The sequence below is a fragment of the Arthrobacter sp. SX1312 genome (genome assembly GCF_002929295.1).
In the GTDB taxonomy this organism is placed as follows: Bacteria; Actinomycetota; Actinomycetes; order Actinomycetales; family Micrococcaceae; genus Arthrobacter_D.
In genome coordinates, this window is sequence record NZ_PJIM01000003.1 from 398,340 (window position 1) to 513,682 (window position 115,343).

A 115,343-nucleotide genomic window follows, 5' to 3' on the forward strand; every position below is an offset into this window, starting at 1 on the left:
GACTTCGCCGTCGACAAACCGGCAGGGACGCCCTGCCGGAACCTGGACTCCGCTTTCTCCTGCACCATCCACGACCGCCTGCGGCCGCGAGGCTTCCGCGGGTGCACCGTCTTCGACTGCTTCGGTGCCGGCCAGAACGTCTCCCAGAACCTCTTCCGTGGCGTCAGCTGGAGAGAGGAGCCAGGAACGGCACGGGAGATGTTCACGGCGTTCACGGTGGTCCGGCAACTCCACGAGATGCTCTGGTATCTGGCCGAGGCCGGCACCCGGACGTTCGACCCTGACACCTCGTACACGGTCGACGACCTCAGGTCGGCCCTTGAGCGCGCGATGGGTAAAGGTGCACAGCAGGTTCTCGCGCTCGACCTGGATTCTCTTCACACGCGCGTGCGGTCAGTGCTGATGGACGTCAGCGAAGAAGTCAGAGCGTCCTACCTCGCAACCGGCGACGACCATCTGGGCGTTGCGCTCGTTCCGGGAGCGGACCTCATGGGCCAGACACTCAGGTCGCGGCCGCTGCACGGGGCGGACCTTCGAGGCGCCTACCTCATCGCCGCCGATCTGCGGGAGTGCGACCTCTCCGGGGCGGACCTCCTCGGTGCCGACCTCAGGGATGCCCGTCTCGGTGGGGCTGATCTCTCCAAAGCCCTCTACCTGACGCAGGCCCAGCTCGACGCTGCCCACGGTGACTCGGGCACGCTCATTCCCCAGGACCTGAGCGCTCCCAGTCACTGGCAGGACTGAGCTCCGGCGCCCGTGTCGCCCAGGCCGTCGCCTGCTCGAACGCGTATGCCACCTGCAGCAGCTCCACGTCGCTGCCGTGCGGCATCACGATCTGCAGCCCCACCGGCAGTCCGTCCGCGCTGAACCCGGCCGGGACGGACACGGCGGGCAGGCCCGTGGCGGAGACCAGGCAGGCCGAGCGCATCCAGTCGAGGTACGTCTCGAACGCGACGCCGTTCAGCGACGTCGGATACCGCTCGGCGGCGTCGAACGGGAGGACCTGCGCCGCCGGGCTCACGAACACGTCGTACCGCCCGAAGTAACGGCGCACACTGGTGTCGAGGCGGGTCCGGGCGAGGGCGGCGTCGACCAGGTCCTGCGCCGTCAGCCGCTGCCCCTTCTCCACGTTCCAGCGGATCTCGGGCTTGATCGCATCCCCGTGCTTCGCGACGAGATCGCCCAGGCCGAGCACGAAGTCGAAGGCCCGCGTGGCCCCGAACACCTGGTCCGCGTCGCGCAGGTCCGGTGCGGCTTCCTCGACGATCGCGCCGAGATGCGCGAAGACCTGCAGCTCGTTCTCGAGGACCCGCAGCACTTCGGCGTCCACGGGCACTCCGAGCCCGAAGTCGGGCGACCAGCCGATCCGCAGACCGGTCAGGTCCCGCTGGAGCCCGGCGCCGAACGAACCCTGCACGGGGTAGGCGTACGGGACGGCGGGATCGGCACCGGCGATCGCCGTCATGCCCAGGGCGATGTCCTCGACATCGCGTGCCATGAGCCCGCTGCGGCTCAGCCACGCCCACGCGTTGCGTGTGGGCACGGACGGGACGACGCCGATCGACGGGCGGTACCCGACGACGTTGCAGAACGACGCGGGGACGCGCAGCGAGCCGCCCATGTCGCTGCCGTCACCCAGGGGCTGGATCCGGGCCGCGATCGAGGCCGCCACTCCCCCGCTGCTGCCGCCGGCGCTGCGGCTCGTGTCGTACGGGTTGACGGTGGTCCCGAACACCTCGTTGAAGGTGTGCGATCCGGCGGCGAACTCCGGCACGTTCGTCTTGCCCGTCGTGACCACGCCGGCACTCTTCAGGCGCCCGATGATCAGGTCGTCGAAGGTCGGCACGAAGTCCTTGAAGATCGTCGAGCCCTGCGTCGTGCGCAGGCCCTTCGTGTTGTGCGTGTCCTTGTGCGTCATCGGCAGGCCGTGCAGCGGCGGCAGGTCCGCGCCCGACGCCGTCAGCTCGTCCGCCGCGGTGGCCAGCACGACGGCGCCGTCCCGGTCCTCGGTGATCACCGCGTTGATGCGGCCGTTGACGGCGTCGATCCGGTCGAAATGCGCCTCGAGCGCCTCCCGCGCGGACACGTCGCGACGGCGGATGGCGGTCGTCAGTTCGACGGCGGACAGTTCGTGCAGCGCACCGCTCACGCGGTCGTCCCCACCTTCGAGAGCAGCGCCGTCATGGCGGCGCGCACGCCGGTGGTCAGCGTGGGCTCGATGGCCGGCGCGAAGAACGGCGAGTGGTTGCTCGGCACGGGATCGTCGCCGTCGAGCACTCCCTGCGGGTGCCCGCCGAAGAACCAGTAGACGCTGGGCACGCCGATGGCCTCGGCGAGGAGGCCGAAGTCCTCGCTGCCCATCACGGGTGGGGACTCGATGACGGCGTCCTCGCCCAGTACCCCGCCCAACGCGGCCATGAGGTCCTCCGTGGAGGCGGGGTCGTTGTAGCACTGCGGGAAGCTGGTGATCTCCTCGATCACGGGCTCCGGCGCCCCCGACGCAGCAGCCTCGGCGCTGATGATCCGCCGCAGCGACCCGAGCACACGCTCGCGCACGTCGACGTCGAACGTACGGACGTTGACGGTGAACTCCGCCGACGCCGGGATGATGTTCTCCTTGAGGCCGCCGTGGAAGGTGCCGATCGTGACGACGGCGGACTTCATGGGGTGCACCTCCCGGGCCACGATCGTCTGGATCCGGACGACCATGTGCGCGCCGAGCACGATCGGGTCGATCGACTGGTCCGGCTGCGAACCGTGCGCCTGCCGGCCGTGGACCGTGATCTTCCACGAGTCGGCCATGGCCATGGCGGTGCCCTTGCTGATGTTCACGGTGCCGGCGAGCCCCGGCCAGACGTGCTGGCCGTAGATGATCGACGGCATGGGCGCCTTGTCCCACAGACCGTCCTCCACCATCGCCTCCGCGCCCTCGCCGGTCTCCTCGCCGGGCTGGAAGACGAACACCACCGTGCCGGACCAGGCGTCGCGGTTCTCCGTCAGGAGCTGCGCGGCGGTGAGGCCCACTGTCACATGGGTGTCGTGTCCGCAACCGTGCATCACGGGGACCTCGGTGCCGTCGGCAAGGTGTCCCGTCGTCGTGCTCGCGTAGTCCAGCCCCGTGTCCTCGGCGATGGGCAGACCGTCGGTGTCGGCGCGGTAGCCGACCACGGGCCCGTCGCCGTTGCGCAGGATCCCGACGACGCCGGTGCCTCCGCACATGAATGCCTCGAGGCCGAGGTGGTTCAGCTTCTCGAGGATGAAGGCTGCGGTGTGTGTCTCCTGCATGGAGAGCTCGGGGTGGGCGTGGAGGTGCCGGTACAACTCGTGCATGGCAGTGGTGTGGGCGTCGGAGAGCTCGAAGACGTCGGTGTCGATGGTCGTATCGATGGTCATGGTGTCCTTTCGGGCAGGCTGTGTCGGAGCTTAGTTGACGAGGGTGGTGGGCGTCGCGGTCGCCGTGCGCGAGCGCAGGAACCAGGCGAGCACCGCGGTGATAAGGACGACGACGCCGGTGGCCGGCTTCGCGAGGGCCGGAACGGCCGGCACCAGGACGAAGAGCACGAGGGCCGCGACGACGACGGCGATCACCGTGACGCGCGGCTGCTTCATGGTGACGATGAGCTGCACCAGGACGCCGCCGATGATGGCGGGGAAGATGTACAGGCGGGCGACGTCCACGATGTCCGTGGGGATGACGCTGACCAGCCAGGTCCCGAGGATGCCGACGAAGAACAGCATGGACAGCACGTGGACCATGGCCGCGCCGCAGATGGCCATGAGGGCGGCGAACTCACCCCGCTTGGTGCCGGCCTTCGCGCCGATAGCCGCCTGCGCCACGAGGGCCGAGGGCAGCAGCTTGTTGGCGATGTTGCCGATCATGAAGGCCTGGTACATCGCGGCAGGGCCGAGCACCGGGTAGTAGGTGATGGGCTCGACGAACCAGAGCACGAAGAAGGCGGCCGCGACGGCCAGGTACGCCGTCCAGATCATGCTCGCGGTGATCCCGAGGTCCGTGGACAGCACGAGGTAGAGCGGCGCGGCGAGGGAGAGGAGCAGCGCCACTCCCATGGTCAGCTGGCCCCAGCGGGAGGTGGTGCGGTCGAACTCGGCGAGGGAGGCGTTCTGCGTGACGGCAGTCTCTGCAGCGGACATGGTGGTTCCTTTCGGGTGGAGTACTGCCTAGGCGGCGGGGGCCATGCCGGAGGTGTGGGCGACGTACGCGGCGATCAGGCCGACGATGATGGAGATGCCGAGGCCCCATTCCCGCAGCCACGTAGCGGACGTCCTGGTTGCGAGGAGGATGCACACCCCCATCGTGACGGCGGAGACGATGACGGCCAGGACGTGGACGGGGGTCTTTCCCAGTTCCGCGATGCCGAGGCTCGCGAAGGCGCCGATGAGGGCGGCGGCCGGCACGATCGCCATCAGGGCGGGGTTGACCCTGCGGAGCTTGGTGTCGCCCCGGCGCAGGATCGGCGTGAGGATCAGGGTCGCGAGCATCCACCCGGCGCCGGACAGGCTCATGGCCATGAAGGCAACCACGAACACCGCCTGCGTGTAATCCGGGCCGCCCAGGGTGGCGCCCATGGTGCCGGCGGCGAGGCTGGCCGACGCCGATTCCGTGGCGGCGGAGCCGACGAGCCCGATGCGCACCAGCACGGCCGGTGTTCCGAAGAGGGTGAGGAGGGCGATGCTCACCAGCACCACGGCCAGGGACGGACCGATGGCCGCGATGGCGCCGGCCCTGAAGGAGGTCCTGAGCTCCTCCGGCGAGATGTCGGCGGCCGGTCCAGCCTTCTTCGCGGCCTTCATGTAGACGAGGGACTGCACGATGATGGCGCCGAAGACACCGAGGGCCAGGACCCAGAGGACGGGCAGGTTGGCGATCGCAAGGATGTCCGTGGACAGTCCTTCGGGAGTCAGTGCTGTTTCCATGGGAACTCCAGGGGCGGGGTGGGTGGGAGAAGGAGGCGCGGATCAGGAGGTGGGGCGGCTGTCGGTGGTGTCGAGGCGGCGGAGGGTCCCCACGAGCGCTTCGACACCCGTGGCGATGTCCTCGGTACTGCTCCATTCCTCGGGGCAGTGGCTCTTGCCGCCCTTGGAGGGGATGAAGATCATGCCCATGGGCGCGAGGGTGGCCATGTGTACCGCGTCGTGGGTCGCGCCGCTCGGGATCGGCATCCAGGGCAGGCCGAGGGCGTCGACGGCGGCACCGGCGACGTCCTGGACGCTCGACGCCGCGTGGACCACCGTGTTGTCCGTGGACCACTCGAATCCGACGTCGACGCCGAGGTCGGCCGCCTTCGCCGCGATCTCGCCGGTCAGCCGCCCCTTGACGCCGGACAGCCAGGTGGGGTCGACGCTGCGGACCTCGCTGTACATCCTGACGAGCGACGGGACGACGTTCGGTGAGCGGGACTCCGATTCGACCCGCGTCGACGTCGCGACGCCGTGGGTCGGCGCCCCGCAGCCTTCGGCGCGCACCGCGAGGACGGCCGCGGCGGCGGCGGCCATGGCGTCGCGGCGGTCCTCCATCGACGTCGTGCCTGCATGGTCCGCAGCTCCCGCGAAGGTGGCGATAAAGCGCTCGATGCCGGTGATCGCGGTGACGATGCCGAGCGGCAGGCCGCGCTTCTCGAGGGTGGGTCCCTGCTCGATGTGCAGTTCGACGAACGCGTGCAGGGGCTTCTTCGCCCACGGGACATCCAGCAGCCGGGAGGGGTCGAGACCGTAGTCGATGTAGGCCTGGCCGAGGGTGACGCCGCGGTAGTCGCGCCGGTCGAGGTCCTCCGGTGTCAGTTCCTGGGCCGCGGAGCGGCTGCCGAGGCAGCTGAGCCCGAAGACGTTCGACTCCTCGCCGAGAAAGTCGACCACCAGCAGGTCCCGCCGCAGTCGCGTCCCGGAGTCCTGCAGCAGGCGGGCCGCCTCGATGGATCCCAGGACGCCCACGATGCCGTCGAACCGACCGCCGCCGTCGACCGTGTCCGTGTGGGAGCCGGTGACGAGTGCGGGCGCCGAGGGGTCGCTCCCCGCCAGCCGTCCGACGATGTTGCCGGCGGCGTCCACGTGCACCTGGAGTCCGGCCTCGCGCATGCGGGTGGCGGTCCAGTCGCGGGATGCGCGGTACGGCTCACTGAAGACCTCGCGGGTCCAGCCGGGCCGGTCGCCGTCGTGGAACGCCGAGAGTTCGGCTATGCCGGCGCCGAGACGGTCGAGGGTCTCGAGGGAGGACAGCTGGAGCATGGAATCAGTCCTTTGCGCAAACGTTTGCGGTGAGGTGCAGCGAGTGGATAGCTGCGGAGTGTGGCCCCAATCACACTACGGACGCCCCGTTTCGTCAATGTTTCAGTGCGGTGAAACCTGGAATTTTCCGGGTGCGAGCGCAAACCTTTGCGCCCAATGTTGCAGGAGAAGGCACGTGGGGCTCCGGCGGGCCTAGACTCGAGGCGATGAAGGAAGATCCCAGCTCGCAGCCGGCCAGGGCGCGTCCTGTCACCCTGGCGACGATCGCCGGTCATGCCCAGGTACACATCTCGACGGTGTCGCGTGCGCTGAGCGATGATCCCGCGGGGATCGGCGCCGACACGGTGAGCCGGGTGCGTGAGCTCGCGGCAGCGCTCGGCTACCGGCGCGACGTCGGCGCAGCAGGGCTGCGGACCGGCAGCTCCCGCCTGATCGGCGTCCTCGTGCCGCGCCTCACCGACCTCGTGCTCGCCTCGATCTACGAGAGCATCGACGCGGCGGCAAGCACTGCCGGGTACGGCACCGTCGTCGCCAACACGCTCGACGATCCGGGGCATCGCCGCGCACGCCTGGACGCGATGCTCTCGCGGAGGATCGACGGCGTCATCATCGGCGACTCCCACAGCGGCGACACGGTGGCGCACGAACTACGGGGGCGCGGTGTCCCCTATGTGCTCGTGATGCGCACCCTGGAGGGCCACCTCTCGGTGACGACGGACGATTACCGGGGCGGGCAGCTCGCCGCCGAGCACCTCCTGTCCCTGGGACACCGCCGGGTCGGTGTCATCGCCGGGGACCAGCTGGCCAGCACGGGCCGCGAGCGCACCCTCGGCTTCCGCAGGGCGTACGAAGCCGCGGGCTTTCCCCTACCCGAGTCCTACGTGGTGGCATCGGCCTTCAGCACGCCGTCCGGGCTTGAGGCGGGTGCGGAGCTGATGCGACTCCCCGAGCCACCCACGGCCATCTTCGCTGTGCACGATCTTCTCGCCCTCGGAGCCATGGGCGCCATCAGGGATGCCGGGAAGCGGGTCGGGGCGGACGTGGCGCTCATCGGCTACAACGATCTCGACCTCGCGGGCACGCTGCCGGTCCCGCTGACGTCCGTCCGATCGGATCTCGCGGCGATGGGGACCCAGAGCGTGGAGGCCCTGCTCCGGATCATGCGGGGTGAGCCCACCCGGAGCGTGCTACTGCCGCCGGAGCTGGTGGTGCGGGCCACCACTCCCCCGCTGTAGCGCGACAGAGGTGTTCCACGTCGGCTCCGCGGGGGTCGCCGACCGGCTGACTGTTCGACAGCGCACCACGTTCCCGGACGGCGAGCGACTTGAAGGCGCCTCCTGCCCACCTAGCTCCCGAGCCTCCCCAGGGCCGCTGCATCGAAGGCGTCATCGGAACGGGAGCTGGCCGTGGTGCTGTCTTCCCGCGTCATCGGTGTCAATCGTTTGTTGACTTCAGTTGATGACTGCCCGGGCTCCGACACCTCGTTTACGGATCCTGCTCGGGCCTGCCTAGTGTTGGTGCAGCAGATCACGGCACCGTCACGTGAACCGTTCACGGACGATCCGGGAAGGAAAACCGTTGGCAACCATCAGGTATGTCGCCAAGCACGCCGGCGCATCCCCGGCCGGCGTGATTGTCACGATTACCCTGGTCATCATGGTGCTCATCTTCCAGCGCCGCATTGTCGAGGGCCTCACCTCCGGAGCCACCAAGTGAGCGAACCCGCTCCTCTCCATGTGCCCGGTTGGTGGCAGGACGCCGTCATCTACCAGGTCTACCCGCGTTCCTTCGCGGATGGCGACGGCGACGGCGTGGGTGACCTCTCAGGCTTGCTGACCCGCCTGCCGTACATCGCGTCCCTGGGTGTGGACGGCATCTGGATGACGCCGTTCCAGCCCTCCCCGCAGGTGGACCAGGGCTACGACGTCAGCGATTACTGCGGGGTGGACCCGCTGTTCGGGACCATGGCGCAGTTCGACGCCCTGCTCGACGCGGCGCACGCCCGCGGGCTCCGGATCTTCCTCGATGTAGTGCCCAACCACTGCTCCTCCGAGCATCCGCTGTTCAAGGCCGCGGTCGCGGCGGGTCCCGGCTCCCCCGAGCGCGCCATGTTCCACTTCGTGGACGGGGTCGACGGCGACACTCCCCCGAACAACTGGCAGAGCGTCTTCGGCGGCCGCGCCTGGAGTCGGGTGGATCCCGGATCGGACGCGGACCAGCAGTGGTATCTGCACCTCTTCGCCCCGGAGCAGCCGGACTGGAACTGGCGCAACCCCGCCGTGGGCGACTACTTCGAGGGAGTGCTCCGGTTCTGGTTCGAGAAGGGGGTCGACGGTCTGCGGATCGATGTCGCGCACGCCCTGTTCAAGGCCGAGGGGCTAACGGACAGCGCCGGCACTGGCACCGTGGTGGACGGCCTGCGCTCGAACCCACAGGTCTCCGACCAGGAGGAGGTGCACGAGGTGTACCGGCGGTGGCGCCGTGTCGCCGCGTCCTATTCCCCGGAGCGGGTGCTGGTCGGTGAGGTGAACCTCGCGCCCCACCGCGCCGCCCGCTACACACGGCATGACGAGATGCACCAGGCCTTTGCGTTCTCCTTCGTGAAACTGGGGTGGGATGCCGCCGCCTGGGCTGCGGTCGGGACCGAGCTCGAGGAGGCCCGCAGGGAGCACGGGGCACCGCTCACCTGGGCGCTCGAGAACCACGACATCGTCCGATCCGCGACGCGATTCGGTGGCGGCGAACAAGGCGCGCTGCGCGCTCGGGCCGGCTTGCTCGCCATCCTCGGGCTCCCCGGCGGCGCATATATCTATCAGGGCCAGGAGCTAAACCTGCCCGAGGTCGATGTGCCGCTCGAAGCCCGGGTGGACCCCATGTGGACGCGTGGCGGGGTCTCACGCGACGGAGCGCGCGTGCCTCTGCCGTGGACCTCTGCATCGGAGAACGCCTTCGGCTTCTCACCCCCGGGGTCGGCTTCGCCCTGGTTGCCGGTTGCTGCCGGCTGGGGCTCGAGATCCGTCGAGGCCCATCAGGCCGGCGAGGATTCGACCCTGCAACTTCTCAGAGCCGCGCTCGAACTGCGGAAGCAACTGACCGAGCAGGAGATCCTGTCACCCGACGACGGCGGTACCTGGCGCGTCGAAGACAGGAGTTTGCTCGTCTGCGAGCGCGGGGACCGGTTTTTGGTCGCCGTCGCCATGGGTGATGTGCCCGCCCGCCTTCCGGAGGGCGACGTCGTGCTTTCCTCTTCCCCCCTGACCGCGGAGGGACTCCTCCCGCCCGACGCCGCGGCATGGGTCCTGACTCAAGACAGCTAGGGCGCCGCGCGACCTGAGCGTGCACGATCCTCAGGTCGCAGTCGGCCTTCGAAGCCGTGACCTGCCGCGTCCCGTCGCGCACCAATCCCGGACCGGAAGCGTCCGCATCGGGCGGGACCATGGGGGCATGAGCGCTTCAGATATCCAACCGTTCACCATCCACATGCCGCAGGAAGACCTCGACGATCTGCAACGGCGTCTGGCCGCGGCACGTCACCCGTCACCGCTGCCCCAGTCCGCGAACGAATGGGGCGCCTCCTCAGCATGGGACCGCGGGGTGCCGCAGGACTGGCTCGCAGGCCTCGCCGAGTACTGGCGGGACGGGTTCGACTGGCGTGCCTACGAGCAGCGCCTGAACGCGGTGCCCCAGTTCACGACGACGATCGGGGGCCAGCCGCTCCACTTCCTCCACGTCCGCTCCGAGGAGCCAGATGCGGTGCCTCTGCTGCTGGCGCACGGGTGGCCCGGCTCGTTCCTCGAGTTCGTCGACCTGATCGGGCCCCTCACCGCACCGGCCCGACACGGCCATCCGGAAGCGGTAGCCTTCGACGTCGTCGTCCCGTCCGCTCCCGGCTTCGCGTTCTCCAGCCCCCTCGCCGACGGTGGCTGGGACGATACGCGGGTGGCCCGCGCCTACGCGGAGCTGATGACGAGGCTCGGCTATGAACGGTTCGGGGTGCAGGGCGGCGATTACGGCGCCGGCCTGGCCCCCGAGATCGCCCGCGTGGTGCCGGACCGCGTGATCGGCGTCCACGTCAACGGCACCACCGGCCCCATGCCGGCACTCCCCCTTGCCGAGGAGGAGCTTGCCGCCCTCACCGACCGCGAGAAGCGTGCCATCGCCGACATCGAAGCGTTCATGTGGCAGCAGTTCGGGTACATCTCCCTCCAATCCACGCGGCCCGGCCTGGTCGGCACTCTGCTCACCGACAGCCCATTGGCACAACTGGCCTGGATCATGGACAAGTTCCAGGCCTGGACGTGGCCCGTGGAACAGGACGTCCTCGAGATCCTCGACCGCGATCTGCTCCTCGCTAACGTCTCCCTCTACTGATTCACCCGGACGGCGGGCTCGTCCGCCCTGACCGTATATGCACAAGGAAGCGGGTGGGGCACCGCGAAGGAGACGAGCGGCGTTCCGACGGCGGTCATCAACTTTGCGCACGACATCGCCATCCGCAGCTACGTGGAACGGGAGAACACCGTGGCGCGCTGGACCGACGTCGACCACGGCGGGCACTTCGCGGCCCTCGAGGAGCCCGAGCTGCTGGTGGCGGACGTGCGGGCGTTCCTCGGAGACTTGAGGTTGTAGCCCTTCTGAGCCTTCTCCGGCACCGCGCGCCGGTAGCCTGAGGCAATGAGACCTCTGGCAGACCTCCCCCAGTTCATCTACGGCACCACGCGGCTCGGGCACGACGACGTCCCCCGCGACCAGCAGGCGCACATGGCGCGCATGGCGATCGACGCCGGACTCTGGCTCCACACCTCCCGCCAGTACGACCACGCCCTCGAGGTGCTCGGCGCAGCCTTCGAGGAGGACCGCAGCAAGGTCCCGCCGGTCATCGTGAAGCTGGGCGGTGGAACGGCCGACGACGTCTGCGCCACTATCGCCGAGAACATCGAGCCCCTGGGCATCAGTTCCATCGACATCGGGCAGCTCACCGGCGTTGGCGCGTTCGCGGACGACATGCCGTCGGGCGGGCCTACCCTTGCCGACCTGCAGCGCATCAAGGACGAGGGCCTGGTGGGGCGCTTCGTCCTCGAGATCTTCCCGTGGACGTCGGAGGCTCCGCTCAAGGCGTTGCGGGCCGGGCACCTCGACGGGCTGATCGACGGCTACATCTTCTACCTCAACCCGCTGCAGCGCTTCGCGTCGAACGCGCTGTGGGACGAACTGCTGGCACAGGACAAGGCCATCATCTCGATGCGCACCGTGGCGGGTGCTCCTGTGCACGAACTGCGCGACGTCCCGGGCGCAGCATGGAAGCCGTACCTGCAGGAACGGGCCATCGAGGTGGCGCCCATCTTCGAGCGCTCGGGCATCGAGAGCTGGGCCGAGTTCTGTGTCCGCTTCGCACACAGCACCCCGCAGGTGGTGTCCACCGTCGGTTCGGCGAGCCGCGAGGGGAACCTGCGCGAACTGCTCGCCTACAGCCGGGACATCACGCCGCTTCCGCGGGACATCGTGGACGAACTCTTCGCCCTGCACCGGCGCTGGTCGGACGAGACAGACATCCACGCGGAGCTGTGGAGCATGTAGCAGGTCCCTGAACAACGACGGCGGGGCAGTCACCTGAGTGACTGCCCCGCCGTCGTTCGTTGTGGTGCGGGTCGCTAGCTGTCGCAGCCGATACCGTCGCCGTCGCGGTCGAACTTTTGTTGGAAGCCGGGCGAGCCCGCTGCGATCGGAGCGGCTCCTGCCGCGCGGACGGCGTCGCAGTTCTGGTAGTACGGAGCCGCGGGTGCCGGAGCAGGAGCGACCGGAGCAGGAGCCGGCGCTACTGGCGCAACCGGCGCCGGTGCAGGAGCGACTGGCGCCGGTGCGGGAGCGACTGGCACGACGACGGGCGCGGGTGCCGGCGTCTCGACCGGTTCGGCCGGCGCTGCGACCGACGGCGCTATTTGGTTGGTCGGTGCGAGGATGCCGTTGCAGTCGGACAGGATCGTCGCCATGGCGTCGTGCTCGGCCTGCGTGACCCACAGGGTGTAGGTCGCCTTGACCGAGACCTGCCGTGCCACGTACTCGCAGCGGTAGCCCTTGTTCGGCGGCAGCCAGGTGGCGGCGTCGCCGTCGCTCTTCTGCTGGTTGGTGGGGCCGTCCGTGGACTGCAGGTTCAGCGGATCGTTCGCGAACGCGACGCGCTGGTCGAAGGTCAGCTGCTGGGCACCCTTCTGCCACGCGTCGGACAAGGCCACGACATGGTCGATCTGCACGTCACTGCTCGTCGCCTGGCCCCGCCGGAACGGGATCTTGGTCCCGGTGTAGGGGTCGTCCAGGATGCCGGACTGCACCTTGCAGGGCACCGAGTTGGCGTAGGCGATTCCCGTCAGGTCGCGGTTCAGCATGTCGTTGCGGGTGTCGCACCCGTTGCGGTCGACGTCGGCCCAGGCCTGCCCGAACTCTTCGCGGTCGTACCCGGTCTTTGGTGCGCGGCCCTTGATGGGCAGCGTCTCCAGCACCGCGAGCGCAGTGGTGTTGAAGGCCGGCTGGTCCGACGGCGCGCGGGGCGTGCCCGTCACGTCGGCGGGGGTATCAGTGTCGACCGGGGCGACGTCCGATGGCGTCGGGCTAGGAGTGGGTGACTGCTTCGTAGACGGTGTCGGCTTGGCGGACGGTGTCGGTTTTGCGGATGGCGTTGCCGACGCCGTCGGAGCGCTGGTGCTCGTCGCTTCGGCCGACGCGGTGCTCTGCTCGGCGACAGCAGTCGGCACCGTGTCCGAAGCCGGGGCGATCGCACCGCCGGCGAGCATGGCGACGACAGCGGCGCCTGCGGTGATCGCGCCGGCCTTGCGGCCTCCGAGGCGCGCCCAGGACGGCCTGTTGGTCAGGAGTGTGTAGAGCCCGGTGAAGAGCGCGACCGTAGCGGCCATGATGAGTCCCCCGCTGACGCCGCCGGCGATGAGGCCGATGACCACCAGGAACAGGGCGAACCCGGCGACGATTGCTGTCGAGGTCCGTATCTTGGGCTTGGTCGGCGATGATGTGTTTCGGGCAGGCGGACGGAATGATGAATTGATGGAAAGTCCCCAGAGTCGATGCGGTGTCTTTGGGCAGCGTACTCGCGCGGGCCACTGATCGCCGAACCAAGGTGAATCCTGATCGTTTCTTGCCCGGGACTTCATGCAAGCTCAGCTTCTGTTCAGGATTGGCGGGTCGGATAAGCCGTCGTGACCATTCGTGCTAAACCTTGACTGTCATTCTTGATGCCCTCTTCTTGTCCAATGACAGTCGCATCTGGTGACGCTCCGAACCAACGGTGCATATGAGCAGATCCCATCCCCCGTTTGCTGGAGCGCCCGTACTCATATCTGCAGAAGAAGATCAATGAACCATGCTCGTTTCCGCCGGCTCGCGCCGGCGACGCTTTTGACCGTCGCGGTTCTCGCCTCGACGCTGACCGCCTGCACCGGCTCAAATTCCTCCGGCGCGACGGCGGTCGACTTTCAACCTGGCACGGTGGTGCGAGTAATCGACGGTGACACCCTTGTCATCAACTTCGACGGTGACGACCAAACTGTCCGCCTGTTGAACGTGGACACGCCGGAGACGAAACATCCTGACAAGCCCGTCGAGTGCCTCGGCCCGGAGGCTACTGAGAAGCTCGAATCGTTGACCCCACCCGGCACGCGTGTCGGCCTCGATTTCGACGTCGAGCGGACCGACAAGTACGAGCGCGTACTCGCCGCCGTGTTCATCGAAGACCAAACGCTGGTCAACGCAGAAATTGCTCGAGTGGGCCTGGGCGTCCCGGTTCTCATCGAACCGAACAAGAAGTACTACGACGAGGTGCAAGCCGCGTACAGCGAGGCGACCGCACGGAACGTCGGATTGGTGGACGTCGCCTCGGGCTGCACCGTCCCGGCAGAACTCGCCAGCGCCATGGAAGCGTTGACGGCGGCAATGGAGGCTCCCGTTGGTGACACAGCTTCAGCGGCTGCTGCAACCGCCGCCGGTATCCTCGCCGCTTTGACGACAGCCAAGGCCGTTCGAGAAGCACTCGAAGCAGGTAAGGACACGGTCCGCGTCCTCGCTATCGGCGCCGATCGCACTGCGGCGTTGGTGCGTGATCTCAACACCCGAATCACCAAGGGTGAACGCTCATTGGCCGCCGCCAACACGAAGGCCACCTCCCTCAAGGAAGCAGAGAAGGCGGCCCAAGCTGCAGCCGCAAAAGCAAAAGCAGCCAAGGCAGCCGTAGCTGCCCGCATCGAGGCCGAGCGTATTCGAGCGGAAGCCGCCGAAGTCGCGCGCGTTGACGCCGAACGTGTTCAGGCAGAGGCCGCAGAAGCCACTCGCATTGAATCCGAGCGGCTCCAGGCCGAACTCAACGCTCGTGCCGAAGCCGATCGATTGGCCGCCGAAGCAGCAGCCGCTGAGCAGGAGCGAATCAGAAACCTTCCACCCGCACCCGAGCCCTACATTCCGCCTGCCGCGCCGTACGTCCCTCCCGCTCCCCCTGCCGCACAGGATCCCTATCCTGGCTACACCGGTCCTCGCTGTTACGCACCCGGCGGGAAGACCTACCGCCCCTGCTGAACTTTGGTAAAGATCAGTCCCGGCCGCCAATTTATAACGATCGTCTTTCGAAATCAGAGCTGAACAAATCCGCCAAATGCGTAGGTGTTCGCCTATTTCATCCAGCCACTTCGCCTGAGGGCACCTCCGTGATCACCCAGAAGTTCTGCCTCTCTCCGAGAGTCTCGTCCAGTTGCACTATTGAGGTAGTTGCGCGAGTTTCAAGGATGCGTGTCGGGATGGATGAAGTTGCTCCTGGCGTACGGAGTTGCTCCACTTATCAACTTGCGGCAGCAGGTAGTTGAGAGTGGAAGACGCAGCTCTGTGAACAGTCACTTAGTTGCCGATCGAGCGACCTCAACGTACTGCGACTGGTAGCGTCGTCGTGAAATCAATTATCACAGTGAACGAGGAGTTTTATGAGCGACTACACTAGACCGCCTTTCGACGGCACGATTTCGATGAGTGCGTATGAGAGGCAGGTTTGGGAAACGCTCGACGGGCACTGGCAGCGCCGTAATAATCGCCGTGGCTTGCCGAACTGGGCGAGTGCAGCACTGAATCGCACTGGCGAAGTCGCAGGAAGCGCTGCAGGCCGCGTCGCAGGCGCACTGCCAGGGGCTGTCACTCGACCTGTCTATCGCGCAACTGAGGCCGTTGCCAGCAGGGCAGCGCGTCCGGCACTTGAAGCTGCAACAGCACTATTGGAACTGGTGAATGATTGGGCCCGGGAGCTCAATGACCCGACGAGCGTCGCGAAACTCGCACGTAAGCGTGGCCTGAATATCGACTCGTTCGATGAATTGCGGCAGCAGGACATGAAGGTCTGTGATCAGCTATTGACCTTGAACACTCTGAGGTGGCGGACGGCTGGTGCGCTTGAGGGTGGCGCTATGGGACTCTTGGCTTTAGTCCCTGTTGCTGGCATCCCCATGGCGATGACAGCGGACGTGCTTGTCATTCAAGTATTGAGCGTCTCGATTGCAACGCGTATCGCATACTCCTACGGCTATGACGCCAAGGATCCGGAGGAGCAGGCCTTCATTCAACGACTCGTACGCCGGTCGTTCATGACTCAAGCAGCTAAAGCTGAGCCACTAAGGGATGTCGCGCGAGCTGCGGGGGCAGTCAAGGGGCGCGTGAATTGGTCACCTAAGCTCCGCGCGGACCACCGCCTCCTCGCCTCTCTCGAGAAGTTGATGCAACAGCTGGGACCTGTCGGGGCAAGAGTCCCAGTTCAGAACGTCGCGAAGGTCGTGCCTTTCGTTGGCGTCCTTATTGGGGCGGGTATGAATTCTGCAATTCTCGGTAATGTGGCCGCCGATGCTAAGCGGTACTGTCAGACCCGATTCATTTGCGAAAAATATGGGCTGCCACTGCCGGTTGCACTGTTGACAGACACCGACGATGACTATGAAACCGCGGCGGTCTAAGCTACTTTCGCAACTTTTACGTTCTGGCAAGTGCGGCTTCGCGAACGATATGAACCTACGGCATAGTCGGCGTGCTTAGTAGCGAAAGAGCGGCTGGCCGGCCACCGGAAGATGACCGGCCAGCCGTAGTGCGTGATCTCCTGAGGCCTCGATGTCATCGTCGAGCCAGAATCGTAATGAGGGACCGGCCGTGTCCGAGGACATGAGGTACTCCCCTGAGTAACCGCGGCCAATGCGCCACCCCTATTGGTGAGGACCACGTTGCCAACACCGCGTCGAGAAGCAGACCACCTGTGGCAAGCTCATCCTGAGCGAATCGACAATGGCACGATCCTTGAATACCGGCCCGTTCCGAGTCGCTCTTCAGTCCCGCGGCTTCGAGCACAGCATTGTCGTGACCTGCAGTCAGGCAAGACAGCCTTGAACGCAACATTGTGACCGGTTTTCAAGCACTGTATGAAAGCCACCACTGGACTCCGTTTCGTCGATCCCGATATCGTCCGCTTGGTGCAGAACCGCGGGAAGATGCGTTCGTATCGCTCCCAGGATCGACAGCTTGCCCACCCCCTGCACCGATACAAGTGGCTCGACTCCGAAAAGGAAGAGATGAGGCAAGCGCTCCCCCGCATTGCTCATCACGGCGACGTACTCCCGCGCGAGCTGTTCAGGCTGGAACGAGCTCGTCCTGATGCGCTTGGCCTCGACGAATGTGAAGACACCGGGCGTGGTGATGATCGCATCCGGATGGCTACGCCGGGGCGGGCCCGGCGAGAAGGCCGGCGTTCCACCGCAAGGATCATGCTCACGGGTCAGGAGTCGACCAGACTTTCAGCACTCACACCCCGTCACCCGGATTCTCCGCCGGTGAAAAACCACCGCCACCAGGCCCGATTACGGCCGGGCTAGACTTCTGACGATGAGCACTGAACTGGGTGGACTGGTTCCATGACGAGCAACACCACGGGCAGTTCCAGACGTCCACCGACTGCGCAGGCTTTCGTGCTTGCAGAGCTTCGCCGAGCGATCATCGCAGGTGAGTTCCTTCCCGGGCAGCCGCTCCGCCAGGACGCACTCGCGGAACGCTTCGGCGTGAGCCGGGTCCCCCTCCGTGAGGCTCTCAAGACCCTCGAGTCCGAGGGACAAGTCCTCTACGAACCCCACCGCGGCCATCGGGTGGCGACCCTCTCCCTCACCGATCTGCTGGAGGTGTACCGGATCCGACAGCTCCTCGAAGGAGAGGCGACGCGGGTCGCACTGGCGAGGAGTCTCAGCGGCACCGTTCTGGAGGATCTCAAGGTTGCTGCCCGGGATGTCGAGACGGCGAGCGCCGAGGGGGACCTGCTGAAGATGACCGAGGCAAACCGGCGGTTCCATTTCGTGCTGGTCGAGGCGGCCGGCATGCCGCGTCTGGAACGGATTATCAAGATCCTGTGGGACGCCACTGACGCTTACAGGTTCGTCTACTACGGAGCGGCTTCGAACCGCTCACGGGTGGAGCATGAACATGCCATGATGATCGACGCATTCGCGGAACGGGACGCCGAGAAGCTCATCCTCCTGCTCGATGAGCACCGCGAGCACGCTGTGCAGGCCCTGCGGACCTTCCTGGAAGCCGAGTCCGTGCGAGAGGGCTGACGGAAGGAAGCCTGCTGAACAAGTTCTGTGATGTGGGTTACATCCTGCCGCAAAATTGTATACAGTCTCCAGAGAGGTGCATCGAAGGACCTCGGCACCGCCTAGGTGTCCTCGCTTTCTGCCCATCGAATCGGAGATGCTTCCTTTGGCTGACTGGCTTGGTTTGAAGGATCAGCGGGTGCTGGTGGCCGGCGCCGGCGGCATCGGCGCCGCCTGCACGGAGGCCTTCCTCGAGGCTGGTGCGCGCCTGGTCGTCGCGGACCAGAGCGCGGAACGCCTGGCGGACTTCGCCGGCACTGCTGGCACCGTCACCGCCGATCTGACGACCACGAATGGCTGTGAGCAGGCCGTGCACGCCGCTCAGACGGAACTCGGTGGCCTCGATATCCTCGTCCACGCGGTCGGCATCAACAACCGTGTGCCCATTCTCGAAACCACGGACGAGGACTGGGACACGATCATTGCCGTCAACCTGACCAGTGCTTTCCGCCTCGGTCGGGCCGCGGGCCGGGTCATGGTCGACGCCCGGTACGGTCGGCAGATCTACTGCTCTTCCGTATCGAGCATGCTCGCGCATCCCGACCATGGCCCCTACGCCGCGAGCAAGGGGGGATTGAACCAGCTCATTCGTGTCATGGCACGGGAATGGGCGGCCAGCGGGGTGACGGTCAACGCGATCGCACCGGGCTACGTCGATACGGCCTTGACCAGTGCTCATCTCGGCCGTCCGGGCGTTCGCGAGCACTATACGGGCATGGTTCCGGCTGGCCGATTGGGCACCGTCGACGACCTCACCGGCCCCGTGCTCTACCTCGCATCACAGCAGGCAGCATTCGTCACCGGGCACGTTCTCTATGTGGACGGGGGACGGACTCTTGTCTGATGCCACAGAGAGCGCCCGGCCGCAGGCCGCAGGACGGTTCCCGCTGCTGACTCCGGCCGAACTCTCCGACGAACAGCGCGCTGTCTACGACTCCATCGCGGGGCCTCCGCGCGGCAACGGCGTCTTCACGATGATCTACGACGACGGCGCCCTGGCCGGCCCATTCAACGCCATGCTCTTCGCCCCCGCGATCGGCAACGCCGTCCAGGCGCTCGGTGCGGTCCTGCGCTTCGGCGGGACCCTCGAGGGGCGGCTGCGCGAACTGATCATCTGCGCGATCTCCGCAGAGCTCGACTCGGCGTACGAGTGGTATGCCCACAGCCGTGTGGCGGTGACGGTCGGCATCGATGCGACCGAGCTGGAACACCTCCGGAACGGCAGCGTGCCACCCACCCTCTCCGACACCGAACGCGCCGCACTCGACTTCACCAGGGCGCTTCTCCGAGGCACCGCAGTCGATGACGAGACACATGCCCGGGTCCTGGGACATATCGGGCACCCCGGAGTGGCCGAGTTGTCGCTGCTCATCGGTTACTACCGGATGCTCGCCGGGCTGCTCGCCGCCGGAGACGTCCCCGCGCCTGGCGCCGAACCCTGATGCCGTCTCGACTCCCGTTCCCCTAACCAGCCAGTTACCAACAACGACAGAGGAGAAAAGCCTTGAGCACCCAACAACGAAGCCGGAAGCGTCTTTGCGCAGCAGCACTGATCGCCCCCGCACTCTTCCTTTCAGCCTGCGGCAGCCCCGAGCCCAGTTCCAGCGGTGGAGGAGGCGGGGCCGAGGGCGGGGAAGGCGGGTCGCTTTCGATCGCGACCGGCGGCACCGGCGGCGTCTACTACCCCTTGGGCGGTGGCTTCGCCACGGTGATCCGCGACAACATCGACGGCTATGACGCGACGGTGCAGGAAACCAATGCCTCCGTGGACAATATGCTCCTCATCGAGAACGGCTCCGCCCAGCTCGCCTTCTCTGTGGGCGACGTGGTGTCCGACGCCGTGGAAGGCGTCGGCGAGTTCGAAGGCAACGCCATCGACATCTGCTCGCTCGGCAACATCTACAACAACTTCATGCAGGCCGTCAGCGTCGACGGAACCGGCATCCAGTCCGTCGAGGACATGGCAGGAAAAGTGGTTTCCGTCGGGGCGCCCGGCTCCGCAACCGAGGTCGCAGCGCTGCGCATCCTCGAAGCCGCCGGCATCGACCCCGAGACCGGGGTGGAACGCCGCCAGCTCGGCGTCGCAGAAACCGTAGCCGCACTGCGGGACGGCACCATCGACGCCGGATTCTGGTCCGGCGGGCTTCCTACGGGCGCGCTCATCGACCTCGCGAGTGACGGCGACATGGTGCTGGTTCCCATCGGCGAATACGCGGAGCCACTGGCGTCCGAGTTCGGCGATTACTACGTCGCAGAAGACATTCCCGCCGACACCTACGAAGGCCAGACCGAAGCCGTTCCCGCGATCGCCTCACCGAACCTGCTGGTGGCCAGCCCCACGATGGACGAACAGCTCCAGGAGGACATCACCCGGTCGATCTTCGAGAACGAAGAAGCACTCATCCAGGTCCACCCCGCCGCCGAAGAGCTCGATGCCGCCACCGCCGGCGACATCTCCTACATCGAGACCTGCCCAGGCGCTCAGACCTACTTCGACGAGGCCGCAGGCTAGGCCATGCGCAAGCCGGCCGCCGTCGTCGTCCCCCTTGCATGCCTCGGCATGCTCGGGGGCCTGGGGTTCGTGAATTCGTCCGGTCAGCCGGACGTGTCCATCAGCATCACCAACGACGACGGCGAGCTGGCGAGTGTCCCGCTCGCCGGGACCAGCTTCTCCGTGAGCTACCGCAATTCGCTGTACGGCACCCGGGCCGAGGAACGCTACACCCTTGGACCCGACGGCACCTTCGTGCTCGACCAGATCGCAGCCGACCAACTCGCGGTACTGGAGGAGTACTACGCAGTTCCCGGCGCCCCGTCAGCCGCCGGAGACACCGATCGCCGGGAATGGGTGGTGGAGCCGGACCCGGCGCGGCCCGCGGTGTTCGAGGAACTCTCGATCGCCGCGACCGACCTGGGACAGCGCACCCTGCACGTGCAAGGCGCTCCGCCGCTCGAACTGTGGAGCCTGGTCGAAGACGACAACCCGTTCGTTGAGTTACATCTCGAGGAGACACCATGACCGAGCGACCAGACGGCAACGGCGCCGTGAAGGCGCATGCTTCCGCCCCTACGCACAAAGCGCCCGCGCCGGGCAAGCAGGCGGACCGTGCGAGGGAGAAGGAGAACGACCCGGTCAGCCCTCTGGAGCGAGAGGACATCATCGACGAGGAAGCGCTGATCGCCGAGTACGAGGCGGAGAAGCCGGCGCGGCACCTCAGCGGGACCCCTGCCCTGCTGATCAAGATCGCCGGTGCAGGGCTTTCACTGCTGGCCCTCTACTGGGTCTTCAACCCCATGGCCACCCAGTTCTACCTCCCGCTGTTCCTCGGGATCGGCCTGTCCCTGACCTTCCTCGTCTACCGGGGCTGGGGACGATCGGAATCCTCCAAGGCGAAGAGGCCGGGGGACAACCCGGGGATCGCCGACTGGGTTCTGGCGATCGTGGCACTGGTGCCGTTCCTGTACATCATCTCCGACTGGGACGGCTTCTTCCGGCGGGCGATCACCCCCACCTACCTGGATCTGGCCATGGGCGTGATAGCCATCCTCGTGACCCTCGAGGCGTCACGCCGGACCGTCGGGATCCTTGTGCCACTGGTGGTCGTGGGCTTCTTCGCCTACGCCTTCTTCGGCTCGTGGGTTCCCGCCCCGTTCAACACCTCGTCCTTCGACTGGGTCCGCCTCGTCGGTCACAACGTCATGGGCACACAGGGGCTTTTCGGTGTCCCCACCGACGTGGCAGCAACCTACATCATCCTGTTCACCATCTACGGAGCGGTGCTCGGGGCATCCGGAGCCACGAAGTTCTTCATCGATCTTTCCTTCTCCGCATTCGGCCAGTCCAAGTCGGGGCCGGGCCGCACGGTAACCCTCGCAGGATTCCTCCTGGGCACGGTCTCGGGCTCGGGCGTCGCCACCACAGTGACCCTCGGCGGTATTTCCTGGCCGCTGCTGCGCAAGGCCGGTTACCCGAAGGAACACGGTGGTGCCATCCTCGCCGCCGCCGGAATCGGCGCGATCATGTCCCCTCCCACCCTGGGTGCGGCCGCCTTCATCATCGCGGCGCTCCTCGGTGTGTCCTACCTCCAGGTGCTGATCTGGGCCACCATTCCCACGGTGCTCTACTACTTCGGGATCATCCTGGCCATCGAGATGGATGCACGCCGCTTCAAGACCAAGGCTGTGGACTTCGACGTCAAGCCGGTCGGCAAGCTGCTGCTGCGCTTCGGGTACCACTTCAGCTCCCTCGTCGCCATCGTCGTCTTCATGGCCATGGGCATGACGCCGTTCCGCGCCGTGGTCTACGCGACGTTCCTTGCCTTCGCCCTCAGTTTCCTCGACCGCGCCTCCTGGATGACCCCTCGGCGCATCTTCGACGCCCTTGCCACCGGTGCCACGGGAGCGCTCTCCGTGATTCCCGTCATGGCGGCGGCGGGGCTGATCGTCGGCATCATGACACTGACCGGACTGGGCCTGAAACTCGCCAACATCATCGTGGACTTCGCCGGCGGGAGCCTGCTCCTGACGGCCATCTTCTCGGCGATCTCGGTGATCCTCCTGGGATTGGCGGTCCCCGTGACCGCGAGCTTCATCATCTCGTGGGTCATCATCGGGCCCGCCCTGCAGGACGTTGGAGTTCCCGGGTACGCCGCGGCGATGTTCATCTTCTACTACTCGGTACTCAGCGAGGTCTCCCCGCCCACCGCGCTCTCACCGTTCGCAGCATCCGCGATCACGGGTGGCAAACCGATCCAGACCATGTGGCTCACCTGGCGCTACACCCTCTCTGCGTTCCTCGTGCCGTTCATCTTCGTGCTCTCCGGCCCGGGCGTCGGGCTGCTGCTGCAGGGCGGCATCGGCACCATCGCCCTGGCGTTCAGCGTCTCGCTCCTGGCCGTGGGTGCCCTCGCGGTGGCCACCGGAGCATGGCTGTTCGGCCCGGCCCGCTGGCCCGAACGGATCCTGCTGGGGCTGGGCTCACTGCCGATGCTCGTCATGGAGCCGATGTACATCGGCATCGGCATCGGCATCATCGCCGTAGGAATCGTCGTGCACCTCCTCGGCCTCAAGCTGCACAGGAAAGATCCCTCAACGGATGCTGCCACCAGCCAAACCGGCTCGGAAGGATCCGGGGCAACAGGCGCCACCGCCACCGATGGATCGCCTGATACCGGCGGCCAGGCTCCGCGCGCTTCCGGCTCGGCGTGACCACTGCACAGCCGCCCCGTGCGGGTGGCACCCTGCTCCAGGCCGTCACCGTCACCACCCTGGGCGTGCTGCCCGCTTTCCTGGTCGGCGCCCTCGCCGTGCAGATCCGGGCCGACCTGGGCATCGGTCCCGCCGAGATGGGCATCGCGGCAGCCACCCTCTTCGCGGTCTCAGGGGTGGCGGCGCGCCGGCTCGGCCGGCTCGTCCAGCGGATCGGGGCGTCCAAGGGGATGGTGGCCTCGGCCGTCCTGGCGGCGATCGCCCTCACCGGAGCAGGCCTGGCGCCGACGTTCGGCGTACTGATCGCCGCCCTCGTGGTGGGCGGACTGGCCAACGGTCTGGCCCAGCCGGCGGCGAACCTCGGAATATCCCGGGCCGTCGACCCGGGCCGACTGGGGCTGGCGTTCGGCATCAAGCAGTGCTCCATCCCCGCGGCCGGCCTCATCGGCGGCCTCGCTGTTCCGGGCATCGCCCTGATCCTGGGCTGGCGCTACGCCTTCGCGCTGGGTGTCGTCCTGGCCGTGGGGCTGGCCCTGTGGGCCGGCCTCACGGCGCAGGGACCGGACCGCCCGACGACCGGACCCGCAGCACCCGCCGACCGCGGAACCCCCCGGCGCGGACTCGTGCTGCTCGCCATCGGCGCCGGCCTCGCGGCGGCCGCCGCGACGTCCATGGGGGTATTCCTCGTCGATTCGGCGGTGGAATCCGGGATGTCGCCCAGCGCGGCAGGCTACCTTTTCGCCGGCGCCGCCCTCCTGGGGCTCTCGATCCGCATCGTGCTCGGCGCCGCCATGGACCGGTACCCGCACCGCAGCCCCTACGTCCTGGTGGCCAACCTGCTGACGATCGGTGTGGGTGGCTACCTCCTCCTCGCCTTCGGCTCCTCGGCGGCATTCATCTGCGGAGCGCTGCTCACCTACGCCGCCGGCTGGAGCTGGCCCGGGCTCGTCCACTTCGCGGTGGTACGCGACAACCGGCAGGGCGCCGCCTCGGCCACAGGGGTCCTGCAGACCGGGCTCTCCCTCGGCGCTGCCGCCGGCCCTCTGCTCTTCGGCTTCCTGGTGGCCGCGACCTCCTACCGGGTCGGCTGGCTGACCGCCGCAGTCGTCGCACTGCTTGCCGCAGCGACGTTCCGGCTCGGGCGCCGGAGCATCCGCGCCGCACGGTCGGCGGCTGCCGCACCGGACGCCACTCCCCTTCCTTCCACCAACGGTGGAGGACCATCGATGAAAGGAAAGTCCCGATGACCGAACCGATCCCTCACCTCTCCCCCGGACTCTGGGGGGTGCTGGCGACGCCCTTCAGCGGACCGGAGTTCGCCGTCGACACCGCCTCACTCCGCCGTGAGGTCCAGCTGTACACCGCGCTGCCTGCCACCGGGATGGTGGTCCTCGGTGTCTTCGGTGAGGGTGCGTCGCTGACCGCTGCCGAGCAGTCCCTCATCGTCCGCACGGTCGCCGAGGAGGCGGGGAGCACCCCGCTCGTCGTCGGCCTGTCCGCGCGCACCACCGCCGTCGCCATCGAGCAGGCCTCCACCGCCGTCGAGGCCGCCGGCGGCAACCTCGCGGCGCTCATGGTGCAGGCGAACACCGGCGACCCGGACATGCTGTCCGCCCACCTGACAGCCATCCACCGCGCCACGGGAGCGGGCATCGTGCTGCAGGACTACCCGGTGGCGTCGGGCGTGAAGATCAGCGCCGAACAGATCCTGCGCGTCCTCGAGAAGTGCGACTTCATCGTCGCCGTGAAATCGGAAGCGCCCCCCACGGCGTCCGCGATCGCGAAACTGACCTCCTCCACGAACGTTCCCGTCTACGGCGGGCTGGGCGGCGTGGGACTGCTGGATGAGCTCGCGGCCGGCGCGGCCGGCGCCATGACCGGGTTCTCCCACCCCGAAGGCCTGCAGATCGCGTTGACGGCCTTCGCCGACGGCGGTTTCCCTGCTGCCCGTGATGCCTTCGCACCCTGGCTGCCCCTGGCGAACTTCGAAGGCCAGCCCGGAGTGGGCCTTGCCCTGCGCAAGGAGATCCTGCGCCGCCGTGGCATCATCGCCGACGCATCGGTCCGGCCGCCCTCACCGTCGTTGCCGCGTGAACTCGCGGACCTGATCGACGCACACCTCGACGCAGTACGAATGGAGATCGCCTGATGGACACCGGACTGACGGGAAAGAACGTGCTCGTGCCCGGAGCGAGCTCCGGGATCGGCCTCGCCATTGCGCAGGCCCTCGGCGCCGAGGGAGCGAACGTCGTCCTCGCCGCGCGCCGCGAGGACGTGGTGAAGGCCGAGGCGGCCCGCCTGCCCTCCGCCGTCGGAATCGCCATGGACCTGAACGACGACGGCGCCCCGGCCGCCCTCGTGGAGGCCGCGGAGAACGCTTTCGGGCCGATCGACGTCCTGGTCCTCAACAGCGGCGGGCCTCCTCCCGGCGGAGCGGCCGACATCACCGACGAGCAGGCCCTCGCCGCCGTCAACCAGCTCCTGCTCCAGCACCTGCGGCTCACCTCCCTCGTGCTCCCCGGTATGAGGGAGCGCGGCTGGGGGCGGATCGTGGCCGTGGGATCCAGCGGCGTCCAGCAGCCGCTGCCCAACCTCGCGCTGTCGAACCTCGGCCGTGCCGGGCTCGCCGGATACCTCAAGACCCTGGCCGCCGAGGTCGCTGCCGACGGCGTGACCGTCAACATGGTGCTCCCCGGCCGTATCGACACGGAGCGCGTCGCGTCCCTGGACTCGGCCGCGGCCAAACGGACAGGCGCCACCCCCGCCGAGGCGCGTGCCGCCTCCGAGGCCGGCATCCCGGCTCGCCGGTACGGCACTCCGGCCGAGTTCGCCGCCGTCGTCACCTTCCTGGCCAGTGCGCCGGCGTCGTATGTCACCGGAGAACAGATCCGGTGCGACGGCGGCATGGTCCGCGCCTACTAGAACCCCCGCCTCCGACTCGAAAGGGCAGCATCATGGCTCCCAGCATCCTGCACCTCTGTTCGATCACCTCCCCGGCCGACGATCCGGGAACCGCCGGCCCCGGAACCACCGGGACCGAGACGGCGGCCGTCGTCCACCCGCGGCGGGGTCTCGCACGGGTGTCCGATCTCCTGCCCGGTTTCACCGGTGACATCCTCGACGTCCTCACGGGGGATCTCCTCGGCGACCTCGATGCTGCCGCGGAGTCTGCCGATGACGCCGTCTTCAGCAGTCCCGACGACGCCGTCTATGGCGCCCCCTACCGCCACCCCCGCATGCTCTGGGGCATCGGGCTGAACTATGTGGAGCACGCCTCCGACCTCTCCGAGGGCGTGCCCGAAGAACCGGCATCGTTCATCAAGGGCGACCACACCGTCATCGGACCGGGCGAGGCCATCCCCATCCCCGAGCAGAGCGAGCGCACCACCACCGAAGCCGAGGTGGCGGTCGTCATCGGCAGGTACTGCCGTAACGTGGAACCCGAGGACGCACTGGACTACCTCGCCGGCGTCGTGCCCGTGCTGGACCAGACGGCTGAGGACATCCTGCAACGCAACCCGCGGTTCCTCACCCGCTCCAAGAACTTCCCCGGGTTCTTCTCCTTCGGCCCCCGGATCGTGCCGTTGGCCGAAGCCGTGGGTGACGGAACGCTTGCCGACATGGAGGTCGCCACCGTGGTCAACGGCGAGGTGAGGCGCAGCAACACGGTGTCCCACATGCGCTACGACCCGGCCTACCTGATCAGTTTCCACAGCAAGGTGATGCCGCTGTATCCGGGGGACATCATCTCCACGGGAACACCCGGCGCCATCCACGTCACCCCCGGGGACACGGCCGAGTGCCGCGTTGCCGGCGTCGGCGTGCTCAGCAACCCCGTCACTGCGTCCAGCTAGGGCTGCAGACCTACTCTCCTGGAGGACGAATCCCCGTGAGCACGAATACGGACAGGCCACCGGCCGATGCGACACCGGCAGGACACTCTGCGCCCGGGCCACTGGAGGGGCTGAAGGTCGCCGACTTCTCGCGGGTGCTCGCCGGCCCGTTCGCGTCCATGATGCTGGCCGATTTCGGGGCGGACGTCCTGAAGGTGGAGAGCCCGGCCGGAGACGACACGCGTTCCTGGGTCCCACCGGTCGACGAGCACGGCGTGGGCACCTATTTCTCCAGCGTGAACCGGAACAAGCGCTCCGTGGTCTGCGACCTCCGCACCGACGAGGGACTGGCGAGAGCCCTCGCCATCGCGCTGGAAGCCGACATCGTCATCGAGAACTTCCGGCCCGGGGTCATGCAGCGTTTCGGGCTGGACTACGCATCCCTCGTCGAACGTCGGCCGGACCTGGTGTACTGCTCCATCACCGGCTTCGGCAGCACGGGAGGTGCGCACCTGCCCGGCTACGACCTCCTCGTGCAGGCGGTGGGAGGGCTGATGAGCGTCACCGGTTCGCAGGACTCCGAACCGAGCAAGGTCGGGGTGGCGCTCGTGGATGTGGTCACCGGCCAGAACGCCGTGGTGGGGATCCTCGCCGCGCTGCGCTCCAGGGATGCCACCGGAAGGGGCCAGCGCGTGGAGGTCAATCTGCTGTCGTCCCTGCTCTCCGGGCTGGTCAATCAGGCGTCGAGCACGCTGGCGACCGGCGAGGCACCCCAGCGGATGGGGAACGCCCACCCCAGCATCGCCCCCTACGAGACCCTGCTGACAGCGGACGGCCCTGTGGCGATCGCCGTCGGGACGGACAAGCAATTCGAGTCACTGGTCCGGGTCCTCGGCGTCCCGGAACTCGCCGTCGACCCCCGTTTCCGGGGGAACTCGCAGCGCGTGGCGCACCGGGACGCCCTGAAGGTCCTGCTCGAGGAACAACTCGGCACCAGAAGCGCCGTCGAATGGGCCCATCTCCTCAGTTCCGCGGGCGTGCCCGCCGGCAAGGTGAATTCCATCGCCGAGGCGCTCGCTCTCGCCGAGGACCTGGGGCTCGCCCCGGTCATCGAGATCACCGACACCGCCACCGGACGCACCAGCCAACAGGTGGCCAACCCGATCCGCCTCTCCGAGACACCCGCGAGCTACACGCGGGTACCCCCGCTCCTCGGGGAACACGACGGAGCAACGTTCACACCCGACCTCCAGCCCGCCGCTACCGGAAAGTAGACCCCATGACCGACCGTTCAGACCTTCTCGACATCGACGCACTCCTGACCGAGGACGAACGCGCCCTGCGCGACCGCGTCCGCGGATTCGTGGACACCGCGATCAAGCCGAACATCGCCGACTGGTACGACCGCGGGGAGTTCCCCCTCGAGATCGTGCCGCGCATGGCAGAACTCGGGCTGCTCGGCATGCACATCAAGGGCTACGGCTGCCCCGGCCGGAGCTCCGTCGAATACGGGCTCGCGGCCATGGAACTCGAGGCCGGCGACTCCGGGCTGCGCACCTTCGTCAGCGTCCAGGGCTCCCTGGCGATGAGCGCCATCGCGAAGCACGGATCGGAGGAGCAGAAGAACGAATGGCTGCCGAAGATGGCCGCCGGCTCGGCGATCGGCTGCTTCGGCCTTACCGAACCCACCGGAGGGTCCGATCCCGCCAGCATGCTCACCTTCGCAAAGCGGGACGGCGACGACTGGATCCTCAACGGCAGCAAGCGCTGGATCGGCCTCGCCTCGGTGGCCCAGGTGGCCATCATCTGGGCGATGACCGACGACGGCGTCCGCGGCTTCGTGGTACCGACCGACAGCCCGGGGTTCAAGGCCACCCCGATCGCCCAGAAGCTCTCCATGCGGGCGTCGATCCAGTGCGACGTCGAACTCACCGACATCCGGCTGCCCGGCACCGCGCTGCTCCCGAAGGCGAAGGGACTCCGCGGCCCCTTCGAGTGCCTCAACGAGGCCCGTTACGGGATCATCTGGGGCGCCATGGGAGCCGCCCGCGACAGCTACTACGCCGCACTCGACTACTCGCTGGAGCGGCTGCAGTTCGGCCGACCGCTGGCCGGATACCAGCTCACCCAGCTCAAACTCGTCAACATGGCCCTCGAGATCAACAAGGGGATGCTGCTGGCCCTGCAGACGGGACGCCTCAAGGATGCCGGAACCCTGCAACCCCACCAGATCTCCGTGGGAAAGCTCAACAACTGCCGCGAGGCCATCGAGATCTGCCGGGAAGCACGCGCGATGCTCGGGGGGAACGGTGTCACGCTCGACTACTCCCCGCTGCGCCACGCGAACAACCTGGAGAGCGTGCGCACCTATGAAGGGACCGACGAGGTGCACACACTGATCCTCGGCAGTCACATCACCGGCATCCCCGCGTTCCGGTAGCCGCACGATGACGGGATCTGCTGCTCCCGCCGGCCGGGCCTCCGGGATCCGGCGGGGCCTCACCAGCTACGGCGACGAGGGGTTCTCCCTCTTCCTCCGCAAGGCCTTCATCAAGGGTGCCGGGTACTCGGACGACGCCCTGGACAAGCCCGTCATCGGCATCGTCAATACGGGCAGCGGCTTCAATCCGTGCCACGGCAACATGCCCGCACTGCTCGACGCCGTCAAGCGGGGAGTCCTGATGGCCGGCGGACTGCCCATCGACTTCCCGACCATCTCGCTCCACGAGAGCTTCTCGCAGCCCACCAGCATGTTCCTGCGCAACCTCATGTCGATGGACACCGAGGAGATGATCCGCGCGCAGCCCATGGACGCCGTCGTGCTCATCGGCGGCTGCGACAAGACGGTCCCGGCGCAGCTGATGGGCGCGGCGTCGGCGGGCGTCCCGGCGATCACGCTGGTCACGGGGTCGATGCTGACGGGCGGTCACCGCGGGCAGCGCGTGGGTGCGTGCACGGACTGCCGGGCGTTCTGGGGGAAGTTCCGCAGTGGCGAGATCGACCGGCAGGAGATCGACGACGTCAACTCGCGGCTCGTGGGAAGCGTCGGCACGTGCTCCGTCATGGGCACCGCCAGCACCATGGCCTGCCTCACGGAGGCGATGGGCATCGCCCTCCCCGGCAGCGCGAGCCCCCCGGCCGTGACGGCCGACCGCGTGCGGATCGCCGAACGGACCGGGACGGAGGCGGTGGCACTTGCCGAACGGGGAACGGAGATGAGTACCGTGCTCACCCGGCAGGCCTTCGAGAACGGGCTCCGGGTCCTGCTGGCCATCGGCGGATCGACCAACGCGATCATCCACCTGACCGCCGTCGCCGGCCGCCTCGGAATCCGCCTCGACCTCGAGGACCTCGACCGGATGAGCGCCGAGACGCCCGTCCTGGTGGACCTGAAACCGACGGGCACTTACTACATGGAGGACTTCCATCGTGCCGGCGGCGTGCCCGCTGTCCTACGGGAGCTCGGGGACCTCATCCACCGCGACGCGCCGACGGTCACGGGCCGTACCCTGGGCGAGGAACTGGACGCCGCGGGGCCCGGCTTCCCCTCCGACATCGTGCGGCCGCTCACCGATCCGGTGTATCCGGAGGGCAGTCTCGCCGTCCTGCGCGGCAACCTCGCCCCGGGGGGCGCCATCATCAAGCAGGCAGCGGTGTCCACCCATCTGCTGGAGCACACGGGCCGTGCAGTGGTCTTCGAGGACGCGGCAGACCTCGCGGCACGGATCGACGACGACGCCCTCGACGTCACCGCCGAGGACGTCCTCGTCCTGCGGAACATCGGCCCTGTCGGAGCACCCGGCATGCCCGAGGCCGGCTACCTCCCCATTCCCCGGAAACTCGCCGAGCAGGGAGTGAAGGACATGGTGCGCATCTCGGACGGCCGCATGTCGGGCACCGCTGCGGGCGCCGTCGTCCTCCACGTCACCCCGGAGTCCGCCGTCGGCGGGCCACTGCGGCTCGTGCGGACCGGCGACACCATCACCTTGAGTGTCAGCCGTCGCGTGATCCACCTCGACGTCTCCCCCGAGGAGCTGATACGGCGCGAGGACGAGCTGGGCCCACCCTCTCCCCCGGCCGCCGCGCGCGGATACCGGAAACTGTATGTGTCGGAGGTGACCCAGGCCGATGAAGGGTGCGACTTCCGGTTCCTGCAGAGCACGGAACTCCCGGATCGGGACGCTCCGCGGGACGTGGTCCATCCGCGAAGCCTGATCCAGGAACCGGGCTGAGAAGGCTCGCCTAGGGCACCCCACCGGGCCGGTGCGCCGCCCGATCGAGCAGCTGCGCCAGGTGGATGCCGCGGCGGTCGCTCAGATCCTCGATCTGCGTGCGGCACGAGTACCCGTCCGCGAGCACCACGGCGTCCTCCGTGGTCGATCGGATCGCCGGGAGGAGCTGCTGTTCGGCGATCCGGACGGAGATCTCGTAGTGCCCCCGTTCCACGCCGAAGTTGCCGGCGAGCCCGCAGCATCCGCCCAGCTTCTGGACGGTCGCGCCGGCCTTCTCCAGCAGTGCCGCGTCGGGACTCCAGCCCATGACGGCGTGGTGGTGGCAGTGCGGTTGCGCCACCACCACGGTCCCCTCCAGACGGGGCGGCTCGTAGCCGGGCACGGTGCCGAGGAATTCGGCGAGGGTCTGCGTGGACCGTGCCACGGCACGGGCGGCCTCGGTTCCCAGCAGTTCCACGGCGTCCGATCGCAACACGCCCGTGCAGGACGGTTCGAGTCCGACGATCGGGATGCCCTCGGCGACGGACCGGTTCAGCTCGTCCACGGTCGAGCGCAGTGTCGTCCGCGCGGAATCGAGCTGTCCCGTGGAGATCCAGGTCAGCCCGCAGCACAGCGGCTTCTCGGGAAGACGCACCTCATAGCCCGCTGCTTCGAGGACACGCACCGCGGCCTGTCCTACTTCGGGGGAGAAGTTGTTGGTGAACGAATCCGCCCACAGCAGGACGGGCTGCGCGGCGGGCGCGGCGGACGGCTGACGCCCCCGGAACCAGGCGTGGAAGGTCCGGGGTGCGAACGCCGGAATGCTCCGGCGCTGGTCGACGCCGGCCATCCGGAGGCCCACCTGGCGGATGCCGGGCAGGCGCATGAGGAAGTTCAGGGCCCGGGGTGCCCGCGCCGCGAGTCCGGCCCAGCGCGGCAACCAGCCCAGCGAGTAGTGCGACGCCGGACGCAGCCTGCCCTTGTAGCTCTGGTGGAGCACTTCGGCCTTGTACGCGGCCATGTCGGTCCCCGTGGGGCAGTCCGAGGAGCAGCCCTTGCAGGAGAGGCACAGGTCGAGTGCGTCATGCACCTCGGTCGCACGCCAGTCGGGTTTGTTCCCACTGGTTGCGCCCCCGTTGATCATCTCCTGGAGCGCCCTGGCGCGGCCGCGGGTCGAGTCCTTCTCCTCGCGGGTGGCGATGTAGGACGGGCACATCACGGCGCTGTTGTCCGCGTGCGCCGCACGGCACAGGCCCACTCCCGTGCAGCGGTGCACCGCCTGGCTGAAGTCGCCCGCGTCCTGGTGGTAGCCGAACCCGAGACCGGTCCGCAGCGGTCCTGCCTCGGCCACGCGCACGTTCGCATCCAGTGGTTCGGGGTCCACGAGGATGCCGGGGTTCAGGAGATTGTCCGGGTCGAGGATCCCCTTCACTTTCCCGAACAGGCCGATGGCTGCGGGTGAGTACATGTACGGGAGGAGTTCGCTGCGGGCCCGCCCGTCCCCGTGTTCGCCCGAGAGGGACCCTCCGTAGCGGGCGACCAGTGCCGCCGCGTCGGTCAGGAACGCGCGGAACGCTGCCGCGCCGTCGTCGCGCTGGAACGGGAAATCGAGCCGGATGTGGACGCAGCCGTCCCCGAAGTGCCCGAAGGGGAACCCGGTGAGGGAGTGCGCCAGGAGGAGCTCGTCGAATTCGCGGAGATAGTCCCCGAGGCTTTCGGGCGGCACCGCGGAGTCCTCCCAGCCGGCATGCGCAGGGGCGCCTGCCGGCGACCGCCCGGCGAGCCCTCCCCCGTCCTCGCGGATGCGCCAGAGGGCGGCGGCCTGCCGCGCATCCGTGATGATCCTCGAATGCCGGGCGGCATCGATCCCGGCGACGAGCCCGGCGCGGTGGGCCACCTCGAGCGGGTCGTCGCCGGACACCTCGACGAACAGCCAGGCCGCACCCCCCGGCAGTTCGGGGACGGCCTGCGGGCCCTTGCGGGTCCGCACCACCTGGACGATCCGCGAATCCAGTCCTTCGCAGGCCGTGGGCGCGAACGGCAGCACGGCGGGAACGGCGTCGCCGGCGGCCCCGATATCGGGGAAACCCAGCACCACCATGGTCTTGTGCGGCGCATCGGCCACGAGGCGCACGCCCGCCTCCAGCACGACGGCGAGGGTCCCCTCGCTGCCGACGAGTGCCCTCCGCAGGTCGAAGCCGCGCTCCGGCAGCAGGTGCTCCAGCGAATAGCCGGATACCTGGCGCCCGAACCGGCCCAGTTCGGTGCGGATCGTGCCCAGCTCCGCTCCGACCAGGGAGCGCAGCGCGTCGGTCTCCGGCGACGACGGCGTGCCGTCCGGACCCAGGTGGAGCCGCGTGCCGGATCCGGTGACGACGTCGAGGTGCGTCACGTTGTCCGCGGTGCGCCCGTAGGCGAGAGCGCGTGAACCACACGCGTTGTTGCCGATCATCCCGCCCACCGTGCAGCGCGTGTGCGTGGAGGGATCGGGTCCGAACCGCAGGCCCTGCGCCAGCGCCACCTTCTGCAGCGTCGCGTGGACCGCCCCGGGCTCGACGACGGCGGTGCGCGCTTCCGCATCGAACGCGAGGACCCGGTTCAGGTGCCGGCTGAAGTCCACGACGACGCCGCGGCCGATCGCGTTGCCGGCCAGCGAGGTGCCGGCACCCCGTGAGGTGAACGGGACTCCTCGTTCCCGGCACACCTCGAGGGTGGTGAGGACCTCGTCCAGGTGCCGCGGAAACACAACGGCGGCCGGCTGCACCCGGTACAGCGACGCATCGCTCGAGTACACGGCCCGTGAGGTCGCATCATCCCGCGCATCCTTCACGCCACGGGCCTGGAGTTCGGAGACGAGGGACCGGGGTGCCGAAAGCATCATTGCCATAAGTAACATGTTATTCACTTGTCGTGCTCCCCCGGCCACCAACCCTGCAAGGAGTTCTATGACCTACGTCGTCCCGGTCCCAACGCTCCCGAGCCTCCCGGTCAGCGGTGGCGACACGCTCTTTCCCGTGCGGCGCGTGTTCTGCGTGGGACGCAACTACGGCGACCATGCGCGCGAGATGGGCGCCGATCCGAACCGGGAGCCCCCGTTCTTCTTCCTGAAACCCGCCGATGCCGTCTTCACGCCTCAGCCGCCTGCGACGTCGGACGATGCCCGACCGGCAGTCCCCTACCCGCCGCAGACGGCAGACCTCCACCACGAGGTCGAACTCGTCGTGGCACTGGGGCAGGGCGGCACGGATCTCGATCCGGCGGACGCCCTCGATCTCGTGTGGGGCTACGGCGTCGGAGTGGACCTGACCCGACGCGATCTGCAGGCCGAGGCGAAGAACCTTCGACGTCCGTGGGATCTCGCGAAGGGCTTCGATTTCTCCGGCCCGTGTTCGCCGCTTCGACCGGTCAGCGAGGTGAAGCATCCCGCGCAGGGCCGGATCTGGCTCAGCGTGGACGGCTCGATCAGGCAGGAGGGAGACCTGGGCGACCAGATCTGGACAGTGCCCGAGATCATCGCGCACCTCTCCCGGTCCGTCACCCTGCGTCCCGGCGATCTCATCTTCACCGGTACTCCGGCGGGTGTGGGGGCGCTGACCCGCGGAAGCACGGTGACGGCCGGCATCGACGGCGTCGGCGAACTCTCCTTCACCGTCGAGTGAGCCCGACACCACCGCGCCAGCCCGCCCGGCAGCCCCTCGCCGACCAGGTCCACAGCGCACTGCTCGGGCAGCTCCTCGACGGCCGGCGGAAACCGGACGAGGTCCTCAACCTCGTGTACCTCGCCAGGGAGTTCGGGGTCAGCCAGACTCCGCTGCGGGAAGCACTCGCCAGGCTCGAACACACAGGGCTGGTGCTTCGCGAGGCCCACAAGGGGTACCGGGTGGCACCGCTGTTCAGCATGGAGGATCTCCGGAAGATCATGGACGCCCGCCTGGTCCTCGAGCCGGCCCTCGCCTATGAGGCAGCCCTGCGGGTGACCCCGGAATTTCTCGAGCGCCTGGCCGAGACCATCGGCCACCTCGACACCGGCATGCACGTCCCCGACAGCCCTCCGGTCACGAGCTTCCTTCGCGCGGACGAGCAGTTTCACGCGGCGATCGCCCACCAGGCCGACAATGCGTTCCTCGAGGACGCCTGGAGGTCCTTCGGTGGGCAGGCACAGCGCTTCCGGTTGTATGCCAGAACCAACTCGACGGCACCGGCCACCACCGCGGCCGAGCACCGTGCGATCCTCGACGCGTTCACCCGGCGCGATGCGGAGGGTGCGTCTGCCGCCATCCGGGCGCACATCGAGAACGCGAAGGTTCGCGCCCTCCAGGACCGCCAGGTGGTCGCCTCGGAGGATTGAGGACGGGAGCTGCACTTCTCAGCCGAGCGGCGTGAGGATCATCCCGGTTCCGGCCCTGCCGCAGATCGCGCGAAGATGCTCGAGGAGGCTCTCAGGGATCGGGATGCCGTTCTGGCCGCGGCTCGCGCGTGCCACGGCTTCGGGGTCGCCGGGAAGGATGACATCGGGCTCGTCCCGCATCATGAGGCGCAGGAGGTCGTCGACGTAGCGCGCGGTCTCCCCACCCTCCGCAACGCTCGCCGGATCGATCACCAGGACGAAGTGTCCGAGATTGTCGCTGCCCGCGTCATCCAGCGGAAGCGCGGCCCCTGAGAACGCCGCGCTGAGCACAGTGACCATCAGACTGAGACCGAAGCCCTTGTGTCCGCCGGTCTCGGGGCTGGAGCCCCCGAGCGGGCTGAGCGTTCCCTCCCCCGTGGTCAGCAGGGAGTACGCGAGGGCAGCATCGGTCACAGGGTTGCCCAGTGCATCATTGACCCAGCCGGCGGGCAGGTCCCGTCCACTCAGGGCGTAGGCCTTCACCTTGTTCATCGCCACGACGCTCGTGGACATGTCGACCACGAGCTCCCCGCCGCCCGCGCGGGGTGCGGCGAAAGCGATCGGATTGGTCCCGAGGATCGGCGTCGTGCCTCCCAGTGCTGCCACCACGGGTGTCCGCGTCGTCGTCATCATGAGGGAGACCAGGCCGCGCTGCGCGGCGGTCCGGACGTAGTAGCCGAGCGCTCCCAGGTGGTGCGAGTTGCCCACCGCCACCGCCCCGATCCCGCAGACAGTGGCTTTCTGAATCGCCAGCTCCAACGCATGGAGACCCGCCGGGTGTCCCAGGCCGGCACCGGCGTCGACGACGGCGAAGGCCGGAGCGTCCCGTACCACGCGGGGGACGGCGTCGAGCCTGACGCGGTTCTCGGACCGGAGCTTCTCGTACAGCATCAGCATCGAGACGCCATGGGAGTCGATGCCTGAGAGATCGGTGTCCACCAACACCGTCGCCGTAGCGGCAGCTGATTCATCCGGCATCCCCCAGGCGCGAAGAATGGCGACGATCTGCTCGTGCACCTGTGCGGCGTCGAAGCGGCACGTCTCTTCCTGGCTCACCGGTTCCGCTCCTCCATCTCGTCGGCGATGCGCCGGCCGATCTCCAGTGCGGCGGTCGCGGCCGGCGATGGCGCGTTGAGCACGTGGATCTGGCGGGGCGCCCGGTCGAAGTAGAAGTCGTCGACCAGGTCGCCGTTCCTGCGCATCGCCTGCGCGCGGACTCCCGCGTGGGTCGGCACGAGGCTGTCGTCGCCGAGGTCCGGGACGAGCTCCCGGAGGCTGGCCAGGAACTTCTTCCGGGACAGGGAGCGGGAGACCTCGGACAGCCCGACCTTCCAGTATTTCGCGCCGAGCTTCCACAGCCCGGACCAGGCAGCACTCTCGAGGACGTCCCGCGGATTGATCGTGAGCCAGGTGTACCCTTCACGCGCCAGGGCGAAGACCGCATTGGGCCCTGCATGGACCCCGCCGCCGATCATCTTCGTCAGGTGGACGCCGAGGAAGGGGAGGCTCGGATCCGGTACCGGGTAGATCAGGCCGTGGACCAGATGGGACTGGTCCGGAGTGAGTTCGAAGTACTCGCCGCGGAACGGGATGATCCGCACCTCCGGGGTGAGGCCGGCCAGCCGCGCGATGCGGTCACTGTGCAGGCCGGCGCAGTTGATGAGCTCATCGGCGGAGATCTCCCCGCTGGAGGTCGAGACGGTCACGGACCGGTCGTCGGCGGAGATTCCGACGACCTCCGTTCCCAGCCGGATCTCACCCCCGGCCTCGATGATCAGCCGTCCGAGCACGTCGCAGATTCTCCGGTAATCGACGATTCCCGTCGAATCGACCCTGAGGGCTGCCACGCAGGCAACATGCGGTTCATGCTCGCGGGCCTCTTCGGGGGAGATCATCCGGCAGGGCACCCCGTTCGCGAGGCCACGGCGGTGGAGCTCCTCGAGCGCCGGAACCTGATCCTGCCGGGAAGCGACCACCAGCTTCCCGCAGATGTCCACTGCCACTCCATGGTCCTCCGCGAACCGCCGCATCGACTGCGCGCCTGCAGTCCCAAGGGTCGCCTTCAGGCTCCCCGGCGCGTAGTACAGCCCGGAGTGGATGACGCCCGAGTTGTTCCCGGTCTGGTGGTCTGCCAGCCGGGGTTCCTTGTCGACGACGGTCACCCGGTAACCGCGCAGCCCCAGCTCATAGGCGGTGGCCAATCCGACGATTCCAGCACCTACAACTACTACGGAGTTCTTCATTCTCGTGTACCTCGTCTGACATCGTTGTCGTAGATCACCGCAAACCTGCCACAACTCTATATGGTGTACATCAACAATATAGAGTTCGAAGCCAGGCGCGGCCGCCGGGTCAGGAGGCTTGCTTCGCAGGACCCGACGGAAGGACGTGCCCGTGTCGACTCCCCCGGACCTCCACCTGCTGAGCTCCCTCGTCGTCCGCAAGGCCCTGGACGGCGTCGTCCTTCCGGCCTTCCGGCCTTCCGGTCTCTCGGTCCGGACCGAGTATCTTCCGACCACCCTCCTCCTCGAGAAGCTCGACGCCGGCGCCGCACCGGATGTGCTGATCGGGACCCGGAAAGCGCTACAGGACCTCGAGGCCTCGGGCGTTCTCGCCGGCGGGCGTGCGGTGCCCCTCGTGAGGTCCGCGATCGGCCTCGGCGTGGCCCCGGGTGCAGAGCCTCCTTCGATAACGACCGAAAGCGACCTCGTCGACGCGCTGCTCGGCGCCCGGTCCGTCGCGTTCTCTCGCGCCGGGCAGAGCGGCATCTTCTTCCAGGAGCTCCTCGTCCGACTCGGCATCGCGGAGCAGGTGCTCGCACGGGCGACTGCCCTCGAATCGGGATTCACGGGTACCGCCCTGATGGACGGGCGAGCCGATCTCGCCCTGCAGCAGGTCAGCGAACTGCTGTTCGTCGATGGCATCGAGACCGTGGTTCCCCTGCCGGAAGAATGTCAGCAGTACACCGACTTCTCCATTGCCCTGGGCCCCGGCGCACAGGGCCAGGCCGCAGCACAACGCCTCGTCGACCACCTGACGGGCGGCCCGGCACGGGACGCCTACATGGCGACCGGGCTGCAGAACATCAGCGCCTGATTCGACGGCTTCCAAGCGACCTCAGGCAACGCTCTATTCACCGTCTCCGGCTGCACCGCCGACATCCACTGGTCCCGAGAAAGTGATCTCAGGTGTGGGTCCGGACGTGCCTGTATAGGTCTGCCCTGAGTCGCCGGCACGCAGAACGGCAGGGTCGTTGTAGACCGACCTTTCGCCGTCGTCGGCCGCAAAGCTTGTAGCTACGGCGCCTGGCGTCAGTGCTGCGGCTGCGATCGCACCAGGAATCCGTGAGGCGGGGTCCTCGGCGGAGGAGCCCGCCACCAACTCGATTCGGATTGGTACGCTCCTGCCGCCATCGTCAGCTGCCATGTCGTCCTCCGTCCTTTTGGCCGATGTTTGAACTCCGATGATCCTCCGCGGGGTGTAGCAGTCAAGAGAGGGCTGACCACCATCATTGGGATTCCCCAGGACCTTCGGTGTCGGCGGGCCCTCCGGCCGTTGTGCGGAGTGATGGCGCTACCTATGATTTCCCTGCCGGGGGCGGATTCTGGTCTCGACCAACTGCATCGGGGGCCATCCCATGACCGACTTCTTCACCATGAAACCCGGCGAAGCCGCGCCGCCAGTGCCCGCAGGGCCCATCCTCTGCACCGGGTCGGCGGGCATGCGGCGCATCCACCGCTTCTTCCTGTGGGCGTACGGCGAGGCGCCCGGCCTCGTGCAGTCCGTCGAGCCGGGCGACACCGCCCGCGCCTCCTATGTGGGCGAAGTGCTGGGCAACTTCGACAACGTGCTCCATGTCCATCACGAAGGCGAGGATCTCCTCATGTACCCGCGCCTGGCGGACAGAGCACCCGTGTGCGCACTGCATGTGGAGCAGATGCTGGAGCAGCATCGGCAGGTCACGCAGCGACTCGACAGCATCGAGCCTGTTCGCCGGAGCTGGATGGAGACGGCGGACGCAGCCACGGGAAAGGATCTCGCCGAACGGTACGAAGACCTGTCGACAGTCCTCCAGGTGCACCTGCGCCGAGAGGTCACGGAGGTGATGCCCGTTGTCGACAGGGTGCTGACCGAGAAGGAGATAGGCGAGGTCGCGGAGCACGGTATCGACACGTTCGACAAGAAGTTCCTGGTCGGCTATCTCGGGATGGTGCTCGCCACGAATCCGCCCGGCGACAGGGAGGAACTCTTCAAGGAGATCCCCCTGCCGGTCCGCATTGCGTACCGGCTCTTCGGGCGCCGGCTGTACCGGAAGCAGTACGCCACCCTCTTCCCGGGACGAGTCATTCCCGACACGCTCTGAGCCGCTTCGAAGGGGGCTGCGGTACTGGTGAGACGAGGGACGAAAGCCTCTGACCACGCGGCATGGACCGGGTTGAAGATCGACTCCTACGCAGGCGCGATGGTGCCGTCGTCACGCAGAGCGATGGCGCCGCTTTCCATCCGAGGACGCTGGATGGCACCGCCAAGCACCCGAGGAGTAGAGCGTGCCGAGGAACCAGTCCAAGACCTTCCTGGACAGGACCGACGCCGGCCGGCAGTTGGGGCAGCGGTTCGCCGGGTTGCGGGGTCAGGACGTGGTGGTGCTGGGTCTGCCACGGGGCGGTGTTCCGGTGGCCTTCGAGGTGGCGAAAGCCCTTGATGCGCCGCTGGACGTGATCGTGGTGCGGAAACTGGGGGTTCCGTTCCGGCCGGAAGTTGCCATGGGCGCCATCGGCGAGGGCGGCGCCCGGGTTCTCGAACCACGCGTCCTCTCGCGGGCCCGTATCACGGAGGAGGACCTGAGAACGGTCGAGAGGGAGGAACGCCAGCTCCTGGAAAGGCGCCTGACCCGGTACCGGCAGGGAAGGACCCGGGCCGATGTCCACGGGCGCGCCGTCGTCGTGGTGGATGACGGCATTGCCACCGGCTCCACTGCACGGGTGGCGTGCCAGGTCGCCCGGCAGCTCGGCGCCGCACGGGTGATCCTGGCGGTGCCCGTCGCGCCGGCCGGCACGGTGGCCTCGTTCACCGAAGCGGATGGGATCGTGTGCCTTCTTTCACCGCGGAACTTCGAGGCGGTGGGCTGCTACTACGACGACTTCTCGCCCACCGAGGACGACGAGGTGGTGAGGCTGCTCGATCTGGGCTCGCAGCCGAACCGACCGGCTTCTGAGCCGCCCGGAAAGCAGGGGCATGCTCGTGGCTCCTGGGGCCTGGGACTACACCGGCGGAACCGACTACACCGAAGGAGCACCACATGGAACGAGTCATCGATAAGGTAGCGCTGGTCACCGGGGGTGCACGTGGCATCGGCGCTGCTGTGGCATTGCGGCTGCATGGCGAAGGAGCGAAGGTCGTCATCGGTGACATCCTGGACGAGGCCGGTCAGGAGACTGCGGAGCGTATGGGCTCCGGCGCTCTCTACGTCCACCTCGATGTGACCGATCCGCAGGACTGGCAGACTGCGGTGGACGCCGCTGTCGAGACGTTCGGGGGCCTGAACATCCTGGTGAACAATGCCGGCATCGTGAACTTCGCCCCTATCGAGGATTACACCCTCGAACAATGGAACGCTGTCATCGCCGTGAACCTGACCGGCACGTTCAACGGGATTAAGGCTGCAATCCCGGCACTCAAACAGTCCAGAGGCGGGTCGATCATCAACATCTCCTCGATCGCCGGCATGCGCGGCTATGAGCAGATCTCGGGATACTCGGCGTCAAAGTTCGGCGTGCGGGGACTCACCAAGAGCGCTGCCCTGGACCTGGGACCCCATCGCATCAGGGTCAATTCGGTCCATCCCGGAGTCATCTCCACCCCGATGACGGCCGACATCCAGGCGGACATGAGCCAGGTGGCACTCGGCCGCGAAGGCCATCCGGGGGAAGTCGCGAACCTCGTCCTGTACCTGGCGTCCGACGAGTCGTCGTACGTCACCGGAGCCGACTTCGTCATCGACGGCGGTGATACGGCAGGCACGGTGACCCGTCGCGAGGAGACCTGACCACTTGCAAGGAACGACGTCGGCTACCGCCTGGCTCAGCCTCGTAGAATGACCCCGCGAACCGGTGATGCCAGGGTGATTCCTGGTCGGCAAACGCGACCTCCACGCCCGCTGTGTTGCACCGGGTGGTCAGCGCCTCGCAGTGGCGAGCAGGTCATCGAGTTCAATCAACCGAGTCGGGTCCGGGCTGGATCCCGTCCTCGATCCACGGGTAGCCCGTCGCGAGCGGGGCGCCGTCGTCGTACTTCGCGAGCCACTCGACAGCGGCACCGTGGTAGCGGTGGAAGCCCTTGTAGTCGACGAGTTCGGGGTCCAGGGACGCGAGGGCCCGATGCAACCGCTTCGCCCAGTCCGGGGCGTGCGCCACGAGTTCCGCCAGGCTGACGAGGTACGTACGCACCGGGAACACGATGGCGTTCGACCGGGGTAGGCGGTGCAGGGGCTGCAGTTCGATGCGCAGGTACACCATCTCGCCGGCGTTCTCGGGCGTGACCTTCGCCCGGTCCGGAGCCCAATCCGGGAGCGTTTCCACCGAGGTCTCGAGACGCGGGTTGACGGTCAGCGACCAGTTGACACGCCGTACGGGGTGCCCGGGCTTCATGCGGAGCAGGAACTTGAGGGCCCTGTCCAGGATTCCCATCGTGTCCAGCTTGGGCACGGGCCCGTGGAACTCGGCGAAGTTCATGCCGAGGTTGAACTGCAGCGAGTAGTCGGCTCGCTGGGTCGTCATCCCGGCACCGATGACGAGCGTGTTGTCCTTCTCCTCGAGGACCACGAACTCGCCCTGCGCCTGACGCGTGGAGTACTCCATCGGATCCAGTGGCAGAGTTGCGGGATCACCGAAGGTGAACGAGTCATCGATGCCGAGGAGCCGGTTCTGCCAACGCCACTCATTGCCGTTCTTGGTAAGGGTGAAGTGCTCGGGGAAGTCCCTGGAGTAGGACTCGAAGATGAGCTCCAGCATGTCCCACTGAGCTTCCATCATGTGCGGAAGCGCGAGGTAGTGGACTCCCGGCATGTCTCGCAGCATCTGGTCGCGATGGGCGCACTCGGACACATAGTGCTCGTCGATATCGAAAGCAGCCCTCAGAGCACCGGTGCCGGCGGCGACGTGCGGTTCGAGATTCATCGAGTACATGTATTCGTCGTCCGGGAACGGGAAGGGCAGACGGCGGACCGCTTCACGGGAGTTTTGGAACCGGTACTCACCTTCCGGTGTGTACGTCTCGTCCGCAGTGAAGTCGGTTGTCCTAGGAATCGCGGTCATCGGTGGTCTCCTTATGCGTTGATAACAATTTTTGTGCAGGTCGCCCGCGACACGCAGGGCATGATGAGCTTGTTCGTGCAGCGGTCCGATTCGGAGAGCCAGTCATCGCGGTGGTCGATGCTGCCGTCGAGCTCCAGGACCTCGGTCTCGCACTCGCCGCAGGCACCGCCCCGGCAGAGGTAGGGCAGCTTGTGGCCGGCTTCCTCGACCGCCTCCAGCAGCGACTGTTCGGGCGATACCTCAATTACGGCACCTGACCGAGCCAGGGTGACGGAGAAGGGGGCACCCGTGGACCCGAGGTCCTCGAACCGCTCGAAGTGAATGTTCGAGTCCGTCCAACCGTGGGCATGGGCCGCCCCAATGACGTCGTCGACCATCCGGGCGGGCCCGCAGACGTAGGCATGGGTGCCGAGCGGTCGGCCGGCCAGGACGTCGGACGCGTTCAGCCGGGATCCGTCGCCGTCTCCGTACAGCCTGACCCTCTCCCCGTAAATCTCTTGGAGTTCACGACCGAGAGTGGCGTGCTCGGGTCCACGGACGGCCAGGTGAAGTTCGAACGAACCTCCCTTGAGGTTCAGTTCGTCCAGCTGCGAATAGATAGGGGTAACCCCGACGCCGCCGGCGATGAACACGTGATGCCGGGCGTGCTTGGAGAGGGGGAAGAGATTCGCCGGGGTGGTGACGAGGAGGGCGTCACCCTCGCGGACCTTCTCGTGCAGGGTGATAGAGCCACGCTTGCCGTCATGGATGCGACGGACAGCGATCTGGTACTTGCTCGTGTCGTAGGGCGAGCTCATGAGCGAGTAGGCGTTGCGCCGCGTCTGTCCGTCGTCGAAAGGAATGAGGACCCTGACGTGGCTTCCTCCCGAGAAGGGTGGCAGCCATGATCCGTCCTCGGCGGACAGGGTGTACCGGTTGATCTCCGGTGTCACCGGCTCGATACGATCGACCCTCAGCCGCAGGGATCCGTGCTGTGCCTCACTCATGTATCCAACTCCTCATCGTCTGGCAGTTCGCCGGGTACTTCGCCGTCCGCCTTCACGCCCTGGAAGGCGGCGAGCCTCCGGGAGTAGTGGTCCCGGACCACCAGGTCGCGTTCACAGCCTGGGCACCTGAAGACCCGTCGGGTCACGTTCTCCGAATAGTGACTGCAGTGCGCGCACCACACACGCCGCACGAAGGAGCCGGCGTGCTCGCGCAGCACCTCGTCCGTATTCATGCCGTACGAGGTGGCAACCTGCATCGAGGTGCCGATGAACCCCTCCGAACCCGAGAGGTACAACCGGGTCCCCATTTCCGCCGTCAGGAGGAAGGCGTCGAGGCCCCGAACCGCTTCGGTGTTGCTCGGGAACACGAGAAGCTCGCGCACCGGGAATGCCTGGAGGTCGGCCAGGTGGTTCTTGCCCGTGAACGATTCGGTCGAGTACAGCACGGTGGTGGTCGCCAGCTGCTCCGGGGTCATTTCTCCGAGCAGGCGTACCAGCACCCCTCCGCCACTGCCCTGCGCGGCGGCGACGTGGCTCAGGCCGGTCGCCATCGGTGTCAGCTCGTCGTAGACAGGACGACTCTTGATGCCGGTGATCAGCACGGCCCGTTACCCCCGATCCTTGGACCCGACCACCGGGACCGCGTCGGACCGGCTACCGGACATGACACCCGGCACGGCATCGGCCGCCGGAGCGTCGCCCTTGAGGTACGGCTTCTTCCAGGCCATGTAGACCAGACCGAGCACGACGACGGTTACCGCGGAGATCAGGACCACGTAGTTGGCGAACCAGCCGTCCTCCGGAGTCCGAGGCCAGGCCATGTTCACCATGCCCAGCACGCCCCATACAAGGGCTGCAATGTTCACCGGGATGCCCCAGGCGCCCAGTTGGAAGGCCCCGTTCGGCTTCCAGCCGAGGATGCGGGCTCGGAGCGAGGCGAGAACGACCATCTGAAACCCCATGTACATGCCCATCGCTGCGAAGGAGATGATGACCGTCAGGGCGTCGCTGGAGACCTTGGACCCGATGACGATGACGGCGGGCACCAGTCCTGCGAGGAGCAGTGCGTAGGGAGGTACATGGCGCGTCTCGCTGAAGGTGCTCAGGAGCTTGCTGCCCGGGAGGATACCGTCGCGGGCCATCGAGTAGGCGAGGCGCGAGGTGGCCGCCTGCAGGCTGAGTACGCAGGAGAGGAAGGAGACGAGGACGACGGCGAGGACCACCTTGAAGCCGACCGGTCCGAAGGCGGAGAGAAGAACGTTACCCACGGGATCCGTCTCGGTTCCGGAGATCACGGCTGCGAAGTCAGGAACGGCGAGGATCAGGGACAGGCAGACGAACATCGCAGCGAAGCCGCCGATGTAGATGGTCATTCTCATGGCTTTGGGGATGGTCCGGCCCGGGTTCGGGACTTCCTCGGCCACGTCGCCGCAGGCTTCGAATCCGTAGTACTGGAAAATACCGATCAATCCGGCGGCCGCGAACGCTACGAAGTAGCTGTTCCCTTCGCCCGCACCGAAGGCCTGGAACAGGACGCCGAGGTCGTGCTGCCGGGCCGTGAGCAGCAGCCAGCTTCCTACAGCCAGTGCACCACCGAGCTCCGCCAGGAGGCCGATCATCGCCACGGTGTTCAGGACCTTGGTTCCTCCGAGGTTCAGGACCGTTGCGAACGCTATGACCACGAGGCCCGAGACGATGGTGGAGTTGACGGTGTTCTCCATGCCGACGAGGGTGCTCAGGAACGGCCCCGCCCCATAGGCGACGCTGGCGATCGTGGTCAGGAGCGCTACGAGGTAGACCCATCCGTTCATCCAGCCCCATTTGCGGCCCCATAGTCTGCGGGACCAAGGATAGACTCCACCGGCCACGGGGTACGCCGCGACGACTTCTCCGAAGACCGTAGCGACGAGGAGCTGACCGACGCCGACGATGACGAGCGACCAGAACATCGGCGGCCCGGCGACGCCCAGCGACGCCGCGAAAAGCGAGTACACGGCGACGACCGGCGACAGGTAGGTGAATCCCAGCGAGACGTTCCCCCAAAAGGTCATCTCCCGCTTGAATTGTCTCTCGTAGGAGTAGCCGAGGCTGGCCAGATGCTCAGCATCCTGGTCGGCGACAGACTCCTTGGGCGCTTCCGCACTCTCTACATGCATCGGATTCCTTCTCTTGGACCCACTGGAGCTCGTGTGAGCTGGACCACGTCGTAAAAACTATAGTTTCAAATGTTTTAGCGCGCAATCCCAGCCTTCGGTCGCCTACTGGCGGCTCCCCTGGCCGGGCGAGCGGCCATAAGGCTGGCTTAACCTACGTTCCCGATGGATTTCTGCTCCAGGAGAGAGGCTTGAGCCGGGCCGGGCTACAGTTAGTGCTGTCCGTCCACCGCATGGAGTCTCCTCTTGGCACCCACCACCGTTTTCCAAGCCCATGTATACCGATCGCTGCCGGAGACCGAGCGCTCCGAAGCCATCGTGAACCGGATCTCCAAGGCGATCTCTTTGGGTCTACTGAAGGTCGGCGAGCGGCTCCCCCCGGAGACGGCTCTTTCGGAGATGTTCGGAGTCGCGCCGTCCACTCTCCGCGAAGCATTGTCCGATCTCCGGCGGCAGGGCATAGTCGCCACACGGCGTGGACGCAGTGGTGGGACGTTCATCGTCAAGCAGCCCTTCACCTCGGAGGAGGCGATGAGAAAGTGGTTCCGGGAGACCTCCATCGCCGAGATCCGGGACGTCGGAGACGAGCACGCCGCCATCGCTGCCTCCACAGTGAGGCTTGCTTGCGAACGGGCCGAGCCCCACGAGGTGGGCAGGCTCCTGGAACTCGCGCGGGGCCTCGCCCTCTCGGACAAACCGGAAACGCGTGCGCGTGCTGACAGCCGGTTCCACATCGAGCTGGCGGTCTTGGCCCAGTCACCGCGGCTCACCAATGCGGAAATCAGATTGCAGGCCGAAATCGTCCAGGCCCTGTGGGCACCCCTGCCATCCACCCGCGATCCAGAACAGGTCGCAGCCGAACACCTTGCACTGGCCCGCGCCATCGCGGACGACGCCTCCGAGGACGCCCAGCGATTAATGCTGCAACACATCCGACACGACATCCATCATCTGGTGGACACCAAACTGTCCCTCGGATACCCCACCTATCAGCAGGAGCGCCAATGACCGCCAACGCCCCTGCCAGCAAAGCCGCTGCCGAGATCGCCGCTTGGATGAACGCGCTCGGTCACGACGTCGATGAATTCGCCGCACGAACGGCGGGACTTTGGGCCGACCGGCCACGACCCTTCGGCCTCACGCCCGGCGACATCACGAAGCTGGAAAGCCAGGCCGGCGAATTTCTCGCAGCCCATGAATTCGTCGTGGGAGCGGGAGTCATCTTCTCGACCGAAGCCATCAAGGGCAATGACGGCGGACTGGAGTGGTGGATCAGGCGCCAGGAGAGCATCGAGAAACTGGAATTCGACCTGACGCCGGGGGGCGAACGGTTCTACGACTACCAGAACATGCCGTTCTTCGCCGCAGCCAGTCGCACCGGGCAGCAGACGGCATGGGGCCCGTACGTCGACTATCTCGGGCTGGATGAATACATCCTCACCTACTCCGCGCCCATACAGCTCGCCGGGAGGTTCGCGGGAGTAGCCGGCTGCGACATCAGGATCCGGACTCTCGAAGAGATCTTCATGCCCGTCCTCCGGGCCATCCCCGGAGACGCCGCACTGATCAACGGAAGCGGCCGCGTTGTCGTCGGGAATTCCGGGGCGTACCTGGTGGGCGAAAGAATACGCTCTACCCCGGCTGGTAGCGAGGTGACTCCGGTCGATGTGCCGCATCTCGGATTCTCGCTCCTGAGCCCCTGCTGATCCCAACGGAACCGTAAGGACGAAGGCCCGGCTACCGTTGAGCAACGCGCTCGGCCGGGCGCCGCCCGCCGTCGTACGCCGTGGAGCTAGAACAGGCGGATGGGGATCTCCGCCGGGTCCGGCCCCACGCCGGCGACCACATGTGCCCCGGACGGTGCCGTGGTGGGATACCCGGCGCCGATCTGACGCTTGATCTGCTCGAGTTCGTCCTTGAGCGAATCGACAGTGGCAAGGTACTTCCTGAACTCAGCTTTCCGGCGTCGAGCATTGTTGAAGCTGACAAATGCGGCGACGATGGCCACCGGGACCGACACCAGCAAAGCCCACCCGGACGTAGCGAGGAAGTCCAGCGTGACGGGGAGCGCCTGTTGGAAGGCACGGAAGTCGTTCACCCCGCCCACGACTCCTTCCAGCGCGGTGTCCAAAGGTTCCAGGTAATCCCCCACCAGCGGCGTCTCGGAGAGCGATGGAGCGCTCAGCGACGCCATCCCCTCAGGTGACCACCGCGGATCACTAAAGTGGTTCAGGACGTAGATCCCGGCGGCGGCGTTCAGAGCTGCGAAGAGGAGAACTGCACCCAGCGCAATCCAATGAAGACTGCGTCGAAGCAGGAAGCCGGCCACCAGCGCGACGACGGTGGGTGCAACCCAGGTGAGGATGCGAAGTACGTCGAGGCCCACGCCGCCCAGTAGATCCAAGGAATGCCCCCATAGAGATGAAATCGGTGCCTGCTTCGGCCCTCAGGCTATCTGTCTTCGCCCAGCGGGGCGGGCCGCAGCTCCGTAGGTGCCAAGAAAAGGCGGGCCGCCCACCAAAAGGTGAGCGGCCCGCCGTCGTACGCAGTGAATTAGTACGCCGTGGATCTAGAACACGCGGATGGGGATCTCCGCCGGGTCCATGAGCAGCCCCTCGATCTCGTCGTCGAGCCGGACCAGCGTGATGGACGCACCGGCCATGTCCAGGGACGTGCAGTACTCCCCCACATAGCTGCGACCCACGCTGATGCCCTGCTCCGCGAGCCGCTTGTGCGCCTGCCCGTACAGCAGGTACAGCTCGCTGATCGGGGTACCGCCGAGGCCGTTGACCATGAGCGCCACGCGGTCGCCCTCCTTGAAGGGCAGGTCCTTCACGATCGGCGCGAGCAGCTCCTCGACGATCTCGTTGGCCGGCATCATTTTCGCCCGACGACGGCCCGGCTCCCCGTGGATACCGACGCCCATCTCGATCTCGTCGGCGCCGAGCTCGAACAGCGGGCTGCCCTTGGCCGGCGGCGTACACGCGGTGAGCGCGACGCCCATAGTCCGGGTCACCGAGTTCACCTTCTCGCCGATCCGGATGACCTCGCCGAGGTCCGCGCCCCGCTCCGACCCGGCGGCCACGGCCTTGATGACGAAGAAGTTGCCCGCCACCCCGCGGCGCCCGATCGTGTAGGTGGAGTCCTCCACGGAGACGTCGTCATTGATGAACAGCGTCTTCACCTCGATGCCGTCCGCCGAGGACATCTCCTGCGCCATCTCGAAGACCATCTTGTCGCCCGTGTAGTTGTTCACCAGCAGCAGCACGCCCTTGGGCGACGCCATGAGCTTGGTGGTCTCGTACACGTAGTCGAACGGCGGGGCCGCGAACACGTCGCCCGGGCACGCGGCGTCGAGCATGCCCTTGCCCACGATCATCACGTGGGCGGGCTCGTGCCCGGAGCCGGAGCCCTGCACGATCGACACCTTGCTCTCGTCGGGGCCGTCGGCGCGCATGATCAGGTTGTACTCGGGCACGTACTTCAGGGTGTCCGGGTTGGCGAGCGCCAGGCCCTCGAGCATCTCGGGGACGAACTGCTGGGGATCATTGACGAACTTCTTCATGGGGGCTCCACATCGTTGTGAGGGTTGGACGGGTGGGGATGGAACTGTCAGGGCCAGTCGGCCACGATGCGTTCGACGATGACGGCCACGGCCACCGCGCCCGCGTCGGGTGAGCCGATGCTGCGGGTGCCGCTGTAGCTGGCGCGGCCACGCTTGGCCTCCATGGTCGACGTCGCATCCGCGCATTCGCGGACCTTCGCGGCGAACGCCTTCCGGCAGTCCTCCGGCGAGGCGCCCGCGGCGAGCTGGCGTTCGAGCTCGTCGGTGGCGGGGATGAGGGCATCGAGCAGGGTCTTGTCGCCGAGGTCCGAGTTGCCACGCGCCTTGATGCCGTCGGTCGCACCGCGGAGCATGGCGACGACGGCGGCCCCGTCGATCATGTCGACGGTCTTCGCGGCGGCGGATGCCCGCAGGAACGCTGTCCCCCACAACGGTCCGGAGGTCCCACCGATCCTGCTGGAGATTGCGAGCGCGATCTGCTGCAGGAACGTGGCGGCGTCGTCGCGCTTGAGTGAATCCCAGTCGGCCAGGACCTTCTCGAAGCCGCGGGCGAGGGAGTAGCCGAGGTCGCCGTCGCCCACCACGGCGTCGAGGTCGCCGAACTCCTTCTCCTTCTCGACGGTGGTCTGCGCCAGGGAGCGGACGACGTACTCGACGTCGTCGATCTTGGTGGTGCTCATGGTGTCTCCGTTCCGGTGGACGGTGCAGGGGAAGTCCCAGTCGACGACGTGGGAAGCAGCGCCTGCAGGGTAGCGAGGGTGACGGCGCCATCGACGCCGACGCCGTGCGGGTCGGCGAGGACCTCGACCGGTTCACCGTCCGGGTCCCCGAGGGCGCTCACGACGAGCGCCGCGCCCGTGAAGTCCTCCTCGCGGGTGAACCCGCTGACGGTCACCACGGTGGCGAGGCCCGCGGCAACGGCGGCGCGCAGCCCATTGCCGCTGTCCTCGACGACGATCGCGTCGTCGGCCGGGACCCCGAGCTCCTTCAGCGCCAGCAGGTAGATGTCCGGTGCCGGTTTCTTGGCGGGCACCACGTCGCCGGCGAACACCGCGAAGTGCGACGCGAGATCCTCCCCGACGGCGTGCGTCAGGACGGCGCGGACCGCGGGTTCGGCGGAGGTGGAGGCGACGGCGAGCGTCCACCCTGCGTCGTACGCTTCCTTCACGATGCGGGCGATGCCCGGCCGGGCGGGCATCACGCCGCTCTCCACGAGACCCTTGTAGATCTCGGTCTTCCGCTTGTGCCAGGCGAGAATCGTCGCGTCGGTCGAGGTGTCGTCGTCGAGGCTGAGCTCCGCGATCAGCGCGGGGGTCAGGATGCTGCGCATGCGCTCCTTACCGCCGCCGATCTTCACCCGGTCGGCGTACTCGTCGACGCTCCATTGCACTGGGACGCCGAACTCGGCGAAGGTCCGGTTGAAGGCGGGCAGGTGGCCGTACTGCTCGGTGTCGGCGAGCACGCCGTCGCAGTCGAAGATGAGCGCGGGCATGCTCAGCGGCCACCCTTCCCGGCGCTGCCGAACTGCGTACAGAGATCCGTGGTGAGGGCGACGACGTCGGCCCGCGTGTGCTTGAACAGCGACGGCGGATCCCACTTGCTGTTCTGCTCGGCCTGCTTGAGGAACGCCAGGCTGGACTGCATGTACGTCTCCTTGAGCGCCGTGGAGATGTTGACCTTCGCGCAGCCGCGGGCGATGAGGTCGGCAAACTGTTCGGCGCTGAGCCCGCTGCCGCCGTGCAGGGCGATGGGGACGCTGCGGGCCTCGACGAGCTGGGTGACGCGGTCGGCGTCGAGCACCGGAGCGGCCTTGTAGCTGCCGTGGGCGTTGCCGATGGAGGGGGCGAAGACGTCGATCCCGGTCGCGTCGATGAACGCGAGCGCCACCTCGAGGGTCTGCTGGCGGGACACGTCGTCGGAGCCGTGGTCGTCCTCGACGCCGGTGATCGCCTCGATCTCGCCCTCCACCTGCGCATTGTGGCGGCGGGCTTCGGCGACGACCTCGATGGTCTGGCGCTGGTTCTCCTCAACCGGGAGCTCGGACGCGTCGAAGAGCACCGAGTTCCAGCCGACCCGCAGACAGTCCGTGATGACCTCGCGGTCCGGGCAGTGGTCCAGGTGCAGGGTGACGGGCACCTCGATGCCGCGCGTCATGGACCGCCACATGTCGAAGAGCACGCGGGAGCCGATGGTGCGCACGGTCTTCACCGAGGTCTGCAGGATCACCGGGGAGTTGGCCTCTACCGCGCCGGCGAGCACGCCCTCCATGGTCAGGTCGTTGAAGATGTTGATGGCGGGCACTCCGTAGCGTGCTTGGAATGCCGGGTCGACGATGTCCTTCAGGGGTACGACAGCCACGATATGTTTCCTCCTGGTCAGGCTTCCTCCCACGCTAAGTGGGGGTTCGCGCTCTGGGTATGGGGGTTCTCCCGCCCCTGGCCTGGGGGGAATCACCACCCCGGGAAATTCCTACCTCGCCAGCGGTGGACGCCGGTGGTTGAGTGGGCCGCGGCCGTCCGGCCACCCACTTCGACGACGAAGGACACCCATGACACCCGGATCAGTACTCGAGACCATCACGTCGGAAGAAGCCCGCATCGTCATCGACGCGGCGGCAGCGAAGGCCACGGAGATCGGCCAGCCCATGGACATCGCCGTGGTCGACGCCGGCGGGAATTTGAAGGCGCATGTGCGCATGGACGGCGCGAACATCGGCAGCATCACCATCGCGATCAACAAGGCCTACACCGCCATCGCCTTTCAGTGCGAGACCGGCGACCTGCAGGAAGTCACCCGGCCCGACGGTCCCATCTACGGACTGAACGATGCTCATGGCGGACGCCTCGTGGTGTTCCCCGGCGGCATCCCGCTGGTCCGCGACGGCAGCATCATCGGCGCGATCGGCGTCTCCACCGGCACCATCGAGCAGGACCAGGAAGTCGCCTCCGCCGGCGCCGCCGCCTACCTGGAGTTCGCGATCGCCTGACGGAGTGCCGAGTCACGGTCTCATGACCGCTTATCCTCACGCGACGCGCTGGACTCGGCAATCCGCTTGATCGCGGCGAGCGTTGTCGGGATGCCGTCGAGCGCCTGCTGGGTGCGGTCGGCGATCTGCGCGGGCGCATCATCGCCGAACTTCTCCTCGAACACGGCGATGCCGGCCGGCAGGAATTCCCAGGATTCGGTCAGTGTGGTCCCGGTGCCGGCCGGCGTCAGGGTGTAGCCCCAGCAAACCCTGTCGCCGCCGACCACCCAGGCGAACTCGCGGCCGCGCTCGGCCGCCACGACCTGCGATCGGGTTTCCCAGGCCCGGTCCGGGAGTTCGTTGTGCCCGGTGAACCAGGAACCCACCTGGCCTGCAGCTGCGTCGTCGTCCCACCAGCACCGCGTGCAGACCGGACTCCACTCGCCTGTGCGGGTGATGTCGGAGACGATCTCGTAGACGGCCTCGGGTGACGCCTGGATGGTGACGGACTCCTGGTGGTGGCGGATCTCTGTCTGGCTCATGAGCCCAGTCTCACAGAGCGGTCAAGGCTTCTCCTGCCCGGTCCCGCGCCACCGCAGGATCGGCCGCAGCGCTCCGTGCCCGCATAGACTGGGCTCTCGCGCCGGCTACGAAAGGCTTCACATGTTGAACACCGAACGAACCGGCACCGGAAGGCCACTCGTCCTCGTGCACGGGCTGGGCTCGAGCGTCCGTACTTGGGACCCCGTCCTCCCCCTGCTGCAGGAACAGCGCGAGATCATCGCCATCGACCTTCCCGGGTTCGGCAGCAGCGAGCCGCTCGCGGGCGAGGTGACCATCGCGACCCTCACGGACGCCGTCGAGCAGTTCCTCGAGCAGGAGAACCTGCGCGATGCGGATATCGTCGGAAGCTCGATGGGTGCGCGGATCGTGGTCGAGCTCGCGCGGCGGGGTCACGCCGGCAACGTCGTCGCCCTCGATCCCGGAGGATTCTGGAGCGACACCCAGGTGCGCATCTTCAACGCCAGCATCACCGCGTCCATTGCGCTGGTACGGCGCCTCCAGCCCGTCCTGCCGTCACTCGTCCAGCAGGCTGCGGGCCGGACGGCGTTGCTCGCCCAGTTCTCCGCGGCCCCCTGGAAGCTCGACCCGGACCTCGTCCTCACCGAGCTCCGCGGATTCGCCACCTCGCCCGGTCTTGACGAAGCGCGTAGATCGCTCGCGCACGGACCGCGCCAGGCAGGCGCGCCACGGGGGACGATCAGGGGCACGCTGGCGTTCGGCTGGGGCCGGGCGGACAGGGTCACCCCGCTCAGCGAGGCCGCCGTCGCCATGTCTCTCTATCCGGACGCCACCCTGCACGTCTTCGAGGACTGCGGGCACTTCCCGCACTGGGACCAGCCGAAGGAAACAGCCCGGTTCATCCTCGACGCCACCGCCGCGGGGTCTTCGTAACTATCCCCTGAGCCGCACACCTGGCAAGCGTGCTGGCGGCGCCGGCGCCTACCTGGCGTTCGCTGCCGCCTGATTCTGGCGCTGCAGCCCCACCAGCATGGTGCGGTTTCGGGTCCCGGTCTTCCGGAGCATCGCGCTCACGTGCTTCTCGACGGTCTTGACCGAAATGGCGAGCCGCGTGGCGATCTGCTTGTCCGCCAGGCCTTCGGCCAGGAGGTCGCGGACCTCGAGTTCGCGGGCGGTCAGCTGGATCGCCTCGCCGGGGTCGGTCCCACGGACCTCCGCGAGTCGCGTGAACATCGCCCCGTCGAGCAGGGCGTCGCCGCGGGCGGCGGCGACGACGACGCGTGCCACCTCCGCCGGTGCGGAGGAGAGGGAGAGGAACCCCCGCACGCCTGACGACGCGGCGGCTGCCAGCTGCTCGTCGGTGGGGCGGTCGACGACGGCGACCACCGGCCGCTCCACGGTGTCCTTCTCTCTCCCGCGGGCTTCGGCGTACTCGGCGAGCAGGTGCTCGTCGAGGACGAGCATGTCCGGCTGCAGGAGGGACACCGATTCCGTAAGGTCCTCAAGCGTCCCCACTTCGCCCAGCACCTGTACGGACGGCTCGGAGGTTTCGAGGAGCCGGACGAGCCCGGCCCGGATCAGGGGCTGGATGCAGGCGACGAGGACCTTCCACCGTTCCCGGGAGGCGTCCCCGTTCGAGGAGAAGGGCACTTCGGCGCGGACGCTCGTGCCCCAGCCCGGCGTCGAGTCCACATGTAGCTCGCCGCGCAGGAAGTGGGCGCGGGCGGCCATGCCGTGCAGCCCGAGCCGGGTACCCTTCAGGCTCGGTGTGTCGGGGTCCTCGAACCCGCGGCCGTTGTCCTCGATGACGGCCGCGATACCGGTGGTGTCGTAGAAGATGCCCACCCGGCATGTCCTCGCGTCTGCGTGCACCACCACATTGGCGATCGCCTCCTGGACGATCATGAAAAGCTGGTGAGCCACCGCCGGCGCGAGGTCGTGGGGCTCGCCGGTCACGAGGAACGTCACGTCGATCGGGTAGCTAGCGTTGATCCGGTCAACTTCCTGTCGGACCGCTTCCTCGAGCGTGCGGCCGGCCAGGCTGGAGGGACCGAAGCCCAGCACGGTGCGGCGCGTCTCGAAGAGCGCCTCGTGGGCGAGCACGCGGGCGGCGTCGATGTGCTGGATGGACGGCGAGCCGCCGGGCGTCGCCTTGTCCGCGCGGTCGAGGTGGAGCAGCAGCGAGCCGAGGGACCGTCCGATGGTCTCGTGGACCTCCTGCACCGCGCGTTCGCGTTCACCGGCGACGGCGGCCTCGCGTTCCTTCGCGGCAGCCGCTTGGTGAAGCCGCGAATTCATGATGGCGATGGCCGCGTGGTTGGCGAACAGTTCTACGAGGGAGGCATCCGTCGGGCTGAAGACCCGGCCGGGTCCGTCGCTGAAGATGGCGAACGTGCCGATGATGGTGCCGGCCCAGGTGATGGGGACGCCGATGACGGCACTCCCCCATCGCGGGTCGGCAGGGTCGATGTGGCCGATCGGCACGGATGCGTAGCAGTCGAGGATTACGGTGCCGCGCGTCTTCACGATCTGTCCGGTAAGGCCCTCGGTCAGGGAGAAGGTCTGGCCCTCGCGGCAGCCGACACCCTGGTCCACTTCCTTGCGGTAGTAGCCCTCGGCCTCGTGGACGATCGAGATGGAGCCGCTCTCGCACCCGAGGAGGGCGGCGGCATGCCCGAGGACGCGTTCGAGCAGCGGGACCAGTTCGAACTGGCCGGCGAGGTCTCCGGCCAGTTCGGTGATGCGGTCCAGCTGGGACGGCGGGGTGTGGTTCTGCTGGTTCTGGGTGATGCTGGGCGTGGGAAGCTGCTGCATGGACGGCACCTGTCTCCTGCAACCGGGCGCGACACTGCGCACGGGCCTTCAGAATAGCGGGCCGCCCTCTGCAAGCAACCCCGGTAGGACACCGGGATGCTTGCAGAGGGCGATGACCACCAGGTGCTCTTGCCGCACCCGTCACGCGCTGGAGGAAACTCAAGCAGCCGCTCACTTAGATCGCCCCGCACACCACCGTGGATCCCGACGCCCATGTCAATCTCGTCCTCGCCGAGCTCGAACAGCGGGCTGCCCTTCGCCGGCAGGGTACACGCGGTCAGCGCAACACCGATAGTCCGGGTCACGGAGTTCACCTTCTCGCCGACGGGGACGACCTCGTCGAGGTCCGCCCCGCACTCCGCGGCAGCGGCGACGGCCTTGATCACAAAGACGTTGCCTGCTCCCGCGTGCCGGCGATCATGTGGGTCGAGCCCTCCACAGAGACGTCGTCGTTGATGAACAGTGTCCTCACCTCGATGCCATCCAGCTAGGCATCTCCTCGGGCATCTCGAACACAATCTTGTCGCCCGTGTAGCTGCTCAGCAACAGCAGCAAACCCTTGGGCGAGGCCATCAGCTTGGTCGTCTCGAAAACGTAGTCGAACGGTTGGGCCGCGAACACATCACCCGGGCAGCCGGCGACGAGCATGCCCTTGCCCACGACCATCAAGTGCGCCGGACCATGTCCTCAGCCGGCCCCATAGCAAGGGCGCTGACCTGTCGAGGGTAGACCAGTGCGATACCCTCGCCTCGCTTCATGAGTGTTAGATATCGAGGTCAACCAACTTGACGCCGTCCCAGCTCCAGTTTGAAGCACCGTGAAAGCTAGTGGTTTTGCTAATCTTCGCTCCGCCCCGTTCCTTCAGTGCTTTCGTTAATGGGCCAAGCGCCCATTCTTCGCCCTCAAAAAAGACCTTGGAATCGCTCACCACCTGTGCAACCATGCCCGGATTTGAAATGAACTCGATTGTCTCTCCGATCAAGGGATTCAGTTTCGCCCGTTGATCGAATGAAGTAGAACTGTTTTCGCTTTGATTCCAGTTGCTCGCCCGCTTAAAACTCGGAGGAATAGCCAGGATTTTCTGAGTGATCAAGTTAATCAAATAGTCTTGTCGTCTCCTGATAGATTCGTCGTCCCAAATCTCTCGGTCTAGGACACGATTCTGAGTTACCTGCAGGCCCGATTGCCCAGAATAGGTTTCTTTCTTGTCCCCAAAGGGCTTGTTACCAAGCTCCTGGTTATGGCGGATTAGTGTTATATTTCCAATATTGTTCACAAGCTCCTGATGCACTGCCTCGAAATCCACCCCCAACATTTGACGCCAATCACCATTCAACTTTTGCGGCATGATGTGCTCAAGCTGGAGCCGGGGATCATCCCAAACGGGCCGAGACTTAGTAAGGTGTTCCTCAGCCATTGAAAGAAGCAGCCTAGGATAGTTCCGCGACCGCCCCAAGTTGTAGAAGTTAAGCGTTCGGAGTCGGGATGCCATTTCGTCATCATTGGGCAGTCGCAGCGCGTACTCTTGAGATGAAAGCTGTCGGAATAAATTCTCCGTCTTGTCTTGAGCGCTACAAAGCTCGCCAAGACGCTTGCCCAAAATTGGATAGAATTTGTTTTCAGCCAGAGTGACGCCAAGAACACGTCGACGCAACAGATAGGTTCTGATGCCAGTCAGTACTTCAACGAGATCACTCTCTGACAGAAGTCGAACTTCCCAAGCGGCCAGCACTTCTGCCAAGTAGGAGTAGGCGGGCACGACCCCAATCACGTTGAGATCGAAGATTATCCGGTCGAGTGCCCGAAGCCCTGTTTGTTCAAGGCCACAGATGATGGAGTACGGGTGCGAAAATCTGACGAAGCTCTCGAAAAGTTCTTCCACGCTTCGCCCACGAGCAATGTCCTTGAAAGCCCCATACAGCTCCTTATAGTTGCTCTCGCGGGCAACCTTGAAGCTTCGATGCTGGTCTGCTTGCATCCAGTCACGGAGGAACTCAGATAGCTTACCGGGTAGTCGCTTTTCCAGAGTTAGCCAAAAGCCGTTATAAAGCTCAGATTGCTGCCGCGTACTCTTCCCCATCAATAGGTAGTTGCGAACCAGGTCAGCAAGTGATAGCGGTTTGCCCAAAGAGTTCATTGACTCAAATATTTCCTGCGGATTCTCCCAGGGATTTCGATCTGGCTCAAGTTGTATCGAGATGATACTAAACTTCATTAGGCCCTTCTCGAGAAGGTTCTTTTTATCATCATCAGCCAGAGCGTCAAGCGCCTTGAAGAAGAAAAGGTAATTCTGATATACAGACGAGTTTTTCAGGTTCTCGGGTACGTCGTGCTCAAGAACTAGGAGTTTATAGGCTTCCCAGTCGGTCTCTACCTGCTTGAGTTTGATTTTGTACTCGACGCTTTCGTCAGCTCGATCATTTTCGAGGTAGCGCCTCTGAATTTCTTTCTTGTAGCTGGGGTCATCGATACTGTCTCGTAGAGCCGTCAGTAGGAGCATCGTAGTTGTTATTCGCTGCTGGCCGTCAGTAAGAATATACTTAGCTGGAACCCCAAAACCTACTTCCTCTACAACGTAAACGATACTGCCAAAGAAGTGTTCTGTTTTTACGTTCGACAGGTTCGCTTCTTTAACCTTCTTGACGTCTGAAAGTAACACCTTGCAGTTGTCTGTCGACCACTCGTAATTCCTTTGGTACGGCGGAATGAAAAACGTAACATCGTTGTTCGAGAGAGAATCAAGCAAATACGTAGGGCTTGCTTTCATGAGAAGTTCCTTTTCCGCGACCTGGGCATCATCGAGCATGGGTGTGGGTGCGACGAGCGTGCACGATAGAACCCATTAGCACTAGAGATTATCTGGTTTGAACGCCGAACCTGCGTCGCATCGCCGGGTGGATGCGCTATAAGGCAGTCTCCGAGGCGGATGAGTAACCTGAGCGAGTGTTTCGGTGCCTGGCTATGCGACGAAATTTCAGGGCGGGCTTGAAGCGCGCGAACTGCACGGCGTGCTTCGGCCAACCGGCAGACCCTTTTCACAAATACGCTCACCGTAGATCTCGGTCCCGTTGCAGCGACCGGCTTCAATGGCCTGGCAGCATCGGCCGCGATGGCAGCTCCATACCTCGATGAGTTGAGTTGTCAGAACTTGACGCGTCATCGAGCACGATTTTCGGCCATCCTCGTACATGAAAATGGATACGCGACCTTCACCGTCAGAATCGGTCCCTGGCAGCTCCTTTCGTTTTGAGGAAGATGCGCGGCCAGTTAAGCCTATGAAAGTCGTACCCACTATAGCTATCACAGCGCCACCGCCGCCGCTTCCGCAAAGACATCAGCAGGCATGGGGCGGTGCAACTTCCAAGTGATGGCGATTGGCCTTTCCCCCGAGTGCTGCACGTAGTCCACCGCGCCGAGGCACGTGTACGGCACCGTAAGACCGGTCTCGTCCTCCGCGGTGGGCCGCGTGAAGATCAGGACGTGAGAACCGTGGCTCTTTCGAGCGAGGTACCGGCGTCCAGTCGGGCTTGAGGGCGACGTCGCGTTCTGAGACTCCCAGTGGAACAACTCCGGGCTGATTGCATAGTCCTTGTACATCGTCGACGCTGAATGATTCTTGTCGTCCTTGTTGAGCGTTACGAAGAAGGCGTCCGTCGAGGTTTGAGGACACCAGGCAACGCCCTCGCGGTGCTGCACGTTCTTCCCCGCTTCGAGGTAACCGTAGCTCAGCGCGGCGAGTATTTCCTCTCGACGGTAGGTCGCGTGCGACAGGAGTGGAATGTGCTGCAAGCCCAAGCCAAGGCCCTTGCCCGCGTGACGCGACCTTGCCACCCCAAGCTCAATCAACTGTTGAATCTCGCTGCATACGAAGCGGTATTGGCGAAGGTGGCTGAGGCCCGCGTCGTACGTGCTGAATCCGCCGCCATCACTCCACAGCGTGTAGAACAGCATTCGTGCGAAAGTCTGCTCCCGGGGACCGAGGTCGGCGTAGGGCGGGCACGATGGATCGACCAGCCTCACATACTCCTCTCCGCGTTCGGGATCATCGACGTGCAGGAAGCGCACCATCCGATCAAGGAGCTTTCGCTCGTTTGGACCGGAGAGTTCGAGGATCTGCTGCTCTGTGCCGGTTTCCGCGAGAGAGCCGATCAAACCGGCCTGGCGCAGATAGCCGGTCCAGCAGTCCGTAGTGTTCCGATACAGCTGCTTAAGGTCATTGCCGGACTTGTCGAGATACGAAGCCAAGTTTGTCTCGCCGTAGGAGGTGATGTCCCGGACGAGTTGCGACCGATTGAACCGCAGCTGAGACCTGATGTTGTCGAGGACGACCTTCTGAGCAACACGATCGAGTATGATCTGCGATCCCGACGGAAGGTAAGGGAACTCGTCCTCCACAGCTTTCTCAAGCTGCTTCCGCCCGTATCCGGTGAGGGCTCTGTACCGGAGGTCGAACCGGAACTCACGGCGTTGTTGGCCGATGAAGTCCAATACGGTGAGTACAGACTTCCCTTCGGCTCTCCTAAGTCCACGGCCGAGTTGCTGGAGAAAGACCGTGGAGCTCTGGGTGGGACGCAGGAGGAGCACCGTATCGACCTGCGGTAGATCGAGGCCCTCGTTGAAGAGATCAACAGTGAAGAGGCAGTTGACAGTTAGGTCTCCCAATTGCGCGAGGGCGAGCGCCCGCGCATCGTCGTCGGTACCGCCATAAACGGCGAGCGATCGGATACCCGCACGGTTGAAGACCTCGGCCATGTAGTGCGCGTGCTGAACGGATACGCAGAACCCGAGCGCGCGCATTTCATCAGTATTGGTGACCTTGTCGCGCAGTTCTCGAATCACCTTCGCTGCGCGCGCATCGTTACCCGTGTAGAGGCGGTTAAGTTGTGCAACGTCGTAGTTGCCGCGCTTCCATTCCAACTGGCTGAGGTCGACGTCGTCTGACACCCCGAAGTAATGAAACGGCACTAGGAGGTCAGCGTCCAAAGCATCCCAGAGGCGAAGTTCGCTCGCAGTCCGACCATCGAAGAACTGTTTCGCCACCTCCACCCCATCACCCCGCTCAGGAGTGGCCGTCAACCCGAGTAACTGCTGAGGGCGGAGATGGTCGATGATGCGGCGATAGCTCGGCGCCATCGCGTGGTGGAACTCGTCAATAACGACAACCTCGAAGGAATCTGGTTCCAGCGCTTCGACTCCGCGCGAGGCGAGCGATTGCACCGATGCGAAGACGTGGTTCCACTGGGTTGGCTTGTTGTCTCCCACGTAGAGATCGCCGAACGCGCCGTCTTGCATCACGGTGCGATATGTACTCAGCGCTTGCTTCAGAATCTCCTGTCGGTGCGCCACGAAGAGCAGCTTGAGGCTCCGGCCCGCTACTTCGCAGAGGCGCCGATAATCAAGAGCGGCGGTGACGGTCTTGCCGGTGCCGGTTGCCGCGACCATGAGGTTCCGCGTATGGCCCTTGAGTCGTTCAGATTCGAGATCCTCGAGCATCTCGAGTTGGTGCAGGTACGGCTCTAACTCAAGCCCGGTTTCGGTCTTCGGTGCACCGGTGCGGCGACCACCGTTGCGTTCGAGCGCCGCATCAAGTTTGTCGCCGTCCCGCTCAGGGGCGTAGGACTGAAAGGCGCGCTGTGCCCAGTAGCTATCGAAGGTCACCTCGAACTTCTTGAGGAGGTCTGGTGTGGCGACGGAGCTGAGGCGCACGTTCCATTCCAGCCCGTCGACCAACGCTGCCTTGCTCAAATTTGAGCTCCCCACGTAGGCCGTATCAAAACCGGTGTTGCGACGGAACAACCACGCCTTCGCATGTAACCGCGTCGCTTGCGATTCGTAGCTGATCTTAACCTCAGCGCCGTATCGCTTCACCAGCTCGTCAATCGCTCGGCGCTCAGTAGCACCCATATAGGTGGTCGTTATGACGCGAGGTTTCACCCCCCGCTCGGCCAGGCGCTCGAGAGCCGGGTGGAGTAGCCTAAGCCCGGTCCACCGGATGAAGGCACAGAGAAGATCGACGGTGTTGGCGGACTCCATCTCAGCGCGCAGCTCCGCCGCCAAGTTCGGTTCATCTCTACCGTTGGTTAGGAGTGCCGAGTCGGAGAGCGCCGTCGCGGGCCGCCGCAGGTCGCGCCGATTCACTGACTCGGACTTGTGAAGGGACAGAAGCTGCGACGGTCCCTCGTGAATTACCTCGTCCGCTGACAGTGCCACTAGGAGTTGATTTGCTAAGGCGAGCCGACTCTCGGCCTCAGCCTTGAATAGCGCATCCCTCATCACCGTCGCTAGATGCCGAGACACAGCAACAAGAGCATCGCTCTCGCTTAATGGCTCAACTGTTGCTTCGAGTTTAGGCACACCGACTAAGCGCTCTGAGAGTGAGCGGGTAACGAGCGTCTCGTAGAGACCTTCGGCTAATTCATGCCGCGCTGCTCCCCCATTGATTTTCTCCACCGTTACAGAGTAAGTCGGTGTCGGGAGAAATACCGGCAGCTTGCTATGACGAAGTACACGCGGCGATCCCATCAGGGCAATCCGCACGCTTCACGATCCAACGACGTCACAGCCAACTATCGGCGTAGGTTGCGGCGAGATAACTGACACCGGCATTCGCGCTGTCTGACCTGACACTTGTTGCTGACCGGCACGCTGCACCCGGAATCGGCCACCTACCCCTGTCAGCCCAACATGAACCTGCGCGATGGCTTGAGCCGACACTGCAACGGCTCGAAAAGACACCCGCAATCTGCCCGATGGACGATAAGAACCCTACCTGCCGGGCGCCGTCGTGTCCCGTCGGAGTGCGAACTCTCGCCTACTTGGCACTCTTCGCCTCAATGTTTCACCGATCTCATCAAAGGCTGCAGCTTGCTCTGTCGAGAGGAACTGAGGTGAGACATTGCTGAGACCACGGTAAGAGAACGTAGCCCCGCAGATGCTGAGCCAGCGTGGTCCTCGCCGAGGCATCCGGTCCGTCCTAGGAAAGAATCCTTTGATGAGAGCACGCCTGGGGCCGTGGTGGTAGGCGTCAGGAGCCCAACGCCGGCACATCTCTCCCGTTGCCTCAGTCGTGTATCAGGAACGTAGGTCCACAATCGATCGTTTGTGCCACCCCGCCTACGCGCAGCGTCATACCGTCCTGGGATACAAAACCATGTCTCGGAGGAGGCACCGTCACCGACCCGTCTTCCAGACGCGAAGACTTAGGACACCATCAGCGCGCATGGTTGCTCGAAAACCCAATCAAGACCGTGGGTTCAGACGGCAAGTCGATAACCACAGCGGCTGCCGCGCCCCCTGCACAACGAGCAGCTGACAGCAGAAATACTTCAAACACGCGTTTGATGAGCCGGCGCCCTGAGTTGTTCGGCTCACGACCGTTGCGAGATGTGTTCATACAGGTAGACATGCGTCGACACTCAGAGCACGGGCGGCAAGGCGCGACGTGTCTCCATGACGAATGGGCGGGAAAAGCTGTTGACCAAGCCTAAACTGACCAGGTGACTGTATTACATCCCGGTGTTAACGAAATTGAATGGCTTGCCGACCTCAAGGGCGTAGCGGAGCAAGTCGGGTCAGAAGTCCTCGGATTCCCCGTGCGGTGGTCCGTTGAGACGACTGTAGGGCAAGGCTCTCGCGACCGTACCGACGTTCGTGTAGAGCGGAACGACGGTTCAATTCTGTTCACAGGGGAGGCAAAGCGGCCGGATACCCCAATGGGTGTTCACCCCTTAGTGGTATCTGAAGTCAATGACGCAGTTCAAAAAGCGCAACTTCAGGGAGCCGCCTACTGTTTTACTACAAACTTTCTTCAAGTGGCCTATCTTAATGCCGGCGCAGGACTTCACGCGCAGCCTCTCCGACGCCTTCAAGGCGACCTGATCAGCCTTGTTGACCCTTCCTACCCGAACCAGATTGGCTGGTGGCGGGCCCTCACCACGCCCGAGCGTAAGGCAGCGGTTGAGGACGGACTCCGCTCCCTATTTGAGCGGTACCACCTCACCGTCATAGGCCAAGCTCCGCCACTGTCGATAGATTCGATGGCTTTGGATTACTTCAAAGCCATCACCGACGCACTGCACGGCCCCATAGGCAGAGTCGTGGCCAATAGCTATGACCAGGCTTCGCCCAGCATTCATAAACAGGCTCTGGCAGCAGGGCTGGACTTGGACAACGCCCAGGAACGCCAGTACCTGGTGGCTCAGGGCATCGCAGAAGTTCTCACGGCTAGCCTGTTTCACAGGCTGCTTCGAGACTATTTTGAAACTTTGGACCCATTACTAGGTGGCACCACCCCTAGGACCGCCGAAGCGCTCAAGGCCGCTGTTATATCAGGTCTACTCGAAGCAGTCACAATCACCGGTGACTACAAACCGATTCTCGTGATCAGCGACGTAGCGCAGTGGGTTCTTTATACGTCACCCAGCGAAGCACTACCGCACTGGATGGCGCTTTTCGACTTCGTGGAGAAGTTGGATCTGCATCTCGTTTCGAGTGACATTCTAGGGACTATCTTTGAGCGCCTAATCAGTACTGAGAGGCGACATGAACTCGGTCAGCACTACACTCAACCGAGACTGGCCAAAGCCATGGCACGCTGGGGGGTTCGCTCGGCTGACACCGTAGTTATTGATCCGGCGTGTGGTGCCGGTACCTTCCTCGTTGAAACTTATCAAAGACACCAGGAACTAGGTCTCGCGCACGACGAGGCTTTGAAGAAGAATCTGGGCAACGATATCGATAGCTTTGCCGTTCACCTGGCTAGCATCAACCTAGCCACCAGAAGAATAAAAAAAGGGCTCAACCACCCCTTGGTTCGCCAAGGCGACGCCTTCAGCCTCTCCCCCGGCAACGTCAACATGCTTCACGTCTTCGCATCCTCTGAGCAGGAGCCCGAGGACCACCCACTGCAGAAGGTTGACCTTGTAATCGCTAATCCACCTTATGGGCGAAGCGCAGAGAACGAATTACGGTACTTAGCCCACCTCAAGGGCCACGGCATCAAGGGGCTACCCAAAACCACGGGAATCAACTTGGCCGCGTGGTTCGTCCTCCTCGGGACGATGCTGGCGAAGAGCGATGCACGAATGGCGTTTGTTCTCCCATCCGGCGTCCTGCAGAACGACAACCTTGGCCCATGGAGGGCCTGGCTTCGCCAGCGATATGACATCACTGTTTGGCACACTGAAGCGGACGTATGGTTCAGTGATGCCCGCGTGGCAGCATGCGTTATGTTGTTTGAACCACGGCAGGCGGGTGGCGAGAGTCTGGGTGAGTTGAATTTCGTCAACGTCCTTGAACCCGTTGATGGAGATTTGCACTGGATCGATGGCATTGCCAGCCCCGCGGAGAAGGTGGTCATCCGCGATCTTTCCGCGCTACCAGCTGGCGCTGACCTGCTTATTCCCGGAACTATCCCCGACGTTCTCAATGAGTTCATGGAACTGGGACGTGTCGTTGAGGTCGTGACCGTATCCGGTATAGAGACAGCGGCCGGTCAGAAGCTGGGCCACAAATTCTTCAAGCTCGAGGACCGCAAACCCGATAGCGACAACATGGTGCGCACTGTCGTTGGCCTAGGTGCTGAAGCACAACTAAATCGTAAGTTCCTGACACCGCTGTTGAGCGGATCCAAGGAAATCGACTCCGGAGAACCCACCCTCAGCCGCTTCTGGTTACTGTCCGCTCCCGCTGCGCGGCCGACCGCCGACACTGCTCTAGGAAGGTACATCCGCCTAGGCGAGTCACTGGGAGTGCACGAGGAACCATCAGTCAGAGCGCGAAGTCCTTGGTGGCACCTCAACACTAGTCCCGTCAACATCGCAGCCTCGATGAACGAAGGATTCAGACACCAGATCGCATGGTTCGATAAGCCCTCCGTTGTTACAAACAACTTCAACACTATTGCGTCCACCAAATCCCTTCACGCAGAAATCGTTGCCGCAACCCTTGCCAGTGCTTTTGGGGCGATTGCCGCTCAATACGTTTCGGGTGAAGTGGGTTGTGAAGGCGTAAGGCGGATTCTTTTGGGTCATTTCAACCGGTGGCCAGTCATCGATCCACATCAGGCAACAGAGCAGCAACTCGTGACAGAGGTACGTCATTCCTACCAGTCGTACCGGCGGTTCAAGACCTCAGAATTCGACCGCTTGCCCCGCGAGGAGCATGCAGCACTTACGCGACTAACTAAGGCGGTATCTGCGCTTGCCCACGGCGAATCATCTCCCGAATCAGTCGCACTGGCTGACAGAGCCATCACCTGCACACGACAGACAGTTGCCCGTCGACGCGCTCGTGAAACTCAGGCGCTCGGAGGGCGGACGAGATCCATCCAAGCGTCAGGCCCTACCCTCCCGCGCCGAGTTCGCACTTGGTCGCAAGGATATGACGGTATAAATAAGTTGCTGAGGCTAATCACATCCGGAAACGGCTTGAGTAAACTGCGAAAGCCCGACGATATAGACACTCCCCAGCTTTTTCTTGTAGGGGCGTTCGATGAGTATCCGGAGGAAGAACGTGCTCTCGTGGACGCCCTCGGTGCTGGATTTGAGGCAGCGTTCCCTCTGAGCGCCAGCCGCCCTAACGATTTGAAGCAGGCAGTAGGACTTGCTCGGACCATCATCGATGACGTCGCCGCGGACCTACTTCCTGAAGCACCTCCAACCGACAATCCGGGATATTCAACCTGGCTGGAAATGCGCAATTCTGTCGTTGATGCTCTGCGGAAGTATCTACAAACTGAGGTTCGAAGAATGCTCTCGTAACTTACATAGAGGTCCACCCTTTTACGACCGAGTAGTTGATCCTGAGTTTTTGAGCCGTCCTCGTACACACCCATACTTTCATCTACGCCAGAACCGCGGCGGAAGTCTGGTTCTTTGAGCCACCGATCATCGCCCAGCGTGAGGGCTGAGTATGGCTTAAACCGCCCTGGGGCGGTCCTATACACGTCCTGCTTTCGGCTCCTACCGGACCTGATGCGGGAATCCAGACGTATGCCGCTTTCAAGCGCCACCTTCGATAACGGGTTCGCGCCACGACTGGAGGTTCTTCTGTTCAGCCCCTTCAGCCGTGAATCCTAATTCCGACGAGCGGGCGTCTGTCGTCCCAAGCCGGATCTCGTATTCAACCGACTTCGTGAGGTTATCTCAGAACCGACCAACACCACCACGGCGTTTTTGCCCAGCATCTGGGTGTGAATCCACTTCTCGATGGCAGCGTCGGTCTTGTACTTGACCGATTCCCAATCCTGGGCGACTACGCGCGAGTCGCCTTAGATCGCGCCCATCTTCAGCACTTGCTGAACGCGGCCGGCGTCCCCGTTGTAGTAGTAGCTCGCGAAGATTGAACGGGCCACTTCAAGTCCTCCTGTTCGTGGATGCCGGGGTGTCGTTCCTGACAGTAGGGGCGACCACTGACAGCGCCTGTTCATCAGCGGCTGTAGCGCCCGAACACTTCAGTAAGACCACGCTCAACTAGCGTTCTCGCCGTTCATGGCCACTACTGTGTCGTAAAGTCCGTAGTGAGTCAGTCCCTCGTGCGAGTCAATCCCGGCGTAGGCGAGACTCGCGTCCTCGTAGCGGCGGAAGTTAAATACCGCGTCGTTCATGTGGGCGCTGTTGAAGACGTTGAGGCTGACCAGCAAGTCGAAGTCACCAACTGTCAGGCCGGTGACTGTGCGGAACAAGTCTGGCTCCAACTGTGTGATGACGTCCTTCAACGTGTTCTCGCGGAAGTCGGTGAGATACATGAAGGCTGGGATGCGAGTTGCGAATTTGATGAGTTTCACCTGCACCAACTTCCGCTTCGACTTGTACTCCTTCTCCTCCTCAGAGAGTTCCTTCTTTTGCTTCGGAGTTAGACCGCCGTTCTTGCCCTTTTCCTTAAGCTCCTTGATCTTCTCAGCCTTCGAGATGATCGTCTCGATAATGTTGTCGCCGAGTGCTCGGAAGCCCTCGATGCGCTCAACGGCCGCCATCGCCTGAGGGCTGTCGAGGACCTTGCGCAGCGTGTCATTGTCGACGTTGACCAGCACGGCGCTCTCCCACTTACGAGCGAGGAGCGTCGCCGAGGTGCCGGCCAGTGCGATGTCGAGGACACCGCCCGCGTCGATCTGTGTCATGTGCGAGCCATCGTAGGCGAGTACCGGCAGGAATGAGATGAGGTCGGCAACAGCCTTCTCGGGGTTGGACTCATACGGCGAGAGCCCGATGGCGTATTCACTCAACTGACGCAGTGCACGTGTCGGGGCAAAGTCGAATACGTAGCAGACCGGCTTCCAGACCAGCTCCTCGTTTGGGTTGTCGCCGTTGGAGTTCTTGATCGCCCATGGCGACTGCACTCGGAAGGCTGCCTGGAAATAGGTCTCGGGGCTCTTCAGATTGCGCAGCATCAGAATGGACGACCACTGCGGGATCGTGACGCCGGTGGTCAGTTTGCCGACCGTCAGCGTGATTGTCTTCGTATCGAACCCGCCCGCGATGGCGTTCTTGACCGGTGGCAGCGCGTCGAGCCCCACACCGATATTCGGGGCACAGAGGTTCACCACCGTGTAGTCGTGCCAGAAGGTGTTGTGCTTTTCTGCGAGGAGGTTGGCCATCGCGTCGCATGACGACCGCCGCGGCAGCGACCACAGCGAGTGATTCAGGTACGGCAGCAGACGCACATCGGAGTAGGGAAACGGCGGTGTGGTGCCCCTCTTTAGGTCAGACTCGATCTGGACGGAGTGTTGGCCGCGGATGATGCTGAGCCATTTTTGGACCTCGTCCTTGTATTTGAACTCGGCCGCGGCTCCGATGCCCTCCGCGGTAAAGAACTCGTTAAGGTCGAACTCGTCGAACTCTCCCGCTGACGCCACAGCGAGGATCTCGTCGGGCATCTTGTAGGTAAGCAGGCGCATCTGCGGGAGCGCTCCGTAGGGGTTCCACTCATCGGGCTTGCTGGCCGCGAACTCGGCGCTGGCGCGCTGCTCGTCGGTGTAGGTCCAGTTGAAGATTTGCTCTTCGATGAAGTCACCGCTGGCGAGTGCCTTGAAAGGCGTGCCGGACAGGTAAAGGTAGGCCCGAGTCGTGATGGGAAGGAAATCGTCTTCCTCCATGTCGTAGTCCAAGTCCTCATTGACCTCTGCCAGACCGTCCGCGTACTCGACCTTCAATGCCCTTTTGACGACAGCCTCGTCCTCGCCCTCGAAGAGCTCCTTGGCCGTGTCGCGCCACGCTCCGAAGTGGTACTCGTCGAAGATCACAAGATCCCAGACCGTCGTGTGCACCCACTCGTTCTTCGACTTGATGGCGCCCGTCTTGTCCTTGCCGAGCAGGTCTTGAAATGAGCCGAAGTAGACAATGGGTTTTTTCTGGTCCAACTCGCTGATATTAGTGCCAGATGCCTTCGAGGCGTACTGCCAGCCCTCGAAGTCGATATGCGACTCCAGATCGGCCTTCCAGGCATCCTCGACGGCGGGCTTGAAGGTGACGACAAGGACCTTCTTCGCGCCCAATTCGCTCGCCAACTGGTATGACCCGAACGTCTTGCCGAAGCGCATCTTGGCGTTCCACAGGAAGCGCGGGACTGCGTCGGCATTCTCGTTCCAGCGGGACCGAAAGTAGTCGACCGTGTGGGCCACCGCCCGCTTCTGCTCATCGCGCATCTCGAAGGTATCGTGATGTGCACCCGTGAGTCGGAGGCCCTTCTGCATCTCAACGATAACGGTCTTCACGTCATCGGCTGTGCAGCGCACCCACTCGCGCGACGAGCCGATCTTGACGTTTTCGAAGCCCTTGTCGATGAGACGCTGTCGGACATGACCGTCACGGAAGACGGATCCGTCCTGGCGCTCGGCAGGCTCGTCGAGATGCAGCGTGTAGGCCTGCTGCATCTGACCCTGCGATTGCTTAATGCGTGCGTTCACGTCGGTCTGTGCGGTCTGCCCGACCTTGATGAGGCCCCTGTAGTTGGCGGGCGGGTCATTGGGTGTCCAAGCGTAGATGCGGAGACGCTGCTCGGGCTTGGGGACGAGGACCTCGTCGACTGTCTTATTCACTGAGGGCCTTCCCGCCGTTCATGGGCTTAATGAAGGACTCGATGTGCTCACGCTCCGATTCCGTGATGCCGTACTTCTCGTACACCGCTTCGTCGGTCCACTCACGGTCCCATTCCTGGACAGGAACCCACCGGTACATACCGCGGAAGACGTGCTGAGCAGGCTTCCGGAGGGAGATCAGGAAGCGCACCAACCTGGTGCGCAAATACGATTCAACGCTCTCCACTTCCGCTTCGCTGGCAAGTGGCCCGGCAACCAAATATGTCTGGGTGCAAACGGAGCCCGGCTCTCCGTGGAGCGGCGGCCCCAACACGATGTCGACCCCCGACTTTTCTCGCTCACGACCGGAACCAGCCACCGGCAAGAAAAGTTTCCAACTGTCGATCAGGTGAGCGTTCTTCCTAATGGTCGACCGGGGCATTGAACCGGTAAGCCGCTTCGTGCCCTTGTTGGCGTAGATGCGCACCGCACCGTGTCCTGGCGCAACGCCCTCTTTATAGCCGGTGAAGTTGGTCGCGAGCCCAAAGGGAGTGTCGCCGCTAACGAGACTCTCGAACCTCTTCTCGTCAAAGGCGAGGACCTTCTTGAGGATCTCGACGCCACGGGGGTCCCGGACAAAGGTCTCGAACTCGTTGAGCGCTCGTTCAGATGGGCCAATGACAGCCCCGCCCCGGCGATACTCGCTCTGACATGGGCCTGGGTTGTCTCGATCCCACAGGAAGTAGCAGACGCCCCCCCCGATGCCCACCGTCGGGAAGGCGTCCTTTGCGTTCTCGAAGTCGACGAGGGTGCGCACCCTCGGATCTGCGAGGAACTCACTCCTGAACTCGGCGAGACCGGGACCACGGCCACCAGCCATCCACCTCGATGGAATCACCATGCTGAGGAAGCGGGGCTCCAAGGATTTCGCCTGCTCTACGAAGAGGTGGTAGATCGAAGAGTCATTCGTGCCACCGCCGCCCCCAGTCATTTGGTACGGAGGATTCCCCACTACAACGTCGAACTGCATGTCTGCTCCAAACAACTCGGAGATCCGAGATTGAACGTCGTCGGTGTGAATAAAAGGGGACGCGTGCGCCTCTAGCCCGGTGTCACGGTCGAACAGGATTTGGGGAGCGCCACAGAATTTGCACTTACCGTTGGTGAACCGCTTGATCTGTTTGCCACCCGAGTCGGCCGTGTATACCCAGTCAGTTCCGCCCAACCAGGTGTGCTCGCTGCGCTCAAACCAGATGTTGCCGTCGGGACGATCAAAGGATTGAGCAATGGAGTTCTTTCCGTTGGCGTTCTTCGAGCAATACAGGCTGCGACGTGCAAGCAGCGCCGTAATCTCAGTGATGCCGATCCCAAATACTTGCTTCGTGAGGATGTGGTCGACACGGTCCTGGAGGTCCGGAATCTCGTCAATCAGCCCATCGACAAGACGCTTGGTAATCTCCCTGAGGAAGACTCCGGACTTGGTAAACGGGTCAAGGAAAGTAACCGTTGAGTCGGCCCAGATGTTGGCGCCATTGTTGGCGGCTGCCCACGCTCCGGTCAGCCTGTCGAGCATCTCGTTTGCGAACTCTGGCGGGGTGAATACCTGATCGTTCGACAGGTTGGCGATGCACGAAAGGACGTCCGGGTTGCGCGCCCGCATTGAGTAGGCGGCCTTGGTCGCGGTCACGGCGCCAACTCCGAGATTTTCGCCGGCTTATAGACCTTCAGCGGCGTGAAGATCTCGTGCCTGCCCGCATCTGCAAAGAGCCCGTCCTCGATGGCGAACGCGGCGCGCTGCGTCATCGACTCGTAGCGGAAGTCACGGCGCTGGAAGAGACCCCGACCGAGGTATGACCACTCGGCGAAGACGATGGGACCGCCGGATGCCGCCTTCATCGTGAGGGCGTCCCCGTGCACGATATTTACGCTCAGAACGTAGGCACCGGCGCGATAGAGGTCATCGGTTTCGCAAAGTCCGAGGTACTCCGAAAACGGAATTAGCATTTTCTCGCGGCACTCCTCCATATTGTCTTCGAGGAGTTCGATGCCGTAGGTGCACATTAGGGCGTGCAGTGCCTGATGGCGCTTCTCGAAGTCGGACTTGCCGTAGCGGCGCTCGACCGCCGCCAACTTGCGGATAAGCACTTGCACGAGGAAGTTTCCGGAGCCGCACGCAGGTTCGAGGAAGCGCGAGTCGATGCGCTCGGTCTCACCCTTTACCAGTTCGAGCATGTCGTCGACAAGCCAAGCTGGCGTGAAAACCTCGCCATGATCGGCAACGCGCTTCTTCGATCTCACCAGCGATTCGGGTAACGCCGGAGAGCCGCCAGTCGCGTTTCTTTGTTCCACCTTCACGTTCCTGCTCTCGTTCGCCTTCGGGCGCAATTTGGCCCTGTTACACAGTCTCTCGTGACCTTACGATACTTCGGCCGCGACAGGCGCAACTGACGGAGTAGCGCCCCCTGTGCCCGGTCCAGGATCGCTGCGAGAACCAGTCGCCTACTCACTCTCCCAACCACCACGCGCGTGGTGGCCACCTGTCTGCGCCAGCACTGGGTCTCGCCAGTGCTGGCGGCGTCAACCAACAGCACGAGCGACGGGCCGAGGACACGGCTCAGGTTCTGGATGTGCTCCGGACGTGCGTGGCGGGCATACTTCATCAGCTCGCTGATGAAGTATGGGCACCCGAAAGGGGCGGAAGAATCACTGTTACCTTTCCCATCGCAATTGAAAGTGTAGGTGGGTCTAAGCCCGGCCGAGCCGGCGGAGCTCGACCAGGCCCGCGCGAACGCCACTGGTAGTCGAGTCAATCACCGCCTGTATGTCTGCATGCTTCCCAGTCTATTCGGTTCCCGGTAGGCGGAGAGCATCGGCCAATAGGTCCCCATATCGCTGAGTGTGTCAAAACCATCCCACTTACCGGATTGTCTACGGTTGGTGTCACTTCTTTTCGAGATCTACCGTCGTCGTGGTTCCGAGCGCGCTAACCTTAAAGCTGGTTGCCTCGCCTTTGTACGCGAACTTCTTGGTGTCCTCGGTGGATGCCAGGAGAGCGGTGTCAGTGGCTGCAGCATCGCGCTTTGACATGAATGCTCCACTCGCCTCGGTTGGCGCTTCGAACGTACCCACCCAATAGATTGAGGTCGTAGCACCGCCATCGGCCACCCACTCGATCGTGATGGTGTCAGCGGTGATCGTCGCTTGCTGATAGTTTTCTGCACTGTTTGGGTTGCTGTGCTTCCATGCGCCGATCAGCTCCGGGATTTGGGGTGCTTCTTCCGCGACGTTGGACTCGACAGCCTGGGTCGAGAGTGCATCTGACCCGCCACACCCCGACGACGTGACAGCGGCAGCAACAAATATGGGCGCGGCTATTTTCTTCATGGTTTCACGCTGACACACACCTTTGACGGTGCTGACATCCCGTCTTGGTAGTACCGAATTATCGCCGGCCCGTAGGGGTATTGACTAACGACCACGATTGGTATCGGCCTTCTCGAAGAACGCTGGCAAGAACATCCTCAGCCTGTTCTTCATAGATTACGCACCGCTGGTAGTTCGGGTGGTCTGGTTACTTCACGAAGGACACCGCGACGTTGGATTCGTGGGCGATGTCGGGCGGGGTGATCGCAACCTGCCACAATCACGCCCCCTATAATCCCCTTATGGGGAATTCACTGCTCGGGGCTAGACCAGTCGTTGGCATTTTCTCGATCATCACTACAGTCCTCCTGTTGTTCGGCGTGGTCTTTGTTTTCGCATCGAGCCGAGGCCACAGCAGTCCTGAAGCGGCAGCCGTCTCCTCTGCCACGTCTAGCGAGCAGGACGAAGAGACTGAACCTTCACCGGCGCCTGCGCCCTCTAGCCAGGTAGCCACTCGCGAACCGGCTACCCCCAGAAGGGTCCCAACGCTAATTCCAAGCCCCACGCCATCGCTTTCCGAGCGGCCACCGGTCGATGAGGTGCCAGTCGAACAGCCTGCCGCCAACACGTCCCCGCCGGTTGTGACGGCCCCTCTGCCGCAGACCACCGAGCAGCCAGTGGCCACGGCGCAACCAGTCGAGGTCGATGAGGAGCCCGAAGTTGTCTGTCCGAGCGGACACCTAACAGTTTCTTTAGACGAAATGAGTCTCGGTTCCGCTAGCAATTCTCTGGGTCTCCGGGACGTCATCATCAGCGGGACGGTCCGGAACGATGCGACTGCCGCGATCGATGTCGGACTCACAAGCGAAATCACGGTCGTGGGAATCGACGCCGCGGGAGAAGTAAGCAAAACCTACTCACCGGATTTTGACTACACACCCCCGCCAGGAACGATCCGGCCTCTCAGCGTCCCGCTGCCTCCGGGACAGTCGATGCACTTCCAGTACAACGATGATGATCTTCATACCGATTGGACGACTATCAAGTACTGGACTCTGGATCCTCAGTACACGCTGACATACCCCTCCTTCACGGACCCGCACTACACCTGTGAGTCCTTTGCCGCGGTCGAAATCATGAGCGACCCGATCCCAAATCGCCCCTAGAGTTTCGGTTCGTCTGAGCGTAGGTGATGCGCTTTCTCGGCCGAGTCAACTGCACCGCAAGAACTCCTGCGGCACCATGGGGAACGTTCAGGATTGTTCTTGCCGCTAAGGGGTCACGAGGGCAGGCCCGGTGTCGACGGCCGGACGATCCTTCAGGGACCATTCCTGGTCTTTGGCGTGGAGCCAGAGCACGATGTCCATGATCCGTAGCCTGGATGCACTCGGTGGGGCGCCTGCGGCGAGCCGGATGGCATCCAATCTGCTGGCCAGTCGGGGGTCTTCCTGGAACGCCTGGTGCCACACCGTCCACTGGTCCGCTGAGCTGTTCTTGGGAAGTCCCATCATCGGGCCGATGTAGCTGTCGAAGACGGGAACGAGCTTCGGGCGTTTTCGGGCCATGATTTTGCTGGCCGTCGTTGGACCAATACCCCACGGGTAGTCTTGGCGTCCGCGGAGGATGTCCCACAACTGCTGTGCAGGGCTGTCCGGCCCCAGGTGGGCGTCGAATTGCGTCGGGGTCAGCGTTGTGAAGTCGAGCGATGCCGGGATCTGACCGAGCAGTCGCCGCACGTCGCCGGTTCGGTGTCCGGCCAGTCCGATGGCCGCTTCCGGCGGTACATCGACGGAGAGCATGGAGACGGCAACGAAATCGTCGCCGGTCAGCTCGTTAGCGGCCTCCGCCCGGTATCCGCCGCCGGCCCACTCATCAAAGTGGGCACCAGATCGGGGCCGGCCCGTGTCCTTCAACGGCCCGTAGTACTGCTTGACCAGCTCTACTGCTTCATTGACATGGGATGCGTTCAGGATCGGATGTGTCATCAGTTCCTTCCAGCCTCGGTGAGTGTCATTGGTTCCCGTTCACTGTGTATCTGCCAGCTCGTGTTCGTGCTCCCGCCGGGTTGCAGGGGTCCGGTCGTCCGGGCCCTGATGAAATCCCGGAGCGCTGCCGGGTCCAGGGGTGTTCCGCTGTTCATGGCCTTACCGACTTCCAAACCGCCGGTCCGGTCGAAGATGGACACGCGTGCCAGCCGGATGCCCGGTGTGTGCAGCGCGTAGGCGTCCCTCACCGCGTCGTACAGGGCGCGTTGTTTCCAGCGCGATGACCCCAGGTCCAGGAAGAAACCCTTCCGGTCGGAGCCGCCGAACATCCGATCCGTTGAGGGATTGGCCCAGCCGTTGGCTTGGCAGGCCCGCAGGCAGTGCGCTTCGCCGCTGGCGCTGTAGTGCCGGTACGCACTCGACCATGGAAGCCGGTCCACCCAGGGAACACGGAGGGTGGGCTCACGGTAGCGGTTGAAGTGCAGTTCCTCATCGAACTCGATGAACAACCCATCCACGGTAGCGAGGTCCCAGGCCCCGGCGGTGAAGTCCGCGTCGTCGCGCACTCCCCCGAGCCCGCGGTACAGGCCGGCGATCTCGGTCCTCACCACCGTCGGCAGGTCGCGGGTATGAGCCCTCGTTTCGCCCTGATGCTGCTCCTTGGTAGCAAGACCAAAGCCCGCACCGATCAGGGCCTTTTCGAAGTTGTCTGCACGTGTCCCCATGTGCGGGAGTGTATCCGCTTCCCGGAACAAGAAATCGACCGCGCTGATGCGTGAGGGCGGTCAGACAGGCCGCGGTGGAGTGTCCGGGAAGGTGCTGGATGATTCGATGTACCTACTTCATCCTGGTCTGGGCAAGCGATGATCCGTCAGAGGTTCTTCGACGTAGCTGCGGTCCACGTTCTAGCGAGAAGGTCGGGGTCCGGGCGCCACGCCGCAATAGCGGGAATGACGGCTAGCTTGCGCCCGTCATAGTCCCGGAGGAGTCGGTCGACGGCTTCATCAGGGCCACTGTTCATGATCGAGCGTGATACGTGAATGGTCAGGTCATCGGCCACCGCGAGCAGGCCGGCGTCGAAGGCCGCGTGGTGGTTCTTGCACAAAGCGAGTCCGTTGATGACGGAGGCGATGCCGTGGTCGTCCCGGTCGGGAACGATATGGGCTGCATCCAGCAAGCCGGCGATACTAAGTCCGCACACCGCGCACTGACTGTTGTAGGCCTGAAGCACGTCCCGACGGAATACCGGCTGATGCAGTCGTTGCCGTGTCGTCCCAACGGTCCACCGACGTTCGTACTCCGGAGCGATACCAGCCCGCAGGGAAAGGTAGGCCCCGCTGACGTCGAGGTCGAAGACCCGGTCACGATGCAGGTAGCGGTGCACATACACCGGGAACACGGCCTGATACGTGCTGTCACCCATGGGGGCGAGAACGACCAGCGGGACGCATGTCTCCAGGGCTGATAGCAGGCCCTGATCCGCCCTGGCCGTCCTGCCCTGCTTCTCGTGCGGGTATCGGAGCATCCCCGCGTCATCAACAGCGCGGGCGAGGCCAGTGCCCGAGACCGATGGTGACAGTGTCAGGGAGACCGGGATGTCGAACCCCGGGGGGATCACCGTTCCGTGTGAGGACGGCAGGATCGCGGCCGGCTGGCCGTCCACGGTATGGCCGACCAGATCATTGCGGGTGAACAGCCGGGTTTCGTTGTCCTCCAACCGCTCTAAGATCCGCAGCCGCCGGGCCGAGGCTTGTGCGCCCTCCGAGGATGCGCCCGTGTAGGGGTCTCCCCGCCAGGCACGGAACGTCGCGATCTCGGAGGCCGGGAGTACCGTCCGTGGATCCCACTCGGTGATCAGCCACATGTACCCCTGGGCGGTGAGCAGGTCCGCGACGGGCAGTGCGTTGGCGGATGCGATCGTCCTGAACTCGTCCAGGGACCTCCGGAAGTTCTGGTAGTCCAGATAAGGGTTCACATCGTTCCGGGTGGCCGGCCAGCCGATGGTCCGCCAGAACCTACGGACCGCCTGTGGGCGGTAGGGAGGACGATCGGCAGCTCCACGCCCCATCAGCAGCACCGACGCCACAGCCGTGCCGACCCCGGGGGTCAGGCCCGCACTATGGGTCCGCAGGTCCCTGACGAAACGGTTGAAGGATGATTCCGAGAGCCTGCCGTCCCATAGAAGTCGAAGCAGGGGTGCGAGCACCTCTGGTCTTTTCTTCGCGGCACGGACGAGCTCGTCGGTGTAGCGCCAGTTCAGCAGGTTCGAGCCCGCGAACGCGCCCGCGAACACCGCTGCCCACCCGGGATCGTCGGCCTGGAGCAGGTCGCGGGCGGCCGCCAGTTTCGCCGCGGATTCCACCTTGTACGTCATCTCTTCGTCCGCGAAGTCGATGGTGGGAAGCATCTGCTTCACCCACAGAACAGACTCGACGAACCTTTTCCTGTGACCTGATGCCGGCATTGCATCAGCTTAGGCTTCCTGCGCAACAAGCGCCCCCCCTGTCAAGGACAATAACGACAGCGCCCTCCGAAAAGACATTGAAAGCCCTGCACTGACGACTCAGGAGAATCGCTAAGGCCTCCCGCTAATCGCCAGCCCAGCCTCCCGAGGCGCATATGGCAGGGTGGGTGCATGCCGGATCTGAAACTCTTCCACATCGACCAAGGCCAAGCCACAGAACTGACCTCGCGCGCTGTCGCCCTGGAACAGGATCTGCAAAAACTCATCGAAGCGAACATGGAGACCATGTTCGGTGTTCGTTTCCTTGCCCGCGAGTACAGCACCGGCAAGGTCCACCGCGGCAGGATCGACTCGCTCGGCCTTGACGAAAACGGGTCCCCGGTAATCCTCGAATACAAACGCGCCGTCAACGAGAACGTCATCAACCAGGGCCTGTTCTACCTCGACTGGCTGATGGACCACCAAGGAGAATTCCAGATCCTCGTCGCGACACAGCTCGGAACGGAGGCCTCCGAGAGCATCGACTGGTCAGCGCCCCGGCTGATCTGCGTCGCGAACGACTTCACCCGCTACGACGAATACGCGGTGCGCCAGATCAACCGGAACGTTGAACTTGTCCGGTACCGGGACTTCGGCCAGGACCTCCTCGCCATCGAACTCGTCACCACAGTGACCACAGAAACCACCTCCACCAGCAGGAAACCGTCCAAACCACCGGTGCCGGGCCCGGGGGCCGCTGCTCCAGCGAAGAAGGTGACGCGCTCCAAGACGGTGAGCGAGCTCCTCGCCCAAGCCGACGACAAACTCTCTGCCCTGTATGACCAGTTCGAAACCTTCGCCCTCTCCCTCGGCGACGACGTCGTGAAGAACGAACGATTCCTCTACTTCGCGTTCCGCCGGCTCAAGAACTTCGCCTGCGTCGAGGTCCACCCCACCTCGAAGAACCTGCTCATCTACCTCAAACTCGACCCGAAAACCGTCGAGCTTCAGGAGGGGTTCAGCCGGGACGTCAGCAACATCGGACACTTCGGCACCGGAGACCTCGAGCTAAGGATCAGCGATACCACCTGGTGGCCGATCGTCGAAGAACTGACACGCCGATCCTACGAAGCCAACTGATGTCCCAGTCAGCGGCACCAAGGAAGGAAGAGGGATGACGTATTGGTACGCGGCCCAGGGCGTCGTTAGAACCTTCGACGCGTCGATCGACGAGGGCATCCTGTGGACGTGCCCACGACGGCCAGGGGAGACAACAAGCGAGGACCGCACCAATATTCTCAAAATGGTCGAGGGCGACATCGTCTTCTACCACTCCAAGAGTTACCTACGCGCAGTCAGTGTCGTCACCGCCAGCTGGAGGGACGCGCCCCGCCCAAGTTCACACCGCCCAGGACGGGACGGCGAGGAAGACGACGGATGGCTCGTCAAGGTTCAACCCTTGGAAACCGGCCTCAAGCTCTTCTACAAGAACGTCGCACAGCTCATAAAATGCGGCTCGCCGGGACCATTCAACGCAGTTGGGGCACCTCGACAAAAGTTCCTGTCCCGTCTAAACGACGTGGACGGGAACAAGCTCTTGCGACGCCTCGGCTTGGAGTACGTGGATGAAGGGTTGTACGGCCGGCCCTTCACTGAATGGTTGGGTGACAACACTGATGGGCTTTCCATCTCCACCATCCGCAACGAACAATCAGCGTTGCGACGTCGACTACTGAAAGGACGCGCTGTCGCGCCGTGCTCCTTGTGCCAGGCAGAGCTTCCAGCCCGCCTACTCGTTGCAGGGCACATCAAGCCCCGAGCGTCCTGTAGCGAACAGGAGCGCAAGGACTACCGGGCCGCGATGCTGATTTGCAGTCTGGGCTGTGACGTTATCTTCGAGTGGGGTTACATCGTCGTAAGCACGGACGGCCGAATGGAGCCTGGGATACCCGCCGAGACCCTGCCACTGGAAGCCGCCGTGGCAGAACTGAGCGGCCAACGGTGCACCGCACACGACGAGGTCACGGCCCCAAGATTCGAATCCCACCGACAGTTGAGAATTGGCTAGCTTCATCAGTGACATCACGACCGGGTGAGCAACTAATTCTCGATTAAGGGATTTGTCGGAGCCTCCTCAGAGACACGGGACCAGAGCCTCTACGGTCTGGTAGTGGTCCGAAACCTACGAGCGAAAGGCCGGCCCAAAAGACGTTTTGCCTTCGGATGACAATCGCTAAACCATCACAAGACTGAGATGGAGATGCAACATTTTGATATCCACCGGTGGATGGACTCTCCACCCCGTTTACACTGTGACTGCTGGCAACTAAATTCGACGGAAGAAGACTGGATGGCCTCGGTAGATGCTCAAATATACAGCGTAGGGGCAACGATCTCAGACACCATCGACGCCCTGGCACATGACCGAGGGCTTCTGTCCCGGAATGTGATTAAGCAGCTGCGGGACCTGGTCGAGGCGGCGGCCGTCCGCTTCCACAAGGGCAACGGCAACGTCGAGTTTCACTACGACTTGACCCACGAGGCAATCGAGTGGGTCGGGTCCACCGGTAAGCAGACCAATTTCATCTACCGGTTCCACAAGTTGCTTCAGATGAGCGCCTCGCACTACTCTTTCGATGCCGACACCGCAGAGCGGTTGATGCTCAAGTACTACGAGTACCTGCTCCGCATGCGAACGCTGCTGCAGCAACAGTGCGGTGTGGAAATCCTGAGCAACCTGGAGAAGTTTCCGATCGACCTTGATCCGGCGTTGAGCCACTACCACCACAAGATTGCCGAGCGGATCACGGCTGTCCACGCGCTTCCGGCCAAGCAAGGAAACAGGAATCGGTATTACGTGAACAAGGTTCGGCCGTTCTTCACAGATGGTCGGATCCTTTACGAGGTTACCTTCTCCACCATCTCGGACCGCCGGAATAAATTCGACCGTATTATCGCCTTCACGGACATCGACATGACCGACAAGTACGCAGCGCAGTTGCGCCTGCTGACTGACGAGATCGAGGTCCTTGGACAGCGTATGCCAATCGTGATCATCCGTTCATGGAACGTCTCTATCCGGCCGTGCGAGTTCGACAACTTCGCCAGAATCTTTGGTCAGTCAACCTCCACGACCTCCGGCAGCTCCGAGTACCTGCGGCTGATGGACTTCCTTACTGATACGTCCGCCAGCCTTCTCGACTTGGTGCACATGAGCGACGCCCGCTATGCCCACATTAAGAGCGTGGCGACTCAGCGAATTCAGAAGCCACAGATCTTCCCAGCCCTGGATGCAGCCCGTGAACTCGTGAGATCAGACAAACCCGGAAGCAACGTCGTTCGTTACCTGCTGCTCTCCATGACGAACCGGGTCATTAAGGACCAGTGCGAATCGGAGCCACACCGGTGGCTGTCAGGCCTTCGTCTGGCGCCGGGCTGCAGTCCGTTCGACGATATGCCCTTCTGCGCGATGCCACGAAAGCACGTTCCACACTTCGGTGACCTGATGGCAAGCCTTGACGCACGTGAGCGCAAGCACGAATTTTTAGCGCGGCGAATCAGGAATAACGTCGAGCGACATGGCATGCTTTACACGCCGATGCGCGACGTCGAGGACCTGGGTGACGTGGACGAACTAATCAAGGTTCACAATCGGACGATTCCGCCGACCCCCCGCCACGCGACCCGGATAATTGAGAAGGATAAGAGCCATATCTTCATGCACGGATATGAAGACAGCACTGTCGAAATTATCGAGAAGCTCCAGAGCTTTGCCTCATCAGGCGTGAACGGCTATGAGGCCGCCGTGGAACGATGGCTCGGTGAGACTCAGCACGGGATCGATGACGACGCCAAGCGTGACGCACTCAAGTCTCTCTTTTCCAAGTCCAAAATTGCTCTGATTTACGGCGCTGCCGGCACTGGCAAATCTACAATGGTCGGTCATATCGCTAGTCACTTCAGCGACAAGAGCATGCTCTTCCTGGCGCACACACACTCGGCCAAGGACAACCTGGAGCGCAAGGCTGGCACTCAGAGGTCCGCGTTCCGTACCATCAAGAGTCATCTCTGGCAGAGCGATGCCCAGGAGTACGACCTCCTCATCATCGATGAGTGCAGCATCGTGAGCAACGAAGACCTCTTGGACGTCCTGAAGAAGACCAGCTTCAAGCTGCTGGTGTTGGTCGGTGACGTCTTCCAGATCGCCTCGATCCAGTTTGGCAACTGGTTCAACATCATCGGCGACTTCGTGCCCAAGACTTCCGTATTCGAGCTCACCAAACCCCACCGGACGGATAACGAGGCACTGCTCGATTTCTGGTCCAAGGTCCGCCACCTCGACGATGGCATCGAGGAGACGATCGCCCATAACGGCTACGCCACGGACCTGAATGAATCCATTTTTGAGACGCGGCACAATGGTGAAATCATCCTCTGCCTGAACTACGACGGCCTCTACGGAATCAACAACGTAAACCGTTTCCGGCAGAGTGCCAACTCCGGCAAGGCAGCGGTCTGGGGAGTCAACACCTACAAAGTCGGGGATCCGGTGCTCTTCAACGACTCCGAGCGGTTCAAGCCCTTCATCTACAACAACCTGAAGGGCCGCATCGTAGACATAGTGGTCCATGAGGACCATGTTCAGTTCGACGTGTGGCTGGACCGTACCGTTACCGAGTTGGACGTGGATGGGGAGGACCTCCGCTACGTCGCGGAGTCCACGGTCAGCTTCAATGTGTACTTGCAGGGCAGCACAGATGGGGACGATGAGACGTCCTATACCTCAATACCATTCCAGGTCGCCTATGCCGTTTCGATCCACAAGGCACAGGGCCTCGAGTACGACTCGGTCAAGGTAGTAATCACCGCTACTAACGAGGACGACATCTCGCACAACATCTTCTACACGGCGATTACTCGGGCACGCGAACACCTCAAGATTTACTGGTCTGCAGAAACGCAGAAGGCTGTGCTTGAGAAGCTGGAACACAGCAGAAGCGGCAAGGATGTGTCCCTGCTGAAAGCAAGGCGATCTGTAACCCCTCTGCGCTGAAGGTCTGTGCGGATTAGGGTCATTGGAGGGACGTGTGTCAACGGGCTGGATTGCTGCCTCGCCGCTTCGCTGCAAGCGCGAGCTACTCCGCTAGCCAGCCTCAACATCTCCTGTTGAAGTTTTATGTCTGGATTACTGAGGCGCCTTTTGCTCAGGTAAACGAATTTGGAGGCTGCGTACCTGTTCCTTCACACGCCGTCTCAAAGTGGACAATAAAACGGACATTTGCGGAAGTTCAGCTGCTCGTGCGGTACTCACGAGAGCTTGAAGTCTGCATCCGGGCCCATAGCCTCCCTGATCCGGTTTCCCGCCGCCTTGTAGGAGCCCCCGATGGCATCTAAGGCGCTCGATGCGGTTTAGTCCTACACGGCCCAAATGGAAGCTTGTGGCGCCACGGGGCAGCAGAGGCCTCTCACGACAAAGCGTGAGAGGCCACTGCGGTTAGCTAGTCGTCAGCGTGACGCTCTAGGGCTTCCTCATATGTTTCGTCCGGAACCGGGGCCGCGTTGATGATGTCTTGACGTTCGGAGGGGCTTAGCTCCTCCCTCGCCTCAACGGCGTCTACCCAGGCTTGGTATTCCTCGTGGTTCTTGTAGTCGTAAACTTCGGACACATCAGACCTCTCGTCAGTGATGGAAGAACTGATGGAGACAGTTCCTCGTGAGACTTTATCGGGGAAACTTGCGCTGCCTTCCTGGTTGCCCGCTGCGGCCCTGCGCCCCGTGGTTGCAGCCTGCCGTGCGGCACCTCCGGCGTATCGATCGCACTCCCGGCCGGACGCGCTGCCCACGAAGCATCGTCTTCGGCCAGCTTGACGTCTTAGGCCTGATGCAATTTCAGGTGTGTCAGCTGCGTCGGGGTACGCGTTACTCCCCAGCTGTTTTCACACAACCTCGGGGCGGAAATGCGCGCGGTAAGGCGAAGTCTACGACCAGAACAGGGCATCACGCATTGACGTCATTGGGACTGCTGAAGGTTCGGTTTCCATCTAACCTGTGAGGACTTTGTCCTCCTGGAAGGATGGCCATCATGGCAAAGCCGTATCCGGAAGAGTTTCGTCGCGAGGTTGAGGACGGGGTCCGGCCAGGAGTGGCCACTTCGTTAGTGGACAGGGCGGCGCCCCTCCCCTTAGGTCGACAGAAGTGCTGTTATCGGCGGTGATAGGAAGAGGGACCCAATACGACTTTGCGGAGGGCGACAGAGTGGTCATCGTGTGCCGCATTGAACCCGGCCTTATGCAATTCAGCCACCTACTCGACACGATGGTGAGTAGGTGCTCTGCTGTTGCGGGGACAGGATTTGAACCTGTCCCCTTCGGGTTATAAGCCCAGCGAGCTACTGAACTGCTCCACCCACGGTGCAAAGACGACCTTACGCGCTCCTCGGTGTATACACCATCAAGGCCACCCTGGGACCGGGGCGGTTGGGCGGTTTCCCGCCGAGCCAGTCACGTTGAGGGATTGCGAGAGTGTCCCGCGCCCGGAGACCTCACGTCGAGCCGACGGTGGATGTGCACAGCCTCCGACAGAGCGGGTTTGGAGTCATCCCACTATCGAGTCGTGGACCCGATAGTCACTGTCAGTGGCACTGCGTACAGCGGCAATCTAGACGCTCTTGGCCGGCGCCTCGAGAGCATTCCTTGACTTGTCCCAGCCGGGGAGCAACCAGGTCAGGGTCTCCTGCCGGTCGGGGCGGCGCGTGCCCTTTCGTTGCCAGGTGCGTTGTCGGCCCAACCAGACCGCAAGGACCTTCTCGCCCGGGTGGCGCTGCGGGTCATAGATAGGAAACCGTTCGGACTCGTCCCGGAACTGCCGTACCTGCTCGAGGCGCAGACCCCACAACTCCTCCGGGTTTCCCTTCCTTGCACCGACCCACTCCCCCAACCTGTTCAGGGCGTCGATCTTGTCCTGGGCGAGCCGTCCGGCGTCGTGGTTTCGCCGCTGGTTCTCCAACCACCGGTACAGCACCCGGGCCTCCATACTGTCGTTCTGAACCGGCAACCCACCCGCCCTGTCCACATATGCGCTCATGGCGGCGTAGTGCTCCCACCACACCTGCTCCCGGCTCCGCCGGAAGCGGCGCCGGTCGCGGCTGCGTGCGGGCTGGTCATGGAGTACCCAGCACCGGTCGAACCACTCCGAATGCCGGCCAATCTGCCGGTCGATGGCCCGGTGGACGCGGCAGACATCGACCCTGCACCACGAGGCGATGAGCGCCGGCGGCACCCCGCGGGAGTACATCAGCAGCCACTCCTGCTGGCTCCCACATGCTCCCTGCGGGTACTCATCCCCCGCCAGGGTCAGGTCATCAAAACGCATGACATTCCACGCTTGCCCCATCAGCCACCGCTACCCCTACTGTCGAAGGACCGAGCCCGACACAGCTGCACGATGCCTGCCTTCGGAAAGGATCACAAATCGAGCATGCCCCTACTCCGTCAGACACAAGCGGTATGCGATGCATGACGCGAGAGTAGCCAACTTTCGCAACGGGTCGCGGGACCGAGCACCTTTGCCTGCGGGGTCAGGCGCCGACAGGTGCGCCCAGGGTGTCTGCCATCTCCCACCAGAGCCGGTTCACCTCGACGTACCGGTCGGTGGAGTCGAGCGGCTTCGCCCACGGCTTGTCGATGATGTAGTGGATGTTCTTCACCGACGCCGGATCCCAGACCGACGGGTGCTGGTGCGGCACGGTCTTCAGCGCGTTGTACACGTAGGGCAGCGGACGCCAGCGGTCGCTATAGAACTCGTTGAGGAAGTCCTGTTCGGCGAACGGGTAGTGCGACAGATCGTCCACGCCTGCCAGCCGAGCCACCATGTCTGCGAGAACGGCCTCGTCCGGTGACAGCACGAGTAAGCCGCCGTTCAGGTAGTTGTCCGTCGCGTCCGGTTCGGTGACGTGGTCGCCGCCCCGGCAGTGCGTGTGGAAGCAGGTCTTGGGTGTCCAGCTCGGCGGATAGCTTGCGATCCGGTGGGGTTGCACCGGCAGGCGTGGCAGGTGCCGATGGCCCCGTCAGCCAGGTCCAGCGAGAACAGCTCATCCATATTCCGGGTCACCAGCATGTCGGCGTCCAGGAAGACGACGCGCTCGAACTCCGTGAGGCCCCAGACGGCTAGCTTCGTCCACACCTCCGCGAACCGGGAGTTGGCGTAGCTGTCCGCCGCCCCCCCCCCCCCCCGGATGGACGCAACGGTGCCACATCGCGCAGGAGGCACCCGTCGTCCTGCAGGAGGCGCCGGGCCTGCTCGTCAATCCCCTCAGTCACCATGACGACAAGGGGGGCGGTGCTGCCGGAGGCCGCCAGCGAGGCCCGCAGTGTCCGGACCCCGATCAGGTAGTCGGGTTGAGTCAGCAAGGTCACCCAGGCATTCATCGGTGGTGCTCCTGTCCTAGTGGCCGGGTCGAGTCAGTCGAGTTAGTCGAGTAGCGCAACGGTGAATGCATTCGCGAACCTGTGCTCCGGATCCAGCGTCTCGCGCACCCGGCGGAAGGCTTCCCACTGGGGGTAGAGCGCCGGCCAGTCGTACAGGGACTCGTCGAAGTACTTGCCCCAGTGGGGCCTGCCACTCTCCTCGGCCAGGGCCCGTTCCACCGCTCGAAGGAAGCTGTTCCCTCCTCGGACAGCGAACCGTCGGCCGCGTAGTAGACCACGAAGCCGAAGTAGCAGGCGTCCTGGCCGTTGGACGGGCTCAGCCATCCGTCGGACGCGCCGGTACAGCGGAGGATAACCGGGTAGTGCATCCGGGGACGCGTCTCTGCGTGCCAGTCTCTGATCTTCCTGATCACCGCCCCGGCCTGCGCCAGCGGGATGCCGATCTCGACGTTGATCTGGGGGTCGCGATCCCCCGGCAGAACACCTGGTAGATGTCGCCCGCCGGGTCTTCTGCCCTAGCCCGCACCATGAGGTCTTCTAGCAGCCACTTCTTGTGTGATGTGCCCACGCGGCCTAAGGTAGGTACATCCTGTCCGTACTAGTTGTACGCACCCCTCCGTCAGCAGACCCCTCCCGCACAGAGAGAAGATTCGCCAATGGCAGCCGAATCGCTTCCCAAGTCCCGCATCCCCCTCTTCGACGGCATGAACCGCATCCCCGGCGGCCTCATGCTCATCCCCCTGATCCTCGGCTCGATCGTCGGGACGTTCACACCCGGATTCCTCGAACTCGGCAGCTTCACCACGGCCCTGTTCGCCGAGTCGGCCCTTCCCCTCATCGCCGTCCTGATCTTCGCCACCGGCATGCAGATCACCGCGAAGGCCTCGGGCCCCGTGCTCGCGACCACCGGCGTCGTCCTGCTGTTCAAGACGATCATCCCCGCCGCCCTCGTCGCGGGCCTCGGCCTCGTCGTCGGCATCGACGGCATCCTCGGGATCTCGATCCTCGCCCTGCTGGCCAGCTTCGACAACAGCAACGGCGGCCTCTGGCTCGCCTTCACCGGCCGCTACGGCGACTACCGCGACCGTGGCGCCTACATGGCCTCCGCCATCAACGACGGACCCTTCTTCACGCTCCTCTTTCTCGGCATCTCGGGCCTCGGCAACATCCCGTTCCTCACCCTCCTCGCCGCCGTCATCCCGCTGGCCCTCGGCTTCATCGTCGGCAACCTCGACGCGAAGTGGACCGAGGTCATGCGGCCCGTGCCGAACATCGTCATTCCGTTCTTCGCCTTCGCCCTCGGCACCGGCATCGATCTCCGCAACGTCATCACCGGCGGCCTCAGCGGTATCTTCGTCGGCCTCGCCGCCACCCTGATCACCGGCACCCTTGTCTACTTCGGCTACCGGTTCATCCTCCGCCGCGGGATCAAGTCGGGCATCGGCATCGCCTCCGCGACCACGGCGGGCAACTCCATCGCCACGCCGGCCATCGTCGCCGCCGCGGACCCGACCTTCTCCCCGTTCGTGGAGGTCGCGACGGCGCAGGTCGCTTCCGCCGTCCTGGTCACAGCGATCTTCGCGCCGCTTCTCGCCACCTGGGTGCTCAAGCGCCAGGGCGGTCTGGACACGGACGACGCCGCCGTGGTCATCCCCACGTCCGCCTCCGACCTACCTCCCGCCGGAGACCCGTCCGCACCCGCCACCCGGACTCGTCGAACCGGACAGGACGGCGACGCGTGACCGAAGCACGGCACGCACCGATCGTCGGCATCGCCGCCGACGACGTCACCGGTGCCACCGACTCCGTGGTCCAGTTCTCCCGCGCCGGCTGGTCCTCCCGGCTGTTGCTCGGCGAACTGCTCCCGACGTCGGCAGTGCCGGGCGGCGCGCTGGCCATGAACTCCGACGCCCGGGCCCTGGACACGGCGAGCGCCCGGACGGCGACGGCCGGTGCGGTGGCCGACCTCGCCGCCGCCGGAGCGGACCGCCTGTACCTGAAGATCGACTCCACCATGCGCGGCAGCGTTCCGGCGCAGGTGGCCGGGGCGCTCGACGCGTGGCAGGAGCGGCACCCCGGCTGCTTCGCCGTCGTGTGCCCCGCCTATCCGGCTATGGGACGGACCGTCGACGGCGGCCTGCTCCGCGTGCACGGCGAACCGGTCGAGGACTCCCCCGCGGGCCACGACCCGGTGACCCCAGTGCCCACGAGTGACTTCTCGCAGCTCCTGCCCGGGACCACGACCATCAGCCTCAGCGGTGCACCCGAGCAGGACGCACAGGCACTGCGGGAGGCGGCGAACGGCCGTGTGGTCGTGGTGAATGCCACGTCCGACGACGACCTCGACACCCTCGCGGCGGCCCTCGTCGTCGCCGGCTCCATGGCGATCCCCGCTGGGTCCGCCGGCCTCGCCGCTGCAATGGCCGTGGCTTGGACGAATGCCGGAGCTGTGCGGGCTCGTTCGGAATCCGCCCCCACTGCTCAGGGGCAGCGGATCGTCGTCGTCGTCAGTTCCCTGCACGACGTCGCCCGCGCCCAGACCAACCACCTGCGCACCAAGCTGGACCCCACCGACCTCCGCGTCCTGCAGCCCGACGCCGCCCTCCTCGACCAGCCGGACCGGCTCGCGCAGTGGACGGCCGGCGAACTGGCGGCACCGGACACCCTGCCGCGCATCGTCGTCGTCCTATCCCCCGAGGCCCCGGGTGACACCGGACTGCGACTGAGCGGTGCGGAGATCGCGCGCAGCCTTGCGTCGGTCGTGCAGCAGACGCTCGACTCCGCCGAGGTCGGAGCCCTGGTGCTGGTCGGTGGGGACGGTGCACGCGCCGTCCTCGACGCGTCCCGCGCTCAGGCACTCCGCATCACCGGCGCCATCCAGGAGGGCATCCCGGTCGGCGTCGTGGAAGGCGGGACCGCGGCCGGCAAGATCGTCGTGACGAAGGCCGGCGGCTTCGGGCCGGTCCATGCCCTGCTCGACACCATCACCGAACTCACCACCACTCTCGCGCAACCCACGGAGGCATACTCATGAGCATCCCCACCCTCGCCGTCACCATCGGCGACGTCGCCGGCATCGGGCCGGAGATCACCGCGAAGTCCCTCCTCGGGCATGACGACGTCCGGCAGGAGTGCGTGCCCGTCGTCATCGGAGACGAGGCCGCCATGCGCCAGGGCGTCAAGAACGTGGGCGGCGATCCGGACAAGGTCCGCGTCCTGGACTCGATCGAGGACGCGACGAACGAGCCCGGCATCATCGAGCTCCTGCAGACCGGACCGTCACTGGCCGACGTGAAGCTCGGCGAGCTGAGCCCCGCCGCAGGTGACGGCTCCTACCGCTTTGTCGTCGAGGCCTGCCGCCTCGCCCGCGAGGGGAAGGTGCAGGGCATCGTCACCGCGCCGCTCAACAAGGCCGCGATGCACGCGGGCGGGCACAAGTGGCCCGGCCACACGGAGCTGCTCGCGCACGAGTTCGGCGTGGAGAACTTCAGCCTCGTCCTGTCCGCGGGCGACCTCTACTTCTTCCACCTCACCACCCACGTCTCCCTGCGCCAGGCCATCGAGGACGTCACGCCGCAGCGCACCGCCAATGTGATCGAGCTCGTCAGCGCGTTTACGAAGGCGCTCGGCAACCCGGACGAGCCCATCGGCCTCGCCGGACTGAACCCGCACGCCGGCGAGAACCGCCTGTTCGGCGACGAGGACGCGGACATCCTCGCCCCCGCCGTCGCCGCCGCCCGGGAGAAGGGCATCAACGTGCATGGGCCCCTCCCCGCGGACGCGCTGATCCCCGCGGCGGTCAAGGGTAAGTGGAACATGGTCATCGCCTGCTACCACGACCAAGGCCATGCACCCTTCAAGGCGGTCTACGGCGACGACGGCGTGAACATTACCGTCGGCCTGCCCGTCGTCCGCGTCTCGGTGGACCACGGCACGGCGTTCGACATCGCCGGCCAGGGCATCGCCCGCGAGACGAGCCTCGTGCTGTCCATGCGCCGCGCCGCTGCACTGGCGCCGGGCTGGGACCACGTCTGGCGGACCGCGCAGAAGAACTAGGAACGGACGGGGGCCCGGGGCGGAGCAGGCAATAATGGCTGGAATGAAGACGCCTGACGCCCCGGGACGCCCGCTCGACGCCGACAGCGGCGAACCGCTGCACCTCCAGGTCCGCGGGCACCTGCGGGCGCAGATCATGAACCACTCGCTGCCGCCGGGCACCTCGCTGCCCAGTGAGGCCCAACTTCAGGTGCGGTACGGGGTCTCCCGGTCCGTGGTGCGTCAGGCCCTCGGCGCGTTGGCTGATGAAGGGCTGATCGAGCGTGGACGCGGACGCGGCAGCACCGTGGCTCCTCGGCGGGAGCACCACCGGCTCGTGCACCAGACCTCCGGGCTGTCGGCGCAGCTGGGGAGCACCGGGGCGAACGTCGGTACCGAGGTGCTCTCCCTGGCGGTCCAGGACGCGGATGCATCCACCGCGGTGCTCGGTACCGAGCAGGTGCTGGCGCTCGAGCGGCTGCGCACGGCCGACGGCGTCCCCATCGCCGTCATCCACACCTGGCTCCCGGTCCCGGCATTCTCCACGCTGACCGCGGAGGATCTCCACGACGCGTCCCTCCATGCCGTGCTCGGGGAGAAGTTCGGTGTGCAAATTGCCTCCGGGAAGCGGCAGATCCGGGCAGTTTCCGGTGATACGGACCTGCTGCGGCTGCTGGAGCTGGAGGCGTCGTCGCCCGTACTCCTGCTAGAGGGTACGAGCTTCGACCAGGACGGGCGGCCCGTGGAGGTCTTCTCCACCTGGCACCATCCGGACCACGTGGTGTTCGACATCGACATCCAGAGCGAAGCCGCCGGGCTGGACCCGGCGGGCGGCCCGCCGTCGTCGCCTGCTGCCGACACCCCTGACGCGGTCGCCGACCGGGCCCGCCGGCTCGGCGCGGAACTGCTCGAATTCGCCGACGACCTGTCGCACCACGGTTCGTGATGACGGTGGAAAGCAAGCGTGCTAATCGCTGGAGTCCTGGGTCGGTGCGCCAGCGGTCGCCGCGAGATCCCGCAGCATGCAATCGTGCAACTCGCGGGTGGCCGTGGCCAGGCCGACTCCGGAATAGATTGAATCGAGTCCTCCGAAGTCGGTGAAGATCCCCCCGGCCTCTCTCATGATGACCGGCATAGGAGCCACGTCGAAGGGCGAGACCGTGAAGTCGATCATCGCGTCCGCTTGTCCGGCCGCTACGAGCGCGTAGCCGAACCCGTCTCCCCACGTACGGATGACGCCGTCCTGATTCTGGATTCGGTCGATAAGTTCGGCCGGCCAGTCCTCGAGCCACGTCGAGAGGACATAGGCTCCGTGCACTTCGCGGCGGCTCGACGTTTCCAATCGCCTGCCCTGCCCATCGAAGCATCCACGGCCCGACTGGGCGTAGACCAGACGATTCAGGCTGGGTAGGGCAATGGCGCCGAATTCGATTCCTTGGGCCGATTCGTACGCCAGGAGCGTGGAGTACAGCGGCACACCATGGATGAAGGACTTGGTGCCATCGATCGGGTCCATGATCCATCGGCCGCCGGATGTCCCCTCCACCTCTGGGAATTCCTCACCCAGCAGGCCGTCGTCCGGGAAGTGACGTGAGAGCTCGTCGCGGAGGTGTCGCTCCACGCTGCGGTCGGCCTCCGTAACGGGAGTTCCGTCGTCTTTCTGTTCAACGCGGAAATGTGCTTCGTCGAACCAGGATCGGGCCATGTCCGAGCCCGCCTCGAGGATACTCAGAGCATTCTGAAAGCGTGCATCAATGGTCATCGTGCGTCCCTCGTTGAAGATGGTTGATTGTGGCTCAGCGCGACCTGCACACCGGCGGGCATCCCGCTCCGCGAGAGCACCACGCCCCCGAATCCGCCCGGACTGACCGGTCCTGCCATGCCAACGCGGCAGACCATCACCCTGTGAACCGTCCCTCACGACGGTCTGAGGACCACGCAATGGTCTACCCGCTTGATCCATAGGGTGGGGCCCCGCATGGGCCTCATCTCGAGGGATACCCGGGTCCTCCACGACGAAGGTCGTTCCGCGCAGACCGCGCGTCTCTTTTCGCGCGCCCTCGCCGGATGCGGACACCGAGGAGAAACACCCAGCTCGGTACGTAGATCCATGATCTTCACGCTTCTCGGTCAGACAATGCGGCGGCACTACGGCCATGGTGGCTCCTCGTGCTGCGAGTCGGAAAGAAAAGCGTCTGGACAGCGGGTGTGATCTAGATCATATACTGGGCGCTAATTCCGCGAAGCCTTCCGGCGAGAGAATTCAATGGTCCATTCAGATGTACCAATGAGGATTGACGGCACCGTCGATCGCCTTTTGATGCTGATGGCTGAGCTGAATGACCGCGGGGAATCAAGGCTCCCTGCCGAGCGGATCTTGGCGTCGCAACTCGGCGTGGCCCGCGGAACCCTGCGCAAGGCCCTGGAGTGGCTGCAGAGCGAGGGAATCGTGGAACGTCGGGTGGGCCGCAACGGCGGAACTCTCGTCCGGCAGGAGCACCCCGCAATGCAGTTGGGAGGACTGGACCCGCATGCTTCACTCAAGGTGCACCGCCAGTTGCACCGAATTCAAGGCATCCCGGCGCTGCTGGGCGAGCAGGGGATTCGGTCGACCACTCGCGTACTCAGGACTGAGGAACGCGGGGCCAACACCACAGAAACCGCCACCCTTGGCCTTAGTCGTGGAGCGCGGGTCCCTGGTCATCCTGCGCCTTCGCCTGGCGAATTCCGTGCCGCTCTCGCTTGAGCAGATGACGTTGCCGGCCGCGCGGTTTCCAGACCTGCTCGATCGCTCGTTGAACTCGTTGTACGAAATGTTCGAGCGGGACTACGGCGTCACCCTGGCGGCTGTGGACGAAACCATCAACATCTCCCTGGCCAGCGCGAGCGTCGCCCAGCTGCTGAAGGTGACCATTGGGACGCCACTGTTCGACATCGACCGGATCTCGCGGGACGAGTCAGGTGTACCCGTTGAGCTGTCGCACGACCTCTTCAACGCCACTCTCACCACCCTTACCCACACCGCGAACCGTTGCGCGGAGACCGTCGGCCTGGACCATCAGCGTTCTCTCATGATGGAGCCAGTTTCCTCCGTAGAGCGACGGCTGCGGAACCGCGCCTAACCATCAAAGGAGAAGTTTTATGCCTGTTCAGGAACGGCTTTCGGAGTTCACGCGAATGCGCGATCTCAAGGAGATCCAATGGTCCGGCCCCATTCCCCAGCTGCCCTCCCCTAGCTGGTGGGCCTCCGACAACACACTTATCCGTGGCCGGAGTGAGGAACATGGCCGGGTCATCGCCAAGGTGATGAGTCGCCATGCGTGGTCCTGGCGCAACCGCCACGGCATGATCCAGGCAGCGGTGGCAGCCGGCGAGAACGGAATCGGCCCCAGAGTCCACGCCTACGACGAGGAAATCGGCATCCTCCTCGTGGAGGAGTTGGCGGACGACTGGCGCGTGGTGCGCCTGGACTACTACGCGGACCCTCAGTTCCGCTCGAACCTACTCAGCGCGCGTAGAACCTTCGCTGCACTCGATCTGAACCTGGCCCCACGCAGTCCCATCGCCGACCTTATCCAACTCGAGGAGGAGTGCCGCGATCGAGGAGTAGCTCTCGATCCACGGGTTACAACCGGCGTCGAGCACCTGCTGCGCTTCAGGGAGGTACTGCTCGAGTACCGCAGAGGCGTCGAGCTCCGACCCTCGCAGGGCGAAGCGACCTCGTCCAATCTGATGGTCCATCGGGACGGCCAGGTGAGGATCGTCGGCTGGGGCTCAGCCGCACAGCTGTCCCAGGTCCATGACACGGCCCTCCTGGTCTCCGAGGCATGCCCCACGGTACTCAGCGCGGAGGCACTGATCCGGGAGGTGATACCGGAGGCCACGTCCAGGGACATCGCCGTGGTGCAGGCTATCTCGCTCATCGAGCACCTGCGGTGGTCCCTGCTCACCTCCCTGCGCGCGGCCACCGACCCGGACGAGAACCTCGACTCCATCAAGTACGGACTCTGGCACATGACCCTCGCCGAAATCGCCCTTGCCGACCGTAACTTCATGACCGAACTAGAAAAGGAACTGTCCTGATGACTACCCAGACCGACATCGATACACTCTCGGACAGCTCCAGCCGCAACCCGGACTGGGCAGGATCCACACCGGTCGTCAATCCAGTCCCTGGGGGCCTGACGAACCACAACTTCCGGCTCTCCATGACCGGGATCGAGCACGAGATCTTCGCCAAGATCCCCGGCCCGGGCACGGAGGCGTTCATCGACCGCTCGGTGGCCAACGCAGCCGCCCGTCAGGCCGCCGAGGTCGGCATCAGCCCGCGCGTCCTGTTCTTCGACGCCGAGACCGGGATCGAGTATTCCGAGTTCCTCGGGGAGGGTTATCGAACCGCGACGACTCTCGACTTCCAGAGCATGGAGCTTCTGGAGAAAATCATCGACATCTACCAGGCGTGGCACCAGACGCCGCCACTACCTCAGACCAAGACGATGTTGGACATGGTGGACGAGCACCTGGATCAGGTTCGCAGTTCTGCGATCGCCCTGCCCTCCTGGGCTGACGACGTCGTCGAGGCTTACGGTCGCGCGGCCAAGCGCTTTCGCGCCTCCGGGCTGACCCTTGTCCCCGCGCACAATGATCCGATGCCGGGCAATTTCCTGCTGGGAGACGACGGATCAGTGAAGCTGGTCGATTTCGATTACGCAGCCAACAACGAAGTGACCTACGAGCTTGCTCTTCTTTTCACCGAGATGTTCACCAGCGTGGACGATACCCGGGTACTCGTCCGTCGCTACCGGGGCAAGGACGACGAACCGTTCTTCGCTCGTGTCATGGTGTGCCGCATGATCTGTGATACCAAGTGGGGGCTGTGGGGCCTGATCAACAATGCGGTCCGGGATGAGGAATTCGACTACTACAAATACGGCACCTGGAAGCTCTACCGCAGCTTTCTCGTCTCGAAGCACCCACAGTTCGAAGAGTGGCTGGATCTGATCTGATGGTCAGCGCTGACGACCGGGACGGGCTCCTGCGTACCTTCAGTGCATTCTCCGAGATCGGAGCGAAGAACGGTGGCCTCCATCGCCTGACCGGCACACCGGCGGATGGTGCAGCCCGGAGTCTTCTGACGTCCAGCTTCCGGGAACGCGGCTACACAGTGGCACGTGACGCGGTCGGGAACCTTTTCGGGTTGGTGTTCCCACCGGGCGAACGGCCCACGATCCTTCTCGGCTCACATCTGGACTCGCAGCCGGACGGCGGACGATTCGACGGACAGACCGGTGTGGTGATCGCACTGTGGGCAGCACGCGTTCTCGAGCCGAAGATCCGGTCAGGTGAGCTGCCGTTCAACCTGGGCGTGGTGAACTGGACCAACGAGGAAGGCGCCCGGTTCCAGCCGAGCGTGCTCGGTAGCAGCGTCTTCACCGGCCGCATCCCGGTCCAGGCTGCTCTTGGCGCGACAGATTCTCGCGGGACCACGCTCGGAGAGAGCCTGGCCGGGATCGATGCTCTGGGGACTGACGAGGTTCCCCTCCCCTCGGCTTACCTCGAGGTCCATGTTGAGCAAGGGGGCGTACTCGAACGCGAAGGTGTGGACATCGGCGTCGTGGAGGGCGCGTGGGGTGCTCTGAAACTGGACGTCCAGGTCATCGGCCTGCAGACACATACTGGTCCGACCCCTATGGCGGAGCGCGTTGATGCGCTGTACGCGACCGCACTCCTGGTCACTGCGGTGCGCCAAATGGGCCTTGATCAGCCCGGAGGTCGCCTCCACACGACGGTCGGTTCTCTCCGAATCACTCCCGATTCGCCGAACTGCACCCCGTCCGAAGTCCGCTCCAAGGTCGAACTGCGGTCCGACGACCCCACGATCCTGACCGCTTCGAGGACCGAGCTCGAAGCGGTCCTCGAGGAGATCGGCCGGGTGACTGGAGCGAGCCTGGAAGTCTCTGCCGAGTCGCTGCGTGAGACAACGCGCATGTGGCCACAAGGCCCCGAGATCCTGGAACGAGCAGCGACCGGCTGTCAGTTGTCGAGCCGCCGCATGAAGACTGTCGCCGGACACGATGCCCTCGTCATGAACACCGCAGTACCGAGCGTGCTGTTCTTTCTTCCCAGCGTGGGCGGACAGACTCACAACTGCCGCGAAATGACCCAGGAAAAGGACCTGTTGAATGGGCTCAGCGTGATGGTGAAGGCGGTGGAGACCCTGGGAGAAACCTACGCAAGCAGCCCCGAAGGCGATAAGAATCCAGCCTCCTAGGACAGCGATGAATCTAGCGAGATCGACCGGTCTCTCAACGGCCTCATTATGGCCGAGGCCCTGCTGGAACTGACGGAGAGCTGACCCGCGGACCTTCGGCCCTATCAGGGCCGGAACCGACCCATGATGCTGGACGATGATCCCGGCCCGCCACGTCCGGAAGGCAAACGACACCAGATGGCCACCCACTTCGACGCGGACCCCACCCTCTCCATGCGCGTGCGCAAGCTGATGGAACCCGTCTGGGCCGACCGGCGGGTAGGCGCTGCCGTGGCGTTGGCGGTCACCGCCGGCTGCGGTCTCGTACAGGGCCGGCGGACTCCCCGCGGTCCCCTCACCAGCACGGAGTCGCTCGACACGATGCTCCTCTGCCTGCTGGTCGGCGTGGCCACAGGGTTCATCCTCCGATCGCGGTGGGCCATGCTGGCTGCGCCCGTGGTGGTCGTCGTCGTCTTCGAAGTCACGCGCGTTGGCACGGACGGGCCCACCGTGGACGAGATCTCCACCAGCGCCTACGGCATCCTCGCGTTCCTCGTCGGGCGCGGCTTCCATGCCCTGCTCGCCCTGCCCGCGATGATCCTGGGCGCGGCGATCGGCGCCGGAGCGGCGCGACGACTCACGCGCTCCCCCGACGACACCCACCGGGCGGGTGCCGGCGTCGTCGTCCGCCGGGTTGTTGCAGCCCTCATGGCGGTCGCGCTCATCGCGCTCGCGGTGCTCATCGCCCGGCCGGCCGGCACAACCCCCATCCAGGCCTCCGACGGCGAACCCGCGACCGGCAGCATCGCCGAACTCACGACGGTGGAGACCGGCGACAAGGACCTCGGCATCATGCTGCGCGGCGTCGACGTGGAGAAACCCGTCCTGCTGTTCCTCGCAGGCGGCCCGGGCGGATCCGAACTGGGCGCCATGCGCAACCATCTGCAGGAGCTGGAGGAATACTTCGTGGTCGCCACCCTGGATCAGCGGGGAACCGGCACCTCGTACCCTGAGCTGGACCCGGCGTCCACCCTCACCCTCGAGAGCTCCATCGAGGCCGCGATCACCGTCACGAACGCCCTGCGGGAACGCTTCGACGAGGACCGGATCTACCTGATGGGCCAGTCCGCCGGCACCATCCACGGCGTTCTCGCCGTCCAGCAGGAGCCGGAGCTCTACCACGCGTTCATCGGCACCGGGCAGATGGTCAGTCCGCTGGAGACGGACACCATCTTCTACAGGGACACGCTCGCCTGGGCCGCACAGAACGGCGATACGGAGCTGGTGGAGGAGCTCGAACGGATCGGTCCGCCGCCCTATGCGAGCATGCGGGACCACGAGACCGCGTTGTCCCACGAGCACCAGGTGTATCCCTACGACCACACCGGCGGTTCGGAGGGCGAAGGAGAACCGTTGGAGGACTTCCTCGTCCCCGAGTACACGCTCACCGACCAGGTCCACCTGCTCGGGGCGTTCATGGACACCTTCTCGGTCATCTACCCCCAGCTCCAGGACACCGACTTCCGCACCGACGTCACCAGCCTCGACGTCCCGGTCTACTTCGTGCAGGGCGCCCACGAGGCCCGCGGCCGCGCCGAGCCGTTCGCCGAATGGTTCGAGCTGCTCGAGGCCCCGGTCAAGGAGACCACCGAGCTTTCGACCTCCGGCCACCGTCCGCTGTTTGAACAGCCCGACGAGTTCGTGGCCTATCTCCGCGATACGGTGCTCGCCCGGGACGCCGCCGTCCCGAGCGGACGCCCCGTGGGCGGGAGGATCCATCATGACAGCCGCCGATCGTGCAGCAGTGTGCAGGACCAGCCCCGCCGTAGATACAGGATTCGCCCGACGCGGGGAGGGCACCCGGCTCCATAGCGTCGTCCGCATGAACCTTCCCGTGATCGCCGGAACCATCTCGACCGTACTGTTCGCCCTGTCGACGCTGCCGATGCTGCTCAAGGCCGTGCGCACCCGCAACATGGAGTCCTACAGTCTGGGGCACATGGCGATCAGCAACGTGGCCAACGTGGTCCACTCGGTGTACGTGTTCAGCCTGCCGCCGGGGCCCATCTGGATGCTCCACGCGTTCTACGGTGTGGCGTCGGCGCTCATGCTCGTCTGGTATCTGCGGTTCTCGAAGACTCCCCGGGAGAGCGGCACCGACGTCGTCGTAAGCCCACGCGCCACCGACGACGCCGTGGCGGCCGCCCGGCGGCGCGGCGCCTGACGCGCGAGGCACGCGGCGGACGGCTGGCGCGCGAGCCGGACGGCCGGGGCGGAAACCCCGGCCGTCCGGCCGTGGTGCGGCAGGGCCGGCAGGACTACCCTTAAGGCCCTGATGGACACCGAGGAGCTGACCGAACTCCTGAGCACCGGGCGGGCGGAACACGCCCGGGGCGAATGGCGTGCCGCGTTCGAGGCCCTGAGCGCGGCCGACGCCTCCATTCCCCTGGACGTCGACGACCTCGAACTGCTCGGCAGCGCTGCGTGGTGGAGCGGCAACGTGAGGGAGAACTGCGAGGTCTCGGAGCGGGTCTTCCAGCAGCACTGCGAGAGCCAGTCCATGGAGCGGGCCGCGATGAAGGCGCTCGAGCTCGCACTCCTCTGGGTGAACCGGGGAGACCTCGCCGTCGGCTCCGGGTGGCTCAGCCGTGCCCGGCGCATCCTCCGGGACCTGCCCGAAAGCCCCGCCCACGGGTATCTCCTGTACCTGGAGGCCGTCCTGGAACTGGACTTCTCCGGCACCTCCCCGCCGTCGTCGTACGCCTCGCGGCTCCGTAAGATGAGCGAGCACTTCGCCGACCCCGCCCTGATGTCCCTCGGGCTCGTGCTGTCCGGACTCGCCGACGTGCGCAGCGGCGAGACGGCGCGGGGCTTCGCCGAACTCGATGAGGCGATGCTGCCGGTGCTCGCCAACCGGATCGCCCTGGAGTGGGTGGGCGACATCTACTGCACGGTGATCCACGTGTGCCACGAACTTGCCGACTACCGCCGCATGCGGTCCTGGACCGCGGCCACCGAACAATGGTGCGCCCGCTTCGGCAGCGAGGTCATGTACACCGGGGTCTGCCGGGTGCACCGCCTGGAACTGCTGAGCATCGAGGGCGGCTGGCCCGACGTCGAACCGCAGATCGAGCGCGCCAGCGCCGACCTCGTGGACAAGAACACGTGGGCCGCCGGCGAGGGCTACTACCAGCTCGGGGAGATCCGGCGGATGCGCGGGGATCCGGAGGGCGCGCGGGCCGCGTTCGCGCTGGCGAGGAGTTGCGGCATCGAACCCCAGCCGGGGCTCGGGCTGCTGGACGGGGCAGCCGGCGACGACGAGGCTGCCTACGCCGGGCTCCTCGCCGCGCTGCAGGGGCGGGACCGGCTCGCACGCGCACGGCTGCTGGGCGCGGCCGTCGAGGCGGCGCTGCGGCTCGGGCTCGGACAGGAGGCGGAGGAGCTGTGCAGCGAGCTCGAGCACACGGCCGAGCACTACGGCAGCGCCGGTTTCCGCGCGTGGGCGCAGAAGGCGCGGGGCGTCCTGCTGCTCGCGGACTCCCACCCCGCCGAGGCGCTCGCGTCGCTGCAGGGCGCCCGCCGCTTCTTCGAGGACGCCCGGGCCCGCTACCCGAGCGCCGTCATCCACTGCTGGGAAGCCCTGGCGTACGAGGCGCTGGGCCAGCCGCAGGCCGCGGCCTGGAACACCGCGGTCGCGCGGACCATCTTCGAGGAGCTCGGCGCTGCCGTCGAATTGCGGCCCGTGGCGACGCGCAGCGCACCGGGCGGACTGACCGCCCGAGAACTCGAGGTGCTCGCCGCGATCACGTCCGGCGCGTCGAACCGGGAGGCGGCGCGTCAGCTGTTCATCAGCGAGAAGACGGTGGGACGGCACCTCGCGAACATCTTCGGGAAGATCGACGTCACCTCCCGCACCGCCGCGGCGGCCTGGGCGCGCGAGAACGGCGTCGCCCCGGGCGGCTGATCCCCTGCGACCCGTGCGACGCCGTCGTGCATGATTCGCACCACCCCGGCCAACCGAAATGCAGGGTTTCCCCGAAGCAGCGCCGGGGCCCTGATTCCTAGGCTCGATACAGCGGGACAAGCCCGCACGAACCCAGGGAGCACACCATGACAGCAAGTACGGAACTCGGAACGGCCGACGCCGACCTCGCGGCCGTCGAGGCGTTCGGTGAGCGGTGCATCGGCCTGCTCAACGGCGGCAGCATCGCCGTCCTCATGAGCATCGGACACCAGACGGGCCTGTTCGACGCCCTGGCCACGCTGCCCGCCGCCACGAGCGCGGAGATCGCCCGGACCGCCGGCCTCAACGAACGGTATGTCCGGGAGTGGCTCGGCGGCATGGCATCGGCCGGAGTCCTCACTTACGAGCCGGCGGACAGGACCTTCGCCCTACCCGCGACGCACTCGGCCCTGCTCACCACCGCCGCGGGACCGGACAACCTCGCGCGCATCATGCAGTACGTCAGCATGATGGGCGAGATGGAGCAGCGGATCGTGGACTGCTTCCGGAACGGCGGCGGCCTCTCCTACACCGACTACCCGCGTTTCCACGCGATCATGGCCGAGGAGAGCGCCGGCGTGAACGACGCCGCGCTCATCGACACGATCCTGCCCCTGATCCCCGACCTTCCCGAGCGACTCCGGGCGGGTATCCGGGTGGCGGACATCGGCTGCGGGAGCGGCCACGCCGTCAACCTGATGGCTAAGGCGTTCCCGGCGAGCGCGTTCACCGGCTACGACTTCTCCGAGGAGGCGATCGCCGCGGCCAGGGCGGAAGCCACTAGCCTGGGCCTGGACAACGCCCGCTTCGTCCTCCAGGACGTCGCTCGGCTGGACGAGACCGACGCCTTCGACGCGATCACGGTCTTCGATGCGATCCACGACCAGGCCGACCCCGCGGGTGTGCTGCGCGCCATGTTCACCGCTTTGTGCAGCGGCGGCAGCCTGCTCATGGCGGACATCAAGGCCTCGAGCAACGTGGAGGACAACGTCGACCTGCCGTGGGCGTCGTTCCTGTACGCCCTCTCGACCGTCCACTGCATGAGCGTCTCGCTCGGGCTCGACGGCGCCGGCCTCGGCACCGTGTGGGGGACGCAGCTCGCGCGGACGATGCTCGGCGAGGCCGGGTTCTCGGACATCGAGGAGAAGGCGATCGCCTCCGACCCGTTCAACGCCTACTTCACGGCGTCGAAGGGGTGAGCCGTTCCTCCGGGGACCCTGCTCCGCGATCGGCGGGCGGCCTGTCAGGGTCACCCGCCGATCGCGCTTCAGGTTCTGGGAGCAGCCTCAGCTCCCCAGAAGCTCCCGCACCGCCGCACCGATCTGCGCGGTCTCGGCGGCACGGACACCCGGACGTCCTGCGACGTGACCCAGGTCGGACACCAGCGGACGCAGCTCTCCATTGCGGACGAGTTCCACCTCCCGCTCGCTGTCGGCCTGGGGGAAGTAGAGGTCGGTGCTGCCCGGCATCACGATGGCCCTGGCGGTGATGTCCGCCATCGCCCCCTCGAAGCCGCCGGGGTGGTCCTTCCCGACGGCCGCGCTCTGCCAGGTGCCGAGCATGGCGAGGAGGTCGTTCGCGTCCTCGCGCTCATGATCGGCGGCCCACCCCTGAACGACCGCCTGCACCGACGGGTACCCGAGTTCCCGGTACGTACCCTCGCGGAAGAATTCCTGGGAATAGGCCCATCCCGCATACACCGTGCCGAACGCCCGCAGGCCCTGCACCGGCGGTGCGGTGTATCGTCCCTGCCGGAACGCGGGATCGGCCAGCAGCGCGGACTTCACCCCTTCGAGGAAGACGGCGTTGTGCGGGGAACACCGCGCCGCACCGGCGATCGGCAGGATCGCATCCACCAGCTCCGGGTAACGGGCAGCCCACTCGTAGGCCTGCAGGGCACCCATGGACCAGCCCGCGATCAGGCGGATCCGCTTCACACCGAGGTGGGTGAGGAGCCGGTGCTGCGCGATCACGTTGTCGGCGATGTCGACGTCGGGGAATGCCGCGCCCGCGCTGTCCGGGTGGGCCCTGGAGGGCGACGACGACACCCCGTTCCCGAAGAGGTTCACCGCGACGATGAACCACGTCGCCGGGTCGAACAGCCTCCCCTCCCCGATCCACGGCGCGTAACTGGACGACGTCCCCGTGTAGTACGAGGGCAGCAGGATGCAGTTGTCACCCGCGGGGTCGAGCTCGCCGAAGGTCTCGTAGGCGAGCTGTGCGGCGGGCAGGTTCGAGCCGGAGATCAGCTCGAACCTGCCGATATCGAAGTCGGAACGCATACGGACTCAGAAGAACTTGAGGTAGCGCTTGGTCTCCCACTCCGAGACGTGCGCCTGGTACTCGTCCCACTCCTGGCTCTTGTAGTCGATGTACGCGTTGTACATCTTCTCGCCGAAGACCTCGCGGGACAGGCTGTCGGCGGCGAACTCCTCGATGGCCTCCCCGAGACTGCGAGGCAGCAGGCCGAGGCCGTTGGCGATGATCTCCGCCTCCGAGTAGTTGTACATGTTCTCGGTGTGGGGCTCCCCCGGATCCAGGTTCTCGCGGATGCCCTCGAGCCCTGCGGCGAGGATGATGGCCGCGCCGAGGTAGGGGTTGCCGCTGATGTCTGCGGCCCGGCACTCGACCCGGCCTCCCACGAGGGGCACACGGATCATGTTCGTGCGGTTGTTGTTGCCGTAGCTGACGAAGACCGGCGCCCAGGTGGACCCGGACATGCTGCCCTTGCGGACCAGCCGCTTGTAGCTGTTCACCGTGGGGGCGATGACGGCGCAGATCGCGGGTGCATGCTTGAGCACTCCGGCGATGAACTGATAGCCGAGGTCGGAGATGCCGCAGCCGCGGGGGTCGTCGTCCGTCTCGAACAGATTCTCGCCCGTGCTGATGTCCGCGAGGGACATGTTGAAGTGGGCGCCCGATCCGCTGCGGTCGGCGAAGGGCTTCGGCATGAAGGTGGCGAAATAGCCGTGCTTGCGGACCATCTCGTTGGCCATGAGCCGGAAGAACACGGCGCGGTCCGCCATGGTGAGGGCGTCCGCGTACTTGAAGTCGATCTCGAACTGGCCCTGGGCGTCCTCGTGGTCGAAGGAGTACACGCCCCAGCCCATCTCGTTCATCGCCTCGACCATCTCCGTGAGCCAGTCGAGGTTGTCGAGTGCCGCCGGCGCCGTGTAGCAGGGCTTGCTCAGGGTGTCCCGGTCGCTGGCCTCGACGGGGCCCTCAGGAGTGTCCTTGAGGACGAAGAACTCGGTCTCGATGCCCAGATTGAAGGTGAACCCGAGCTCCCGGGCGGCCTCCAACTGGCGCTTGAGGATGTTCCGTGATGCTGCCTCGAACGGCTTGCCCTCGTGATAGAGGTCGCTGGAGAAGTACGCGACGTCCTTGCGCCATGGCAGTTGCACGGCGCTGTCGAGATCGGGTCGTGCGGAGAGCTCCTCGTCGCTGATGTCCTGCGGCAGGCCGTCGAGTGCTGCTCCCGTGAAGAGCTCCGACCCGGCGGCCATCTGCGGCAGGTGGGACAGGGGGACGAACTTCGTCTTGATGTTGCCGTGGAGGTCCACGAAGCTCGACATCGCGTACTTGACCCCCGCCTCCTGAAGCCTGCGCTGGATGATCTCGACGGCTGTTGCTGCTGTTGTCACACTCATGGGGATCTCCTGTTGTCCGTGAAGTGGGCCGCTGTTTCGATAAGCTATAGAAAGTCTCGCCGGATACAATTTCTATACAGTGTCGAATTTGTTTCGGCGGCGTAAACCCTGGTCGGTGACCGCCCGGCATGGCGGATCCGACCCGGAGCCCACCGCTAGGCTTCAGGCCGGACCACACGAGGAGCAGCAATGGGAGCAGCGAGAACGGCGGGAGCCACAGCAGGCCGGCCGCGGCTGAGCGGTTCAGCCGACGGGTCCCCGCGCCAGGAGATCATCCGGGAGGCGACGGCGCTGTTCATTGCCAAGGGGTACGCCGAGACGACGATGAGCGAGATCGCCCGCAGCGCCGGGCTCCGGCAGTCATCGGTCTACTACTGGTTCGCGCGCAAGGAGCACATCCTGCAGGCCCTCCTCGAGGAGAACCGCGGCTCTCTCCAGATGGCACAGGCCCTGGAGCCGGCATCGGGCCCGGCAGCGGCACGGCTCTACTCGGTGCTCCACGCGGACGCCGTCCAGCTGTGCGCGTCCCCCCTGGACTTCTACGAGTTCGAACGCGTCGCGCGCTCACAGCCCCAGAACTTCGGCGCCTTTTTCGAGGACTACAGCGAACTGCACCGGCTTGCTGCATCGATCATCCGGCAGGGCATCGACTCCGGAGAACTTCGGGGCGTGGACCCCGAGTCCGCTGCGACTGCCGCCCTCAGCCTCAACGAAGGACTGCAACGCCACTACCGCCAGCCACTCCCCGGCCTGCGTACCTACACTGCCGACGACATCTCGACCCTGAGCGCGGACACCACCCTCGCATCGCTCCTCCGGACCACCGAGGCACTCCCCGACGTCCGGGCCCGGGCGGCAGAGCTCACCGCGGCCACCGGAGCGACTGATAGTTAATGTGCCCGTAACGGTATCGATACCGCATTGAAAAGGGTGGCGCCGAACATTTGGATAGCGTATCGAAACGCTGCTACCCGCGACTCTCGTGGGGTGCATGCTTCTAGCCGTCACGGAGATTCGAATGGACACTGCTGCAATCGCGGGCAATACGGCGTGGGTGCTGACCGCCGTCATCGCCGTCGCACTGATGCTTCCGGGGCTCGCCCTGTTCTACGGCGGGATGGTGAGCCGCAGGACCACCATGAACATGATGCTCATGGTGCTCGGCGCCTTCTGTGTCGTCGGAGTCCTCTGGGTCGCCTTCGGATACTCGGCGGTCTTCGGCACGTCGATCGGCGGGCTGGGGCTGCTGGGCAACCCGCTCGAATACGCAGGCCTGGGACAGTTGCTCACCGCTCCCGCCGACGCCGCCCTCCCGCCGCTCGCATTGGCCGCCCTGCATCTGATGTTCGCCGGCCTGACAGCGGGCATCGTCGCCGGCGCCGCCGCCGACCGCATGAAGTTCAGCGCCTGGCTGGTCTTCGCCGGCCTGTGGGCCACCCTCGTGTACTTCCCGGTGGCGCACTGGGTCTTCGCCTTCGATTCAGCCGACGGCGCGGTCCAGGGCGGCTGGATCGCCAACACGCTGGGGGCCATCGACTACGCGGGAAGCACCGCCATCCACGTCAACTCGGGTGTCGCCGCCCTTGCGCTGGCGCTCGTCCTGGGCAGGCGGCGCACCTGGCCCGTCCAGCCGAAGGCACACAACCTGCCCTTCACGCTGCTGGGTGTGGGACTCCTGTTCACCGGGTGGATCGGCTTCGACGGCAGCGGCCTGGGTGCCGCCGACAACAATGCGGCAGTCGCGGTCTTCAACACGGTCGCCGCCACCTGCGCCGGTGTCTGCGTCTGGCTCCTGGTCGAGCGCATCCGCGACGGACACCCCACCACCCTCGGCGCCTCCTCCGGTGCGATCGCCGCGCTGGTCGCGATCACGCCGTCGTGCGGTGCTGTCACTCCCCTCGGGGCCCTGGCCATCGGTGCCGCGGCCGGTGCGATCTGCTACTTCGCCGTGTCCCTGAAGTACCGGCTGGGCTTCGACGACGCGCTCGACGTCACGGCCCTGCACTTCATCGGCGGCGTCGTGGGCGGCCTGCTGATCGGTCTCATCGCCACACCGGAGGCTCCGAGCGGGGCGACGGGCCTCCTCTACGGCGGCGGCTTCGACCTCCTGGGCCGCCAGGCCATCGCCATCCTCGCGGTCTTCGCCTACACCTTCACCGTGACCTGGGTGCTCGCCACGGTCCTTGATCGGACGATGGGCATCCGGGTACCGGCCGAGGTCGAAGCCCGCGGGCTCGATCTCGCGCTCCACGCGGAAAACGCCTACGAGAACGGCTCGGACAAGGCACACTCCCCCCGCGGTCACGCCGAACAGCTTCATGACCTGGAGACGACGGACCTGGCCGTCGAAGCCGGCGTGGAGGAGGACCTCCGGCCTCAGCGCCGCCCCTAGGTACGGCTGGACGACCGGGACGTGCCCGGAGGTTCACCGCGACGCGCACCTGAGGCGGGTCAGGAGCGTACGGGCAGCATCGTCTCGAGGTACGCGATGATCGCGGCCACACCCGCCTCGAACCCGAGGTCCGAGCGCTTCCCGTCCAGTGACGCGCCGGCGAAGGCACCGTGCAGCGCGGGCTGGCCCTCGGCGTCGGCGAGCCAGGACAACTCGGGCGACGCCATGTCCAGTGCGGACCCGAGCATGAAGCTGTCGAGCACGGTCACGGCCACCACGACGTCGTTCGCCGCGAAGCCCTGTTCTACGAACACCGCGGCGAGGTGCTCATAGATGCCGAGCGTGGCGGTGTCGGTCACGGCCTCGCCCACGAGCAGCGGGATGGCCTTCGCGTGCTGGCCCAGGGCGCTGCGGTAGCTCCTCGCCCACGCCGCGGCCCGGTCCCGCCAGTCCGGGCCGGCCGTGAAGAAGTCCCCGGCCGCCAGGGCGTCGGAGCCGATGGCGGAGCGGATCCCGTTGATGATCTCCGGGCGTCCCTGGACGTGGTGGTAGATGGAGGACGGGCTGACCGACAGCTTCTTCGCCAGCCCCGGCAGGGTGAAATCACCGAACTCGTCCACCAGCTCCAGTGCTGCCCGATAGATCTTCTCCGGCGACAGAATCGCCTGGCGTGGCCGCCCCATGCTCCCCCTTGTACCGGCGGCCGAGCCGCCCTCTGCTGTTCCGGTCCCGACGAGGTTCCCGCCGTCGTCGTTCCTAGAAGACGATCACACTGCGCGCCCGCTCGCCCCGGCGCATCGCGTCGAAGGCCTCGTTGACCTCGTCCAGACTAATCCGGTGCGAGATGAGCCGATCCACGGGCAACCGCCCCGCGAGATACAGCGCGGCCAAGCGCGGGAAGTCCCGCCCGGGCACGGTCGAGCCGTAGTTGGAGCCGATCAGCGACTTCCCGCTCTCCGCGAGCATCAGCGCGTCGATGGACACCGGGCTGTCCTCCGGCGGCAATCCCACGATCACGGCCTTGCCCCCGGGGGCGATGAGCGAGGAAAGGGACTCGATGGTCTGGACCCGCCCGATCGCCTCGAACGCGTACGCGGCGCCTCCCCCGGTGATCGCCGCGATCTCCTCCGCGAGCCCGTCCGACGGCACGAGCGTCTGGGTGGCGCCGAACTCCCGCGCGGCCGCGAGCTTCTCCTCGCTGAGATCGACCGCGATGATCGGGTTCGCCCCGACGAGGCGCAGCGCCATGATGATCGAGAGCCCCACGCCACCGGTTCCGACGACGACGGCGGACGTGCCCGCCTCCACGCCGGCGTCGTTCACCACGGCCCCGAAGCCGGTCGCGACGGAGCAGCCGATGAGGCTGGCGACGTCGAACGGGACCTCGTCGGGGATGCGGATGGCACCGGCTTCGGGGACGACGGCGTACTCGCTCATGGACCCGACGGTCAGGTACGGGAACACGCGCTCGCCGTCGAGGGTCAGCGGGCTGCTGCCGTCGGGCAGGAGGCACTCCTCGGAGCGGCTGCCTGTACAGACGTAGGACTTGCCCGACAGGCAGGCCGTGCAGCGCCGGCAGGGGTAGAACCAGGAGAGGATCACGTGGTCGCCCACCGCGACGTCGGTGACGCCGTCGCCGATCGCCTCGACGGTCCCGGCGCCCTCGTGGCCCATCACCGTGGGCGAGGGCAGCGTCCAGTCGCCGTCGAGCACGTGGCGGTCCGATCCGCAGACGCCCGACGCGCCCATGCGGACGAGGACGGTGCCCGGCGCGGGGTCGGCGACGTCGACCGTGGTCAGGTCGAGGTCCTGCGAACCGCGGCGGTGGACGGCGGCGCGGGAGGTGCGGCTCATGCGCGTCCCTCGACGTTCTCGGGAGCGGTCGCGTAGCCGCCGACGCCGCGGCGGACGTAGAGGACGCGGGCGAGGACGTAGTAGACGACGCCGCCGACGATCGCCGCGGGGAAGGATGCCGTGATGTAGCCGAAGACGGGCAGGGCGGTGAGCGTGACCGGGTTGTAGATGACGAGGTAGAACGCGGCTCCGACGACGACGGCGGCCATGCCGGCCCAGTTGACGCCCCCGTGGAAGTGGTAGGCGCTCTCCTGCCGGTGGCGGTAGAGGTCCTCGAGGACGACGCGCTGGCGGCGCAGCAGAAAGTAGTCGGCGATGATCGCCCCGCACATCGGCGCCAGGAAGGCACCGCTGAGGGTCACGAACACGATGAATCGCTCGTACATGAACCCCGGGAAGAACGCGAGGACGGCCGGCAGGACGAAGAACGCCGCGCACAGCCACGCCCACCGGACCCCGGAGAGCAGATTGCCGCTGGCCTGCCGGATCGCGAGCACCGTGGAGTAGACGATCGAGGACGTGCTGGTGATGTTCGCGAAGGCGATGAACAGCAGGATGAACGCGCCGAGGACCGGGCCGCCGAACGGCAGCATCCAGACGGTCGGATCGGAATCGCCGAGGGTCAGGGCGGCGGCCATGCCGACGACCTGCGCGATCAGCGTGGCGCCGAACAGCCCGAGGTAGGACGGCCAGAGGGCGGCCTTCGGGGTCTTGGTCAGCCGGGCGAGGGATCCCATGACCGGGTACCAGGACACGCCGACGCCCACGTTGAACTCGACGGCGAGGGCGAAGTTGAGGCGGTCGTCCTCGAAGGGGGCGAGCGGTGCGGCGCTGAACAGCGTGTCCCAGGAGGTGTTGAGGACGAGGAAGACCATGAGGAAGACGGTCACGACGATCAGGCCCGGCGCGATGAACTTGTTGAAGCGGCCGATGGTCACGGGGCCGCGGGAGAGGATCCACCAGGAGACGGCGATCGCGACGAGGGCGAAGACCGTGACCATGAGGCTCTCGGGCCCGAAGTCGGTGCTGAACGTGGAGTTGGAGACCTGGGTGACGGCCCGGCCGACCATGATGGCCAGCAGCGAGGACCAGCCCATCTCGGTGATCAGGATGACGGTGAAGACGAGGATCCCCACGCCGACCAGTCCGAAGACCGGCCGGAGGATGGTGTACTGCTCCACGCCGTAGCGCTGGCTGGCGACGACGCTGGCCAGGATCATGAACCCGAGGCCGATCGCGTTGCCGATGATCATGGCGGCGACGCCCTGCTGGAAGCCGACGAGCAGCGCCGTCGAGCCTCCGACGAGGAACGCCCACGTGGCGATGGCGAGGCTGATGTTGACCCCGGTGAAGTCGGCGCCGTTCCAGATGCGCTCGCTCCGGAGCAGGGGCAGGGAGCCGAGGGAGCCGCCGTTGCCGGCGTCGCTCTTGGTGCTCGTGCGCTTGGTGCTTCCCGTGCTCACAGCGCCAGCACCAGGAATCCGGCGAGGGTGATCCCGAGGGTCACGAGGGTGTACAGGACGAGGTCCCGGCCCGAGAGGGCGGCGCGTGAGGCGTCGCCGTGCTCGTGGGCGGCGATCTCGCCGAGCCTTGCCTGCAGATCGCTCGCCGTCGTGGGGTCAGCTGAATCCATGGTGCGTCTCTCCAATAATCGAATCTCATTCGGTTCGGATACATCGTTGTGCCTATCATGAGGGCTGTCAATGGATCGGCCGTCGTGATCTGCGCGGGAATCGCCCGCACGGCCGGCCTCGCGGAAGGAGTAGCGGTGCCCGCTCTCGCTGTGCTCCAGGCCGCTGGGACGGTCGACGCCGTGGAGGAGAACCTGCGCCGCCTCGACGGGTATGCCGCCCGCGCGGCAGCCCAGGGCGCGGAGGTCCTCGTGACCCCTGAACTCTTCGCCACCGGGTACGCTCCCACGCTCGTCGCGGAGTCCGACGGGCAGTCAGTCCGGGACGCGCTCGCCTGCATGGCGCGGCGGTACAGGATCGCGCTGGTCGGATCCTCCGTCGAGGCCACCCCTGATGCGCGGCATATCACCGCTTCCCTCTTCGACCGCCAGGGCGCGGAACTGACCCGTTACCGGAAGGCGCACCTGTTCGGGGCCGAGGAGCAGGCCGTCTTCGCCCCCGGCGACGAGCTTCCCGAGGTGGTCCCGCTGCTCGGCATGGGCGTGGCACTCGGCATCTGCTACGACGTCGAGTTCCCGGAATTCGTCCGGAGTGCCACCCAGCGCGGCGCCGACCTGCTGCTCGTCCCCACCGCGGTGCCGACAACAGGAGATGTCGGGAACCGACCGCCGGTGCACACCTACAACGCCGAGCGCATCTCGACGCTGCTGGTGCCCGCGCGGGCCCTCGAGAACGGCGTGTACATCGCGTACGCGAACCACACGGCGCCCGGCTTCACGGGGTTGAGTTGCATCGCGAGCCCCTACGGGACGTTCCTCGGGCTCGCCGGGGGCGGCGAGGAACTGCTCTTCGCGGGCGTGGACCAGGCGGAGGTACGCCGGGCCCGGGAGCTCAACACCTACCTGACGTGCCGGCGTCCGGAGCTCTTCGGCTGACGCTTTCGTGGAACTCACATGTGGATTGCCTCGCTTTTGAGCCGCTCGGACCGGGGCTTGTTCCGTCAGTGCTGGCGTCAGTAGCGCTCTTCGAGTTGCCGGTCGATGCCCTTGCGCCGGGCCCGGCGTGCCAGCAGGTGGAATACCGGCATCATCGCCCGGTCAGGGCCCTCGAGGTGAATGACTCGAAGTTTGATTTTCCTGTCACGCGCTGCATCAGGACCGGTGCCCCGCTCGTGGCACCGGTTGGCTCGTCCTAGGGTGAAGGGATGGGTTGATCGGTGGTGGGTTCCTGCTGGTCGCTTTCCTGGTTGAGCTGGAGCACTTCACGGACGACCTGGGTGGGGTTGAGCCCCTGTCTGCCGGCCGAGGCCAGGCCGGAACGGATAGGACCGGCTTCGATGCGCTCGTCGGTGATGATCGATTCGTCGAGCCTGCGTTCCGGAGAGTTGAGCGGAATCCCCCGATCCGTGCAGTAGATCCGAGGGGGGTCCGGCCTGTGCGGTTTCCAACTCACGAGCGATCATCGGCAGGGCATCGAACCGTGAAAGTTCGTCGGCCAGGCGTCGGGCGGCCTCCCGGTACGACGGGTCCTCGAGCACATTCCGGACAGCCTTCCTGATGGCCTCCGGCGTCGGCGTCCCGGTGCGAAGGTCAATTCCCGCACCACTCCAGGCCACGCGGGCTGCCACCTCGGGTTTGTCCTCGCGGTCGCCGGCGACGATCATCGGCAGTCCCTGCCCCAAGGCCCGTTGGGTCCCGCCGTATCCGCCGTTGGTAATTAGCACATCGACGAGGGGCAGTAGGTGGTCGTGGGGAAGGAAATCGGCGACGCGGGCATTGGCTGGAACCTCTCCCGCGGGCACCTGAGCTCCGGCGGTGGTGGCCACAACCAGAACGTCCAGCTTCGCCAGAGCGCGCAGGGTGGGTAGGATCAGCCGCCCGGGGTCCAGATTGTCGATGGTCCCTTGGGTGACGTGGATGACGGGGCGCCCCTGCTGCAGGTCACCCCACCATGACGGCGGATCGAACGATCCAGTGGCCCGGGGAATCACAGGCCCCACGAACCGCACACTGCGCGGCAGGTCGCTCCGGGGGTACTCGAAGCCGGGGCAGGTGAACTGGAGGAACCTGTCTGCCAGGGATGGCGCGTCAAGGAAATAGGTTGGCAGGGGCCTTCCGGTCACGGTCTTCATCTGCCGGTTCGCCTCACGGTGCACGGACCGGAAGACGACCTTCTGGATCAGGACATTCAGTAGCATGTTCCGCAGTACGCCGGCCCTCGTGGGCAGCGGTCGTAGCCCGGGCCCGAAAGGTGCGGTGTCCCTACTAGAAAATGTGACTGGGAGGATACCGCTAAACAGGATCGGCGGCCGGGGGCTCTCGGTAAGGAGTGGACCAATTGCGCCGACGAAACCGGGCTCGGCAAGGACGGCATCGATAGGAGTTCGGTGGAATTCGTCCTGCAGAGCCCGGAACTGGTCCGCAAGGGTGTCGATGAAGACCGCCTTCATGTCGAAGCGGAGTCGGGCGAGTCCCTTCTTCTCCACGCGTCCGGGGAAGGAGGTATCAAGGTCCCGATCGTCGAAGTCGCACGCCTCCGGCAGGGCGATGAAGTCCAGTCCGGCACCCCGAACGACGTCCCTGAATCGAGAGCCGGTAAGCATCCGTACCGTGTGTCCATGGTCGACGAGGTATCGCCCGATCTCGACCTGCGGCATGACATGCCCGTAGATGGGTGAGCTGCAAATGAGATATGTCGACATTGCCACTCCTCATACCCGAGATGGTGCAACCAGGGACGCAGGCTTGCCTGCCATCATTGTGCTCCCGAGCCTGCCGCATTTCCAGAGCCCCGGTCGTCGACGTCGCGGACAGGTGAAGTTCCTGTGCCGGCAGATCGAGTATCGCGTCGTCGGCCGTCCGGACGAGTCACCCGTACACGTGCAGCGCCCCGCCGTAGCCGAGGGGCATGCCATGCCCGCGCAGCCAGGAATCCAGCACCTCAGTGACTGCCGCGAACTTGAGCCGTTGTATCGGTGCGACGGTGGCGTGCGGCTTGTTCCCGGCGGCGTCCGCCTCCGCGCCCAGCCCAATCCGCCAGTTGTAGGTTGCTGCACCGTCTGAATACGCGACCTCCACGAGGTAGCCGCTCCCTGTGTTCATGACCTGGGCGTATCGTCCCGAGGGGCTGTGGTCGAGGTTCCTGGACTGGATGATCAGCCAGTCACCGCTGGTGGCGATCAGCCGGACAAGGTGGACCACCTGGGCCCGCGACTCGAGGTCCCGCCAGTTACTGCAGTGATCATTCACGCTGACTATCCATTGGAACGCTTCCTCAGCGGCCGGATGCAGGAGCAGGTCCAAAAGGGTTTCTTCGATAGGTGCAGCAACGGATGGTGCGAGGCCGCTTTCGGTCATTGCGTTTCCCGCAACGAGAGTTCCGGGCATCCAGGCTCCTTTCAGACTGTGAGCATTACTTCATGATTTCCCGCGCCACCGACATTCAGCAGGTGTCGCAGCCAGGACTGAGTCCTTGTTCGACGATCGGAACCGCCGGCCCTATGAATTGCACGGCCTGCGGAAGTAGTCCGCTGTAAGAAGCGCTCCTTCGTGGGCTTAGTGTGGGTCTGACGACCAGCACAGCAACCACCGGGAGAACCATGACCTACGAACTCCGCACGTACACAGCGAACCCCGGCAAGATGGACGCCCTCGTGGAGCGCTTCCGCTCCTCGACCATCGACCTCCTCATCGAGCACAACATGAAGAGCCTAGGCTACTGGACGCCGGTAGGGACCGACGACGTCCTCGTCTATCTGCTTGAGCACGACGGCGACCCGAAGGCCAATTGGGCGGCATTCGGCGCCGACCCGCGCTGGACCGAGGCGAAGGCGTCGTCGGAGACGGACGGTGCCTTGGCGGCCAGGATCGACTCGGTACTGCTCGAGGCGACAGACCTGTACCCGGTGGCGCAGGCACGGTGAGTGTCAGACGACTGACAGATGCGACGATCGCGTACCAAGCGTTCGCCGCTCGCTCAACCACCCGGCGTCGGAGGCCATCGGATCGCCATGTGAACCCTTGACAGGGGCTGACGACGATTCCATAGTCTCCGTGTACGCCGAGCAAGGGAGCAACTGTGGCCACCCTCAACGCCGTTCGATACGACATCGTCGACGAGCTCCACTTGCATGACAACCGGCAGGACTCCAGTGCCGGGGTCGGCTGGTGACTGGCCCCGCTGACCCGCGCGACGCGCTGTCGCAACGGGTCCGGGACGTCCTCGCGTTCCACCCGAACGTGCGTGAGGTACGCATGTTCGGCGTCCAGTCCTTCATGGTCGATGGCCGCCTGGCGGTCGCCGCCGGTCGGGATGGGGACCTGCTCGTCCGCACCGACCCCGCCGACCACGACGACCTGCTGCGGCGTGGTGCAGTACCGGCGCAGATGGGGGGCGACCGGCCGATGGGCCGGGGCTGGCTCACCGTGCCGAGCCTGACGATCGGCGACGACGCCGGCCTCGCGTTCTGGGTCCAGGTGGGCATCGACTCCCGCAGGCAGGCCTGAGCCGCACGACGAGCTGGGTCAGTGCGTCATCCGCCGGTCCCGGCGTGCCGCGGCTCGTCCTGCGGCTCCGGCTGCTCCCGCTGTTCCTGCCGGTTCGGCACCTTTGGCCGTTCCGTCGGTCGGCCTCCGGATTTACAGTGGGCCCATGGCCGGGATCGACATCCAGCTCCTCGGGCCGCCCTCCATGACCCGATCCGACGGCGAGGGTCCCCAGCCCCGTGGCCGGAAGGCGTGGGGACTGCTCGCCTACCTCCTGCTGCACGACATGCCCACCCCGCGGAGCCAGCTGGCCGCGCTGCTGTTCCCTGAGGCGGACGATCCCCTCGGAGCCCTCCGCTGGCAGCTGTCCGATCTGCGAAGAGTCCTGGGCGCCAGGGCAACACTCGGTGGCGACCCGATCGTGTTGCGGATCCCGGCGTCGCGGGTCGACGTCCTGGGGAGGCTGGCGCCTACCCCCGGATCCGTCCTCAGCGCAGAACTGCTCGAGGGCTACGACTTCAGGGACTGTCCCGCCTTCGACGGCTGGTTGACCATGGAGCGGCACCGTTTCCGGCACGCGGTCGAGACCGCGGTCTACGACGGCGGTCTGTCCGCGCTGGCGAACGGTGACACCGAGGGCGCCATCGCCCTGGCCACGCGCGCCGTCCAGCTCGATCCCCTCAACGCCGACTTCCACGCCCTGCTCGTCCGCTCACTCATGGAGGCGGCCGACGAACCCGAGGCCCGCCGGTGCGCCGACCGCTGCCGGGACGTCTTCGCCGAGGAACTGGGCGAGGGCATGCCCGCGGAGGTGCAGCGTGCCCTCGCCGCCCCGGTCGTCCCCTCGAGCACACTGCCCGCGACCGCCCTCACCGTCACCTCCTACCTGGAGGCGGCGAAGGCGTGCCTGTCCGCGGGAGCCCCCGGGACGGCACTCTCGCACCTGCGCGTCG

The 115,343-nt window shown here is 65.2% G+C and carries 97 protein-coding genes, 1 tRNA gene and 4 pseudogenes (2 of these 102 cut by a window edge); 55 read left to right on the top strand and 47 right to left on the bottom strand.

The window, feature by feature from the left end; translation table 11 throughout:
* Nucleotides 1-744, top strand: the 3' portion of a protein-coding gene (locus CXQ92_RS15025) for a pentapeptide repeat-containing protein (RefSeq protein ID WP_104168555.1). The gene continues 123 nt to the left of window position 1, outside the view; the window shows 744 of its 867 coding nt (coding positions 124-867); the start codon falls outside the window, past its left edge; its stop codon occupies nt 742-744.
* Here CXQ92_RS15025 and CXQ92_RS15030 read toward each other — a convergent pair.
* Genes CXQ92_RS15030 through CXQ92_RS15050 form a run of 5 tightly spaced genes read right to left on the bottom strand, consistent with a single transcriptional unit; the run spans nt 701 to nt 6,243 of the window.
* Nucleotides 701-2,149, bottom strand: a complete 1,449-nt coding sequence (locus CXQ92_RS15030) for an amidase (protein WP_104168556.1) — start codon at nt 2,147-2,149, stop codon at nt 701-703. The two genes, CXQ92_RS15025 and CXQ92_RS15030, sit on opposite strands and share 44 nt — an antisense overlap.
* On the bottom strand, nt 2,146-3,393 hold the full coding sequence (locus CXQ92_RS15035; RefSeq protein ID WP_104168557.1) for an amidohydrolase: 1,248 nt from the start codon (nt 3,391-3,393) through the stop codon (nt 2,146-2,148). Before CXQ92_RS15035 ends, CXQ92_RS15030 begins: the two co-directional genes overlap by 4 nt.
* Before the next feature lie 30 nt (nt 3,394-3,423).
* On the bottom strand, nt 3,424-4,152 hold the full coding sequence (locus tag CXQ92_RS15040) for a hypothetical protein (protein ID WP_104168558.1): 729 nt from the start codon (nt 4,150-4,152) through the stop codon (nt 3,424-3,426).
* A 27-nt stretch (nt 4,153-4,179) separates the two neighbouring features.
* The gene (locus tag CXQ92_RS15045) at nt 4,180-4,935 is read right to left on the bottom strand and encodes a DUF5058 family protein (protein ID WP_104168559.1); all 756 of its coding nucleotides are present in this window, start codon (nt 4,933-4,935) and stop codon (nt 4,180-4,182) included.
* Nucleotides 4,936-4,977: 42 nt separating this feature from the next.
* Nucleotides 4,978-6,243, bottom strand: a complete 1,266-nt coding sequence (locus CXQ92_RS15050; RefSeq protein ID WP_104168560.1) for a M20 family metallo-hydrolase — start codon at nt 6,241-6,243, stop codon at nt 4,978-4,980.
* A 206-nt stretch (nt 6,244-6,449) separates the two neighbouring features.
* Here CXQ92_RS15050 and CXQ92_RS15055 point away from each other — a divergent pair, with 206 nt between their 5' ends.
* From CXQ92_RS15055 to CXQ92_RS15075, 5 genes and pseudogenes are all read left to right on the top strand, one after another.
* Entirely contained in the window at nt 6,450-7,478 is a 1,029-nt protein-coding gene (locus CXQ92_RS15055; RefSeq protein ID WP_104168561.1) for a LacI family DNA-binding transcriptional regulator, read from the top strand.
* Nucleotides 7,479-7,866: 388 nt separating this feature from the next.
* Nucleotides 7,867-7,959: pseudogene (locus tag CXQ92_RS15060) on the top strand (carbohydrate ABC transporter permease); the annotation flags it as partial.
* On the top strand, nt 7,956-9,560 hold the full coding sequence (locus CXQ92_RS15065; protein WP_258069978.1) for an alpha-amylase family glycosyl hydrolase: 1,605 nt from the start codon (nt 7,956-7,958) through the stop codon (nt 9,558-9,560). The pseudogene CXQ92_RS15060 and the gene CXQ92_RS15065, both read left to right, overlap by 4 nt.
* Before the next feature lie 127 nt (nt 9,561-9,687).
* A complete protein-coding gene (locus CXQ92_RS15070; RefSeq protein ID WP_258069979.1) occupies nt 9,688-10,614 on the top strand; it encodes an epoxide hydrolase family protein in 927 nt (308 codons plus the stop codon).
* Between the two features lie 303 nt (nt 10,615-10,917).
* Complete coding sequence (locus CXQ92_RS15075) at nt 10,918-11,820, top strand: aldo/keto reductase (RefSeq protein ID WP_104168563.1); 903 nt, start codon at nt 10,918-10,920, stop codon at nt 11,818-11,820.
* Nucleotides 11,821-11,894: 74 nt separating this feature from the next.
* Here CXQ92_RS15075 and CXQ92_RS15080 read toward each other — a convergent pair whose 3' ends face one another.
* Nucleotides 11,895-13,196 (bottom strand): DUF1524 domain-containing protein, encoded by a 1,302-nt coding sequence (locus tag CXQ92_RS15080; RefSeq protein WP_258069980.1) that lies wholly within the window; start codon nt 13,194-13,196, stop codon nt 11,895-11,897.
* Between the two features lie 409 nt (nt 13,197-13,605).
* On the opposite strand from CXQ92_RS15080, the gene CXQ92_RS15085 reads away from it, so the two are divergent.
* The 15 genes from CXQ92_RS15085 to CXQ92_RS15155 all read left to right on the top strand — a co-directional run bounded on the left by CXQ92_RS15085 (nt 13,606) and on the right by CXQ92_RS15155 (nt 31,176).
* The gene (locus CXQ92_RS15085) at nt 13,606-14,817 is read left to right on the top strand and encodes a thermonuclease family protein (RefSeq protein ID WP_104168565.1); all 1,212 of its coding nucleotides are present in this window, start codon (nt 13,606-13,608) and stop codon (nt 14,815-14,817) included.
* A gap of 398 nt (nt 14,818-15,215) precedes the next feature.
* A complete protein-coding gene (locus tag CXQ92_RS15090) occupies nt 15,216-16,229 on the top strand; it encodes an EcsC family protein (protein ID WP_104168566.1) in 1,014 nt (337 codons plus the stop codon).
* 945 nt (nt 16,230-17,174) lie between these two features.
* Nucleotides 17,175-17,864, top strand: a complete 690-nt coding sequence (locus CXQ92_RS15095) for a GntR family transcriptional regulator (RefSeq protein WP_104168567.1) — start codon at nt 17,175-17,177, stop codon at nt 17,862-17,864.
* Between the two features lie 136 nt (nt 17,865-18,000).
* Nucleotides 18,001-18,747, top strand: a complete 747-nt coding sequence (locus tag CXQ92_RS15100; RefSeq protein ID WP_181033687.1) for an SDR family NAD(P)-dependent oxidoreductase — start codon at nt 18,001-18,003, stop codon at nt 18,745-18,747.
* Complete coding sequence (locus CXQ92_RS15105; RefSeq protein WP_258069981.1) at nt 18,740-19,345, top strand: carboxymuconolactone decarboxylase family protein; 606 nt, start codon at nt 18,740-18,742, stop codon at nt 19,343-19,345. The genes CXQ92_RS15100 and CXQ92_RS15105 overlap by 8 nt, the downstream gene beginning before the upstream one ends.
* A gap of 62 nt (nt 19,346-19,407) precedes the next feature.
* On the top strand, nt 19,408-20,415 hold the full coding sequence (locus CXQ92_RS15110; RefSeq protein WP_104168569.1) for a TAXI family TRAP transporter solute-binding subunit: 1,008 nt from the start codon (nt 19,408-19,410) through the stop codon (nt 20,413-20,415).
* 3 nt (nt 20,416-20,418) lie between these two features.
* Nucleotides 20,419-20,922, top strand: a complete 504-nt coding sequence (locus CXQ92_RS15115; RefSeq protein ID WP_104168570.1) for a hypothetical protein — start codon at nt 20,419-20,421, stop codon at nt 20,920-20,922.
* Nucleotides 20,919-23,111, top strand: coding sequence for a TRAP transporter fused permease subunit (locus CXQ92_RS15120; RefSeq protein WP_104168571.1), 2,193 nt, complete (start codon nt 20,919-20,921; stop codon nt 23,109-23,111). The genes CXQ92_RS15115 and CXQ92_RS15120 overlap by 4 nt, the downstream gene beginning before the upstream one ends.
* On the top strand, nt 23,108-24,358 hold the full coding sequence (locus CXQ92_RS15125) for a CynX/NimT family MFS transporter (RefSeq protein WP_104168572.1): 1,251 nt from the start codon (nt 23,108-23,110) through the stop codon (nt 24,356-24,358). The genes CXQ92_RS15120 and CXQ92_RS15125 overlap by 4 nt, the downstream gene beginning before the upstream one ends.
* Entirely contained in the window at nt 24,355-25,260 is a 906-nt protein-coding gene (locus CXQ92_RS15130; protein ID WP_104168573.1) for a dihydrodipicolinate synthase family protein, read from the top strand. Before CXQ92_RS15125 ends, CXQ92_RS15130 begins: the two co-directional genes overlap by 4 nt.
* Entirely contained in the window at nt 25,260-26,033 is a 774-nt protein-coding gene (locus tag CXQ92_RS15135) for an SDR family oxidoreductase (RefSeq protein WP_104168574.1), read from the top strand. The genes CXQ92_RS15130 and CXQ92_RS15135 overlap by 1 nt, the downstream gene beginning before the upstream one ends.
* Nucleotides 26,034-26,065: 32 nt before the next feature.
* The gene (locus tag CXQ92_RS15140; protein ID WP_104168575.1) at nt 26,066-26,965 is read left to right on the top strand and encodes a fumarylacetoacetate hydrolase family protein; all 900 of its coding nucleotides are present in this window, start codon (nt 26,066-26,068) and stop codon (nt 26,963-26,965) included.
* Nucleotides 26,966-27,000: 35 nt separating this feature from the next.
* The gene (locus tag CXQ92_RS15145; protein ID WP_181033688.1) at nt 27,001-28,218 is read left to right on the top strand and encodes a CaiB/BaiF CoA-transferase family protein; all 1,218 of its coding nucleotides are present in this window, start codon (nt 27,001-27,003) and stop codon (nt 28,216-28,218) included.
* 5 nt (nt 28,219-28,223) lie between these two features.
* Nucleotides 28,224-29,384 carry an acyl-CoA dehydrogenase family protein gene (locus CXQ92_RS15150; RefSeq protein ID WP_104168576.1) on the top strand — a complete coding sequence of 387 codons (1,161 nt, stop codon included), beginning with the start codon at nt 28,224-28,226 and terminating at the stop codon, nt 29,382-29,384.
* Nucleotides 29,385-29,391: 7 nt separating this feature from the next.
* Entirely contained in the window at nt 29,392-31,176 is a 1,785-nt protein-coding gene (locus tag CXQ92_RS15155; protein WP_104168577.1) for an IlvD/Edd family dehydratase, read from the top strand.
* Nucleotides 31,177-31,186: 10 nt separating this feature from the next.
* On the opposite strand, the gene CXQ92_RS15160 is transcribed toward CXQ92_RS15155, so the two are convergent.
* On the bottom strand, nt 31,187-34,042 hold the full coding sequence (locus CXQ92_RS15160) for an FAD-binding and (Fe-S)-binding domain-containing protein (RefSeq protein WP_104168578.1): 2,856 nt from the start codon (nt 34,040-34,042) through the stop codon (nt 31,187-31,189).
* Nucleotides 34,043-34,100: 58 nt separating this feature from the next.
* On the opposite strand from CXQ92_RS15160, the gene CXQ92_RS15165 reads away from it, so the two are divergent.
* The gene (locus CXQ92_RS15165) at nt 34,101-34,814 is read left to right on the top strand and encodes a fumarylacetoacetate hydrolase family protein (protein WP_104168579.1); all 714 of its coding nucleotides are present in this window, start codon (nt 34,101-34,103) and stop codon (nt 34,812-34,814) included.
* Nucleotides 34,811-35,503, top strand: coding sequence for a GntR family transcriptional regulator (locus CXQ92_RS15170; protein ID WP_104168580.1), 693 nt, complete (start codon nt 34,811-34,813; stop codon nt 35,501-35,503). The genes CXQ92_RS15165 and CXQ92_RS15170 overlap by 4 nt, the downstream gene beginning before the upstream one ends.
* Nucleotides 35,504-35,521: 18 nt before the next feature.
* Here CXQ92_RS15170 and CXQ92_RS15175 read toward each other — a convergent pair whose 3' ends face one another.
* Together CXQ92_RS15175 and lhgO are read right to left on the bottom strand one after the other, a co-directional pair.
* Entirely contained in the window at nt 35,522-36,598 is a 1,077-nt protein-coding gene (locus CXQ92_RS15175) for an Ldh family oxidoreductase (protein ID WP_181033689.1), read from the bottom strand.
* Nucleotides 36,595-37,785 (bottom strand): L-2-hydroxyglutarate oxidase, encoded by a 1,191-nt coding sequence (gene lhgO, locus CXQ92_RS15180; RefSeq protein WP_104168582.1) that lies wholly within the window; start codon nt 37,783-37,785, stop codon nt 36,595-36,597. The genes CXQ92_RS15175 and lhgO overlap by 4 nt, the downstream gene beginning before the upstream one ends.
* Nucleotides 37,786-37,936: 151 nt before the next feature.
* Here lhgO and CXQ92_RS15185 point away from each other — a divergent pair, with 151 nt between their 5' ends.
* The 4 genes from CXQ92_RS15185 (at nt 37,937) to CXQ92_RS15200 (ending at nt 41,588) form a co-directional block, all read left to right on the top strand.
* Nucleotides 37,937-38,638 carry a substrate-binding domain-containing protein gene (locus tag CXQ92_RS15185; RefSeq protein WP_181033690.1) on the top strand — a complete coding sequence of 234 codons (702 nt, stop codon included), beginning with the start codon at nt 37,937-37,939 and terminating at the stop codon, nt 38,636-38,638.
* 541 nt (nt 38,639-39,179) lie between these two features.
* On the top strand, nt 39,180-39,905 hold the full coding sequence (locus tag CXQ92_RS15190) for a hemerythrin domain-containing protein (protein WP_104168584.1): 726 nt from the start codon (nt 39,180-39,182) through the stop codon (nt 39,903-39,905).
* 184 nt (nt 39,906-40,089) lie between these two features.
* Nucleotides 40,090-40,866, top strand: a complete 777-nt coding sequence (locus CXQ92_RS15195) for a phosphoribosyltransferase (RefSeq protein WP_104168831.1) — start codon at nt 40,090-40,092, stop codon at nt 40,864-40,866.
* Nucleotides 40,842-41,588: a glucose 1-dehydrogenase gene (locus CXQ92_RS15200; RefSeq protein ID WP_104168585.1), complete on the top strand. Its 747-nt coding sequence runs from the start codon at nt 40,842-40,844 to the stop codon at nt 41,586-41,588. The genes CXQ92_RS15195 and CXQ92_RS15200 overlap by 25 nt, the downstream gene beginning before the upstream one ends.
* Nucleotides 41,589-41,751: 163 nt before the next feature.
* On the opposite strand, the gene CXQ92_RS15205 is transcribed toward CXQ92_RS15200, so the two are convergent.
* From CXQ92_RS15205 to CXQ92_RS15220, 4 genes are read right to left on the bottom strand one after another with little or no spacing between them, the layout of a single operon-like run.
* Nucleotides 41,752-42,855, bottom strand: a complete 1,104-nt coding sequence (locus tag CXQ92_RS15205; RefSeq protein ID WP_104168586.1) for a DUF3445 domain-containing protein — start codon at nt 42,853-42,855, stop codon at nt 41,752-41,754.
* An 11-nt stretch (nt 42,856-42,866) separates the two neighbouring features.
* Nucleotides 42,867-43,841, bottom strand: a complete 975-nt coding sequence (locus CXQ92_RS15210) for a PDR/VanB family oxidoreductase (RefSeq protein ID WP_104168587.1) — start codon at nt 43,839-43,841, stop codon at nt 42,867-42,869.
* Nucleotides 43,838-44,443: a dimethylamine monooxygenase subunit DmmA family protein gene (locus CXQ92_RS15215; RefSeq protein ID WP_104168588.1), complete on the bottom strand. Its 606-nt coding sequence runs from the start codon at nt 44,441-44,443 to the stop codon at nt 43,838-43,840. The genes CXQ92_RS15210 and CXQ92_RS15215 overlap by 4 nt, the downstream gene beginning before the upstream one ends.
* Before the next feature lie 6 nt (nt 44,444-44,449).
* Nucleotides 44,450-45,997 (bottom strand): APC family permease, encoded by a 1,548-nt coding sequence (locus tag CXQ92_RS15220; protein ID WP_104168589.1) that lies wholly within the window; start codon nt 45,995-45,997, stop codon nt 44,450-44,452.
* A 243-nt stretch (nt 45,998-46,240) separates the two neighbouring features.
* Here CXQ92_RS15220 and CXQ92_RS15225 point away from each other — a divergent pair, with 243 nt between their 5' ends.
* Together CXQ92_RS15225 and CXQ92_RS15230 are read left to right on the top strand one after the other, a co-directional pair.
* Nucleotides 46,241-47,002 carry a FadR/GntR family transcriptional regulator gene (locus CXQ92_RS15225; RefSeq protein WP_104168590.1) on the top strand — a complete coding sequence of 254 codons (762 nt, stop codon included), beginning with the start codon at nt 46,241-46,243 and terminating at the stop codon, nt 47,000-47,002.
* Nucleotides 46,999-47,700 carry a cache domain-containing protein gene (locus CXQ92_RS15230; RefSeq protein WP_104168591.1) on the top strand — a complete coding sequence of 234 codons (702 nt, stop codon included), beginning with the start codon at nt 46,999-47,001 and terminating at the stop codon, nt 47,698-47,700. The genes CXQ92_RS15225 and CXQ92_RS15230 overlap by 4 nt, the downstream gene beginning before the upstream one ends.
* Nucleotides 47,701-47,786: 86 nt before the next feature.
* On the opposite strand, the gene CXQ92_RS15235 is transcribed toward CXQ92_RS15230, so the two are convergent.
* From CXQ92_RS15235 to CXQ92_RS15255, 5 genes are all read right to left on the bottom strand, one after another.
* On the bottom strand, nt 47,787-48,380 hold the full coding sequence (locus CXQ92_RS15235; RefSeq protein WP_181033691.1) for a hypothetical protein: 594 nt from the start codon (nt 48,378-48,380) through the stop codon (nt 47,787-47,789).
* Nucleotides 48,381-48,563: 183 nt separating this feature from the next.
* Nucleotides 48,564-49,559, bottom strand: a complete 996-nt coding sequence (gene dhaK, locus CXQ92_RS15240; RefSeq protein WP_104168592.1) for a dihydroxyacetone kinase subunit DhaK — start codon at nt 49,557-49,559, stop codon at nt 48,564-48,566.
* A gap of 47 nt (nt 49,560-49,606) precedes the next feature.
* The gene (gene dhaL / locus CXQ92_RS15245; protein ID WP_104168593.1) at nt 49,607-50,239 is read right to left on the bottom strand and encodes a dihydroxyacetone kinase subunit DhaL; all 633 of its coding nucleotides are present in this window, start codon (nt 50,237-50,239) and stop codon (nt 49,607-49,609) included.
* Complete coding sequence (locus tag CXQ92_RS15250) at nt 50,236-51,051, bottom strand: HAD-IA family hydrolase (RefSeq protein ID WP_104168594.1); 816 nt, start codon at nt 51,049-51,051, stop codon at nt 50,236-50,238. The genes dhaL and CXQ92_RS15250 overlap by 4 nt, the downstream gene beginning before the upstream one ends.
* Before the next feature lie 2 nt (nt 51,052-51,053).
* Nucleotides 51,054-51,917: a class II fructose-bisphosphate aldolase gene (locus tag CXQ92_RS15255; RefSeq protein ID WP_104168595.1), complete on the bottom strand. Its 864-nt coding sequence runs from the start codon at nt 51,915-51,917 to the stop codon at nt 51,054-51,056.
* Between the two features lie 190 nt (nt 51,918-52,107).
* Between CXQ92_RS15255 and CXQ92_RS15260 the strand changes: the two genes are divergently transcribed.
* Nucleotides 52,108-52,545 (top strand): heme-binding protein, encoded by a 438-nt coding sequence (locus tag CXQ92_RS15260; RefSeq protein WP_104168596.1) that lies wholly within the window; start codon nt 52,108-52,110, stop codon nt 52,543-52,545.
* Between the two features lie 20 nt (nt 52,546-52,565).
* Here CXQ92_RS15260 and CXQ92_RS15265 read toward each other — a convergent pair whose 3' ends face one another.
* Nucleotides 52,566-53,066, bottom strand: coding sequence for an SRPBCC family protein (locus CXQ92_RS15265; protein WP_104168597.1), 501 nt, complete (start codon nt 53,064-53,066; stop codon nt 52,566-52,568).
* Nucleotides 53,067-53,187: 121 nt separating this feature from the next.
* Between CXQ92_RS15265 and CXQ92_RS15270 the strand changes: the two genes are divergently transcribed.
* Nucleotides 53,188-53,979, top strand: coding sequence for an alpha/beta fold hydrolase (locus CXQ92_RS15270; protein WP_104168598.1), 792 nt, complete (start codon nt 53,188-53,190; stop codon nt 53,977-53,979).
* A 48-nt stretch (nt 53,980-54,027) separates the two neighbouring features.
* Here CXQ92_RS15270 and CXQ92_RS15275 read toward each other — a convergent pair whose 3' ends face one another.
* The 5 genes and pseudogenes from CXQ92_RS15275 to CXQ92_RS15290 all read right to left on the bottom strand — a co-directional run bounded on the left by CXQ92_RS15275 (nt 54,028) and on the right by CXQ92_RS15290 (nt 62,133).
* The gene (locus tag CXQ92_RS15275) at nt 54,028-55,860 is read right to left on the bottom strand and encodes a GAF domain-containing protein (RefSeq protein WP_104168599.1); all 1,833 of its coding nucleotides are present in this window, start codon (nt 55,858-55,860) and stop codon (nt 54,028-54,030) included.
* Nucleotides 55,861-56,114: 254 nt separating this feature from the next.
* A pseudogene (locus tag CXQ92_RS18730) lies at nt 56,115-56,246 on the bottom strand (dihydroxyacetone kinase subunit DhaK); the annotation flags it as partial.
* An 82-nt stretch (nt 56,247-56,328) separates the two neighbouring features.
* Nucleotides 56,329-56,526 (bottom strand): dihydroxyacetone kinase subunit DhaK, encoded by a 198-nt coding sequence (locus CXQ92_RS18735; RefSeq protein WP_258069982.1) that lies wholly within the window; start codon nt 56,524-56,526, stop codon nt 56,329-56,331.
* 97 nt (nt 56,527-56,623) lie between these two features.
* Nucleotides 56,624-58,666, bottom strand: coding sequence for a DUF262 domain-containing protein (locus CXQ92_RS15285; protein WP_104168600.1), 2,043 nt, complete (start codon nt 58,664-58,666; stop codon nt 56,624-56,626).
* Nucleotides 58,667-59,160: 494 nt separating this feature from the next.
* A complete protein-coding gene (locus CXQ92_RS15290; RefSeq protein WP_258070018.1) occupies nt 59,161-62,133 on the bottom strand; it encodes a DUF3427 domain-containing protein in 2,973 nt (990 codons plus the stop codon).
* 1,223 nt (nt 62,134-63,356) lie between these two features.
* Between CXQ92_RS15290 and CXQ92_RS15295 the strand changes: the two genes are divergently transcribed.
* On the top strand, nt 63,357-66,620 hold the full coding sequence (locus CXQ92_RS15295) for a class I SAM-dependent DNA methyltransferase (protein ID WP_146067483.1): 3,264 nt from the start codon (nt 63,357-63,359) through the stop codon (nt 66,618-66,620).
* A gap of 314 nt (nt 66,621-66,934) precedes the next feature.
* On the opposite strand, the pseudogene CXQ92_RS18885 reads toward CXQ92_RS15295, so the two are convergent.
* From CXQ92_RS18885 to CXQ92_RS15315, 5 genes and pseudogenes are all read right to left on the bottom strand, one after another.
* Nucleotides 66,935-67,099, bottom strand: a pseudogene (locus CXQ92_RS18885) (hypothetical protein); the annotation flags it as partial.
* Between the two features lie 228 nt (nt 67,100-67,327).
* On the bottom strand, nt 67,328-69,895 hold the full coding sequence (locus tag CXQ92_RS15300; protein ID WP_104168602.1) for a DEAD/DEAH box helicase family protein: 2,568 nt from the start codon (nt 69,893-69,895) through the stop codon (nt 67,328-67,330).
* Nucleotides 69,888-71,561: an Eco57I restriction-modification methylase domain-containing protein gene (locus CXQ92_RS15305; protein ID WP_258069983.1), complete on the bottom strand. Its 1,674-nt coding sequence runs from the start codon at nt 71,559-71,561 to the stop codon at nt 69,888-69,890. Before CXQ92_RS15305 ends, CXQ92_RS15300 begins: the two co-directional genes overlap by 8 nt.
* Complete coding sequence (locus tag CXQ92_RS15310) at nt 71,558-72,229, bottom strand: SAM-dependent methyltransferase (protein WP_258069984.1); 672 nt, start codon at nt 72,227-72,229, stop codon at nt 71,558-71,560. Before CXQ92_RS15310 ends, CXQ92_RS15305 begins: the two co-directional genes overlap by 4 nt.
* Before the next feature lie 585 nt (nt 72,230-72,814).
* Nucleotides 72,815-73,258 carry a hypothetical protein gene (locus CXQ92_RS15315; protein ID WP_104168603.1) on the bottom strand — a complete coding sequence of 148 codons (444 nt, stop codon included), beginning with the start codon at nt 73,256-73,258 and terminating at the stop codon, nt 72,815-72,817.
* Nucleotides 73,259-73,539: 281 nt separating this feature from the next.
* On the opposite strand from CXQ92_RS15315, the gene CXQ92_RS17900 reads away from it, so the two are divergent.
* Nucleotides 73,540-74,403: a hypothetical protein gene (locus CXQ92_RS17900; protein WP_146067484.1), complete on the top strand. Its 864-nt coding sequence runs from the start codon at nt 73,540-73,542 to the stop codon at nt 74,401-74,403.
* Nucleotides 74,404-74,508: 105 nt separating this feature from the next.
* Here CXQ92_RS17900 and CXQ92_RS15325 read toward each other — a convergent pair whose 3' ends face one another.
* The 3 genes from CXQ92_RS15325 to CXQ92_RS15335 form a co-directional block, all read right to left on the bottom strand.
* The gene (locus CXQ92_RS15325) at nt 74,509-75,222 is read right to left on the bottom strand and encodes a DUF6308 family protein (RefSeq protein WP_104168605.1); all 714 of its coding nucleotides are present in this window, start codon (nt 75,220-75,222) and stop codon (nt 74,509-74,511) included.
* Nucleotides 75,222-75,947 carry a hypothetical protein gene (locus CXQ92_RS15330; RefSeq protein WP_181033692.1) on the bottom strand — a complete coding sequence of 242 codons (726 nt, stop codon included), beginning with the start codon at nt 75,945-75,947 and terminating at the stop codon, nt 75,222-75,224. The genes CXQ92_RS15325 and CXQ92_RS15330 overlap by 1 nt, the downstream gene beginning before the upstream one ends.
* Nucleotides 75,948-76,093: 146 nt before the next feature.
* Nucleotides 76,094-77,629 (bottom strand): HNH endonuclease, encoded by a 1,536-nt coding sequence (locus tag CXQ92_RS15335; protein ID WP_258070019.1) that lies wholly within the window; start codon nt 77,627-77,629, stop codon nt 76,094-76,096.
* 228 nt (nt 77,630-77,857) lie between these two features.
* Here CXQ92_RS15335 and CXQ92_RS15340 point away from each other — a divergent pair, with 228 nt between their 5' ends.
* The 3 genes from CXQ92_RS15340 (at nt 77,858) to CXQ92_RS15350 (ending at nt 82,718) form a co-directional block, all read left to right on the top strand.
* Nucleotides 77,858-78,805, top strand: coding sequence for an endonuclease NucS domain-containing protein (locus tag CXQ92_RS15340; RefSeq protein ID WP_104168607.1), 948 nt, complete (start codon nt 77,858-77,860; stop codon nt 78,803-78,805).
* Nucleotides 78,806-78,839: 34 nt separating this feature from the next.
* The gene (locus CXQ92_RS15345; RefSeq protein ID WP_104168608.1) at nt 78,840-79,733 is read left to right on the top strand and encodes a hypothetical protein; all 894 of its coding nucleotides are present in this window, start codon (nt 78,840-78,842) and stop codon (nt 79,731-79,733) included.
* 282 nt (nt 79,734-80,015) lie between these two features.
* A complete protein-coding gene (locus tag CXQ92_RS15350; RefSeq protein ID WP_104168609.1) occupies nt 80,016-82,718 on the top strand; it encodes an ATP-dependent RecD-like DNA helicase in 2,703 nt (900 codons plus the stop codon).
* A 1,285-nt stretch (nt 82,719-84,003) separates the two neighbouring features.
* On the opposite strand, the gene CXQ92_RS18260 is transcribed toward CXQ92_RS15350, so the two are convergent.
* From CXQ92_RS18260 to CXQ92_RS18895, 6 genes and pseudogenes are all read right to left on the bottom strand, one after another.
* A tRNA-Ile gene (locus tag CXQ92_RS18260) sits at nt 84,004-84,074 on the bottom strand.
* Nucleotides 84,075-84,322: 248 nt separating this feature from the next.
* Nucleotides 84,323-85,036: a helicase associated domain-containing protein gene (locus tag CXQ92_RS15355; protein ID WP_181033694.1), complete on the bottom strand. Its 714-nt coding sequence runs from the start codon at nt 85,034-85,036 to the stop codon at nt 84,323-84,325.
* A gap of 205 nt (nt 85,037-85,241) precedes the next feature.
* Complete coding sequence (locus CXQ92_RS18445; protein ID WP_219815762.1) at nt 85,242-85,700, bottom strand: glycosyltransferase; 459 nt, start codon at nt 85,698-85,700, stop codon at nt 85,242-85,244.
* Nucleotides 85,583-85,933 carry a glycosyltransferase gene (locus CXQ92_RS18890; protein ID WP_368784585.1) on the bottom strand — a complete coding sequence of 117 codons (351 nt, stop codon included), beginning with the start codon at nt 85,931-85,933 and terminating at the stop codon, nt 85,583-85,585. Before CXQ92_RS18890 ends, CXQ92_RS18445 begins: the two co-directional genes overlap by 118 nt.
* A gap of 200 nt (nt 85,934-86,133) precedes the next feature.
* On the bottom strand, nt 86,134-86,415 hold the full coding sequence (locus tag CXQ92_RS18740) for a D-arabinono-1,4-lactone oxidase (protein ID WP_258069985.1): 282 nt from the start codon (nt 86,413-86,415) through the stop codon (nt 86,134-86,136).
* A pseudogene (locus CXQ92_RS18895) lies at nt 86,355-86,570 on the bottom strand (D-arabinono-1,4-lactone oxidase); the annotation flags it as partial. The pseudogene CXQ92_RS18895 and the gene CXQ92_RS18740, both read right to left, overlap by 61 nt.
* Before the next feature lie 177 nt (nt 86,571-86,747).
* On the opposite strand from CXQ92_RS18895, the gene CXQ92_RS15370 reads away from it, so the two are divergent.
* From CXQ92_RS15370 to CXQ92_RS15390, 4 genes are read left to right on the top strand one after another with little or no spacing between them, the layout of a single operon-like run.
* The gene (locus CXQ92_RS15370; RefSeq protein WP_104168611.1) at nt 86,748-87,833 is read left to right on the top strand and encodes a 2-keto-3-deoxygluconate permease; all 1,086 of its coding nucleotides are present in this window, start codon (nt 86,748-86,750) and stop codon (nt 87,831-87,833) included.
* Nucleotides 87,830-89,125, top strand: a complete 1,296-nt coding sequence (locus CXQ92_RS17905; protein WP_181033695.1) for a four-carbon acid sugar kinase family protein — start codon at nt 87,830-87,832, stop codon at nt 89,123-89,125. The genes CXQ92_RS15370 and CXQ92_RS17905 overlap by 4 nt, the downstream gene beginning before the upstream one ends.
* Nucleotides 89,122-90,147: a 4-hydroxythreonine-4-phosphate dehydrogenase PdxA gene (gene pdxA / locus CXQ92_RS15385; RefSeq protein ID WP_104168613.1), complete on the top strand. Its 1,026-nt coding sequence runs from the start codon at nt 89,122-89,124 to the stop codon at nt 90,145-90,147. Before CXQ92_RS17905 ends, pdxA begins: the two co-directional genes overlap by 4 nt.
* Before the next feature lie 43 nt (nt 90,148-90,190).
* The gene (locus CXQ92_RS15390) at nt 90,191-91,072 is read left to right on the top strand and encodes a GntR family transcriptional regulator (protein WP_181033696.1); all 882 of its coding nucleotides are present in this window, start codon (nt 90,191-90,193) and stop codon (nt 91,070-91,072) included.
* 21 nt (nt 91,073-91,093) lie between these two features.
* On the opposite strand, the gene CXQ92_RS15395 is transcribed toward CXQ92_RS15390, so the two are convergent.
* On the bottom strand, nt 91,094-91,888 hold the full coding sequence (locus CXQ92_RS15395; RefSeq protein WP_181033697.1) for an inositol monophosphatase family protein: 795 nt from the start codon (nt 91,886-91,888) through the stop codon (nt 91,094-91,096).
* A gap of 525 nt (nt 91,889-92,413) precedes the next feature.
* Here CXQ92_RS15395 and CXQ92_RS15400 point away from each other — a divergent pair.
* From CXQ92_RS15400 to CXQ92_RS15440, 9 genes are all read left to right on the top strand, one after another.
* Entirely contained in the window at nt 92,414-92,872 is a 459-nt protein-coding gene (locus CXQ92_RS15400) for a GntR family transcriptional regulator (protein ID WP_181033698.1), read from the top strand.
* Nucleotides 92,796-93,248: a GntR family transcriptional regulator gene (locus tag CXQ92_RS15405; protein ID WP_258069986.1), complete on the top strand. Its 453-nt coding sequence runs from the start codon at nt 92,796-92,798 to the stop codon at nt 93,246-93,248. The genes CXQ92_RS15400 and CXQ92_RS15405 overlap by 77 nt, the downstream gene beginning before the upstream one ends.
* A gap of 184 nt (nt 93,249-93,432) precedes the next feature.
* Nucleotides 93,433-94,209 (top strand): hypothetical protein, encoded by a 777-nt coding sequence (locus tag CXQ92_RS15410; RefSeq protein WP_146067486.1) that lies wholly within the window; start codon nt 93,433-93,435, stop codon nt 94,207-94,209.
* Nucleotides 94,209-95,132: a choline/ethanolamine kinase family protein gene (locus CXQ92_RS15415; RefSeq protein ID WP_104168618.1), complete on the top strand. Its 924-nt coding sequence runs from the start codon at nt 94,209-94,211 to the stop codon at nt 95,130-95,132. The genes CXQ92_RS15410 and CXQ92_RS15415 overlap by 1 nt, the downstream gene beginning before the upstream one ends.
* Complete coding sequence (locus tag CXQ92_RS15420) at nt 95,132-96,397, top strand: Zn-dependent hydrolase (protein WP_104168619.1); 1,266 nt, start codon at nt 95,132-95,134, stop codon at nt 96,395-96,397. The genes CXQ92_RS15415 and CXQ92_RS15420 overlap by 1 nt, the downstream gene beginning before the upstream one ends.
* Nucleotides 96,398-96,574: 177 nt before the next feature.
* Nucleotides 96,575-98,248, top strand: a complete 1,674-nt coding sequence (locus CXQ92_RS15425) for an alpha/beta fold hydrolase (RefSeq protein WP_181033700.1) — start codon at nt 96,575-96,577, stop codon at nt 98,246-98,248.
* Between the two features lie 10 nt (nt 98,249-98,258).
* Nucleotides 98,259-98,600, top strand: a complete 342-nt coding sequence (locus CXQ92_RS15430; protein WP_258069987.1) for a hypothetical protein — start codon at nt 98,259-98,261, stop codon at nt 98,598-98,600.
* A 111-nt stretch (nt 98,601-98,711) separates the two neighbouring features.
* Nucleotides 98,712-100,340: a LuxR C-terminal-related transcriptional regulator gene (locus CXQ92_RS15435; protein ID WP_104168621.1), complete on the top strand. Its 1,629-nt coding sequence runs from the start codon at nt 98,712-98,714 to the stop codon at nt 100,338-100,340.
* 146 nt (nt 100,341-100,486) lie between these two features.
* Nucleotides 100,487-101,578, top strand: coding sequence for a methyltransferase domain-containing protein (locus CXQ92_RS15440; protein WP_104168622.1), 1,092 nt, complete (start codon nt 100,487-100,489; stop codon nt 101,576-101,578).
* Nucleotides 101,579-101,665: 87 nt separating this feature from the next.
* Here the strand turns inward: CXQ92_RS15440 and CXQ92_RS15445 are convergent, their stop codons facing one another.
* Nucleotides 101,666-102,661 (bottom strand): alpha/beta fold hydrolase, encoded by a 996-nt coding sequence (locus CXQ92_RS15445; protein ID WP_104168623.1) that lies wholly within the window; start codon nt 102,659-102,661, stop codon nt 101,666-101,668.
* Nucleotides 102,662-102,667: 6 nt separating this feature from the next.
* The gene (gene glnT, locus CXQ92_RS15450) at nt 102,668-104,029 is read right to left on the bottom strand and encodes a type III glutamate--ammonia ligase (RefSeq protein ID WP_104168624.1); all 1,362 of its coding nucleotides are present in this window, start codon (nt 104,027-104,029) and stop codon (nt 102,668-102,670) included.
* A gap of 189 nt (nt 104,030-104,218) precedes the next feature.
* Here glnT and CXQ92_RS15455 point away from each other — a divergent pair, with 189 nt between their 5' ends.
* Both CXQ92_RS15455 and CXQ92_RS15460 read left to right on the top strand, forming a co-directional pair.
* Nucleotides 104,219-104,923: a TetR/AcrR family transcriptional regulator gene (locus tag CXQ92_RS15455; protein WP_104168625.1), complete on the top strand. Its 705-nt coding sequence runs from the start codon at nt 104,219-104,221 to the stop codon at nt 104,921-104,923.
* A 124-nt stretch (nt 104,924-105,047) separates the two neighbouring features.
* The gene (locus tag CXQ92_RS15460) at nt 105,048-106,421 is read left to right on the top strand and encodes an ammonium transporter (protein ID WP_104168626.1); all 1,374 of its coding nucleotides are present in this window, start codon (nt 105,048-105,050) and stop codon (nt 106,419-106,421) included.
* Nucleotides 106,422-106,480: 59 nt separating this feature from the next.
* Here CXQ92_RS15460 and CXQ92_RS15465 read toward each other — a convergent pair whose 3' ends face one another.
* The 4 genes from CXQ92_RS15465 to CXQ92_RS18265 all read right to left on the bottom strand — a co-directional run bounded on the left by CXQ92_RS15465 (nt 106,481) and on the right by CXQ92_RS18265 (nt 109,908).
* Complete coding sequence (locus CXQ92_RS15465; RefSeq protein ID WP_104168627.1) at nt 106,481-107,104, bottom strand: TetR/AcrR family transcriptional regulator C-terminal domain-containing protein; 624 nt, start codon at nt 107,102-107,104, stop codon at nt 106,481-106,483.
* A 73-nt stretch (nt 107,105-107,177) separates the two neighbouring features.
* Nucleotides 107,178-108,275, bottom strand: a complete 1,098-nt coding sequence (locus CXQ92_RS15470) for an alcohol dehydrogenase catalytic domain-containing protein (protein WP_104168628.1) — start codon at nt 108,273-108,275, stop codon at nt 107,178-107,180.
* On the bottom strand, nt 108,272-109,738 hold the full coding sequence (locus CXQ92_RS15475) for a cytosine permease (protein WP_258069988.1): 1,467 nt from the start codon (nt 109,736-109,738) through the stop codon (nt 108,272-108,274). The genes CXQ92_RS15470 and CXQ92_RS15475 overlap by 4 nt, the downstream gene beginning before the upstream one ends.
* Nucleotides 109,735-109,908 (bottom strand): hypothetical protein, encoded by a 174-nt coding sequence (locus tag CXQ92_RS18265; protein ID WP_181033701.1) that lies wholly within the window; start codon nt 109,906-109,908, stop codon nt 109,735-109,737. Before CXQ92_RS18265 ends, CXQ92_RS15475 begins: the two co-directional genes overlap by 4 nt.
* A 135-nt stretch (nt 109,909-110,043) precedes the next feature.
* On the opposite strand from CXQ92_RS18265, the gene CXQ92_RS15480 reads away from it, so the two are divergent.
* Nucleotides 110,044-110,841, top strand: coding sequence for a nitrilase-related carbon-nitrogen hydrolase (locus CXQ92_RS15480; RefSeq protein WP_258069989.1), 798 nt, complete (start codon nt 110,044-110,046; stop codon nt 110,839-110,841).
* Between the two features lie 326 nt (nt 110,842-111,167).
* On the opposite strand, the gene CXQ92_RS15485 is transcribed toward CXQ92_RS15480, so the two are convergent.
* Complete coding sequence (locus CXQ92_RS15485) at nt 111,168-112,607, bottom strand: glycosyltransferase (protein WP_104168631.1); 1,440 nt, start codon at nt 112,605-112,607, stop codon at nt 111,168-111,170.
* Nucleotides 112,608-112,773: 166 nt separating this feature from the next.
* Complete coding sequence (locus tag CXQ92_RS15490) at nt 112,774-113,154, bottom strand: hypothetical protein (protein ID WP_146067487.1); 381 nt, start codon at nt 113,152-113,154, stop codon at nt 112,774-112,776.
* 350 nt (nt 113,155-113,504) lie between these two features.
* On the opposite strand from CXQ92_RS15490, the gene CXQ92_RS15495 reads away from it, so the two are divergent.
* The 3 genes from CXQ92_RS15495 to CXQ92_RS15505 form a co-directional block, all read left to right on the top strand.
* Entirely contained in the window at nt 113,505-113,828 is a 324-nt protein-coding gene (locus tag CXQ92_RS15495) for an NIPSNAP family protein (RefSeq protein WP_104168633.1), read from the top strand.
* A gap of 244 nt (nt 113,829-114,072) precedes the next feature.
* Entirely contained in the window at nt 114,073-114,411 is a 339-nt protein-coding gene (locus CXQ92_RS15500; RefSeq protein ID WP_258069990.1) for a TfoX/Sxy family protein, read from the top strand.
* A 145-nt stretch (nt 114,412-114,556) separates the two neighbouring features.
* On the top strand, nt 114,557-115,343 hold the 5' portion of the coding sequence (locus CXQ92_RS15505; RefSeq protein WP_104168634.1) for a tetratricopeptide repeat protein. It continues 995 nt past the right edge of the window; only the first 787 of its 1,782 coding nucleotides appear in the window; the start codon lies at nt 114,557-114,559; its stop codon lies beyond the right edge, outside the window.

Bases quoted from the DNA above. Each gene is read 5' to 3' on its own strand.
- CXQ92_RS15035 (WP_104168557.1), bottom strand. From the start codon at position 3,393: ATGACCATCGATACGACCATCGACACCGACGTCTTCGAGCTCTCCGAC.
- CXQ92_RS15040 (WP_104168558.1), bottom strand. From the start codon at position 4,152: ATGTCCGCTGCAGAGACTGCCGTCACGCAGAACGCCTCCCTCGCCGAG.
- CXQ92_RS15045 (WP_104168559.1), bottom strand. From the start codon at position 4,935: ATGGAAACAGCACTGACTCCCGAAGGACTGTCCACGGACATCCTTGCG.
- CXQ92_RS15050 (WP_104168560.1), bottom strand. From the start codon at position 6,243: ATGCTCCAGCTGTCCTCCCTCGAGACCCTCGACCGTCTCGGCGCCGGC.
- CXQ92_RS15055 (WP_104168561.1), top strand. From the start codon at position 6,450: ATGAAGGAAGATCCCAGCTCGCAGCCGGCCAGGGCGCGTCCTGTCACC.
- CXQ92_RS15070 (WP_258069979.1), top strand. From the start codon at position 9,688: ATGAGCGCTTCAGATATCCAACCGTTCACCATCCACATGCCGCAGGAA.
- CXQ92_RS15075 (WP_104168563.1), top strand. From the start codon at position 10,918: ATGAGACCTCTGGCAGACCTCCCCCAGTTCATCTACGGCACCACGCGG.
- CXQ92_RS15085 (WP_104168565.1), top strand. From the start codon at position 13,606: ATGAACCATGCTCGTTTCCGCCGGCTCGCGCCGGCGACGCTTTTGACC.
- CXQ92_RS15090 (WP_104168566.1), top strand. From the start codon at position 15,216: ATGAGCGACTACACTAGACCGCCTTTCGACGGCACGATTTCGATGAGT.
- CXQ92_RS15095 (WP_104168567.1), top strand. From the start codon at position 17,175: ATGACGAGCAACACCACGGGCAGTTCCAGACGTCCACCGACTGCGCAG.
- CXQ92_RS15100 (WP_181033687.1), top strand. From the start codon at position 18,001: ATGCTTCCTTTGGCTGACTGGCTTGGTTTGAAGGATCAGCGGGTGCTG.
- CXQ92_RS15115 (WP_104168570.1), top strand. From the start codon at position 20,419: ATGCGCAAGCCGGCCGCCGTCGTCGTCCCCCTTGCATGCCTCGGCATG.
- CXQ92_RS15120 (WP_104168571.1), top strand. From the start codon at position 20,919: ATGACCGAGCGACCAGACGGCAACGGCGCCGTGAAGGCGCATGCTTCC.
- CXQ92_RS15130 (WP_104168573.1), top strand. From the start codon at position 24,355: ATGACCGAACCGATCCCTCACCTCTCCCCCGGACTCTGGGGGGTGCTG.
- CXQ92_RS15135 (WP_104168574.1), top strand. From the start codon at position 25,260: ATGGACACCGGACTGACGGGAAAGAACGTGCTCGTGCCCGGAGCGAGC.
- CXQ92_RS15140 (WP_104168575.1), top strand. From the start codon at position 26,066: ATGGCTCCCAGCATCCTGCACCTCTGTTCGATCACCTCCCCGGCCGAC.
- CXQ92_RS15150 (WP_104168576.1), top strand. From the start codon at position 28,224: ATGACCGACCGTTCAGACCTTCTCGACATCGACGCACTCCTGACCGAG.
- CXQ92_RS15155 (WP_104168577.1), top strand. From the start codon at position 29,392: ATGACGGGATCTGCTGCTCCCGCCGGCCGGGCCTCCGGGATCCGGCGG.
- CXQ92_RS15160 (WP_104168578.1), bottom strand. From the start codon at position 34,042: ATGGCAATGATGCTTTCGGCACCCCGGTCCCTCGTCTCCGAACTCCAG.
- CXQ92_RS15165 (WP_104168579.1), top strand. From the start codon at position 34,101: ATGACCTACGTCGTCCCGGTCCCAACGCTCCCGAGCCTCCCGGTCAGC.
- lhgO (WP_104168582.1), bottom strand. From the start codon at position 37,785: ATGAAGAACTCCGTAGTAGTTGTAGGTGCTGGAATCGTCGGATTGGCC.
- CXQ92_RS15190 (WP_104168584.1), top strand. From the start codon at position 39,180: ATGACCGACTTCTTCACCATGAAACCCGGCGAAGCCGCGCCGCCAGTG.
- CXQ92_RS15200 (WP_104168585.1), top strand. From the start codon at position 40,842: ATGGAACGAGTCATCGATAAGGTAGCGCTGGTCACCGGGGGTGCACGT.
- CXQ92_RS15205 (WP_104168586.1), bottom strand. From the start codon at position 42,855: ATGACCGCGATTCCTAGGACAACCGACTTCACTGCGGACGAGACGTAC.
- CXQ92_RS15210 (WP_104168587.1), bottom strand. From the start codon at position 43,841: ATGAGTGAGGCACAGCACGGATCCCTGCGGCTGAGGGTCGATCGTATC.
- CXQ92_RS15220 (WP_104168589.1), bottom strand. From the start codon at position 45,997: ATGCATGTAGAGAGTGCGGAAGCGCCCAAGGAGTCTGTCGCCGACCAG.
- CXQ92_RS15230 (WP_104168591.1), top strand. From the start codon at position 46,999: ATGACCGCCAACGCCCCTGCCAGCAAAGCCGCTGCCGAGATCGCCGCT.
- dhaK (WP_104168592.1), bottom strand. From the start codon at position 49,559: ATGAAGAAGTTCGTCAATGATCCCCAGCAGTTCGTCCCCGAGATGCTC.
- dhaL (WP_104168593.1), bottom strand. From the start codon at position 50,239: ATGAGCACCACCAAGATCGACGACGTCGAGTACGTCGTCCGCTCCCTG.
- CXQ92_RS15250 (WP_104168594.1), bottom strand. From the start codon at position 51,051: ATGCCCGCGCTCATCTTCGACTGCGACGGCGTGCTCGCCGACACCGAG.
- CXQ92_RS15260 (WP_104168596.1), top strand. From the start codon at position 52,108: ATGACACCCGGATCAGTACTCGAGACCATCACGTCGGAAGAAGCCCGC.
- CXQ92_RS15265 (WP_104168597.1), bottom strand. From the start codon at position 53,066: ATGAGCCAGACAGAGATCCGCCACCACCAGGAGTCCGTCACCATCCAG.
- CXQ92_RS15270 (WP_104168598.1), top strand. From the start codon at position 53,188: ATGTTGAACACCGAACGAACCGGCACCGGAAGGCCACTCGTCCTCGTG.
- CXQ92_RS15275 (WP_104168599.1), bottom strand. From the start codon at position 55,860: ATGCAGCAGCTTCCCACGCCCAGCATCACCCAGAACCAGCAGAACCAC.
- CXQ92_RS18735 (WP_258069982.1), bottom strand. From the start codon at position 56,526: ATGGTCGTGGGCAAGGGCATGCTCGTCGCCGGCTGCCCGGGTGATGTG.
- CXQ92_RS15285 (WP_104168600.1), bottom strand. From the start codon at position 58,666: ATGCTCGATGATGCCCAGGTCGCGGAAAAGGAACTTCTCATGAAAGCA.
- CXQ92_RS15290 (WP_258070018.1), bottom strand. From the start codon at position 62,133: ATGAGGGATGCGCTATTCAAGGCTGAGGCCGAGAGTCGGCTCGCCTTA.
- CXQ92_RS15315 (WP_104168603.1), bottom strand. From the start codon at position 73,258: ATGAAGAAAATAGCCGCGCCCATATTTGTTGCTGCCGCTGTCACGTCG.
- CXQ92_RS17900 (WP_146067484.1), top strand. From the start codon at position 73,540: ATGGGGAATTCACTGCTCGGGGCTAGACCAGTCGTTGGCATTTTCTCG.
- CXQ92_RS15325 (WP_104168605.1), bottom strand. From the start codon at position 75,222: ATGACACATCCGATCCTGAACGCATCCCATGTCAATGAAGCAGTAGAG.
- CXQ92_RS15330 (WP_181033692.1), bottom strand. From the start codon at position 75,947: ATGGGGACACGTGCAGACAACTTCGAAAAGGCCCTGATCGGTGCGGGC.
- CXQ92_RS15335 (WP_258070019.1), bottom strand. From the start codon at position 77,629: ATGCTTCCCACCATCGACTTCGCGGACGAAGAGATGACGTACAAGGTG.
- CXQ92_RS15340 (WP_104168607.1), top strand. From the start codon at position 77,858: ATGCCGGATCTGAAACTCTTCCACATCGACCAAGGCCAAGCCACAGAA.
- CXQ92_RS15345 (WP_104168608.1), top strand. From the start codon at position 78,840: ATGACGTATTGGTACGCGGCCCAGGGCGTCGTTAGAACCTTCGACGCG.
- CXQ92_RS15350 (WP_104168609.1), top strand. From the start codon at position 80,016: ATGGCCTCGGTAGATGCTCAAATATACAGCGTAGGGGCAACGATCTCA.
- CXQ92_RS15355 (WP_181033694.1), bottom strand. From the start codon at position 85,036: ATGCGTTTTGATGACCTGACCCTGGCGGGGGATGAGTACCCGCAGGGA.
- CXQ92_RS18740 (WP_258069985.1), bottom strand. From the start codon at position 86,415: ATGGCTGAGCCCGTCCAACGGCCAGGACGCCTGCTACTTCGGCTTCGT.
- CXQ92_RS15370 (WP_104168611.1), top strand. From the start codon at position 86,748: ATGGCAGCCGAATCGCTTCCCAAGTCCCGCATCCCCCTCTTCGACGGC.
- pdxA (WP_104168613.1), top strand. From the start codon at position 89,122: ATGAGCATCCCCACCCTCGCCGTCACCATCGGCGACGTCGCCGGCATC.
- CXQ92_RS15390 (WP_181033696.1), top strand. From the start codon at position 90,191: ATGAAGACGCCTGACGCCCCGGGACGCCCGCTCGACGCCGACAGCGGC.
- CXQ92_RS15395 (WP_181033697.1), bottom strand. From the start codon at position 91,888: ATGACCATTGATGCACGCTTTCAGAATGCTCTGAGTATCCTCGAGGCG.
- CXQ92_RS15400 (WP_181033698.1), top strand. From the start codon at position 92,414: ATGAGGATTGACGGCACCGTCGATCGCCTTTTGATGCTGATGGCTGAG.
- CXQ92_RS15410 (WP_146067486.1), top strand. From the start codon at position 93,433: ATGAGTCGCCATGCGTGGTCCTGGCGCAACCGCCACGGCATGATCCAG.
- CXQ92_RS15415 (WP_104168618.1), top strand. From the start codon at position 94,209: ATGACTACCCAGACCGACATCGATACACTCTCGGACAGCTCCAGCCGC.
- CXQ92_RS15420 (WP_104168619.1), top strand. From the start codon at position 95,132: ATGGTCAGCGCTGACGACCGGGACGGGCTCCTGCGTACCTTCAGTGCA.
- CXQ92_RS15425 (WP_181033700.1), top strand. From the start codon at position 96,575: ATGGCCACCCACTTCGACGCGGACCCCACCCTCTCCATGCGCGTGCGC.
- CXQ92_RS15430 (WP_258069987.1), top strand. From the start codon at position 98,259: ATGAACCTTCCCGTGATCGCCGGAACCATCTCGACCGTACTGTTCGCC.
- CXQ92_RS15435 (WP_104168621.1), top strand. From the start codon at position 98,712: ATGGACACCGAGGAGCTGACCGAACTCCTGAGCACCGGGCGGGCGGAA.
- CXQ92_RS15440 (WP_104168622.1), top strand. From the start codon at position 100,487: ATGACAGCAAGTACGGAACTCGGAACGGCCGACGCCGACCTCGCGGCC.
- CXQ92_RS15445 (WP_104168623.1), bottom strand. From the start codon at position 102,661: ATGCGTTCCGACTTCGATATCGGCAGGTTCGAGCTGATCTCCGGCTCG.
- glnT (WP_104168624.1), bottom strand. From the start codon at position 104,029: ATGAGTGTGACAACAGCAGCAACAGCCGTCGAGATCATCCAGCGCAGG.
- CXQ92_RS15455 (WP_104168625.1), top strand. From the start codon at position 104,219: ATGGGAGCAGCGAGAACGGCGGGAGCCACAGCAGGCCGGCCGCGGCTG.
- CXQ92_RS15460 (WP_104168626.1), top strand. From the start codon at position 105,048: ATGGACACTGCTGCAATCGCGGGCAATACGGCGTGGGTGCTGACCGCC.
- CXQ92_RS15465 (WP_104168627.1), bottom strand. From the start codon at position 107,104: ATGGGGCGGCCACGCCAGGCGATTCTGTCGCCGGAGAAGATCTATCGG.
- CXQ92_RS15470 (WP_104168628.1), bottom strand. From the start codon at position 108,275: ATGAGCCGCACCTCCCGCGCCGCCGTCCACCGCCGCGGTTCGCAGGAC.
- CXQ92_RS18265 (WP_181033701.1), bottom strand. From the start codon at position 109,908: ATGGATTCAGCTGACCCCACGACGGCGAGCGATCTGCAGGCAAGGCTC.
- CXQ92_RS15485 (WP_104168631.1), bottom strand. From the start codon at position 112,607: ATGTCGACATATCTCATTTGCAGCTCACCCATCTACGGGCATGTCATG.
- CXQ92_RS15495 (WP_104168633.1), top strand. From the start codon at position 113,505: ATGACCTACGAACTCCGCACGTACACAGCGAACCCCGGCAAGATGGAC.